General features: G+C 51.2%; 122 protein-coding genes and 6 tRNA genes (1 of these 128 running past the window's edge). 42 read left to right on the top strand and 86 right to left on the bottom strand.

The annotated features are described in order from the left end of the window. The 4 genes from WC734_05615 to WC734_05600 form a co-directional block, all read right to left on the bottom strand. Nucleotides 1-117: the 5' end (the start) of a hypothetical protein gene (locus WC734_05615; protein ID MFA6198592.1), read on the bottom strand. 207 nt of this gene lie to the left of the window's left edge; only the first 117 of its 324 coding nucleotides appear in the window; it begins with the start codon at nucleotides 115-117; its stop codon lies off the left edge, out of view. A gap of 84 nt (nucleotides 118-201) precedes the next feature. Next, complete coding sequence (locus WC734_05610) at nucleotides 202-663, bottom strand: YbaK/EbsC family protein (protein MFA6198591.1); 462 nt, start codon at nucleotides 661-663, stop codon at nucleotides 202-204. 92 nt (nucleotides 664-755) lie between these two features. Continuing rightward, entirely contained in the window at nucleotides 756-1,523 is a 768-nt protein-coding gene (locus WC734_05605; protein ID MFA6198590.1) for a class I SAM-dependent methyltransferase, read from the bottom strand. 116 nt (nucleotides 1,524-1,639) lie between these two features. Then, a complete protein-coding gene (locus WC734_05600; GenBank protein MFA6198589.1) occupies nucleotides 1,640-2,278 on the bottom strand; it encodes a class I SAM-dependent methyltransferase in 639 nt (212 codons plus the stop codon). A 360-nt stretch (nucleotides 2,279-2,638) separates the two neighbouring features. Between WC734_05600 and WC734_05595 the strand changes: the two genes are divergently transcribed. Then, entirely contained in the window at nucleotides 2,639-2,932 is a 294-nt protein-coding gene (locus tag WC734_05595) for a hypothetical protein (protein MFA6198588.1), read from the top strand. Nucleotides 2,933-3,396: 464 nt separating this feature from the next. Further along, nucleotides 3,397-3,750 (top strand): hypothetical protein, encoded by a 354-nt coding sequence (locus WC734_05590; GenBank protein ID MFA6198587.1) that lies wholly within the window; start codon nucleotides 3,397-3,399, stop codon nucleotides 3,748-3,750. A gap of 229 nt (nucleotides 3,751-3,979) precedes the next feature. Here the strand turns inward: WC734_05590 and WC734_05585 are convergent, their stop codons facing one another. From WC734_05585 to WC734_05535, 11 genes are all read right to left on the bottom strand, one after another. Further along, nucleotides 3,980-4,378, bottom strand: a complete 399-nt coding sequence (locus WC734_05585; protein ID MFA6198586.1) for a hypothetical protein — start codon at nucleotides 4,376-4,378, stop codon at nucleotides 3,980-3,982. Nucleotides 4,379-4,463: 85 nt separating this feature from the next. Next, on the bottom strand, nucleotides 4,464-4,721 hold the full coding sequence (locus tag WC734_05580; GenBank protein ID MFA6198585.1) for a hypothetical protein: 258 nt from the start codon (nucleotides 4,719-4,721) through the stop codon (nucleotides 4,464-4,466). A 543-nt stretch (nucleotides 4,722-5,264) separates the two neighbouring features. Then, nucleotides 5,265-5,852 carry a hypothetical protein gene (locus WC734_05575; protein MFA6198584.1) on the bottom strand — a complete coding sequence of 196 codons (588 nt, stop codon included), beginning with the start codon at nucleotides 5,850-5,852 and terminating at the stop codon, nucleotides 5,265-5,267. Nucleotides 5,853-5,917: 65 nt separating this feature from the next. Beyond that, a complete protein-coding gene (locus tag WC734_05570; GenBank protein ID MFA6198583.1) occupies nucleotides 5,918-6,211 on the bottom strand; it encodes a hypothetical protein in 294 nt (97 codons plus the stop codon). Between the two features lie 94 nt (nucleotides 6,212-6,305). Further along, entirely contained in the window at nucleotides 6,306-6,662 is a 357-nt protein-coding gene (locus WC734_05565; GenBank protein MFA6198582.1) for a hypothetical protein, read from the bottom strand. 167 nt (nucleotides 6,663-6,829) lie between these two features. Continuing rightward, on the bottom strand, nucleotides 6,830-7,021 hold the full coding sequence (locus tag WC734_05560; GenBank protein MFA6198581.1) for a hypothetical protein: 192 nt from the start codon (nucleotides 7,019-7,021) through the stop codon (nucleotides 6,830-6,832). Nucleotides 7,022-7,088: 67 nt separating this feature from the next. After that, nucleotides 7,089-7,745, bottom strand: a complete 657-nt coding sequence (locus WC734_05555; GenBank protein ID MFA6198580.1) for a hypothetical protein — start codon at nucleotides 7,743-7,745, stop codon at nucleotides 7,089-7,091. A gap of 108 nt (nucleotides 7,746-7,853) precedes the next feature. Continuing rightward, nucleotides 7,854-9,230 carry a histidine--tRNA ligase gene (hisS, locus tag WC734_05550; GenBank protein MFA6198579.1) on the bottom strand — a complete coding sequence of 459 codons (1,377 nt, stop codon included), beginning with the start codon at nucleotides 9,228-9,230 and terminating at the stop codon, nucleotides 7,854-7,856. Next, nucleotides 9,231-9,884, bottom strand: a complete 654-nt coding sequence (lepB, locus tag WC734_05545; protein MFA6198578.1) for a signal peptidase I — start codon at nucleotides 9,882-9,884, stop codon at nucleotides 9,231-9,233. Nucleotides 9,885-9,922: 38 nt separating this feature from the next. Then, nucleotides 9,923-10,357, bottom strand: a complete 435-nt coding sequence (locus tag WC734_05540; GenBank protein MFA6198577.1) for a hypothetical protein — start codon at nucleotides 10,355-10,357, stop codon at nucleotides 9,923-9,925. A gap of 261 nt (nucleotides 10,358-10,618) precedes the next feature. Continuing rightward, a tRNA-Val gene (locus WC734_05535) sits at nucleotides 10,619-10,695 on the bottom strand. A 414-nt stretch (nucleotides 10,696-11,109) separates the two neighbouring features. On the opposite strand from WC734_05535, the gene WC734_05530 reads away from it, so the two are divergent. From WC734_05530 to mfd, 7 genes are all read left to right on the top strand, one after another. Next, nucleotides 11,110-12,054, top strand: a complete 945-nt coding sequence (locus WC734_05530) for a lysylphosphatidylglycerol synthase transmembrane domain-containing protein (protein ID MFA6198576.1) — start codon at nucleotides 11,110-11,112, stop codon at nucleotides 12,052-12,054. Nucleotides 12,055-12,253: 199 nt separating this feature from the next. Then, entirely contained in the window at nucleotides 12,254-13,996 is a 1,743-nt protein-coding gene (locus WC734_05525) for an LCP family protein (protein MFA6198575.1), read from the top strand. An 8-nt stretch (nucleotides 13,997-14,004) separates the two neighbouring features. Beyond that, entirely contained in the window at nucleotides 14,005-15,357 is a 1,353-nt protein-coding gene (der, locus tag WC734_05520) for a ribosome biogenesis GTPase Der (protein ID MFA6198574.1), read from the top strand. Next, entirely contained in the window at nucleotides 15,354-15,929 is a 576-nt protein-coding gene (pth, locus tag WC734_05515) for an aminoacyl-tRNA hydrolase (protein ID MFA6198573.1), read from the top strand. Before der ends, pth begins: the two co-directional genes overlap by 4 nt. 88 nt (nucleotides 15,930-16,017) lie before the next feature. After that, a complete protein-coding gene (locus tag WC734_05510) occupies nucleotides 16,018-16,380 on the top strand; it encodes a hypothetical protein (protein ID MFA6198572.1) in 363 nt (120 codons plus the stop codon). Nucleotides 16,381-16,614: 234 nt separating this feature from the next. After that, nucleotides 16,615-16,809 (top strand): hypothetical protein, encoded by a 195-nt coding sequence (locus WC734_05505; protein ID MFA6198571.1) that lies wholly within the window; start codon nucleotides 16,615-16,617, stop codon nucleotides 16,807-16,809. Nucleotides 16,810-17,074: 265 nt separating this feature from the next. Further along, a complete protein-coding gene (mfd, locus tag WC734_05500; protein MFA6198570.1) occupies nucleotides 17,075-20,254 on the top strand; it encodes a transcription-repair coupling factor in 3,180 nt (1,059 codons plus the stop codon). Nucleotides 20,255-20,496: 242 nt separating this feature from the next. Here mfd and WC734_05495 read toward each other — a convergent pair whose 3' ends face one another. Then, nucleotides 20,497-21,066, bottom strand: coding sequence for a hypothetical protein (locus WC734_05495; GenBank protein MFA6198569.1), 570 nt, complete (start codon nucleotides 21,064-21,066; stop codon nucleotides 20,497-20,499). A 457-nt stretch (nucleotides 21,067-21,523) separates the two neighbouring features. On the opposite strand from WC734_05495, the gene dprA reads away from it, so the two are divergent. Together dprA and topA are read left to right on the top strand one after the other, a co-directional pair. Further along, nucleotides 21,524-22,633, top strand: coding sequence for a DNA-processing protein DprA (gene dprA / locus WC734_05490; protein MFA6198568.1), 1,110 nt, complete (start codon nucleotides 21,524-21,526; stop codon nucleotides 22,631-22,633). 10 nt (nucleotides 22,634-22,643) lie between these two features. Continuing rightward, nucleotides 22,644-24,881, top strand: coding sequence for a type I DNA topoisomerase (topA, locus tag WC734_05485; protein MFA6198567.1), 2,238 nt, complete (start codon nucleotides 22,644-22,646; stop codon nucleotides 24,879-24,881). A 73-nt stretch (nucleotides 24,882-24,954) separates the two neighbouring features. On the opposite strand, the gene WC734_05480 is transcribed toward topA, so the two are convergent. From WC734_05480 to WC734_05470, 3 genes are read right to left on the bottom strand one after another with little or no spacing between them, the layout of a single operon-like run. After that, nucleotides 24,955-27,300 (bottom strand): hypothetical protein, encoded by a 2,346-nt coding sequence (locus WC734_05480; protein ID MFA6198566.1) that lies wholly within the window; start codon nucleotides 27,298-27,300, stop codon nucleotides 24,955-24,957. Nucleotides 27,301-27,310: 10 nt separating this feature from the next. After that, entirely contained in the window at nucleotides 27,311-28,168 is an 858-nt protein-coding gene (locus tag WC734_05475; protein ID MFA6198565.1) for a ParB/RepB/Spo0J family partition protein, read from the bottom strand. Next, complete coding sequence (locus WC734_05470; protein ID MFA6198564.1) at nucleotides 28,165-28,944, bottom strand: AAA family ATPase; 780 nt, start codon at nucleotides 28,942-28,944, stop codon at nucleotides 28,165-28,167. The genes WC734_05475 and WC734_05470 overlap by 4 nt, the downstream gene beginning before the upstream one ends. 597 nt (nucleotides 28,945-29,541) lie before the next feature. On the opposite strand from WC734_05470, the gene WC734_05465 reads away from it, so the two are divergent. The 7 genes from WC734_05465 (at nucleotide 29,542) to WC734_05435 (ending at nucleotide 34,133) form a co-directional block, all read left to right on the top strand. Then, nucleotides 29,542-29,628, top strand: a tRNA-Leu gene (locus WC734_05465). 171 nt (nucleotides 29,629-29,799) lie between these two features. Continuing rightward, the gene (locus WC734_05460; GenBank protein ID MFA6198563.1) at nucleotides 29,800-30,315 is read left to right on the top strand and encodes a hypothetical protein; all 516 of its coding nucleotides are present in this window, start codon (nucleotides 29,800-29,802) and stop codon (nucleotides 30,313-30,315) included. Between the two features lie 1,016 nt (nucleotides 30,316-31,331). Continuing rightward, nucleotides 31,332-31,808 (top strand): helix-turn-helix domain-containing protein, encoded by a 477-nt coding sequence (locus WC734_05455; protein ID MFA6198562.1) that lies wholly within the window; start codon nucleotides 31,332-31,334, stop codon nucleotides 31,806-31,808. Then, entirely contained in the window at nucleotides 31,805-32,422 is a 618-nt protein-coding gene (locus WC734_05450; protein ID MFA6198561.1) for a hypothetical protein, read from the top strand. Before WC734_05455 ends, WC734_05450 begins: the two co-directional genes overlap by 4 nt. A gap of 11 nt (nucleotides 32,423-32,433) precedes the next feature. Further along, complete coding sequence (locus tag WC734_05445; protein ID MFA6198560.1) at nucleotides 32,434-32,973, top strand: hypothetical protein; 540 nt, start codon at nucleotides 32,434-32,436, stop codon at nucleotides 32,971-32,973. After that, a complete protein-coding gene (locus WC734_05440) occupies nucleotides 32,936-33,436 on the top strand; it encodes a crossover junction endodeoxyribonuclease RuvC (GenBank protein ID MFA6198559.1) in 501 nt (166 codons plus the stop codon). The genes WC734_05445 and WC734_05440 overlap by 38 nt, the downstream gene beginning before the upstream one ends. 172 nt (nucleotides 33,437-33,608) lie before the next feature. Continuing rightward, complete coding sequence (locus WC734_05435; protein MFA6198558.1) at nucleotides 33,609-34,133, top strand: crossover junction endodeoxyribonuclease RuvC; 525 nt, start codon at nucleotides 33,609-33,611, stop codon at nucleotides 34,131-34,133. 35 nt (nucleotides 34,134-34,168) lie between these two features. Here the strand turns inward: WC734_05435 and WC734_05430 are convergent, their stop codons facing one another. Further along, nucleotides 34,169-34,381 (bottom strand): hypothetical protein, encoded by a 213-nt coding sequence (locus WC734_05430; GenBank protein MFA6198557.1) that lies wholly within the window; start codon nucleotides 34,379-34,381, stop codon nucleotides 34,169-34,171. A 215-nt stretch (nucleotides 34,382-34,596) separates the two neighbouring features. Here WC734_05430 and WC734_05425 point away from each other — a divergent pair, with 215 nt between their 5' ends. The 13 genes from WC734_05425 (at nucleotide 34,597) to WC734_05365 (ending at nucleotide 51,786) form a co-directional block, all read left to right on the top strand. Further along, on the top strand, nucleotides 34,597-35,280 hold the full coding sequence (locus WC734_05425) for a hypothetical protein (GenBank protein MFA6198556.1): 684 nt from the start codon (nucleotides 34,597-34,599) through the stop codon (nucleotides 35,278-35,280). Further along, nucleotides 35,261-36,019: a PD-(D/E)XK nuclease family protein gene (locus tag WC734_05420; protein MFA6198555.1), complete on the top strand. Its 759-nt coding sequence runs from the start codon at nucleotides 35,261-35,263 to the stop codon at nucleotides 36,017-36,019. The genes WC734_05425 and WC734_05420 overlap by 20 nt, the downstream gene beginning before the upstream one ends. 116 nt (nucleotides 36,020-36,135) lie before the next feature. Further along, complete coding sequence (gene radC / locus WC734_05415) at nucleotides 36,136-36,789, top strand: DNA repair protein RadC (GenBank protein MFA6198554.1); 654 nt, start codon at nucleotides 36,136-36,138, stop codon at nucleotides 36,787-36,789. 25 nt (nucleotides 36,790-36,814) lie between these two features. Continuing rightward, nucleotides 36,815-37,543 carry a DUF932 domain-containing protein gene (locus WC734_05410; GenBank protein MFA6198553.1) on the top strand — a complete coding sequence of 243 codons (729 nt, stop codon included), beginning with the start codon at nucleotides 36,815-36,817 and terminating at the stop codon, nucleotides 37,541-37,543. Between the two features lie 355 nt (nucleotides 37,544-37,898). Then, nucleotides 37,899-39,452 (top strand): hypothetical protein, encoded by a 1,554-nt coding sequence (locus tag WC734_05405; GenBank protein ID MFA6198552.1) that lies wholly within the window; start codon nucleotides 37,899-37,901, stop codon nucleotides 39,450-39,452. Further along, nucleotides 39,445-40,458, top strand: a complete 1,014-nt coding sequence (locus WC734_05400) for a hypothetical protein (GenBank protein MFA6198551.1) — start codon at nucleotides 39,445-39,447, stop codon at nucleotides 40,456-40,458. The genes WC734_05405 and WC734_05400 overlap by 8 nt, the downstream gene beginning before the upstream one ends. After that, on the top strand, nucleotides 40,443-42,062 hold the full coding sequence (locus tag WC734_05395) for a hypothetical protein (GenBank protein ID MFA6198550.1): 1,620 nt from the start codon (nucleotides 40,443-40,445) through the stop codon (nucleotides 42,060-42,062). The genes WC734_05400 and WC734_05395 overlap by 16 nt, the downstream gene beginning before the upstream one ends. 2 nt (nucleotides 42,063-42,064) lie before the next feature. After that, nucleotides 42,065-43,216, top strand: a complete 1,152-nt coding sequence (locus WC734_05390; protein MFA6198549.1) for a DNA methyltransferase — start codon at nucleotides 42,065-42,067, stop codon at nucleotides 43,214-43,216. 262 nt (nucleotides 43,217-43,478) lie between these two features. After that, nucleotides 43,479-44,189 (top strand): hypothetical protein, encoded by a 711-nt coding sequence (locus WC734_05385; GenBank protein MFA6198548.1) that lies wholly within the window; start codon nucleotides 43,479-43,481, stop codon nucleotides 44,187-44,189. Between the two features lie 8 nt (nucleotides 44,190-44,197). Then, nucleotides 44,198-47,332 carry a type IV secretion system DNA-binding domain-containing protein gene (locus WC734_05380; GenBank protein ID MFA6198547.1) on the top strand — a complete coding sequence of 1,045 codons (3,135 nt, stop codon included), beginning with the start codon at nucleotides 44,198-44,200 and terminating at the stop codon, nucleotides 47,330-47,332. 10 nt (nucleotides 47,333-47,342) lie between these two features. Continuing rightward, on the top strand, nucleotides 47,343-49,334 hold the full coding sequence (locus tag WC734_05375; GenBank protein MFA6198546.1) for a recombinase family protein: 1,992 nt from the start codon (nucleotides 47,343-47,345) through the stop codon (nucleotides 49,332-49,334). Nucleotides 49,335-49,726: 392 nt separating this feature from the next. After that, nucleotides 49,727-50,533 carry a DUF6602 domain-containing protein gene (locus WC734_05370; GenBank protein MFA6198545.1) on the top strand — a complete coding sequence of 269 codons (807 nt, stop codon included), beginning with the start codon at nucleotides 49,727-49,729 and terminating at the stop codon, nucleotides 50,531-50,533. Next, nucleotides 50,530-51,786 (top strand): hypothetical protein, encoded by a 1,257-nt coding sequence (locus WC734_05365; GenBank protein MFA6198544.1) that lies wholly within the window; start codon nucleotides 50,530-50,532, stop codon nucleotides 51,784-51,786. The genes WC734_05370 and WC734_05365 overlap by 4 nt, the downstream gene beginning before the upstream one ends. Nucleotides 51,787-51,887: 101 nt before the next feature. Here the strand turns inward: WC734_05365 and WC734_05360 are convergent, their stop codons facing one another. After that, complete coding sequence (locus WC734_05360) at nucleotides 51,888-52,997, bottom strand: T9SS type A sorting domain-containing protein (GenBank protein ID MFA6198543.1); 1,110 nt, start codon at nucleotides 52,995-52,997, stop codon at nucleotides 51,888-51,890. A gap of 319 nt (nucleotides 52,998-53,316) precedes the next feature. On the opposite strand from WC734_05360, the gene WC734_05355 reads away from it, so the two are divergent. From WC734_05355 to WC734_05330, 6 genes are all read left to right on the top strand, one after another. After that, nucleotides 53,317-53,910 carry a hypothetical protein gene (locus WC734_05355; GenBank protein MFA6198542.1) on the top strand — a complete coding sequence of 198 codons (594 nt, stop codon included), beginning with the start codon at nucleotides 53,317-53,319 and terminating at the stop codon, nucleotides 53,908-53,910. 244 nt (nucleotides 53,911-54,154) lie between these two features. Continuing rightward, a tRNA-Met gene (locus WC734_05350) sits at nucleotides 54,155-54,230 on the top strand. A gap of 50 nt (nucleotides 54,231-54,280) precedes the next feature. Further along, a tRNA-Met gene (locus WC734_05345) sits at nucleotides 54,281-54,357 on the top strand. 40 nt (nucleotides 54,358-54,397) lie between these two features. Beyond that, the gene (locus WC734_05340) at nucleotides 54,398-54,643 is read left to right on the top strand and encodes a GIY-YIG nuclease family protein (GenBank protein ID MFA6198541.1); all 246 of its coding nucleotides are present in this window, start codon (nucleotides 54,398-54,400) and stop codon (nucleotides 54,641-54,643) included. Nucleotides 54,644-54,905: 262 nt separating this feature from the next. Then, complete coding sequence (locus WC734_05335; GenBank protein ID MFA6198540.1) at nucleotides 54,906-55,436, top strand: hypothetical protein; 531 nt, start codon at nucleotides 54,906-54,908, stop codon at nucleotides 55,434-55,436. Between the two features lies 1 nt (nucleotide 55,437). After that, complete coding sequence (locus WC734_05330) at nucleotides 55,438-55,950, top strand: hypothetical protein (GenBank protein MFA6198539.1); 513 nt, start codon at nucleotides 55,438-55,440, stop codon at nucleotides 55,948-55,950. A gap of 42 nt (nucleotides 55,951-55,992) precedes the next feature. On the opposite strand, the gene WC734_05325 is transcribed toward WC734_05330, so the two are convergent. From WC734_05325 to WC734_05265, 13 genes are all read right to left on the bottom strand, one after another. After that, nucleotides 55,993-56,916 carry a hypothetical protein gene (locus WC734_05325; GenBank protein MFA6198538.1) on the bottom strand — a complete coding sequence of 308 codons (924 nt, stop codon included), beginning with the start codon at nucleotides 56,914-56,916 and terminating at the stop codon, nucleotides 55,993-55,995. Continuing rightward, complete coding sequence (locus tag WC734_05320; protein MFA6198537.1) at nucleotides 56,913-58,514, bottom strand: hypothetical protein; 1,602 nt, start codon at nucleotides 58,512-58,514, stop codon at nucleotides 56,913-56,915. Before WC734_05320 ends, WC734_05325 begins: the two co-directional genes overlap by 4 nt. 236 nt (nucleotides 58,515-58,750) lie before the next feature. Next, nucleotides 58,751-59,512 (bottom strand): prolipoprotein diacylglyceryl transferase family protein, encoded by a 762-nt coding sequence (locus WC734_05315; GenBank protein MFA6198536.1) that lies wholly within the window; start codon nucleotides 59,510-59,512, stop codon nucleotides 58,751-58,753. 56 nt (nucleotides 59,513-59,568) lie between these two features. Then, on the bottom strand, nucleotides 59,569-59,745 hold the full coding sequence (locus tag WC734_05310; GenBank protein MFA6198535.1) for a hypothetical protein: 177 nt from the start codon (nucleotides 59,743-59,745) through the stop codon (nucleotides 59,569-59,571). Nucleotides 59,746-59,853: 108 nt separating this feature from the next. Continuing rightward, entirely contained in the window at nucleotides 59,854-60,624 is a 771-nt protein-coding gene (locus WC734_05305; protein ID MFA6198534.1) for a thioredoxin domain-containing protein, read from the bottom strand. 66 nt (nucleotides 60,625-60,690) lie between these two features. Further along, nucleotides 60,691-61,497: a DsbA family protein gene (locus WC734_05300; GenBank protein MFA6198533.1), complete on the bottom strand. Its 807-nt coding sequence runs from the start codon at nucleotides 61,495-61,497 to the stop codon at nucleotides 60,691-60,693. Between the two features lie 123 nt (nucleotides 61,498-61,620). Continuing rightward, nucleotides 61,621-62,178 (bottom strand): hypothetical protein, encoded by a 558-nt coding sequence (locus WC734_05295; protein ID MFA6198532.1) that lies wholly within the window; start codon nucleotides 62,176-62,178, stop codon nucleotides 61,621-61,623. Between the two features lie 7 nt (nucleotides 62,179-62,185). Continuing rightward, nucleotides 62,186-64,147 (bottom strand): type IV secretion system DNA-binding domain-containing protein, encoded by a 1,962-nt coding sequence (locus WC734_05290; GenBank protein MFA6198531.1) that lies wholly within the window; start codon nucleotides 64,145-64,147, stop codon nucleotides 62,186-62,188. A gap of 3 nt (nucleotides 64,148-64,150) precedes the next feature. Beyond that, nucleotides 64,151-65,659 carry a hypothetical protein gene (locus WC734_05285; protein MFA6198530.1) on the bottom strand — a complete coding sequence of 503 codons (1,509 nt, stop codon included), beginning with the start codon at nucleotides 65,657-65,659 and terminating at the stop codon, nucleotides 64,151-64,153. Between the two features lie 17 nt (nucleotides 65,660-65,676). Then, nucleotides 65,677-66,945: a sigma factor-like helix-turn-helix DNA-binding protein gene (locus WC734_05280; protein MFA6198529.1), complete on the bottom strand. Its 1,269-nt coding sequence runs from the start codon at nucleotides 66,943-66,945 to the stop codon at nucleotides 65,677-65,679. A 135-nt stretch (nucleotides 66,946-67,080) separates the two neighbouring features. Further along, entirely contained in the window at nucleotides 67,081-67,980 is a 900-nt protein-coding gene (gene secF, locus WC734_05275; protein ID MFA6198528.1) for a protein translocase subunit SecF, read from the bottom strand. Continuing rightward, nucleotides 67,973-69,637 (bottom strand): protein translocase subunit SecD, encoded by a 1,665-nt coding sequence (gene secD / locus WC734_05270; protein MFA6198527.1) that lies wholly within the window; start codon nucleotides 69,635-69,637, stop codon nucleotides 67,973-67,975. Before secD ends, secF begins: the two co-directional genes overlap by 8 nt. Nucleotides 69,638-69,724: 87 nt before the next feature. After that, nucleotides 69,725-69,889, bottom strand: a complete 165-nt coding sequence (locus WC734_05265; protein MFA6198526.1) for a hypothetical protein — start codon at nucleotides 69,887-69,889, stop codon at nucleotides 69,725-69,727. On the opposite strand from WC734_05265, the gene WC734_05260 reads away from it, so the two are divergent. Continuing rightward, nucleotides 69,890-69,964, top strand: a tRNA-Glu gene (locus WC734_05260). A 335-nt stretch (nucleotides 69,965-70,299) separates the two neighbouring features. Here the strand turns inward: WC734_05260 and gap are convergent. The 18 genes from gap to WC734_05170 all read right to left on the bottom strand — a co-directional run bounded on the left by gap (nucleotide 70,300) and on the right by WC734_05170 (nucleotide 86,496). Further along, a complete protein-coding gene (gene gap / locus WC734_05255; GenBank protein MFA6198525.1) occupies nucleotides 70,300-71,307 on the bottom strand; it encodes a type I glyceraldehyde-3-phosphate dehydrogenase in 1,008 nt (335 codons plus the stop codon). A gap of 25 nt (nucleotides 71,308-71,332) precedes the next feature. Beyond that, complete coding sequence (locus tag WC734_05250; GenBank protein ID MFA6198524.1) at nucleotides 71,333-72,199, bottom strand: class II fructose-bisphosphate aldolase; 867 nt, start codon at nucleotides 72,197-72,199, stop codon at nucleotides 71,333-71,335. Between the two features lie 6 nt (nucleotides 72,200-72,205). Further along, nucleotides 72,206-72,976 (bottom strand): triose-phosphate isomerase, encoded by a 771-nt coding sequence (locus tag WC734_05245; GenBank protein ID MFA6198523.1) that lies wholly within the window; start codon nucleotides 72,974-72,976, stop codon nucleotides 72,206-72,208. A gap of 82 nt (nucleotides 72,977-73,058) precedes the next feature. Continuing rightward, a complete protein-coding gene (locus WC734_05240) occupies nucleotides 73,059-73,532 on the bottom strand; it encodes a DUF5680 domain-containing protein (protein ID MFA6198522.1) in 474 nt (157 codons plus the stop codon). Between the two features lie 4 nt (nucleotides 73,533-73,536). Beyond that, nucleotides 73,537-74,466, bottom strand: coding sequence for a serine hydrolase (locus tag WC734_05235; protein MFA6198521.1), 930 nt, complete (start codon nucleotides 74,464-74,466; stop codon nucleotides 73,537-73,539). Between the two features lie 3 nt (nucleotides 74,467-74,469). Beyond that, on the bottom strand, nucleotides 74,470-75,021 hold the full coding sequence (gene scpB, locus WC734_05230; GenBank protein MFA6198520.1) for an SMC-Scp complex subunit ScpB: 552 nt from the start codon (nucleotides 75,019-75,021) through the stop codon (nucleotides 74,470-74,472). Between the two features lie 89 nt (nucleotides 75,022-75,110). After that, nucleotides 75,111-75,824, bottom strand: coding sequence for a segregation/condensation protein A (locus WC734_05225; GenBank protein ID MFA6198519.1), 714 nt, complete (start codon nucleotides 75,822-75,824; stop codon nucleotides 75,111-75,113). A gap of 96 nt (nucleotides 75,825-75,920) precedes the next feature. Then, complete coding sequence (locus WC734_05220; GenBank protein ID MFA6198518.1) at nucleotides 75,921-76,394, bottom strand: YbaK/EbsC family protein; 474 nt, start codon at nucleotides 76,392-76,394, stop codon at nucleotides 75,921-75,923. Nucleotides 76,395-76,474: 80 nt separating this feature from the next. Next, entirely contained in the window at nucleotides 76,475-76,804 is a 330-nt protein-coding gene (locus tag WC734_05215; GenBank protein ID MFA6198517.1) for a hypothetical protein, read from the bottom strand. A 4-nt stretch (nucleotides 76,805-76,808) separates the two neighbouring features. Then, nucleotides 76,809-78,233 carry an aspartate--tRNA ligase gene (aspS, locus tag WC734_05210; protein MFA6198516.1) on the bottom strand — a complete coding sequence of 475 codons (1,425 nt, stop codon included), beginning with the start codon at nucleotides 78,231-78,233 and terminating at the stop codon, nucleotides 76,809-76,811. Nucleotides 78,234-78,235: 2 nt separating this feature from the next. Then, a complete protein-coding gene (asnS, locus tag WC734_05205; protein MFA6198515.1) occupies nucleotides 78,236-79,528 on the bottom strand; it encodes an asparagine--tRNA ligase in 1,293 nt (430 codons plus the stop codon). 290 nt (nucleotides 79,529-79,818) lie between these two features. Then, entirely contained in the window at nucleotides 79,819-80,457 is a 639-nt protein-coding gene (locus WC734_05200; protein MFA6198514.1) for a hypothetical protein, read from the bottom strand. After that, nucleotides 80,444-83,128, bottom strand: coding sequence for a cation-transporting P-type ATPase (locus WC734_05195; protein ID MFA6198513.1), 2,685 nt, complete (start codon nucleotides 83,126-83,128; stop codon nucleotides 80,444-80,446). Before WC734_05195 ends, WC734_05200 begins: the two co-directional genes overlap by 14 nt. Before the next feature lie 118 nt (nucleotides 83,129-83,246). After that, a complete protein-coding gene (locus WC734_05190; GenBank protein MFA6198512.1) occupies nucleotides 83,247-83,699 on the bottom strand; it encodes a hypothetical protein in 453 nt (150 codons plus the stop codon). Between the two features lie 124 nt (nucleotides 83,700-83,823). Continuing rightward, nucleotides 83,824-84,834: an ATP-binding protein gene (locus WC734_05185; GenBank protein ID MFA6198511.1), complete on the bottom strand. Its 1,011-nt coding sequence runs from the start codon at nucleotides 84,832-84,834 to the stop codon at nucleotides 83,824-83,826. Further along, on the bottom strand, nucleotides 84,831-85,511 hold the full coding sequence (locus WC734_05180) for a response regulator transcription factor (GenBank protein ID MFA6198510.1): 681 nt from the start codon (nucleotides 85,509-85,511) through the stop codon (nucleotides 84,831-84,833). The genes WC734_05185 and WC734_05180 overlap by 4 nt, the downstream gene beginning before the upstream one ends. Nucleotides 85,512-85,656: 145 nt before the next feature. After that, complete coding sequence (locus WC734_05175) at nucleotides 85,657-86,340, bottom strand: response regulator (GenBank protein ID MFA6198509.1); 684 nt, start codon at nucleotides 86,338-86,340, stop codon at nucleotides 85,657-85,659. An 83-nt stretch (nucleotides 86,341-86,423) separates the two neighbouring features. After that, a tRNA-Lys gene (locus WC734_05170) sits at nucleotides 86,424-86,496 on the bottom strand. Nucleotides 86,497-86,938: 442 nt separating this feature from the next. Here WC734_05170 and WC734_05165 point away from each other — a divergent pair. Beyond that, nucleotides 86,939-88,561: a FlgD immunoglobulin-like domain containing protein gene (locus WC734_05165; protein MFA6198508.1), complete on the top strand. Its 1,623-nt coding sequence runs from the start codon at nucleotides 86,939-86,941 to the stop codon at nucleotides 88,559-88,561. 91 nt (nucleotides 88,562-88,652) lie between these two features. Here WC734_05165 and WC734_05160 read toward each other — a convergent pair whose 3' ends face one another. Then, on the bottom strand, nucleotides 88,653-89,276 hold the full coding sequence (locus WC734_05160; protein MFA6198507.1) for a 3'-5' exonuclease: 624 nt from the start codon (nucleotides 89,274-89,276) through the stop codon (nucleotides 88,653-88,655). A gap of 148 nt (nucleotides 89,277-89,424) precedes the next feature. Between WC734_05160 and dnaB the strand changes: the two genes are divergently transcribed. From dnaB to recR, 3 genes are all read left to right on the top strand, one after another. Further along, on the top strand, nucleotides 89,425-90,834 hold the full coding sequence (gene dnaB, locus WC734_05155; protein MFA6198506.1) for a replicative DNA helicase: 1,410 nt from the start codon (nucleotides 89,425-89,427) through the stop codon (nucleotides 90,832-90,834). A gap of 103 nt (nucleotides 90,835-90,937) precedes the next feature. Further along, nucleotides 90,938-91,231, top strand: coding sequence for a YbaB/EbfC family nucleoid-associated protein (locus WC734_05150; GenBank protein MFA6198505.1), 294 nt, complete (start codon nucleotides 90,938-90,940; stop codon nucleotides 91,229-91,231). A gap of 148 nt (nucleotides 91,232-91,379) precedes the next feature. Then, nucleotides 91,380-91,979 carry a recombination mediator RecR gene (gene recR, locus WC734_05145; GenBank protein MFA6198504.1) on the top strand — a complete coding sequence of 200 codons (600 nt, stop codon included), beginning with the start codon at nucleotides 91,380-91,382 and terminating at the stop codon, nucleotides 91,977-91,979. Between the two features lie 65 nt (nucleotides 91,980-92,044). Here recR and WC734_05140 read toward each other — a convergent pair whose 3' ends face one another. From WC734_05140 to rpsG, 33 genes are all read right to left on the bottom strand, one after another. Continuing rightward, nucleotides 92,045-92,464 carry a hypothetical protein gene (locus tag WC734_05140; protein MFA6198503.1) on the bottom strand — a complete coding sequence of 140 codons (420 nt, stop codon included), beginning with the start codon at nucleotides 92,462-92,464 and terminating at the stop codon, nucleotides 92,045-92,047. A 202-nt stretch (nucleotides 92,465-92,666) separates the two neighbouring features. Continuing rightward, the gene (locus WC734_05135) at nucleotides 92,667-93,464 is read right to left on the bottom strand and encodes a UbiA family prenyltransferase (protein ID MFA6198502.1); all 798 of its coding nucleotides are present in this window, start codon (nucleotides 93,462-93,464) and stop codon (nucleotides 92,667-92,669) included. Nucleotides 93,465-93,696: 232 nt separating this feature from the next. After that, nucleotides 93,697-94,020, bottom strand: coding sequence for a 50S ribosomal protein L21 (gene rplU / locus WC734_05130; protein ID MFA6198501.1), 324 nt, complete (start codon nucleotides 94,018-94,020; stop codon nucleotides 93,697-93,699). 161 nt (nucleotides 94,021-94,181) lie between these two features. Then, nucleotides 94,182-96,722, bottom strand: coding sequence for an FG-GAP-like repeat-containing protein (locus WC734_05125; GenBank protein ID MFA6198500.1), 2,541 nt, complete (start codon nucleotides 96,720-96,722; stop codon nucleotides 94,182-94,184). A 248-nt stretch (nucleotides 96,723-96,970) separates the two neighbouring features. Then, nucleotides 96,971-98,080 carry an MraY family glycosyltransferase gene (locus WC734_05120; protein MFA6198499.1) on the bottom strand — a complete coding sequence of 370 codons (1,110 nt, stop codon included), beginning with the start codon at nucleotides 98,078-98,080 and terminating at the stop codon, nucleotides 96,971-96,973. Between the two features lie 8 nt (nucleotides 98,081-98,088). Continuing rightward, nucleotides 98,089-98,496, bottom strand: a complete 408-nt coding sequence (gene ruvX, locus WC734_05115; GenBank protein ID MFA6198498.1) for a Holliday junction resolvase RuvX — start codon at nucleotides 98,494-98,496, stop codon at nucleotides 98,089-98,091. A 2-nt stretch (nucleotides 98,497-98,498) separates the two neighbouring features. Beyond that, complete coding sequence (gene map, locus WC734_05110) at nucleotides 98,499-99,248, bottom strand: type I methionyl aminopeptidase (protein MFA6198497.1); 750 nt, start codon at nucleotides 99,246-99,248, stop codon at nucleotides 98,499-98,501. Then, a complete protein-coding gene (locus tag WC734_05105) occupies nucleotides 99,245-99,928 on the bottom strand; it encodes a nucleoside monophosphate kinase (protein ID MFA6198496.1) in 684 nt (227 codons plus the stop codon). The genes map and WC734_05105 overlap by 4 nt, the downstream gene beginning before the upstream one ends. A gap of 18 nt (nucleotides 99,929-99,946) precedes the next feature. Continuing rightward, nucleotides 99,947-101,248 (bottom strand): preprotein translocase subunit SecY, encoded by a 1,302-nt coding sequence (gene secY / locus WC734_05100; GenBank protein MFA6198495.1) that lies wholly within the window; start codon nucleotides 101,246-101,248, stop codon nucleotides 99,947-99,949. A gap of 10 nt (nucleotides 101,249-101,258) precedes the next feature. Beyond that, entirely contained in the window at nucleotides 101,259-101,705 is a 447-nt protein-coding gene (gene rplO / locus WC734_05095; GenBank protein ID MFA6198494.1) for a 50S ribosomal protein L15, read from the bottom strand. After that, entirely contained in the window at nucleotides 101,671-102,213 is a 543-nt protein-coding gene (gene rpsE, locus WC734_05090) for a 30S ribosomal protein S5 (protein MFA6198493.1), read from the bottom strand. The genes rplO and rpsE overlap by 35 nt, the downstream gene beginning before the upstream one ends. Nucleotides 102,214-102,227: 14 nt before the next feature. Next, a complete protein-coding gene (gene rplR, locus WC734_05085; GenBank protein ID MFA6198492.1) occupies nucleotides 102,228-102,584 on the bottom strand; it encodes a 50S ribosomal protein L18 in 357 nt (118 codons plus the stop codon). Nucleotides 102,585-102,595: 11 nt separating this feature from the next. Further along, the gene (gene rplF / locus WC734_05080) at nucleotides 102,596-103,150 is read right to left on the bottom strand and encodes a 50S ribosomal protein L6 (protein MFA6198491.1); all 555 of its coding nucleotides are present in this window, start codon (nucleotides 103,148-103,150) and stop codon (nucleotides 102,596-102,598) included. Between the two features lie 8 nt (nucleotides 103,151-103,158). Next, nucleotides 103,159-103,551: a 30S ribosomal protein S8 gene (rpsH, locus tag WC734_05075; GenBank protein MFA6198490.1), complete on the bottom strand. Its 393-nt coding sequence runs from the start codon at nucleotides 103,549-103,551 to the stop codon at nucleotides 103,159-103,161. A 29-nt stretch (nucleotides 103,552-103,580) separates the two neighbouring features. Further along, nucleotides 103,581-103,766: a type Z 30S ribosomal protein S14 gene (locus WC734_05070; GenBank protein MFA6198489.1), complete on the bottom strand. Its 186-nt coding sequence runs from the start codon at nucleotides 103,764-103,766 to the stop codon at nucleotides 103,581-103,583. A gap of 5 nt (nucleotides 103,767-103,771) precedes the next feature. After that, a complete protein-coding gene (gene rplE, locus WC734_05065) occupies nucleotides 103,772-104,311 on the bottom strand; it encodes a 50S ribosomal protein L5 (protein ID MFA6198488.1) in 540 nt (179 codons plus the stop codon). A 4-nt stretch (nucleotides 104,312-104,315) separates the two neighbouring features. After that, on the bottom strand, nucleotides 104,316-104,633 hold the full coding sequence (gene rplX, locus WC734_05060; GenBank protein ID MFA6198487.1) for a 50S ribosomal protein L24: 318 nt from the start codon (nucleotides 104,631-104,633) through the stop codon (nucleotides 104,316-104,318). A gap of 4 nt (nucleotides 104,634-104,637) precedes the next feature. After that, nucleotides 104,638-105,009: a 50S ribosomal protein L14 gene (gene rplN, locus WC734_05055; protein MFA6198486.1), complete on the bottom strand. Its 372-nt coding sequence runs from the start codon at nucleotides 105,007-105,009 to the stop codon at nucleotides 104,638-104,640. Continuing rightward, nucleotides 105,006-105,266: a 30S ribosomal protein S17 gene (rpsQ, locus tag WC734_05050; GenBank protein ID MFA6198485.1), complete on the bottom strand. Its 261-nt coding sequence runs from the start codon at nucleotides 105,264-105,266 to the stop codon at nucleotides 105,006-105,008. The genes rplN and rpsQ overlap by 4 nt, the downstream gene beginning before the upstream one ends. Nucleotides 105,267-105,271: 5 nt before the next feature. Next, entirely contained in the window at nucleotides 105,272-105,496 is a 225-nt protein-coding gene (gene rpmC, locus WC734_05045; GenBank protein MFA6198484.1) for a 50S ribosomal protein L29, read from the bottom strand. Between the two features lie 5 nt (nucleotides 105,497-105,501). Further along, on the bottom strand, nucleotides 105,502-105,912 hold the full coding sequence (gene rplP / locus WC734_05040; protein ID MFA6198483.1) for a 50S ribosomal protein L16: 411 nt from the start codon (nucleotides 105,910-105,912) through the stop codon (nucleotides 105,502-105,504). Between the two features lie 9 nt (nucleotides 105,913-105,921). Beyond that, on the bottom strand, nucleotides 105,922-106,581 hold the full coding sequence (gene rpsC / locus WC734_05035) for a 30S ribosomal protein S3 (protein MFA6198482.1): 660 nt from the start codon (nucleotides 106,579-106,581) through the stop codon (nucleotides 105,922-105,924). Between the two features lie 13 nt (nucleotides 106,582-106,594). Continuing rightward, nucleotides 106,595-107,068 (bottom strand): 50S ribosomal protein L22, encoded by a 474-nt coding sequence (gene rplV, locus WC734_05030; protein ID MFA6198481.1) that lies wholly within the window; start codon nucleotides 107,066-107,068, stop codon nucleotides 106,595-106,597. 12 nt (nucleotides 107,069-107,080) lie between these two features. Beyond that, the gene (gene rpsS / locus WC734_05025; GenBank protein ID MFA6198480.1) at nucleotides 107,081-107,422 is read right to left on the bottom strand and encodes a 30S ribosomal protein S19; all 342 of its coding nucleotides are present in this window, start codon (nucleotides 107,420-107,422) and stop codon (nucleotides 107,081-107,083) included. Continuing rightward, nucleotides 107,423-108,253: a 50S ribosomal protein L2 gene (gene rplB / locus WC734_05020; GenBank protein ID MFA6198479.1), complete on the bottom strand. Its 831-nt coding sequence runs from the start codon at nucleotides 108,251-108,253 to the stop codon at nucleotides 107,423-107,425. Nucleotides 108,254-108,255: 2 nt separating this feature from the next. After that, nucleotides 108,256-108,711, bottom strand: coding sequence for a 50S ribosomal protein L23 (rplW, locus tag WC734_05015; protein ID MFA6198478.1), 456 nt, complete (start codon nucleotides 108,709-108,711; stop codon nucleotides 108,256-108,258). Between the two features lie 4 nt (nucleotides 108,712-108,715). Continuing rightward, a complete protein-coding gene (gene rplD / locus WC734_05010) occupies nucleotides 108,716-109,351 on the bottom strand; it encodes a 50S ribosomal protein L4 (protein MFA6198477.1) in 636 nt (211 codons plus the stop codon). 4 nt (nucleotides 109,352-109,355) lie between these two features. Then, entirely contained in the window at nucleotides 109,356-109,991 is a 636-nt protein-coding gene (gene rplC / locus WC734_05005) for a 50S ribosomal protein L3 (protein ID MFA6198476.1), read from the bottom strand. A gap of 210 nt (nucleotides 109,992-110,201) precedes the next feature. Next, nucleotides 110,202-110,540 carry a 30S ribosomal protein S10 gene (gene rpsJ, locus WC734_05000; GenBank protein MFA6198475.1) on the bottom strand — a complete coding sequence of 113 codons (339 nt, stop codon included), beginning with the start codon at nucleotides 110,538-110,540 and terminating at the stop codon, nucleotides 110,202-110,204. Between the two features lie 49 nt (nucleotides 110,541-110,589). After that, a complete protein-coding gene (tuf, locus tag WC734_04995) occupies nucleotides 110,590-111,774 on the bottom strand; it encodes an elongation factor Tu (GenBank protein MFA6198474.1) in 1,185 nt (394 codons plus the stop codon). A 262-nt stretch (nucleotides 111,775-112,036) separates the two neighbouring features. Continuing rightward, nucleotides 112,037-114,127: an elongation factor G gene (fusA, locus tag WC734_04990; protein ID MFA6198473.1), complete on the bottom strand. Its 2,091-nt coding sequence runs from the start codon at nucleotides 114,125-114,127 to the stop codon at nucleotides 112,037-112,039. A 32-nt stretch (nucleotides 114,128-114,159) separates the two neighbouring features. Then, nucleotides 114,160-114,852: a hypothetical protein gene (locus WC734_04985; GenBank protein ID MFA6198472.1), complete on the bottom strand. Its 693-nt coding sequence runs from the start codon at nucleotides 114,850-114,852 to the stop codon at nucleotides 114,160-114,162. Nucleotides 114,853-114,866: 14 nt separating this feature from the next. Further along, the gene (gene rpsG / locus WC734_04980; GenBank protein ID MFA6198471.1) at nucleotides 114,867-115,325 is read right to left on the bottom strand and encodes a 30S ribosomal protein S7; all 459 of its coding nucleotides are present in this window, start codon (nucleotides 115,323-115,325) and stop codon (nucleotides 114,867-114,869) included. Nucleotides 115,326-115,343 lie beyond the last annotated feature (18 nt).

Genomic DNA, 115,343 nt, shown 5'->3' with positions numbered 1-115,343 from the left:
GCCTAACCATTGTCGTTCATGCAGAAAAGCAATCTCAACGATGTAAACAAGCGCTCCAGTGCCGATGTACCACAGGATAAACGCTTTGATACGATCGTTTCTCGATGATGTTCCCATTGATATTGTCAATAATGACTAAATTTGAGCCTGGCATATTTCACATAACATTTCGGCGTATACGCCGTGTTTTACGTTGTTAAATTATCCCGAGATTTCAGCAAATCTGCCATCCCACGCCTTTCGTAATTCCACGGATTCCATTTCGATTCCTGCATAAGGATCACCACTACCGATGTTGATCTTTTTGTTCTTGAATACGTTGTTGTCCATGATCTTTAGGATGTCTTGCTTTAGTGAGAATGGCGACACGCTACCGACCGAATAACCGGTGATTTCCAATACCTCCTCTAGTCTAGCCATTCTCATTTTCTCCTCTTGAACAACCGGACCCAGTTTTTTGTAGTCTAATCGTTTGTCGCCCTCTAGAACCACGAGAAAGGGCTTGTCTTTACCAATGAATAGTAGGGCTTTCAAAACCTCTCTCAAGGGACAGTTGTATATGCGTTCAACATCGGCGGCGGTCTTAGGAATTTTGGCAAATTTGATGACCCGAAAAGAAACGTTTTTGCCTTTCAGGTATTCAATGCTTTTGATGCTATTCATACAATATGAATAAATTAGTGGCTGATTATGTTAGTATATCATGTGCTGTTGTCCGATGATTTGCCTCCCACCCAATAAAGATAAGAGCGGTTTCAAGACTTTATTGGTTTCTGACAGACAAAAATAAATGATGCGGGTATGAGTTTTGCCTTCTGGAGGGAGTAATATTTTTTGGGATCACGATGAGCACGATCGGTGTTTTTTGGCTTTGGCTCGTGGTATTCGATAATATTAAATCCTGCTTCGGTCAAAAGCCGAAACCATGTTTCAGTTTTGCGATAGGTAATGAATATATTGACTCCAGGTCTTTTCCAATCTTTACGGTGTAATACACGCTCATCGTGATACGAATGCTGAACGACGAATTTATCCTTTTCATAACCTACATCGAAAAAGAGAGCGTGGTCCCAGCTCCAAATGAATCGTCCCCCAGGCTTCAGGTAGCGATAAATGTGTCTCAAAGTAATTTCTGGTCTTTGTGTCCAACCCAGCCCGTAAATTGAAAAAACTATGTCTACTGGTGGAATCGGGTACTTTTTTTCCATCGGACCAGTAAACAATTTTACGGTTTCTCGCTGATGTGCGACGTGATTGAATTTTGCGGCTTCGCGTATTTGTGTGGGTGATGCGTCAATGGCGTAAATTTTCTTTGCTCCATGGCGCGCTAGGTATGCGATTGATCGCCCGCTGCCACACCCTATTTCTAGGAACGATTTCCCTTTAATTGTTGGGATAAGCCCTAAATCTTTTCCAACACCAAAGACAGCCCACGCTGGTAGGGCGGTAGCTTCCAGAAAAAGATCGGCTACTCTATCCCATGCTCGCTGGTTGTTTCTTATTCTGTGTGCAACGTTTGGCATAGTATTATACAACTTTTTCTAACTATTTTAGCACCCGTGCTTATCCTACTGCGCTGGAGGCTGATCTTCGGACAACGTTTGCGTGTATGCGATGTGATAATATCGTATACACGCTGTTATGTGATGTTTTTGTGGGCGCTGGTATATCGGGCAATGACGATTAAGTGAGTATAGTCTAGCTCCTCTTTTTTCAGTGATTGTATTTCATGTTTATGTACAATCTCAAAACCAGCGTTGCGTAAAAGCAGTTCGATTTCGTCAGGCGAAATGACGTTCACAAATAGCTTTTCGTCAGGCTTGAAGGGTTCATCGACAAAGACCTCCTCTGACGTACCGGACTGTAACTGAATGTAGATCGCCCCATCTTGTTTGAGAAACCCCGTAAACCGCTGTAGAGTTTTTGGAACGTCCTGTTTTGGGATATGTATTAGAGAGCAAGAAGCAATAATACCGTCGAATTCGTTTTCATGGAACTGAAGGTTCCTCATGTCTCCCTGACGATATTCAATACCTGGAGCCTTGCTTCGTGCGATTTCAAGCATCTTTGCTGACATGTCGACACCGACAACATTGAAGCCTTTTTGTTTCACATAAAGGCAATCAACGCCGTTGCCACAGCCAACATCGAGAATCTTTCCATTGGTTGGTACGAGTTCCAAAAACTCATCAAGATATTCCGAAGGTTTCGAAAACACACTAGCATAGTCCTCAGCTATTTTGTTGTATACCTGAACTGCTTTTTGGCTGTTGTCCATATATTGAGTGAAAAAGAGGAGCGGATCCCTCGGGCAAGTAGCTATCTACACCAGCCCACAAAAATGTCACATAACGTTTGCGTATAGCAGAAGTCGGCTGGAGTGGAAGCGGTATACTTGCGCGGTAGCGCCACCGCTGGAACGGAAGCCGATTTGGGTGAAGGAACATGCGCGACCTTAATACCCTTATTATAGGCGCATTTTCCTGAACCTGCTATACGCTGTTAAACGATGTTTTGGGCAACAAATAATCAACCTTTTCTTTATGGGCTCTTTTAATTGTTTATTGAACAAGTATTGACGCGAAAGTATACTTGTGATATACAGGAATATCGCGAAAACCAGAAAGGAGGGCGCGATATGACCGACCAGCAGGCAAAGCGACCAGCACACGAGGTGATCCTACAGAGGCTGAAGGAGCGAATCGAAGAGCTCGAATGTATGGGGGGCACAGAAAGCCGCACATACAATTACTTCAGTTCCCTTGGGGCAATCTCTGTCCTGCTCGATGTGCTGCGAGATATGGCCATCCCGGAGAATGAGCGGGAGAGCGTTCTCGCGGAACTACATCTGACCGCGGATCAGTGGGAGTTAAGCATTAACTCTCCCAATATGCCCCAAGAGCTGTACAACGCCCTTTCGTCCGAACAGTAGAGCGCCCTACGGCCCTGCTTGTAACGCGCCATTCGAGATTCCTCGGGTGGCGCGAACTTCTTTATAAGAAAAATTGAAAAGAGCCCAATCCGAATATCTGAAATTATTTGTTGACCAACATTTCGTTTAACGTTTGCGTATATCTGATGTCGCGCTAGCGATATGGGCGGAGGCTCGCCGGAGGCGAACCGAAGCCAGATATACGCTGTTATATGATGGAACAATACATTCTTTACCTGACCAAAGGGAAGGGTTTTGGGAATCAGGTCAATCTTTCTTCGTGTTTTTGACTTGACAAAATTATCGAAAAGCCTATATTTAAGTATCTTTTTCTTGGTTGTCAGCTGAACTGTCGATTGTGTCGGTAGACAGCTGCTAAGCAGGGTAATGGTGGTATCCAATACTGATAAGCAGTGATCGGCGAAGACGCCGGTCGGCTCATTGATTCAGCAAAGGGAGGGATCATGGCTGAGGTGAACGAAGCGCAGAAACCCCAGGCCACAGTCCGCGCTTATGCGGTCATTGAAGAGAGGAAACCTGCGATTCCGAACGTCAACATCCCCGCAGGCTTTGACTTCGAATGCGAGCGACCTCCGCGTTGGGCACTCAGATTCCCTGTCGGGACATTCGACGATGCCGCGGAAGGATCGCTTCCTGAAATTCGGGGGTTGTCCGTCTCGACCAAGGCGTATGCCCGGTTCGGCGAGCTGTTGCCGAAGCTTTTTCCCCACCAGTTTCTGGCTCGGTTCACGCTCTACATCGCCTTCCCTGATGGAACGAACTTCCAGCGTGAATGGGACAACGAAAGCACTGACTGAGCTCTCACATCATCGTCTGCACAGTCTAGCTGCCTGGGTCGGGTCGGACACACACGACTTGATCCAGGCAGATTTATGATTTCAAACAGCAGAAGAAAAATTGCCCTGATTCCCAACCGTCATAGCAGTGACGGAAAGAATGTGTTGTTCTGTCATATAACGTTTGCGTATCATCTGCTGTGTCGCGGTAGCGCATGGCGGATATACGCTGTTATACGCCATTACGACATTATCCCTTTTGTTCAACCGGCTGGAGTCGATAGAATGGCAAATCAGAAAGGTGGTCAGGGTCAAAATCAAAAATACCAAGATCTCGTAAATAAGTCATGAGCTGATCCCAGCCCGGCCCCGGACCCACGTCGACAGTGCTGTGCGAAAAATATTCTTTTTCAGTATAGGGCCGATTCAAAGTAATGACCCCATCCCCCCGCTGGTTATAAGCGCGCATGGCAACTATTTTTCTGTACTTTATCCCACTAACAACAATAATTTCATCTGGATCTCCCCCGGCATAACCGTGATCAGGCCGCAAGCCTTCTGATCTGGGATCGTTAGGGATGTCATCAAAGCTACTATATTCCTTTATTTTTTCAGTCTCGTTTGGGCTTGGAGATTCCGGGCTGTTCATAGTTTCAATTAATGTGGTAATGGCGTATAACGTTTGCGTGTCATACGATGTCTCAATATCGTATACACGCTGTTGTACGAAGTAATTAATCAGTCTGCTCATTCGTTAATAGTCGTTCTACGGTGTTGCGTAAACCATGACTTCGGGTGATAAAGCTGATATCTCTATCGCCTCGTCGAACATCTTCAATCTTTGTAATCAGTTCATCTGGTGTATAGGTTTTTGCCGTACCTACAACTTCCAGCATTGTGCGTAAAATACTGTAAAGACCTTCGAATGAAGCAGCGGCTTCTATGCCCATTGATTCAGCTTCTCTAGGATTTGGGTAATTAATTCTTTCCATATTTGTAGATTAATTATTTCGTACAACGTTTCGGCGTATGCGGCGCGGAACAACGTGGAGTGACGTATATGCCGTGTTATACGGTGTATTGCTATGTTTTTTGAATGGTACAAAATACTCTTGGGGAGTGGGGAAGTTTAGACCTTCCCCGAGGAAGCATCGGAGCTCTCCAGCGTCGTATGTTTTCACTTGTTGTTGATACGAACGGCGTTGAGAATCACACTTACGACAAGGAGTAAGAGGAGTACCCACAAAAGCGCATCGCCCGGCCTGATCTTGATATTTACTGTGACTATTGAGATTGTTGCACCCAGAATCAGTCCAATCAGATAATTAAACATCTGCCCTCCTTTGATTCGCCTCCCCGAGAGTATTTTGCTGTCAAATAACTAATACGCAATCTTAGTGCTAGATGTACTTTTCGTCAAGAGCAATATGCCGTATAACGTTTCGGCGTATCTGATGTCTCGAAGTGAGTGAAGGGGTAGAATTGCGCGGGGCGCACCCCGTAACGAACGAGAGATATGGGCGAAGCTGGGGACATCAATTTGGAACCTTCATTTCTTCAACTTGTATATCCAATATCTGTTTCATGAAAGTCATAGAAAAGATGATACCTTCTTTTTCTGTAAGTAATTCTCGTAAATACAGCTTAGTGTCGCTTTGATATTTTTGAGGGAAATTGATACTTAGATATGTCATCAACTTCTTTTTTGGTTGCCAAACTCGATATTTTACCTCGGGATGATTTTTGTACTTTTCAATAAATTTGTCTATAGATTGGCCATCTTTGTACCAATTCACCAGGTCTTTTGAAACCCACACATCATTCCAACGTTCGTAGAATGGGAAATGTGAAATGATGTTTCTAACAAACTTGAATAAATCGCTACCGATTTCTGCCTCCATTGGTGGCCTGTGTTTTCTGATCTGTTCAATTATCCATTGGATCGGTTCATAGTTAAGTAGTTCAGTATATATTAGAAAGGCGTCACGTATCTTGGTGAATCGGTGCCAATCCTCTTTCTGCCAAAAATCATCTTTTTCGATTTCCTCAAAAATATCATAGAATCGATTATATGCCAGATTGAGAAACGCTTTCTCTTTTTCGTTTGGTCGTAAGTTAGCCATTTTCTACGTTTCAAATTGGTGTTCCTTGCTGAGCCAGATACGCCGTGTTGTACGCCCGTAACAAATTATTGCTGTGATCCATTCCAGCCAGTTTTGTAGAGAATAAAACCCCCAATAATTAAGATAGCAAGATCTATGAGGGCTTTCCAAAACCAAGATATTTTTCTCGGTGACGGAAGATTCACCCAGTTTCTTTTAACTGAAGTATTTTGCAGTTCCTTTACATTCAGCAAGGTCCCTCCATCTACACGATTGTCTTCAATTTTTGAGTCTATGATCTTACCTCCTTGAATCATAGCTGGAACAGGTTTTTCTTTAGAGACTAGTTTAAATATTTTATATATCAAGGTATAGAACATAAACTTGCAATAATTTGTTATGGCGTACAACGTTTGCGTGTATGCGATGTAAAAATATCGAATACACGCTGTTATGTGATGTACTGCCCAATATCTAGGCCCGGTTACTCAGCCGTGCAATTGCTATCACTAAATCGTGGTAGAATTTTGCTTTACCACTGTCAGAGAATAGCAAGGTACCATTTTCATGCTGGTAATCAACGAGAGCTTCTTTAATTATTATCATCGTTTCATCTGGGTCAGGAGATTGTTGAAGTTCTACCGCACAAGTAGTTAAAAGCTCTTGAAGAAGCCCCGCTGATAGTTCCTGTTTATGAGCCACATCTTTAAGATCTGTGCTCAGGTTAAAAGTAGTATAGGATGCTTCAGCATATTCTTCAGCTTTCGTCGCTAGAGCACTTCTAAACCTCTCTAAATTAACGATATGTTCCGAACCTGTTTCATGCGCCATGTTTGATTAAAATAATTGTTATAAGGTAGATAAATTATTAATTGTTGAGATTGGGCAGTATGTCACATAACGTTTCGGGCTAGCCGAAGTTGCGACGGAATGGAGGCGGTACAATTGTGCGGAGCACACCGCCGGAATGAAGGAGCAATTTGGGTGAGCGGAGATTTTTAACCCTTTGCCTCTTTGTCCTTAATCACCTTATCAAGAGCATCAAGAACACTCGGACTCTTTTGTTTTCCGTAGTAAAGATGATTCCATACCCTTTCGTAAAAACCCTCAAGCGTTCCTTTGATGCTTAGTAACAAATAGGCAATAATTATTAGTAGAACGACTGTTGCAATACCGAGTGCAGTAATCATATTCTTTGGTTAATTATTTGGTAAGCGAACCGGCTAGCCCGTGTTAAGTGAAGTAAATCCTACACAATTATACCCTATCGAGCATTTCTTCAAATATGTCATTCTTTCGATACCCTGAAATAAAACTCCAACCTGAAAATAGCTCCCACAAAAATCCAGAAAGCCTCTTAACTTCATCGTAATTAAGGCTGGTATTTTTTAGGGTTTGAGTCGTAATTTTCAATCTCTTTAAGAAGGAAAACACTTCTTCGTCGTGCAATGAAATATTACTGAGGTAAAAATCAATTTCTTGAGTTAATATTTCAAATTGAACCAGAAGGTCTTTGAGTAAGGATTCATTTAAGCCATTGAGTACGCCGTTCCACCTGTCCCGCCCTTCTTTATGGTTCTCTTTGAAATAGTTTTTGAATTCTTCCAGCCCTGACAATTTCTTTAGTAATTGCACGTCGTGGCTATGGCCTAGAGCAGATAAAAAGATTGAAATGCTGTCTTCCTTAAAGTGTGTGTAATTCAATTTAAAATTACCCCTTATAATGTCCTTTCGTTTTTTTTCTGGTATATAAACTTGGAATAGATAAAAAATACCAGCAGCAATAATAGATATTGCTATAGCATAAACGAAACCTAATATTTCACTACTAGAGATAGCAGCTTCGGGTATTCCAGTAGCAAAAAGATAGTAGCCGATATAAATGATCGAAAGAATGACCGCTGAAAAAATCATACAAACACCGTTCATAAGAGAGGATTTATTTCACTTAACTAGAGTATATGCGAAATACCCCGATTAAGCCAGGTATTATCGCATTTTATAGAGATCGAGTGTAGAGCTTTAAGCCACTGGCGGCTTCTCGGTGGTGCCATTTCCGTTCGTGGCGCCATTGCCATTCTTGCGCAATCGGCGCTTGAGCTCATTGGTCACCTTTTCGAAGTTCAGCACTTCCTGGGTGCCGCTTTCCATGTCGCGGATCAGGATCGTGCCATCGATATTTTCCTTTTGGCCCAGGATCAACGCGATCTTGATATCCTGGCGGTTGGCCGATTCCAATTGCGCCTTGATCCCCTCCTTGGAAAAGTTTTCCGCCACCAGGAAACCTTCGCGGCGCAGACGCTCGTAGAGCAACAGGGCCTTGCGGCGGGACTGGTCGCCCAGTTGAGCCACGTATACTTCTGGTGCCGGCAGACTGGGTGTAGTGAGACCGGCTTCTTTCAGTTTCAATATCACCCGTTCGATCCCGACCGCGAATCCACAGGCCGGCGTGGGCCGTCCGCCCAGCATTTCAGCCAAACCGTCATAGCGGCCGCCGCCGCCCAGCGTACTTTGCCGGGCATCGGCTTCGTTTTCCGGCCAGATTTCAAACGTGGTGCGCGAATAATAATCCAGCCCGCGAATAATGCGCGGATTCAGGATATACGGCACTTCCAGCTCTTCGAGATATTCCAATACTTGCGTAAAGTGCTTATTGTCTACCTCATCGAGATAATCCACGATTTGCGGTGCGTCCACGGCCAACTCTTGGCAGGTCGGCACTTTGCAATCCAGCACCCGCAGTGGGTTGGTCAATAAACGCTTTTTGCAATCATCGCACAGCTGATTGCGACGAGGCTTGAAGTAATCGTTTAGTTCCTTGCGGTATTTGGTGCGGCTGGCGGCATTGCCCAAGCTATTGACCTGAAGACTGACCGGCAAGCCCAGTTCTTTGAAGAAATTATAGGCCATGACCATCAATTGGGCGTCTACGATCGGCTGTTCCTCGCCCAATACTTCGAAACCGTATTGGTTGAATTCCCGATATCGCCCGGCCTGGGGCCGTTCCCGCCGGAACATCGGGCCGTAATAAAATAATTTAACCGGCTGGGGCAGATTGACCATGCCGTGTTCATTGTAGGCGCGCACAATCGAAGCGGTGGCTTCGGGACGCATGACCAGCTTGTCCTCGCCCTGGTCGGAAAAAGCAAACATTTCTTTTTCCACGATGTCAGTGCCCTCGCCGATCGATCGGACAAACAGGGCCTCTTGTTCCAATACCGGCGTGGTAATATGGCCAAAGCTGTAATCCCGCGCCAATTCAAACACCCGCGTGCGAATCCAATCCCAATAAGCCTGTTCGCTGGGCAGGATATCTTTCATACCCCGCACCAGCCGCGGCTGGGTGAATTTGGCCTTGCTGGGTTCTTTCTTTTCCTTTTCCATAGATGGTTTCATCATTTACAGATTATAGGCTGGGTCGTGAAATACCTGCCATTTGTTTAGCGGCCAAGCTCTGATCCAGGTCCGACCAACAATATAGTTTTTCGTGATCGGGCCAATCCGGCGCGAATCCAGACTCTGCTCGCGGTTATCGCCCATCACGTAAAACTCGTTTGATTTTAATTCGACGGTTTCATTGCCCGAAGTGTAGACATCGGCTGCCAAATAAGGGCTTTCGTCCAATACCTCGCCGCGCGGTGCCTGCGTATTATAAATAATCACGTGGCCGTTGCGGATTTCGACCGTCTCACCCGGTACGCCGATCACCCGCTTGATGAAAAACTGACTGGGATTCTCGGGATATTTGAAAACTATGATATCACCCCGATGCGGTTCGGCAAACCGATAGCTTATTTCATCGATCATCAGATATTGATTATCGTAAAAACTCGGCTCCATCGACGCGCCCTTGACGTAAAACGGCTGAATCAGGAAATACCGCACGGGAATGATAATCGCCAGTGATATTACCACCACCTTGACTATTTCCAGGGCGAATCCGCCCATCGACGCGAAAAATGACAGACCACCCTTAGACTCCATTTGCTTATCGGACTTCGCTTCTTCGGGCGTACCCGTTCTCGGTTGATTGATTTTGTCTAAGAATGTCATGGGGTAGTGATGATTAAGTTAATTTGTTTATTGGAGAATTAATTGAACCAGTCGACTAGCTCTGTAAATCGGACATAGAAACCAAATGGATCGACTACTCTAAAATCTTTTTTACCCCAGCGCTTTAGTTCCAGAGGTTGAGCGATCTGAGATGAATCCAAAACGCTATTTGCTAATTTCCATAATTCTTCGACATTTGATACTGGAATTGTAATTTCCACAGCATACCCACGCGGCGTTCCTGTGGGATAATCTGCAAAATGTGTATGTCGAGCCACTCTCTCGTTATCACCATAGAAATTTATACACGTTTTTCCAATTGTGTCGATGCGTGCCAATACCATATATCCTAATTCGCTGCCAGCTGGAATATAACTTATTTGATGGAAATTAAACGTAGAATAAAACTTACGCGCTTTTACGAAATCCGGAACGTGTAACTCCAGTATCAGATTATTGAAAATATTTTCCAATGGTTTAGCGTATTAATTTTCGAGCTTTGGCCCGTGGTGGACGATGCCCCGCTTAGCGGGGCGACCTCACGAACCCGCCCGCCCTGTCTGCCCTGTCTGCCGACAGGCAGACGCTGTGCTTTGGCAGGCGGGTGTGAATCGTGCGCTCATTCCTAGGGGGCCCCGCCAGCCGAAGTATCATGATTGGATAAAGCAACAAACAATACTTTTGTCCACCTACGCTTGAAGCTTCGGTGGACATCTTTCGCTATAAGCGTAGACTGGTGGGTGATCCTGGATTTGAACCAGGGACCTCTGTCGTGTGAGGACAGCGCTCTAACCAACTGAGCTAATCACCCTCGAAAAAACATTGATATATATTTCAATGGTGCGCTCTATCCTGGGCAGCGTCTGCTCCTGCGCACGCTCGGAGCAGCCGACGTTCACTGCGCCCTATGGGCTGGTTCACTCCTGCCCGCCCCGCAAAGCGGGGCCCAACTGAGTTAATCACCCTTAAATAAAAGACGTTGTGAAAGCAACTAACTTAGTAATCGAAACCTAATCAACTAATTAACCAATTATACTAATTAACTCTCAATTCTTGGCTAACTTTCGCAAAAAGTAGGTATAGTATAGCACTTTTTTTAAGTAATTGCAAATGTCAATATTCGACCCTTTACCGAAGGCGGATGACACCCTTACGTGGCTATATATCCGGTTAGCTGATATACTGACAACGTTTTTGTATCATCTATCAATTGAATATTTCTCTCATGAAAAAAGCCAAGATAATTTTTATCGCTCTGAACGTAGTTATTATTGGCTTTTTGATCTATTTTCTATCGCGGCTCGACTATGCCACGATGGGTCGTCTTTTTCGCAGTGCTAATCTTTGGTGGCTATTGCTGGGTATTGTAGCCTATTTATTCAGTCTCTATTTCAAGATTGCCCGACTGGGCAGCGTGACCAACTATTTTGGTTTCCGATTGCCTTGGCGCGACCTGTCTTTTATCCAGATGACCGCGATCGCCATCGCCATGATGACGCCGGGACGGCTGGGTGAAGCCAGCAAGATATATTTATTGCATCAAAAATCTATCCCGGCGGTAACCGGTACGGCTGCGACAATTTTTGAACGGATATTCGATTTTCTTTTTTTAAGCGCGGCTTCGATTGTTTTTGTGTATATCGTGCTAAATGACTCGAGGTTGATTTGGTTGTTTAGCCTGCTATTACTCTTGATGCTGGGTTTGCTGCTGGTTTTTCGATATATTTCCATGTTTATTCGTTTCGTACCGATACGCTGGCGGCCGGCATTGCTGCAATTGCACGATTCCCGCGCCACCGGAAGATTACGCGCGATGGGTTGGACTACATTTCATAGCATTGCTACCTGGTCGACCCAAGCGATGTTGTCTTGGGCCACGTTGGCGGCACTGGGCGTCCACGTTTCTCCGCTGGCAGTCATCGGCGTGGAGGCAATCGGCACGCTGGCGGCGATATTTTCATTCCTGCCCCTGGGATTGGGCGCGATGGATCTGTCGATGCTTTTTCTGTACGGCCAGTTGGGCATTGCCAATGAACCGGCCACCATTGTGGTATTCCTGTCCCGTACCATCGGTTTTCTGGCGCCATTAAGTATTGCCCTGATCCTGACCAATCTGCGCGGTATGAAACTATCGGACATCAAGGCGGGCATGAAGCAAGTGCCGCAATAAATTCGAAATTAGAATATCGATATACTAAACAAATTCCAATCTCGATTTTTTTAATGTTTGAAATATTCGAGATTGGTAATTCGATATTATTTAGGATTTTGAAGTTAGATATTAGGATTTCACTATCCAATGTATTGGGTTCGGTGAATTAATGTTTCTTTTGACTTTGCCCCCTGGTTATAGTATAATTTGCTGACGTATGGCCAAAAAAACAAAGTTGGATATCAAGCTACCCGCGGAGACTCCGCCGACTCCCCCACCCGCTTCTAACATCGCAGCCGCCAACGCTAATAAAAAACCAAACCAGCGCTGGCCGTTTTTAGTGTTGAAGATTTTTTTATACACTATCGCGATCATTGTAATTTTGGGTTTTGCTTTTTCGTATAAGGTTATTTTTTCCAATGGCGGCATCTTCAGTCGGCAAAGCAGCAGCCCGTTGGATCAGCTCAAACACCTGGTGACAAGCAATGACAAGCAGATCGAGGGTGAATCTCGGGACCGGGTAAATATCATGTTGGTCGGTATGGGCGGTGCCGGACATGACGGCGCCTATCTGGCCGATACCATCATTGTGGCCAGCATCAAGCCGTCGACCAATGAAGTGGCCATGCTGTCCATCCCCCGGGATCTGGTGGTAAATATTCCTGATTATGGCTGGCGTAAGATAAACAATGCCAATGCCTTCGGCTACCAAACCGACCCGAAGCAAGGTGGCGAGAAGATACTAGCCGGCATACTGGAAGATGTCTTACAGCAGCCAATCGACTATTATGGGTCGGTGGATTTTTCTGGCTTCAAGAAACTGATCGACCAACTGAACGGCGTGGACGTGACAGTCGACCAGGCTTTTACCGATTATGAATATCCCACGACCAATTACGGCTACCAGACCATCAGCTTCAAAGCCGGCCTCCAGCATATGGATGGCGAAACGGCCCTGAAGTACGCCCGTTCGCGTCATGGCAATAACGGCGAGGGTTCCGACTTTGCCCGTTCCAAGCGGCAGCAAAAGATTATTTCCGCCGTAAAGAAAAAGGCTTTGTCGCTGGGTACGTTGGCCAACCCGAAAAAGATCATGGATATTACCGACACCATCGGCCAGCATCTCAAAACCGATATGGAAATTTGGGAATTATTGCGTCTGGTCGACCTGACGAAAGACATTGACCAGAGCCAGATCATCACCCATGTATTGGATAATTCAGCCACTGGCCTGCTCCATACTACCACCGGCACCGATGGAGCCTATTTACTCGAACCTAATGCCGGCCTGGGTAATTATTCCGAGATCCGAGATCTGGCCGGCACGATATTTGAACGCAGCTTGCTGATCAAGGAACAGGCCCGTATTGAGATCCAAAACGGGACCAAGAATACCGCCATCAGCCAGCGCATTGCCAGCGACCTGATCGATATTGGCTTAACAATATCAAGTCAATCAGCCACCCAGGATCGCAATACCAAAACGACGGTGATCTATGACCTGACCCTGGGACAGAAACCAGCGACGGTGGAATATCTTCGAAAGACGCTGCACGCCCAAGTGTACCAGCAACGGCCGGCGGTCGTGCCCACCAATAAAGACCTGTCGCAGAATGTTACAAATAATTCGTCATACCCCACCAGCTCCACCTTGGTTAACGAACAACAGCCGAATCCCCAATCGACCACTAGCGATATTGTGATTGTGCTGGGCGCGGATCAACTGGCGACCAAATCCAAAACAACCAATACTAATGCCAATACCATCATCAGTGCCAACTTAAATACGAATAGCAATCTGAACGTCAACTCAGCTGTGACCAATCGAAATGCCAATACCAATTCAAATACCAATACAAACGTTAACTCCAACACAAATCGGAATTCTAATGCCAACGCGACCGTAAATCAGAACGTAATTACCAACTCCAACCGAAACTCTAATACTAACAGCCATTAAGTTATTTTATGACCTCCCTACCCAACGCAATTATTATCGGACGGGCCAATGTTGGGAAATCAACCCTGTTTAACCGGTTGATCGAAAAATCTCAAGCGATAACATCTGCCATACCCGGCACGACCCGGGACAGCAACCACGCCATCGTGGAATGGCGCGGCATTGCCTTTAAGCTGATCGATACCGGCGGTTTTGATACCAATCCCAATAGCGAAGTCGAGCAGAATATTCACAAACACATTAAGCGGGCGATGCAGACGGCCGATGTTGTCTTGGTGATGGTAGATGGCAAAGTTGATCCCACGCCGCTCGACCGGCAGTCGGCTCGTACCGCTCTGGCAATGAAACGGCCGGCTATCTTGGTGATCAATAAAATCGACAGCACCCAAAAGGAGCGCCGTTGCAGTCCCGACTACCACAAACTGGGACTGCCGGAAATTGCCATGGTCTCCGGCCTGAACGGCCGGTCGTCGGGCGACCTGCTCGACGTTATCGTGGCGCATATGAAGCCGACATTGGTCCCCCGGCCGCCCGTCGACGCCGTGAAACTGGCCCTGATCGGCCGGCCGAATGTCGGCAAGTCTTCTCTATTTAATCGCCTGCTGGGCGAGGAACGCTCGATTGTCGCCTCGACGCCCTACACCACCCGCGAATCGCATGACGAGCTGCTGCAAAACAACGGACGCGACTACTGTTTGATCGACACGGCCGGCCTGCGCCGTTCGGCTCGGATTCGCAATGCCCGCGGACCGGAAAGTCCGTTGGAGCGGGAAAGCGAGGCCAAAACTACCCTGACCATAAAGCAGTGCGACGTAGCCATATTGATGCTGGATCTAACCGAAAATGTCAGCGCCCAGGATAAGCGCCTGGCTCAAACCATCGCCGACCTGCATAAAGGCCTGGTCGTAGTGGCTAACAAAGCCGATTTGGTCCCAAAAGATAAGCGAACCGCCGTCGCCATCAGTGAGGTAATTCGCGGTTCTCTGCCATTCCTGAACTGGGCGCCGATCCTGCCGCTATCCGCTAAGTCGGGCTGGAATGTCGCCAAGCTTCTGCCTATGGCCGGACTGGTGCAGGATGCCATGAAGCGCTGGGTGGATCCGGCCGCCCTGTTGGAAATCACCGATCTGCTCCAGCGCAAACAGCGCGCGCCGCTGATCACCGCCAAGCGTACCCAGCCAGCCAAACTTAAAATGAGCCAGACCGGTATCGAACCGCCCACCTTCACGATCAAATCAAATTTGCCCGGCAGTCTGCCCCAATTCTACTATCGCTATATTGAACACACGCTGCGGGCACACTTCGATTTTACCGGTGCGCCACTGCAGTTTAATTTTACCCAATATAAAGGACGACAATGAAACTCATCGCCGGCCTAGGTAACCCCGGGCCAAAGTACGCTCACACACGCCACAACATCGGCTTTAATGTGGTCGATGCCCTGGCCCGGCGCCTCGGCACGGATCTGCGTGATGACAAGGAATTCCACGCTGAACTCGGCAAAACCACCCACCAGCATCACCGGATCTATCTGGCCAAGCCGACCACGTTCATGAATGACTCCGGTGAATCCGTCAGTATGATTGCGCGCTACTATAAAATCGATCCCTCGAATATCTGGCTGGTCTATGACGATATCGATATTGAATTCGGCGCCATGAAAATAAAGGCAATTGGTTCTTCCGCGGGTCATAAAGGCGTCATGTCAGTGATTGAACAGCTGGGCACTGACCGCTTTCCGCGGTTTAAGTTCGGCATTCGACCGATGGACAACGAGCACCTGATCCAGAACAACGACACCGGCGACTACGTGCTCAATCCCTGGTCAGCCGAACAAGCCGCCAAATTGCCCGAGCTGGTCGGCCGTACCGTTGAAGCCATCATTCTCGCGCTCGAGCAGGGCCTGCCGACGGCGATGAATCATTTTAACTGATGTTTAAATAATCATATCAAGGTTACACCCGAATAGAACATTTCTTCTGGCATGTTTGGTTATTGTAGCGACTATAGCCACGTTATTTATGTGGTCAATAATTGCCGATCGTAATGGCTGTAAACAAGCAGAAAAGTTTACTATTGATTACAGGCTGCTCAATTCCGAAGAATACAAAAACACCAACTTGTACATGAAAGACGGCCTGTCTATGCAAGGCTTTACAATCAATCGTGGCCAGTGTTCCAATCCCAATACGGTCGTGTGGCGCAATTTAACCGACCACGCTGTCAGATTTCATGCCGACTTTGCCAATCAGGATAATGACGTTATGATCGAACCGAACGAAGTTTTTTCTTATGCTTTCGGAAGTAATGGCGTATATTGGTATCAGATTGGAGACGTGACCGATCAGATTACTATCAATGATGCCGCTGTAATCTATAAATAGGTTGGACAGATAAAAAGTTTTTAAGCGTCAATGGGTTTTAATGTGTTGGTTTCTGTCTCTCCTATTTATTTTAATAAATCATTTTAGCTCCCGCTACGGGAGCTTCCTTCCTTGTTACTTGTTACTTCTTAATTCTTACTTTCAATAAGAAAAGCGCCCGACATCAGATCCTCGCGGGAATCATAGAATGTAAGACGCTGGAATATCTGCGGATGTGGGGTCTCGCCCCTAATTATGTCCGCAAAGAACCATGAACACGTACGTCGTATTGACGCGGAAATAGGGCTGGTCGCCCAAGATGCCGGGGAAACATCAACCTCCCATCACTACCCCACCCAACCGAACGACCAGACTGCTTCTGGAACCAGCCGCGCTGACCGAAGTCAGTCAGCCTTGATTATCCAGTCACTACCCGCAAGCGCAGAATAAACCCGAAATCGGGCGGATCCTGACTTATTGGCTACTAGGCAGTTAAGGAGGGGTTACCGCCGGTTCGCCACTTGCAGGTAGAAACCGGCCAACCAATTCTGACCGGCCAGTCACATAGTGGGGCATCTTAGCATAATAGCTGTTTTTGTCAAGCGCCCGGCACCTGAAGATTGGCCTAATTTCAGCTTGATTATGAAGCCGGGCACGCTTTTTCCGGAATAAATATTGCGTCTTTACAGGAACTGTGCTATCATTACCTTAGAATATGAAAAAGGAATTCATCCTGGAACCGGATACCGGTGACGTTTTTCACGTGACCGGCACCTCGTCTGTTTCCGCCAAAAGTTTTTTATTGTCACGACTGCGCTCCCCGAGACTAAATGACGGGCGGGTTTTGTGGTATGTCGGTAATTTGGCCGAAGGACAGATTCTGGCCAGTCTTTTGACGGCTTGGCTTAAAGAGGCGGGATATGATCGCAAAGTGCGCCTATTCGGCCGGGATAATGTCTCGCTCTGCCTGTGGGAACTGATCGAGGGCACAGATTCATTCTTGATTATACCGGTTGAATATCTGGCCCACCCGTTCGTCAAACCGGAGTTATTTAAAAAACAAGCGCTACAGTTAACAAAAAACGATATCACCTCCCCCGCCCAGCTGTCCCACGAGCTGGTTTTGATTGGTTACGATTTCAACGTGACCGCGGACGCGCCGGGAACTTTTTCCCGCCGCGGCAATATCGTCGACATTTTTCCACCCGATACCAGCTGGCCGTATCGGATTGAGTTCGGCCACTCAACGATTGAAAACATCTATATTATTGAAAGCGCCTCCAATAAAACTCAGCGTTTGCTTCGTGAAGCATTTATTCTGCCGGCTCGTATCGACCAGACCGCTACCGAATCCTCCTTGCGCGATTATCTGGATCTAGCGTTCAAATGCCAGAACATTCATATTTACAGCGACCCGGACGATATCGCCCGCTCTAGCTCACAGTGGTCGGGAATAGAAAAAGAGATCAGCGCACAGCCCCGGATCATATTCCACACTTTACCAGGTCGGCGTCAGCATCAAAACATATTTGACTTTGCCGCCGCGCCCCTGTTTCATAAAAACATCAACGCCTTCCTCGACCAACTGGCCATCTGGCAAAATCAGCATTGGAATATCTACTCTCCCAAAAACCTGGCGCACGATATTGAACGGCTCTGGAAAAAAGAACGTAACGAGCAAGCGCCCCTGACCGTAAAATATATCGACCTTAGCCCCCTGCTGACACCGGAGCTGGGCTTCATTTCTGCCCAAGAAAAAACCGTCTTAATAACCGAATATGAGTTGTATGGCCGGAGTGAAAGAACCAACATTAAACCGCCCAGCCACCGCCGGGCCAAGCGCCTCGACGTCAGCTTCATCGCCGAATTGACCCCGGGTGATTACGTAGTCCATCTCGACCATGGCATTGGCCGATTCAAAGGCTTGGCCACGCACACTATCGATGGTATCACCAAGGAATATTTCCAACTCGAATACGCCGCCAACGACAAGCTGTCCGTGCCGATTGAGTTGGCCTACAAGATTGATAAATATATCGGCTCCGACTCACCCATCGTCCATCGGCTGTCAAATTCTACCTGGCACCAGCTCAAGCGCCGGATCAAGATTGAAACAAAAAAGATCGCCGATGAATTGCTCAAACTTTACGCCGAGCGCCAAAACGCCCGCACTGAACCGTGCAAGCGCATGACTCAGGCCGAGGTGGAGCTGGGTAAGAGCTTCAAATACCAAGAAACACCCGATCAAATGAGGGCGATCGTGGACGTGAACGAAGACCTGGAAAACGCCCGGCCAATGGACCGATTAGTCTGTGGTGATGTCGGCTTTGGCAAAACCGAAGTGGCAATCCGGGCGGCTTTCAAAGTGGTCATGAACAAGCGCCAGGTGGCCATTTTGGCTCCCACGACTATTTTGGCGCAACAGCACTATGATACTTTCGTGCAGCGCTTGAAGAACTTTCCGGTAGCTATCGAGTCATTGAGCCGGTTCAAAACCGCCGCCCAGCAAAAAGAATCAGTGGCCAAACTAAAAACCGGAGAAATCGACATTATTATCGGCACGCATCGCTTGCTCTCGAAAGATGTGGACTTTAAAAATCTCGGTCTGATCATCGTTGATGAAGAGCAGCGTTTCGGTGTTCGGCATAAGGAGAAATTAAAAAGCATCCGGGTCAGTACGCCAGTGCTCACGATGAGCGCCACCCCGATTCCACGCACGCTCAATCTCGCGCTGGCCGCTTTGCGCGATATGAGCGTGATTCGCACTCCGCCGGAAGGCCGGCAGCCGATCGAAACCGCGCTGGCGCCGTTTTCCGATGAGACAGTTAAAGAGGCGCTGATGTTTGAGTTGCGCCGCGGCGGACAGGCTTATTACCTGCACAATCGCGTCGAAACCATCAATCTGGCCGCCAGTAAGATTAAGAAGTTGATTCCAGAAGCAAATATCGGCATTGTCCACGGCCGCCTGCCGGAAAACGAGCTAGCCAAGACTATGTCGGAGTTTGACTTGAATGAAACCAACATCCTGGTGGCTACCAGCATCATTGAGAACGGATTGGATCTGCCCAACGTTAATACGCTGGTGGTGGAAGACGCCACCCGGTTTGGCTTAGCCCAATTATATCAGTTGCGCGGCCGGATCGGACGCGGCCAGCGCCAGGCATTTTCTTATTTTCTATATCCGCAGCGCAAAGTCACCGGCGAGGCCAAGAAGCGTTTGCAAGCATTGATGGAAGCCAAAGAACTGGGTTCGGGTTTCCAGGTGGCCATGCGCGACCTGGAAATTCGCGGCGTAGGCAATATCCTGGGCCGGGAACAACACGGCCGGGTTAACGCGGTGGGCTTGAGCCTCTATCTCCGTTTGGTTAACCAGGCCGTCACCGAACTGGAGACGGGCCAGCCGGTCAAAGTCCTGCGCGATATCATGATGGATATGCCGGTAGCCATCACCATACCGACTGATTACATCAATAACGAGAAACAGCGGTTACAGGCATACCGCGAGTTAACCGAGATTGCCGACATCGATCAACTGGAAGTGCATTTCCAGGATCTGGCCAAGCGGTACGGCGAATTGCCGCCCAATGTGTTGAACTTGAAACAGTTACTGCGCCTGAAAATTATCGCCCAGGACACCAAGATCGACGGCATTGAAACCGTCCAGCGCACTGAGTACGGCGTACCGACCAATCGTTTGTTGATCAAATTCTCCGAAACTTACACCCCGCCGCAAATCAAGTCATTGCTCGATATGAATCCCGACTGGGTGCTGGGTGAAAATCAGATCAAGATCGATTTGGCCAAATTGCCCCAGCCTTGGCTCGAGCGCCTGGAAAAGGTAATTAAGATTTTCCGAGTCAAACCCGAGCCGATTGATGAAGATGAGGAAGAGTAAACCGACACGCAAACCTCCCCCATACTCACAAACCCTAAAGCAATTTCAAGTATAGCATGATACTCCAACGCGTCCCCTCCTTAATTAAGGAGAGGACCGTTTGTAGTACCAGCCCACTTTGTGTTATTTGAATAAGCCGGTGAGTATGGGGGAGGTTTGCGTTAAGTATTTTGACTACACTATAAAAAGAAAACCCGCACCGGTGTAGCCAGTGCGGGTCGTTGAATCGAAACCCAAGTACTTTACTCGTCACTTGGGACAAGGAATAGGCAAGCAACCTCATCGTCACACTTGCCGCCAGGACGACCAAGGTAGGTGCCCAGCGTACGATCACCGCCATGACGGTTGACACCGAGCATAACCGGGCAGCCGCTCGAATGGGCGACGGGCTCGTGCATAAGGACGAGATCCCAGACGCCCATCAGCATAAGATCCGCGTTCGTGAATAACTCGCGCAAGTAAGACGCGAGCTCCATCGGTGGCGTGAGGTAACCACGAGCGGCTGCCTTGGCTCTTATGTTCTGGTTGGTGGCGCCTTCTTCGCTGTAAACCACGGCGAGCTTGTAGGTCTTGCCAACCGTGGCGGAGAACACACCACCACGAATAAGTTCCTTCACTTCCTCCTCCACTTGATAGCCACCCCGCTCCAGGTTTTCGACGGCCTGTTTACCATCCCGCCCGTCGGTGACTATCTCGACGGTCATTGTCGTTTGAATGTTGATACATGGGTTTTGAAGGAGTAATTCCTCAAGCGCGCGGAGCCACACTGGCCCCACCATGCCTTCAAGCCTCTTGTTCAGGTTGTTTATCACTTTACAAACTCTATGGAAAGAAAGAACCTCCAACCCAACCTCCACAGTCCCACTCTTAGCGCACGACTTGGTTCTCGACATGGCTGGCCTCCTTTGGGTTTTGAACACATTGCCAGAGGGCCACCACTTTTGTGGCAGTCATAGCCAGTAACCCTTGATGTTATCAAACGCTATTGGCTAAGACTGCCAGAATTATTAAAGAGCCAGAATATGTGATGTTAGTGTAAACACTCAACTATGTCAACGGTACCATCTATTATTAAGCCAATATTAGCACCTTTTCACCCCCGCCTGCCACTGCGAGACACGAGCGGGCAGGTTTTCGCGAAAAGGTTTGCCAATATTTCAATCCAACGTTTTGCGTAATGTTGTTTAGCTAATCTTGATTCTATTTTTCTTGTCAGTTTTGTAGAATCTGCTAAACTAGTAGTGGCGTCAGGGTGATTCACCCTGTTTTATGGCATTCAATGAACGTGAGTATTGGCTGGCATTAACGCTGGCCGGCTGTACCCAATTGGATATTATTATCGCTTTGCGACAGCGCTTTGGTTCGCTAGCCCAAGCTTGGTCGGCGAGTGAACCCGAATTGATTCAGGCTGGTTTGACGCCAAAACCAGCGCGTCGGTTGGTGGAGAAGAGAAGCAAAATTGATCTGGTATCTGAATTAACCCGGTTGACACGGTTTGATTGTCGTTTTGTCACTGCCGATGAAGGTGAATATCCGGCGTTATTGAAACAGATATACGCCCCGCCAACCCTTCTATACTATCGCGGTAATCTAACAAGCGCCTCCGGTAATTTTCTGGGTGTAGTTGGCACCAGAAAGACATCTTTGTACGGTCGGCGCTCCACCCAACAATTAGTAAGCCAGCTGGCCGGCTCTGGCCTGACTATTGTTTCTGGCTTGGCATTGGGCATCGATACCGTGGCGCACCAAGCCGCATTGGACAATAAACTGCGCACCTGGGCCGTGCTGGGCTGTGGTTTGGATCAGATTTACCCAACTGAAAACCGCCACGTGGCCGAGGCGATAATCAAGTCGAGTGGGCTGATTCTATCGGAATATCCTCTGGGAAGCGAACCGCTACGCCACCACTTCCCAGCCCGCAATCGGATTATCTCCGGCTTAAGCCAAGCGGTGCTGGTAGTCGAAGCGCCCGAACATTCGGGTGCGCTGATTACCGCCCAGTTTGCACTCGAACAAAACCGCGATGTACTGGCCGTACCGGGCGATATGTTTTCCCCAAATGCTTACGGTCCCAACCGGCTGATCAAGCAAGGCGCGCGGCCGGTCACCGGTGCGGAAGATATCTGGGAATCTTATCGAGCAACCGGTAATTACCGACCAGCCATTCAAACCGGTCATGCGCGAAAACCGCCACCGGTTCCAGCCAATCCAGACGAAGCTGTGATACTCGAATTACTCGCCCAACAGCCTCTATCAGTTGACCAAATCAGCGATCAGTGTAAACTGGGTATTAGCGTCATTAACTCAACGTTAACGTTTTTAGAGGTTTCGGGCAAAATCCGCCCGGTTGGACCCGACGTTTACACACTCAACATCTAGACTTAGAATCATGCCCAAACTCATTCCCAAACATCTCGTCATCGTCGAATCACCCACCAAAGCCAAGACTATCTCCCGGTTTCTCGGGAAAGATTTTGATATTCAATCGTCCAACGGCCACGTGCGCGACCTGCCCAAAAGCAAGATGGGCATTGATATCGAACACGATTTCGCGCCGCAATACGTCATTCCGACCAAAAGCCGCAAGAAAGTGACTGAACTGAAAAAAGCCGCCAAAAAAGCCGCTGTGATTTACTTCGCGACTGACGAAGATCGCGAAGGCGAGGCGATTACCTGGCATTTGGCCCAATTGCTCGATACCCCGTCAGAAAAAGTACAGCGGATCACCTTTCATGAAATTACCGAGTCGGCGATCAAAGATGCAATTACCCACCCTCGTAAAATCGATCAAAACCTGGTGGATGCCCAACAAGCTCGGCGCGTCCTCGACCGATTAATGGGCTATGAGCTGTCTCCTTTTCTCTGGAAAAAAGTGGCCAAGGGCTTATCAGCTGGACGGGTGCAATCAGTCGCCCTGCGTCTGATCGTTGATCGCGAGCAGGAAATCGAAAAATTCAAACCCCAAGAGTACTGGGCGATCGAAGCGGAGTTTTCCAAAATCAATGGCAACAAACCAAATATAACCGGACGGTTGGTGCAACAAGCGGGCAAGAAATTAGATAAGTTTTCATTATCGCAGGGCGATGAAGCTAAGAAAATCGTAGCCGGTCTTGAGACGGCCGAATATCACATCAGCCGAGTGGACAAGAAGCAGGCCAAGCGCTCGCCCCTGCCTCCGTTTACCACATCTACACTGCAACAGGAGGCCAACCGGCGCTTCGGCTATTCATCACGCCAAACCATGTATTTTGCCCAGCAGTTATACGAAGGTATGCAATTGGGCAGCGCCGGCTCGGTCGGTCTGATCACCTATATGCGAACCGATTCGGTCAATCTCTCGGTTAAATTTTTAAACGAAGCCAAGGATTACTTAACTAAGGAACTGGGTAATAAGTACGCGCTGCCGGAACCGCGCACCTTCGCTAAAAAACAGCAACTGGCGCAGGAAGCTCACGAGGCTATCCGTCCCTCGGATGTCGGCCGCACACCGGAATCAGTCAAAGAGTTTCTGGAACCAAAGTTGTGGAAAACGTACGACCTGATCTGGCGCCGAGCGGTAGCATCACAGATGCCCGAATCCGTCTTCGAGCAGACCGCCGTCGATATCAGTACTAAGAACGGCGATATATTCCGCGCCAACGGTTCGGTGATCGTATTCGACGGCTATCAGAAAATCTACCAGACCAACCAGAAAGACGCAATTTTACCGGTTTTGGCGGACCAGGAAAAAGTTAAACTCGAGAAACTGGATCCCCAACAAAAATTTACTGAGCCGCCCGCCCGCTACTCCGAAGCCGGGCTGGTCAAAGCGATGGAAGAATACGGCATCGGACGCCCCTCGACTTACGCCCCGACTATTTCCACAATCGTGGAGCGTAAATATGTTGAAAAGGAGGAGAAACGCCTCAAGCCTACCGAGATCGGCCAGCTGGTTAATGACGTTTTAGTGACACACTTTGGCAATATCGTTGATTATAAGTTCACCGCCCACATGGAAGAAGATCTGGATAAAATTGCCCAGGGCGAGATGGCTTGGACGCCGGTGATCAAGGAATTCTACGAGCCGTTCAAGGCGACCCTGGCCCAGAAAGAGCAGGAATTGTCCAAGAAAGACCTAACCGAAAGCCAGACTGACGAAGTTTGCGACAAGTGCGGTAAACCGATGATTATCAAGATCGGCCGGTTTGGTAAATTCCTGGCCTGTAGTGGTTACCCGGATTGCAAAAACACCAAACAGCTGGCCAAAGATGGCCAGGTGGAAGTTACTGAAGCCATTGATGAAAAATGTCCCGAATGCGGTAAACCGCTGCAAAAGAAGGTCGGTCGGTTTGGGCCATTCTACGGTTGCACTGGTTATCCCGATTGTAAATACATCAAGAATATCGAAAAGAAAACGGGCGTGAGCTGTCCTCAATGCCACGAAGGTGAAATTATTGAGAAACGTAGCCGCCAGGGTCGTAACTTTTACGCCTGTAACAAATATCCGGAATGTAAATTCGCCCTGTGGTCAAAACCGACCGGCGAAAAATGCCCCGAATGCGAATCACTTCTGGTCTTCGGCAAAAAAGGTTTGATCGCCTGTAGCAACAAAACGTGCAAATACACTAAATCAACGGACAGGGAGTAATATACTATCGCACTCAAAACTACCGAAAAGCTCCGTCTGACGACGGAGCTTTGGTTCTATATTCTTTCTTGGTTTACTTGAGCAAATCGTCGGGGTTCACACCCAGCGCCGTCAGCTTGTCGCGTACTTGTTGATTGGTTTGATTGTTGATGAATACCCGCGTAAACAGCGCCTTGGCGGTTTCTTTGTCGCCCTCTTCCATGACGATGCTGCCCAGCTGATAGCCGGCATTGGCGTGTTGTGGATTCAGATTCAATACCGCTACTAAATATTCTTTGGCTTTGGCTTTATCGCCTTTTTTGAGATAAAGCTGGGACATTTCGTACTGGGCGTCAATATTGTTTGGATATTTCTTCAAGAATTCGCCAACCTGGGTCAAGGTCAGATCGTCATCGCCGGTCAGCTCCGGTAAGGCGGCTTTTCTGAGCAAGGCGGTCTGGTAATCGGGCTTCAATTCACCGGCTCGTTGATAGCGATCAGCCGCCGTCGTATAGGCTTTTTGCGCTTCGGTCTGATATTGAGATTTCAGGGTCTCGTCGTCTTTAGGCATATTTTGTTCCAATACCTGACCATACGCCACTAAGGCGTCGCCCGAACCCAACCAAACCAGCGGGTTATTTGGATTCTTGGCCATCAATTTGTCATACAGCTCGACAACGGTCTTTTGACTCGGTTGGGAGAATCCATTGAGCTGCTGGTACACGCCCACCATAGCCTGATACGAACTGACATTATTCTGATCGACGTCAATGCCGCTATTACCGGCCGCGATGGCAGCGGTGACTTTATCCCGTAATTTAGCAATCTCCGCCTGATCGGTTGTGTTTGAGGCGGTAACTTCTTCGATATACGACTGAGCCAAGCCGAAGTAATATTCCGGCCGGCGGCTGATGTTGTCGATTGCTTTGCTATACTCCTTTTGGGCTGATTGGTATTGGCCGGCATTGAGATCGGCATTACCGCGGGCATAATGATAGTCGCCCATCCAGAGCCTAATGCCGTAGTACACGAAGGCCACCGATAGAACAGCTACTACCGAGAAGGCCAGCGAGCTGACCAAGCTGGTGGTGTTGCTGGCTGCCGTTTGTGCCACTGAATCTTTGGCCATTCCATTGTGCCGCATACCCAGTGCCAAATACGTCCAAAACAGAAACGCCAACACAAAACTGTACGGGTAGTAGAATCCAAAGGCGAGTAGCACCAGCCAGGCAATATACGGCGCCGCTTGATTCAACCAGTCTTCGTTCGCGGAACGTTCGCGCCATAGTTTCCGACCTATTGATATTAGAAATATCAGCGCTACTAGAATATACACGCCGGTAGCAATTACGCCGGTTGTCACCAGCATCTGCCAGAACTCGCTGCCGCCTTTGATAAACCCGAGACTCCAATAACTGGTATTATTGAAACTGACGGGACGATAGGCGTTGAAAGCGTATGAAAACAGTCCCGGCCCGGTACCATAGAGTGGCGCCTTTGATAATACCGAACCAGCTATCTTAGCCGAGGAGCCCTGATCGAGAATAATATCGGAAGGCAGGCTGTGCTTGGTCAGTGAGCTGGCATCGATGAACACGAGCAACAGCGAGATGATCAACATGATCGTGGGTAATATCACCCAGCGCGGGTCGAATTTTCCCGTGCGTACTATCATCGCGGCCATCACCACCACCAATACACCAATCAGAGCATACCAAACCTCATTCGCGTCAATCAGGACAAATGCGGCCGTTTCAGCCAATAATGAGGCCACTAGGAACCAGCGCCAGATATTCTGCCGACGCGTCACCAGCCAGATTAGCTGGAATGGCACTAGCGATATCAAAAACAGTCCCAGGATAATATTGGAATTGAAAACGGTATTGAAACTATTGCTTTGCATGAAGTCCCAATGCAGTATTCGCCCGCCCAGCATATATATCAGAGCCAACACCGACACGACGAAACCAGATGATAGCAGTATTTCAATAGCGCGCCGCAACCGCTCCTTCGAATTGATTAAATTCGTCAGCAGGAAATACCAAATGATTAACATCAGCACCACAATGGTCGAATTGTGCACATAGCCGGTCTGGCCGACTAAGCTGGCGTACCAGTTCTTGGAAAAAAACGTGGTAACGGCATATAACAGGCCGAAAATCATAATCGGCAGATCGAGCGGCGTGCGTACGAAACTGCCCGTACGGTAAAACACTATTCGACCGAGCCAAGCCAAGGCGGCAATGACTGTCAGAATGCCGAAAAGCAGCGCCTTGTTCTGATCGAATGGATTAGCCGTGGACGGTAAAAAGAACAGCGGTATCAGAAAAATAGCCGCCCATACCGACCACAATGAAATACATTTTAACCAACCCGATGATGACTTTGGTTTGTTTGTTTCGCTCGCGGTTCCCCCCAGATTCTGAGTGTGTTCGTCCATAGGTGCTTAATTATTTAGTCAGTTTATCTATTAAAGCTTTGTATTCTTCATCGGAATAAAACTCAATGGTCAGCTGTCCCCGTCCGGCTCGGCGCCGGATTTTAACCTTTGTGCCCAGCACATCCGCTATTGCCTGTTCGTGTTGAGCCACCTCCGGGTCAGTCGATGGCCGGCGGGCTTTGGTTCGAGACTGAATCTGGCGCACCTGCATCTCGACATCCCGGACTGATAACTCGTTGACGACAATCTTTTTCAAGTAGGCGATCTGTTCCGCCGGTGAATCCAGGGCTAATAAGGCTTTGGCGTGGCCTTCGGTGATTTTGTGCTCGGCAATCGCCTGCTGCACTTCGGCCGGCAAGGTCAGCAGCCGGAGTGTGTTCGTGATCTGACTGCGGCTGAAACCGATCTTTTTGGCCACTTCCTCCTGGGTCAACCCGAATTCGTCGACCAGCTGCTGGTACGCCCGTGCCCGATCCAGGGCGTTGAGGTCCTGGCGCTGAACGTTCTCAATCAGGGCTAATTCCAGCTTTTCCAGTTCGTCCACCGGCCGGACAATGGCCGGAATAGTCTTCATACCCAGTATTTTAGCCGATTGGAACCGCCGTTCGCCCGCGATCAGCTGGTAACCCGATTTGGTCGGGGTAACCAGTACCGGCTGAAGTATACCATGTTCCTTGATGGAATTCATCAAATCCTCCAGCTCGTGACGCTCGATTTTTGCCCGCGGTTGGCGGGAATTAGCCTCAATCTGTTCAAGGGGTATCTCGGCCACTTCTTTGCCTTTTATGCCGTTAACCGATACTGAGTTGTTTCCGGCTCCCGGAATCAACGAACCCAATCCCCGTCCCAATCCTTGAAAATTACTCATGATAGTTTAGTATTAGTTTCTGTATCAATTAATTCACGGCCCAAACGTTCATAGGCCTTGTCGGCTCGAGAATGCCGAGCGTATTCCCGGATCGAACGGCCGTGGCTGGGCGCCTCGGCCAGCTTAATATTGCGCGGTATCACCGAGCGAAATATCCGATTTGGGAAAAACTTATAGAGTTCGTCCATTACCGCCTGGGTCAGCTTGTACCGCGGATCATACATCGTCATGATGGCTCCCAGAATCTTCAAATCGGGCTGTAAATTGTCCCGCACCAGATTAATCGTGTTCATCAGCTGGCTCAAGCCCTCCAGCGCGTAATACTCGCATTGCACCGGGATTAACACCTCGTTGGAGGCTACCAAGCCATTGATGGTCAATAAACCAAGTGAGGGAGGATTATCTATCAGAATATAGTCGTAATCGTGAATTACTTCCTTCAAATTATCGGCCAAAAGATGCTCCCGGCGGGGTAAATCCACCAGCTCGACCGTGGCGCCGGCCAGCGACATGGTCGAGGGCGCGATGCTATACCCGTAAATATTGGTGTCTTTGATGACCTCTCGGATCGATAGCGGCGACACCAGAGTTTCGTAAATGCCGTGCGGCAATTCCCGATGGTTGATCCCCAGACCGCTGGTGGCATTGGCTTGCGGGTCAATATCGACCAACAAAACGTATTTACCTTGGGCCGCCAGGCTGGCACCCAGGTTGATCGCGGTGGTGGTTTTTCCGACTCCGCCTTTCTGATTGACTATGGAAATAATTCTCGCCATGGGTATAACACAAGCTGCGTCATTGTCTTAGCAACTGCTATTATTATACAAGGAAAACGATGATTATTCAATGTTTATCGAGCGATAGACCACACCCGCCAATTAACCTTTTAATTAAATGGTTAATTAACTGGAATAATTGACAAATCGGCTTATTTTACATATTATTAATGCGAATTACACGCCAATAGCAGAGCATCCTGCATTTGTGGAAACACGGTCGTTCGTTTAAACACAACCGTAGGCGAACAAGCGCTTGTTCGCCTACGAACCAGCAAACACGTTATCGCACATTTTAGAGCATAATACATCCTGCCCAATTGAGGCCGGAGTGGGTCGAGATGGCATCCCGCCGTGCGGGATAGCGAGTGAACTGCTTCACTCGCGGCCATCGACCTGCCCGCCGCTGTGCTTTGGCAGGCGGGGACGGGCGTGTCCCGCTGAGCGGGACGAGCCCCGGGGGGAACCCCGCAACAGAACTCGCCAGGCTCGTTCGTTACGGGGCAAGTTGGAAGACGCGCGTGACTCGCGCCCAGCATCCGAACAAAGTGAGTGGTGCTGGGCAAAATCGTTGACAATGTAAGTTTAAGAAATCATGCCGGAGTGGCGGAATTGGCATACGCGCGTGACTCAAAATCACGTTCCCGTAAGGGATTGAGGGTTCAAGTCCCTCCTCCGGTACCAGGAAATACTGTGCCGCCCTTCCCCGATCAGGTGGAAGGGTTTTTGCAGTTGGATTCGCAGAGTTCTGTCCTTGAGCAAGAGGTTGGAACCGAGGGCCATGAGAATCTCGCGCTTCTCCGCGGTTGTTCCCTCCGCGAAGCGTTTCGGGGCTAGGTGTGCGAACAATATCGCTTGCTCGAAAAGTTTCAACCCACGGGTGGCTCGGCCATCGGTGTCGACGAGGCGTTCCTTCAATCGAAGGCTCTCGGAAACAAGAGAGTGCTTCTTGGCGGCATATTCCTCGTCGGTGACCAATCCACGGAGGCGGACCTGGAGGAGCGCGTCGATCTGCTTCTGAACGTCCCGGTGAGTCTCGTCCAGGGAACGGTCCACCGTTTGCCGGCTCTTGCTTTCCCGTTCGTGGACAATCCGAAGGTTCTCCAAAGCCCAGTCGCGATAGTCGTCGTCAATGGCCACCTGGCTCAATACCTCGCGGATCTGTGTTTCCAGCTTTTCCTCGCGGATCGGCATCTGTCTGCAGGAAGTGCCGGCCTTCCGTTTCGTGCAGTGGTAGTAGGCGTAGTGGTAGCCGTACCGATTCACCGTCTCCGCGGCGGTGATCGAAGCGCCGCACTCCTCGCAGCGGATCAGTCCCGTGAAGGCGAATTCGTGCCGCCGTTGCGGTGCCCGATTCGGACGGCCGAGTAGCTCCTGGACGCGGTCGAACTCGTCCTGCGAGATCATGGGAGGGTGCGATCCAGGATAGGACTCACCGTTGCGAACAAGCAGCCCATAGTAGAATGGGTTGGAGAGCATGACATAGAAGTTGCTCCGGCCGAGCGGCTTACCCCCCGTGCGCCGGTGTTTTCGCGTGCGTAACCCCCACTCGTCGGTGGCGGTCGAAAGCACTTCGAGGGGAGACTCACCGGCCAGCACGGCGTCCCAGATCTTCCGCAGAATGTCGAACCGGTCCGGATCGCGAACGATCTTCCGCGTCACCGCGTCGTTCAGATACCCGATTGGGGGCAGCCCCGGGAGCCAGCCCTGCTCCAGTTTGGCTCGGTTGCCGCGTTTGACATTGTCGGAGAGATCGTCCACGTACTTCTTGGCCATGCCGAACTCGAGCTGCATCCAGAACTTGTCATTCCCGGTGTTCTGGAAGGCCCGGTCCCGGGTGACAATCTCCCGGAGCTTGCCTTCGTCGACCGCCCAGATGAGGGCGGCCCCGTCGACCGGGTTTCTGGCGAGGCGGTCGAGCTTCCAGCAGAGGATGCCGTCGGCCTTTCCCTGGCTGACGGATCGGAGCATCTTCGCGAAGATCGGCCGGCCGGGGGCCTTGGCCGAGCGGGACTCAGCCAGGACCGAGGCAACCGTGAAGTTCTGGGATTGCGCGAAGGCCTCCAATTCGCGGACTTGCGAATCGATGGAGAGAACTTGACGATCCTCCGATTCGGAGGACTTGCGCGCATAGAGGATATAGGAAGGCAATGACTTAGGTGTCAGATGTTTAGTGTTGAAGTGTAGAATTAACTCCCGGATCCCGTCAAGATAGGCGGGTGGACGCGGTTCAAACTCGGTCTCGCCGGTCCGTCGGTTCGCGCGTCAGCACGGCGAAAACACGAAGGAGGCGGTTGCTCATCTCCCTGGCGTCATGGTCGGAGAGATCCGACCCGCATTTCCGGCGGTAGATCGCCTTGAGGTCGTCGATTGCTTTCTGGGGGAGTATGGTCCCGGCATCATGGTCGGACGGCTCGTTTGGGGTATTCATGCCCGAATCGTCTCACACTTCCGGGAACGGTCGTAGAGTGCGAGAGGTCCAGAAAGCGGCTTGTTTTGTGGATATCTGCCCGCTGTCCACAGGAGGCGAACAGTTATGCACCTCACCCCCTCTGTTCGGTTTCTGTTCGTGTCTGTATTCTTGGTACATGTTTCAATTCACCCTTCGCCGATCAAGAGTCACAGCCCGGTTTCCGAACCGCATCCGCGAATACCGGCTTCGGGCTGGCCTCACCCAGACCATGTTGGGAAAGCTTATCGGTAGGAGCCGGCCAATCGTGTCGGCCTGGGAGCGGGGCTGCTCCCTGCCGAGCCTGCCGAACGTGTTCCGCCTGGCCCGATCCCTCGGGACGTTGGCGGAGTCGCTTTACGCTGCCCTTTACTTCCCTAAGCGTGAGGATAAATCTAAGCACGAAGAAGGATGACCGAGCGACGTATTCCCACCCGCGCTCTCGACGCCGTGCTCGACTTTTCTCGTCCCGTTGACCGGATCGGCAACAGCGCGTTTCTCTACCTCGCTCTCATCCGTCACGCGGGATCACACGGAGTGGTGATTCGTACCCGCGCCCGCCTTTCCCGGGAGCTAAGTGTGGAGGAAGACCGGATCGATCGGTGGCTATCTCGCCTCGTTGATGCCGGACTCGTGCGCGTGCAGTCGCCATTGCCGTACCTTGTCGCGCACCTCGTTTCGTGGTCTGGCGAAGTGGCGTCGGAGCGCGAGAATCAGAGCAATTCCGAAGCTTTTCCCGGATCACATATTGAAGATAGCTATAGCAATAGCTGTTCTAAGCAATTATCAGGCAAGCAGGCTATAGCTATCGGGGATGGGGGTGCGGGGGAAGGGGCGCTGGCGCGGCTGGCCCGGGAGGTTGTCGGACCCGAGGTCGAAACGGAGCTGCCAGCAATCCTCGCTCGTCACTCGCCCGATCATGTTACCCGCGCTCTCGACCGGGTACGCAACACGCCGCTCGAGAAGATCAGGAAATCCAAGCTCGCTCTCTTCCGCTACCTCATCACGAAGATCGACAGCCACCTATGACCCGAAACCCGATGCCCATTATAATCCGACTCGACCGAGGACTCTTGGAGCACCCGCAGGCGCTCCACATCCGCCGGATGCGGTCGGCCGTCTGGCTCTACCTCGGACTTCTGGTCCGACTGCCCGCCGGCCAGAACACGCTGGAGCTGGACACGGCGGAGATCGCCTCCGCCATGGGGCTCCCCGACGGAACCGTCCGAAGCTGGCTTGGCCATCTCCGAACGCGTCGCTATGTGAGGCTCCAGCGTTCCGGACAAACCGTTCGCGTGACTGTCCGGCACCTTCCCCAGCTGCCGGCGCAGGCTGAATCGCCGCCGGAAATCAAACGGTTCTTCACCATCGGGAAGCTGGAGCGAGCACTTGGGGAGAACGGGGACCGTGGAGCGCTCGAATCGGCGCTTGAGCTCCACGACGACGCGATCATCAAACGCGCGCTCGCCGGCACCCTCGCCGTTCCGGCGGCCGAGATCCGCCGCTCACGCACAGCTTTATTTCTTTATCTACTCAAACGCCATGCCCAAAGCCACAGCGAAGACGATCCTCGCCCTTGATCCCGGCCTCCGGGACCTCGGGTACGCCATTCTCCGAGGAGGATCCCTGATCGAGTCGGGAGTCCTCCCGCTCCGGTTGCTGCCATCGAAGCAGCGCCTCCCCGCCGCCGTGAAGGCCATCGGCGACTGGATCGGTCAGTTCAGACCCTCGATCGTCGTCCTTGAAGCCACCCACCCGAACCGCGTGAACTCCTTGGATCGGCTGGACCGTCTGGCCCGTCGGGTTCGCCGCATGGCTGCCCTGAAAGGGCTGACGGTCGCGACATACGCGCCCCAGACCGTCCGCAAGGGCCTCGTCGGCCACGGCTGGGCGAACAAACGCCAGACGGCCGAGGCTGTCGCCGGACGCCTGCCCGCCCTGCGGGTCTATCTCACGCAAGACCGCCGCTGGAAGGAAGCGTACTTCCAGAACATGTTCGACGCCGTCGCCCTCGCTCTTCACCATCAGGCCACGGCCGCCTGAACCACTCATACAGCCCTCCCGGAGCCGATTCTTCGGCTGGAAAGCCAGGCGGTTTCCGTCTTGCGGACCGCCGCCGCGGACATCGTGGTCACCCGCGCAAGCCGGGTCCACACCGTCGCGGTCTCTCGGGAGGGAACCCGTTCGTACTCACCATCTAAACGGCCAATTAACAATGGAAGAAAAAATCCTCGGCATCGATCCTGGAACGAAATACATGGGAGCGGTGGTCATCACGGGCTCGACCCTTCTTGGCTTCGGCGTCCACACCCTCCACAACGGAGAACGGCCGCACGACGTGATCGGCCAGGCTCGTCGGGTGATTCTGTCGTATGTCGCCGAGCACGCTCCCTCGGTCGTCGCAATCGAAAAGCCCCTGCTTGTCCCTACGAAACGCGCCGCTCTCGTTTCGGTGATCGTCCAGGAACTTCAGGCACGATCTCGCGAACTCGGCATCCGGGTGTTGGAGATAGCGCCGCCCGACGTGCGGCGAGTCGTGGTCGGTGATCGCCACGCGAAAAAGTTCGACGTCGCACACGCCATCGTCCGCATGGGCTTTGAGGACCTTCGGATCAAGCTCCCGAAGGAGCCACCGCATCCCGTCCTCGGCTACAAGCCCAAGGATAGGTACTGGCTTCATATGTTTGACGCACTCGCAGTTGCGGTAGCCGTCCAATTATCCAGACGACAAAACTCGTGAAGCGCATCACGTCTTCACGATTCCCTTGCGCTTTCCTATGTGAGAGCGCGCACGATCCGCTCCCGATCATCGGGTGTGAGCGGTTCGGCGAAGTCGGTTTCCGGGATGGCTGAAACGAAATCAGCCGAGCCGTCGCGGTTTGTCGGACACGCCCAAAGAACCTTGCTGTTCCCGTCCTCAAGCGAAGCAAGGTAGTACGTATTGCCGTCGGTCGGGTTGGCGTACGTGTTTTGGGGTACGTTTGTCATCGTCTGCATAGATCAATATCAAGGTAAGCAACCTTACCATAATCATTCGGTTCTGTGAAGGCCTTACGACGGTGGGTTTTCCACAGGATGTGCGCTCAACGACGCATCGCCCTCCCTACGTCCCAAGGCCCACCTCCCGTACCGTGAAGGGTGGAGACTCGCTCTCCGTCTTGCCCGCCCTTTCCAAATCCCCCCACGGAACAGGAGGTGTCCCCATGACCCAGAACGGCCTCATCCGCACGATCGAGATCAAGGACCGGACCGGCCGCGTCGTCGGCACGAAGGAGGTGGTCACCTACCAGGGCCTCCTCAGCAAGGCCCACGACGAAGGCTTGCAGCGCATCGCTACCCGGCTCGTTCAGATCCCCTCGGACGAGAACGGCCGGACGGCGATCGCCAAGGCGCTCGTCGAGACGAAGAAGGGGAAGTTCGACGGGATCGGCGACGCCAATCCCGAGAACGTCAACTCGTTCATCGTCCCACACCTGATCCGCATGGCCGAGACCCGGGCGAAGGCTCGCGCCCTCCGTGATGCCGTAAATATCGGCATCGTCTCCTTCGAGGAGCTGGACGGCGATGGCTTCCCGCCAGGTGAATCGGACCTCGGATCGGGTGCTGCACCCGCGCCGGTTCGCGCCGCCCGCGGCAACGGTCGGACCTCTCCCCGAACACCGCAGCCCGGCGGCAACGGCAATGGCAACGGAGCGCTCATGACCGAAGCTCAGCGTCGGTATCTCTTCCGGATTCTCGCCGGCCAAGGGCTTCAGAATGACGCCGCCCACGAGTACCTGAAGGAGTTCTTCGGGGTCGAGACGCTTACCCAGGTCAGCAAAGCCAGGGCAACGGAGGCGATCGACCAGCTCCTGCAGGAGGCCCCCGATGGAGCCCCTCAGCGTTAGCCGGGTTCAGACCTACCTCACCTGTCCACTCAAGCACCGTTTCCAGTACATCGACAAGATCCCGCCGCCCTGGCGGCCTGCCGCGCTGGTGTTCGGCTCTTCCGTCCATGCTGCCGTAGAGTGGTTCCACCGCGAACGGCTGGCCGGACGCACGCCGGAACCGGAGGCGGTCGCGAAGATCTTCGATGCCGACTGGTTCGCACAGAACCTCGAGCCCGTGGTGTTCGCCGAGAAGGAATCCAAGGAGATCCTCGCGGAGAAGGGTCACGAACTCGTTGCTCTGTATGTCGCGGATTCATCCGGCACAATGCCGCTCCTGACCGAGGACCGCTTCGAGATCGACCTCGTGGATCCCGAAACCGGTGAAGTGTTCGACATCCGACTGCGCGGGGTGATTGATCTGGTCGAGGCGGACGGCACGCTCGTGGAACTCAAGACTGCCGCCCGGACCTTCGACACGGGTTCGCTCGAACGACACCTCCAGCTTTCCACCTACGCGCTCGTTCGTTTCCTCGCAACCGGAACGGTTCCACCTCTCCGCATTGACGCGCTTCTGAAGACCAAGGTCCCGCGCTTGGTGCACCTGCCTGCCACCCGCACAATTGAGGACCTTGCCTGGACCGCCCGGCTGATCGAAAGCGTGGCTCTGGCTATCCAGTCCGGTTGCTGCTTCCCGAATCCTTCGTATCGCTGCTCCGAGTGTGAGTACTTCGCTCATTGCCAACAGTGGCGCGGGTAACCGCCCGCCTTCCACTTCGTCCCGGGGTCTTCGCTTGAAGACCCCCTCTTTCTCTACCCAGCGATCTCTCAACCCGCCGGAAACGCATGAGCGTTTGCCGGAAGAAGGAGGCTCACATGATCGATCCCGCAATCCCGATGCTGGAGGACCCGTTGATCCACTGTCGGGAAGACTGCCGGTCTTGGCCCGTGACGCGCCTGCTTTCCGCCGTGCTCTGCTCCGGAAACGCGGCCGCGGCGTTGCTCTCCCGATTCGGCTCGCTCGATGTCATCGCCGACGCCGGGACAGCCGACCTGGTCGCGATCCCGGGGATCGGACGGCGCCGGGCGACCCAGGTGCTCGCTGCGTTCGAGCTCTCGCGCCGCGCAGCCGTTCCTCGTACCGAACAGAACCTCATCATCCGCACGGCGCAGGACGCCGTGCAGGTCGTCGGTCCCGTCCTGGGAGACTTGAAGCGCGAGATGTTCGTCACGCTTCTGCTCACCACCCGGCACCGCCTCCTGAAGTTCGAGACGGTGAGTGTGGGAAGCCTCAATGCATCGATCGTCCATCCTCGGGAGGTGTTCCGACCCGCCATCCAGGCGGCGGCCGCCTCCATGCTCCTGGCTCATAACCACCCGTCAGGCGACCCCGAACCGTCGGAAGACGACGTCGAGATGACCCATCGGCTGGTCCGCACCGGCGAGATGCTCGGCATCGAGGTCATCGACCACGTGATCATCGGCGCCGGCGGCTCCTACCTGTCGTTTCGTGAACGCGGTCTGATCTGAAACTCTGGAAAGGAAGGTCCCCGTCATGTCCAGTCAGCTCATTCTCCATCGCGGAGGTTGGGAGGCGACCAAAGCCGACCTGGCTTCCGTCCCTGTTCCTTCCGAAACCGACTCCTACGTCCCGGTGCCCTACGGCCGGTTCGTCGAGGAAGTCGAACTCCATGTTCCGCGCTTCGGCCTCACGATCACCGATGCCTGCTACGCGCTTGCCCGCGACGGCGCCCAGATGTTCGGGGTACTGACCTGCCGGAACGGCGGGAAGCACGCCGACTACGCCCTCGCGATCGGTCTCCGAAACAGCTACGACCGGTCCCTCTCTGCAAATCTCACCGCCGGCCACCACGTCTTCGTCTGCGACAACCTCGCCTTCTCTGGAGAGGCCGCCGCGACCCGCAGGCACACCATCAACATCTTTCGGGATCTTCCGGACCTGATCTACCGCATGCTCTCGAAGGTCTCCTCAATGCAGAGCCGGATCCACGCCGAAATCGTGGCGATGAAGGCGCTTGAGCTTTCCGTCGAGGCGGCTGACCACCTCATGGTCGAGGCCGTCCGGCAGGACGTCCTGCCAGCCTCGAACCTCCCGAAGGTGATCGAGGCGTGGGAGACGCCCGCCCACGAGGAGTTTGCTCCCCGGACCGCCTGGTCGCTCTACAACGCCTTCACCGAAGTCAGCAAGTCCCGGAGTCCGCGGGTCCAAATGGACTCCGGGCTCCGACTCTCCAGCACCTTCCGGAGCGCACTCGCGCTCTGATCCACCATGAGGCTGCTCCCCGAAGGACCAGCCTCTTTCTATTGAGTTGCGCTAACTTACGGAGTTGTGGCAGATTGACTAGGCTCGAACAAATCGGTATGATAAAGAGGCGTAAGCTGATGATTTTTTGTAACTTGCGCCACTTCCGATGTCCTGCGGCGCGCCATTCCGACCCAGTCCTTGGGATGGGCTTGGAGGGGCTTCAGGAAGATTCGACATGAGGGGTGACAGGCGGTCGCCTTGGACCAGTAGCATATCCGGCGTCTTCGCCAAGGAATGGTCGGATCAGGCCGGCTATTAATACTAAACAGGAACAGATGCTGTGATTCTAGGACACCTACGAACAGAACAATACTTGATCGCAGTACAGGGGCTCGTCACCGGGAGCGTCATCACGGATGCGAAGGACCGGAAGTACCGCCAGCGGTATTCCTTCGCGATTGAGGGTGAGAACCTCGTCCTGCGCCGCGAGGATGGCTTCGGCGATACGGTCACGATTCCGCGCACAGTCGAGCTCGATGAAGAGCTGGTCGCCTTCTTGGGGCTCTATAGCGGTGACGGAGCGAAAGGGTCTGAGGACAGGCACGACACCACTCGGATCGTCCCTACGATTTCCTTTTCCCAAAAGGAACAGAATCTCATCCGTTTTGCGGTCGACCAGTTCCGCAAATTCTTTCCGAGCCAGGTCCGCTTCACATTCTACCTTGGCGAGGATAGTGCCTACTTCATGGACGGCGTCGGTGCCGATAGGCTCCGATTGTATTATCGGGAAACAGCCAATTCGGACGTCCCTGCTCCCGTCCCCCTCGCCACAGTGCGCGCCAGACTTACGGACCCAGACTCGCGGTACTTGGCCGAAGTGCGCCCGGACGTTCCTGGCACCCCTGAAGAGCACCTTTCTTTCTACTACCAGCACAAGACCGCGATGGAGATTATTCTCGCGCGTGAAAAGACGGCCCAAATAGCTGCCGTCGGCATTCCCATCGGCCCGGATATCAAAGTCGCCGCGTCAGTCCGTCGACCATTCAAGAAGGGCGCAAGACTTCCAGGAGGCTCCAGCAGATCGGATGAACTCGGTGTCGGCGGTCTTAACGGTATTGGGGAATTGTTCCTGAAGATGATGCATGAGGTCGAGGACTCGATTCTGAGCGACTCTCAGACCTCGAGCTCGGGCCTGGTCCAATGGGCCGCCACCCCTTCCACGGTCGGCGAACATATTGACGTCGCACAGTTCTTTGCCGATAATCCCTATGGTCAAATCAACTGCACTCGACCGTTGCGCCTCGCGCCTGTAGGCAATAATCTCGTCGGCCAATGGCGACAATCAAGCGAGGTCGTACTTCACCGCTCGCTTCGTATCGACCCACTATGGTCGTATGTAGCCGGCCTATACCTAGCCGAAGGATCGACGCCCAAAGAAAAGCTCATAACGATGTTCAACTCGAGCCCTGGTCCGCTCGCTCTGGGATTCACATCCTCGGAGGGCACCAGTCTTGAATTGATGCTCCGCTCGCTACAACGCCTCTTTCCGGTCCAGTACTGCCTGGACGCATGGAAAGTGAAGGTCGGTTCCCAGTACTTCCCCGAACTCGTGGTGACCGCGCTCAAGAACGGCGTGCCGATGCTCCGCGGAGGTAACAGCGGTGACGGCAAACTCCGTACTATCGAGGTATCGTTGCCCATAAAGGAGTGGGCTCTCAACGTCGCTGATATGCCCCTCGAACAACCGAGTCTTCTTCGGGCAAACTACGGGGACAGATACTCCCACGTCGAGCCCACCGGAGCCGGCGTCGCCCGTATCGACTTCTGGGCATCATCCTCTCTCTGTAGATGGTATTTCCCTTTGCTGATGTATGCAGTATTTCACCGGATAGCTCCTGATCCTTGTGCGGCTTTTTACAATGCCTGAACACATTATTACACCCCAGATCACGCTAGCTCCGGGCTTCATTCTGCCAATCCATGCCGCTTACCTGAAAGAATGGCGCGAGAATGCAATCCAGCAGGCTGACCACGGTTTGGCAGCCGCTTCCGTCTGCCTGCAGGCGTCGCTCATCGACCTGGTATTGGATGGACACATTCGGCACGACTGGCTCGGCATCATGGAGGAACTTCTCACGGTCAACGATGTCCCAGTTGCCTACTCAGAACAATACGGCAATCAGTTATACCACTTCGGAGGACAGTACCTCCAACCAACCATCCATGCCATTCATACCCGATGGTGGATCGAGCGCCAGCTACGCCCCAACGGCATCGATCACGTTAGGTACTCCGCGCTTCTGCTGAACAAGCGGCAAACTGACGGGCTGATTTACGACAAGGACGTCAGCGCGACGATGCTACGGCATCGAATGAAATCGGAACTCACCCTGTCCATGGCGCTGGCCGTCGAGGTCATTCGCTCGGCAGGCCAACTGACACCAACTCTCGCTGAAGACCTTGCCACTGACATCGTCGCCCCGGCAAAGTGCCCTCGTTTGGGATATATCAGTATGGAGTATTTCCGACTGCGAGCGTTACTGGTACTGGAGCATGCCGAGCTCTTCCCTCCGGGGATTGGCACTATCATCGCTGCTTGCGCGGACGCACTTCCCATCGGATGGTGCGACTTCGCCATTTCTGGCAAGATCGACGCCTATATGGGCACGGCTAAGAGAACGGCTCGCGATAAACCGATCCATTCGCCACTGGTTTCGGCCCAGGTAGAGACGCTCCTGTTGAGAGAGACGGACGACGCCATACGCGCCGCTGGTTCGGACAGGCTGGCCGCATATCGATCACACTTGAGGACGCTGCCGATGGATATTCCCGCTTTTCAAATGCGGGACATCCCTCTGCCATTTGGATCCGACAAGACACCGATCGAAGCGATCAACGCTTCATATCACGTGTCACAATGCCAAAACGCATGATGCCAATAGATATCGCGAACATGATTCAGCGGAGATTTTCGATTTTCCCTCCGTTGCTGCTCGCCAACGACAAGGACTCACTGAAGTTTGAGATGAAACCCTATCTCCAACCATTCGAGCGCGAGCTGGCCACTCGCGAACTGCAAGCCCTTCTCCAGGGAGACGGCCCGGTTGCCGAGAAGTATGGCCTTCACCTTGTTCGTTCAGGACGACCTGTTCAGTACTTCCGGGAACGCCTGACCTACTGGCAACGGGTCGGCACAACCGTTCTTGAACCTACGGTGCAGAACGCACTTGAGTTCACTCAGAACGGATCTGAGAGCACCACGGAGAAGACCGAACTTCACCGGGCACGAAGGCTTCGCTACGGGCCTCACGACCTGCATGAATATCGGGGGAAGTTCTTCCCCCAACTCGTTCGCAGTCTGATGAACATATCCGGGGTGCCGGATGACGGCCTAGTCCTCGATCCGATGTGCGGCAGCGGCACAACACCATGCGAGACAGTAGCAGCCGGCCGCGCCGCTTTGGCAGCGGACCTGAACCCGCTCTCGGTCCTTATTGCCAAGGTGAAAGCTGGCATTGTCCGCGAACGCCCCGAGGTGTTCGCCGAGACCATCGACGCATACCTTCGCAAACTGAAGTTCCGGGACTCCGAACCCGACCACTTCTGGCAAGGGCACGATCTTGCGTACCTGCGCCGGTGGTTTGCAGAACCCGCCCTCAAGGACATCGCGGCTATTTTACGAAGCATAGAAAGAGTCGATTCCGCTCTCTACCGAGATTTCCTACGAGTCTGCCTGAGCGAGATCGTGCGCTCAGTATCCTGGCAAAAGGAGGTGGACCTCCGCGTTCGTAAGGACGTCAGACCGTATCTTCAGGGAGCAGCACTGGAGAAGTTTCGGACCCAGGTGGAGGAGCAGACCGACCGGATCTATCCGTACCTCTGTGTACTTCCACGGTCCCGAAAGCGAACCCTCAAAGTCGTGCAGGGCAACGCGGTGCAACTTGATGAGCTTTTCCCCGAGTATGTGGGGAAGGTCGATTTGCTGGTGACGTCGCCTCCATACGCGACAGCCTTGCCTTACATTGACACGGATAGGCTTAGCCTTGTCGTCCTTGGCCTCCTCTCGCGACAACGCCATGGGGATGTTGAGAGCTTGATGGTAGGCACGCGAGAGATCACTGACAAGGAACGACTCCAGGGATGGAGCCAGTTCGAGACCCGAAAGAAGGAACTGCCTCGCGAAACCATCTCACTGATCGAGCGAATTGCGTCGCACAACCACGGTCCGGATGTCGGCTTTCGTAGACGTAACCTGCCCTCGTTGCTGGCTCGATACTTCCTCGCCATGAGCGATGCCATGCGCTCAGCGCGATCACTCATGGCCCCGGGGAGCTACGCGTATTATGTAGTCGGGAACAACAGCAGCACCGTAAACGGTGAGAAGGTGGAGATTCCTACCGACCGATTCCTGTTTGCGATTGGACAACAGGTTGGCTGGAAGGGCCTTGAAATGATCCCGATGGAGCTGCTAGTGTCGCGTGATATCTTTCGGGAGAATCGGGGGTCGGCCGAGACAATCTTGTGTTTCAAAGCATAACCATGGAACGCCGAGCAATATACACAACAGCAGATGAAGGCGCTCTCGTCACAAACGGGAAGGGCTGGAATTTCCATGGTGTCGACACGCAGGAGCACCTTCATTCTCTGCATCCCTATCCTGCCCGGTTTATTCCGCAGATACCGCGAAAGGCGATCGAGCAGTGGAGCAAGCCCGGAGAACTGGTATACGACCCGTTTTGCGGGTGCGGTACTACCTTGCTCGAGGCCAGCATTCTTGGACGGCCGTCAATCGGGACAGACAATAACGACATTGCTATACTGGTGAGCCGAGCCAAGACTCTTCACTATACAAAGCGCAGTATCAGCCGTTTACGGATCTTTGCAGAGTCCGTAGAGAACTGGCTGACTGCAGCGGTTGCCCGGCCGGAGTTGATACCGAGCAACGACCATGTTCCCTATTGGTTCACCAAGGACATCATGGACCGGCTCGCGGCTCTCAAAGGACTGATACTTAGCGAGAAACAACCCGAGAAGGTTTTGCTTCAGTCCATCTTTTCGTCCATTATTGTGCGCGTCTCCTTTCAGGATAGCGACACAAGATATGCGCGAGTGCCACGAGACGTGACCGTTGCGGACGTCGGTTCGCTGTTCCGTCTTCGACTGCTGGACACGGTAAGAAGGTTGGATGACGCTCCACGAGGGCCGCGCGCCAAAGTGACACTCAAGCTGGCTGATGCCCGCAAAGTGCCATTCATTCGGGATCGGAGCGTGACTCTGATCGTCACATCGCCTCCTTACCTGAACGCCTATGACTATCACAAGTATCACCGCCAACGCATTCACTGGTTAGACGGGGACGTCGCATTTGCTCGTGACCTCGAGATTGGAAGCCACGACGAGTTCACCCGGCCGAAGGCCACCGCAGACAAGTACTTTACCGATATGGAGAATTGCCTGCGCGAGTGGTCCAGGGTGTTGCGTCCGGGTGGCAGGTGTTTGTTTGTTGTCGGAGATGCGATCGTCAATAAGCGCGCTGTGCCTGTGGGTGACACATTCATCAAACTGTTTCGAAATCATGGTATGCCTCTGGAAGAGAGATGGATTCGTACGCTTCAGGCGACGAAGCGCTCGTTCAATGTTCGGAATAGTAGAATAACCCATGAGCATGTCCTGCTCTTCAAGAGAAGCTAGCGGACTTCAATATAGTCGTGCGCCGTCCCCCGGTAGTTCCGACTTCCTCGGCTCTTTGGGAGTACCGTTCCCCATCCCCAACGAGGGGCTCTTTCCCTCGTTTTCGACGACACCGCCTTCTGCCTTCCTCTGTTCCGCGGTCCCGGAGTACGGGGAGTGGGAGTCTAGGTACGGGCAACACTTGGCGGTTGCGTTGCGGCGCGTCGGGGACTAGCCTGGGAAATGCCTAATCGAGATTGTCGGTTCACAATGGGGAGGGGAGATGGCGAAGACCTTGCTGGCCAACATGTTCTCGCACTGGCACAAGCCGTTCGATGGATTCCAAACTTCGGCCATGGATTTCTACGCCTCGGTCGAGGCCGCCGTGCAACAGCGTCAGATTCCGGACGTCTCAGTATCCCGGGTCGACCTCCACGAGGGCGGGACGCTCTCCGCCAAGCGTGAGTACCTTCGCTTCACCCGCCAGAAGCTGGCGTTCGACCTCTGCGCGGCACCCTACGGCACCGGGTACTTCTTTTCTTGGTGGCTCGGCGAGAAACGGCCGAACCGGGTCCTTTGCTGGGCCATCCTGCTTGGTGCGATCATCGGATACTTCGTTCTTCGCAGCGGCGTCGGCAAGGTCGTCTCCCGCCTGTGGGTTCAGATGTTCCACCGCTATGGACCAGGCCTGCTCATCCGGCTGCTCATCACGCTGGCAACGATCATCGTGGTCTACCTTATCTATCGAGGGATCACACGGCTTTTCGACATGGATCCGGATGACCCTATCCTGGCTGTCCCGCTTCTAGGTCCTCTATATGAGCACTTCTTCCGCCCCGAGACCTACTACCGTATCGACACGAAACTCATGTTCCAGTCCGCCGTCAGCGCGGCGGTGAACGAGTCGATCGACGCTGTCACCACGGCGAAGGGCCTGAGGGCGATGACCGAGGACGAAAAGAAGCCGATCATGCGGGATCTTCTGCGCAGGTAGGATGAACGATGGTGGACGAACGGGACATCGTCCCCTGGGAGGATGACCAGACCTCGGCCGACGAATATGCACCGAGCCAGGTCGAACGTCTCACCACCCAGTTCTACGACTGGGAGAAGCGCGGCCGAGGATGGCTTCTCCACCCGTTTCCGGTCGAACTCGAGCCGCCATTCGTCCCGTTCAGGTACCACTGGGTGCCGCCGCGTGATCCGGGGACCGACGATGGACGCAGACCCACGCTCGTCTCCCGAATCACGGAGGGTATCGAACGGATCGTCACCGGCAAGCGTCGGCCAACGGTGTCGTGGGATTTCGACGAACTGGAGCCCGAGACGCCGGAAGTCGAGGTTGATGATGACGATTCCCCGATCGTCGAACTGAAGCTTTCGGTCCCTCCTCCGCTCAAAGTCTCTCGGGAGGCGGTCGAGCAGTTTCTCGCGAGTCTTCCGATCGCGGCCGGCCCGCTGTCGTTCGAGGTCGTCGGCCTACCTGATTCGATCATGGTCCATTTGGCCGTTCGGGAGACCGACGCGGCGAAGGTGTCACAGCAGCTCAAGGGCTACTTTCCCGAAGTCGTTCTGACCCAGGAGAACGACTTCCTCCGGTCGACTTGGGAAGCGTCGCCGGATGGAGCCGCGATCTTGGTCGACTTCGGGCTCTCCCACGAATTCATGCTGCCGCTTCGCACCTTCAAGGGTTTCGAGATCGATCCCCTGATCGGTGTCGTTTCGGCGCATTCGGACCTCGAAATGGGTGAAGTAGCCGTCGTGCAAGTGCTCTTCCAGGCGGTCCGTCATCCGTGGGCCAAGAGTATGATGCGGGCGGTTCTGGATCACGAGGGGAAAGCTTTCTTCGAGGATGCACCGGAGATCGCCGCTGCTGCCAAGGTCAAGATCGCGCATCCACTCCTCGCGGCGGTCGTTCGGATCGGCGTGAAGAGCCCGGACCTGGGTCGCGCCTGGGAGATCGCCCGCGCGGTCGGTGGTAGCCTCAGAAGCTTCGCCAACCCGGCCGGGAACGAGTTCATGCCGCTAGCAAACGACGGGTACGATGACGCCGAGCACCAGTCGGATTTGTTGCTCCGCAAGAGCCATCGGAGCGGAATGATCCTCTCGACTGAGGAGCTCGTCTCCCTGGTTCACCCGCCCTCGGCCTCCGTGCGTGTCGAGAAACTGAAACGCGAGGAACGGAAGACACGGGCCGCACCGGCAATTGCCACCGGACAGGGATTACTCCTCGGCGCGAATGTCCACGCCGGAAAAACCGCGCAAGTGGCGCTCACTGCGGACCAGCGATCACGGCACATGTACGTCATCGGCGCATCGGGCACGGGGAAGTCCACGCTCCTTCTGAACCTCATCCTTCAGGATCTGAAGACAGGCCAGGGTATCGCCGTTCTGGATCCGCATGGTGATCTCATCGACCAGATCCTGGAGCGAGTGCCGGAAGAACGGATCGACGACGTCATCCTCTTGGATCCGGCCGATGCCGAATTCCCGGTGGGGTTCAACATCCTCTCGGCGCACTCAGAACTCGAAAAGACGCTCCTCTCTTCCGATCTCGCCTCCGTCTTCCGGAGACTCTCCACCTCGTGGGGCGATCAGATGACATCGGTCCTCGGGAACGCGATCCTCGCCTTCCTTGAAAGCGACCGGGGCGGGACTCTGATCGATCTGCGTCGGTTCCTGGTCGAGAAGGGTTTCCGAGAAGAATTCCTCGCAACCGTTCGCGATCCTGACGTCGTGTACTACTGGCAGAAGGAGTTCTCCCTCCTCAGAGGGAGCCCGCAGGCATCTATCCTCACCCGTCTCGATACCTTCCTTCGGCCGAAGCTCATCCGGTACATGGTCGCGCAGAAGGACGATCGTCTCGACTTCCGCCGGATGATGGACGGGGGGAAGATCCTGCTCGCTCGGCTTTCCCAGGGTGCGATCGGCGAGGAGAACGCGCACCTTCTCGGCAGTCTCCTCGTCTCCAAGCTTCAGCAGATCGCAATGAGCCGTCAAGAGGTGGCCGAAGCCGAGCGCCGCCCGTTCTACGTCTACATCGACGAATTCCAGAACTTCATCACGCCGACGATGGAGCAGATCCTCTCGGGTGCACGGAAGTACCGGCTGGGTTTGATCCTCGCGCACCAAGATCTCCGGCAGATCGGCGGCAAGAGCCCGGAGGTGCTGAGTTCGGTACTATCGAATCCGTACACCCGTGTCTGCTTCCGGGTGGGCGATCAGGACGCTCGAACCCTGGAGAGCGGATTCGCCTCGTACGAATCGAAGGACCTCCAGAACCTCGGCACCGGTCAGGCCATCGCCCGGGTCGAACGGGCGGAGTTCGACTTCAATCTCGATACCCCGAGACTCGCCGAGATTGATCCCGACGAAGCCCGCACCCGCAGGGAGCTCGTGATCGCCCGGTCGCGGGAGAAGTACGGGATGCCACGGGAGGAGATCGAGGCGATCCTGCAGCGATCCGCTCCCGGCCGGGCCACGATCCAACCCGTCGAACCAGCCCCGCAGAGAGCAACGATTCCCGAACCTCTCCCGCCGGCGCCGACACCCATCAGCACGGAACGACCCAAGCGAGCAGAACCTCCCCCGGCACCCCCGTCAACCGTACCGACTCCAGGTCGGGGCGGTCAGCAGCATAAGTACCTGCAGGAGCTCATCAAACGGTGGGCCGAGTCGCGGGAATGGCGGGCGACCATCGAGGAGAAGATCCTCGACGGTCTCGGCAGTGTGGATGTTGCCCTGCGGAAGGGCGACCAATCCGTCGCCTGCGAGATCGCCGTCACGACCACGCCGGACCACGAAGTCGGAAACGTCCAGAAGTGTATCGCGGCCGGGTTCGGGCACGTGCTAGTCGTTTCTTCCGAAAAGAAGACGCTGAATCAGGTGCGCCAGCAGGCGGGAAACACCTTCGACGAAGAGCAACTCAGGCGTATTCACTTCTGCACGCCCGAGGAGGCATTCGCGGTTCTTGAAGGAATCGAGGCGGAAGCCGCGAGCACGACCGGAACGGTTCGCGGGTACAAGGTGAAGACCAAGTATAAGTCAGTCTCGGAACAGGAAAAGACGGCGAAGCGAGAGGCCGTTTCCCAGGTGATCGCCAAGGCCATGAAACGCCTCAAGCCTGACAAGAAATAGGTGCAGTCCGATGAAGAAACAACAGAAGGATGAGCCGCAGACGCAAAGGCAGGTCGGCATCTGGATCCGGGTTTCGACCGAGGACCAGGCTCGCGGTGAGAGCCCCGAGCATCACGAAAAGCGCGCCCGGATGTATGCAGAGGCCAAGGGTTGGCGCGTTCGCGAGGTCTATCACCTTGAGGCCATGTCGGGAAAGTCTGTCATGGGCTATGCCGAGACCGACCGGATGCTTGAGCACCTTCGAGGTGGTCACATCACGGCGCTCATCTTCTCCAAGCTCGCCCGACTTGCCCGGAACACCAGGGAGCTTCTGGAGTTCGCGGACATCTTCCGGGACCACGGCGCGGACCTGATCTCCCTTTCTGAGGCGATCGACACGTCGACTCCGGCTGGCCGGCTGTTCTTTACGGTCGTCGCGGCCATGGCCCAGTGGGAACGGGAGGAGATCGCGGAACGAGTGGCCGCATCCGTACCCATCCGGGCACAACTCGGAAAGCCCCTCGGCGGTGCCGCCCCCTTCGGTTACCGCTGGGAGAATCGGGAACTGATCCCGGACCCGAAAGAGGCTCCGGTCCGCAAGCTCATGTACGAGCTCTTCCTGGAGCATAAGCGCAAGAAGGCCGTCGCCCGCCTGCTGAACGAGAAGGGTTACCGGACTCGGAACGGCTCGATGTTCTCGGACACGACGGTGGATCGCCTCCTCCGGGACCCGATGGCGAAGGGCATCCGCCGAGCGAACTACACGAAGTCCCTGGGCGCGAAGAAACACTGGAAGGTGAAACCGGAGGACGAGTGGGTCCTAACTCCAGTCGAGCCAATCGTCTCCGAGGAAACCTGGCTCAAAGCGAACGCGATCCTCAACGAACGGCGGCGGAAGGATGAATGCGAGACGAAGAAGACTGTTCATCTTTTCGCCGGGGTCGTCTTCTGCCACTGCGGCCAGAAGATGTACGCCCTCTCGAACAGTCCAAAGTACGTTTGCCAGAAGTGCCGCAACAAGATCCCGATCGACGACCTCGAAGCTGTCTTCGCCGAACAGCTCAAAGGCTTCTTCCTCGATCCTCAGGAGATCACCCAGTATCTCGGCCAAGCGGACGAGACGATCAAGACTAAGGACGAAGCCCTCCGAGCCCTCACCGCCAAACGAGAAAGCCTCGTCCGGGAAATGGACAAGATCCACCGTGCCTACATCACCGACGCGATCACGGTCCAGGGTTACGGTCGGCAGTACCAACCACTCGAGGAGCGACTCAATCAGATCGAGGAGGAACTCCCCAGACTCCAAGGGGAAGTAGACTTCCTCAAGATCCAACTCCTTTCCAGCGACGAGATCCTGACGGAAGCCAAGGACCTCACCGCCCGTTGGCCGACACTCGCCCCCGAAGAGAAGCGGCAAATCGTCGAGCATGTCGTCGAGCGAATCACCATCGAAAAAGACGCCGTTGAAATCCATCTCTGCTACCTTCCTACCGCTTCAGAAATCGCTGCAAATGGGCAACGCAACCTCACCCCTGCGTTGCCCTTTTGCAATCTGAAGCTGAAAAGCCCGAAACCCCTTGATAGAGCTTATCCTACGGAACTCAGCTCAATCGGCGACCACATCCGAAAACGCCGCTTGGACCTCGGGCTCTTCCAGCGAGAGGTTGCGTTGCGGATCGGGGTCGACAAGACGACGGTCTTCAACTGGGAGGCCGGAACCGCCTCGCCGAACCTCCGGGCGATCCCTGGAGTGGTCCGGTTCCTCGGGTACGACCCACGGCAAGCCCCCGGGATCGCCGATCTGGGCCGACAAATCCTCCACCTCCGCCAGGGACAGGGTCTCAGCATGGATGCCCTCGCCGATCTGCTCGGTGTCGACCCGAGCACCGTCCGAGGATGGGAGCGCCGCGGCCACAGGCCCGGGCCCCGGTTCCACGCTCGGCTAGTGGACGTCCTGGGTCTGGCCATGGACTCCAGCGACGTAGGATTTTCTTCGGGGAACGCCTCCGGGCCGCACGGCTGACACGCGCCGGGCAGCAGGTGGTGTCGGATTGGGAAACTGACCAGGAGGACTCCAGGCAGCCGAGAACGGCAGACCGTGACAAGTGCTCTCTCATGAATCAATGAGGTCGTTTCATCCTGGAACAGAATGGCGACCATGCCGCCCTTCGGGCCGCCTCATGCGTGCCTATCGACTCGCGCACAAACAGCTTACAAAGAATCTGGCATGGTGGCACGAGAGTGGAGGGGACATTTGCCTTTGCGAAGAAGCGGCGGTAAAATTAGGTGGCCTGCAACGCCAGGCTAGCTTATCCAATCAGCCTCGATCTGGCTGCGCCAAGCACCCACGGACGGGTGCCGCCGATCATCGCTGCCCGCATGGGCCGCGGCGGGGATCTAGGAAGGAGTCCACACATGACATCAACCCCAAGTCCACCCGAAGAGCGTGACAATTCGGCCCCCCGAAACGACATAAATCTGCCGGACCTGTTTGGGGGCCTCCAGGACCAGATGGCAGCCACGCTGAAGCTTCAGCGGGCCGTCACGCCCCACGCGCCTACTAAGGGCACAGGGACCGAGGTACACTGGCTAGACTGGCTCAACACTTATTTGCCGAAGCGCTACTGCGTCCAACATAACGCGTCACTGCTAGACTCAACTGGCGCCCACAGCGACTGTATCGACCTCGTGATCTGTGACCGTCAATACACGCCGTTTCTCTTCAAACAGAACGAGATCACATACATACCGGCTGAAGCTGTCTACGCTGTTTTTGAATCCAAGCAGGAGATCTCCCGCGGAGATGTTGAATACGCGGCTTTGAAAGCGGCGTCCGTGCGGAAACTCCATAGGACGAGTATCGCCATCACTCATGCCGGCGGGACGTTTCCCCCGCGTACGCCCTATCCTATCCTGGCTGGTCTCCTTGCGGTGGCCGATTCCTACAAACATGACCACACGGAGAGACACCTCACTGACATTCTCGCTAGCGTGGATCCAACCGCCAGGCTCGATCTGGTTCTGTCCATCGACGGGTATGCGGCGGACATCACGTATACCGACCAGCCGGCCGTCTCCTCCGCAGTGGGATCAACAGCCCTGATCTACTTCTATCTCACGCTGCTTCGTCGTTTGCAGGCGTTGGGTACGGCACCGGCGATTGACTTCGTCGCCTATCTTTCGCAGATCAGCTCTACGAAGAAAGGAGGCGATCCCCAATGAGCCGGGCGCAGGCTTTCAAGACGTTCCTATCAAATATCGAGCCCAGCGATAGCCAAGTAGGCGAAGCAAAGACAGGGCATGAGACACTTCGGGGTCGTCTCGGTTCCGATGACGACTTGAAGGCACTCTTGGCCGGTGACACCTTTCTTGCAGGATCGTATCGACGCTCGACGGCGGTCAAGCCAATCAAGGATGTCGATATCATCGTACCCCTCTCGACAGACCGCACGAAGACAACGCCACACCAATGCCTCAAGGACCTCCGGAAGGTGCTGCTTCGATATTACAAGACCGCGCACCTAGAGGACCAGCGCCGCTCGATACGGATTGATCTAAGCTACGTGACGATGGACATTGTTCCTGCTTGTGCACCGGATGGACCAGACAAACCGCTCTGGGTACCCGACCGCGAGCAGGCACAATGGATTGAGACGAATCCAAAGGGCCATATAGCGTTTGTGACCTCACTGAACAAGCAGAGTGACGGCCAATTCGTGCCACTCGTGAAGATCTTCAAGTGGTGGCGGTTGTTTCGACTACCGGAGATGAAGCATCCCAAGTCATTCTTTCTTGAATTGCTCGTGGCAGACAGCGTTGATCTGAAGGCAGAGGACTTCGGAACCGGCTTTCATGCGGTCCTCAAAGCGTGGCGACGCAAGTACGAACAGCATGCTACTGGCGGCACCGTGCCAAACGTTGCCGATCCTGGGCTGCCCGGCCAGCTGATCCACACTGGGATGTCCTCCTCTGATTTCAAGACATTCTATGATGAACTGGTTGCATCGGAGGAAGTCGCTCAAGCTGCCCTTGATGCCGAAGACGACTCGGCGGCGGCGGAAGAATGGCGGAAGATCTTCGGACAAGAATTCCCTGCCAACGAAGACAACGGTGCGGTCAAGTCGGCATTTGTAGCAGTCGGATATCGTCTTAGACTCACAGCGCGGCTTTCCCAACGAGAGAACGGTGAGCTGAAGGACCATTATCCAAGCAATGGGCGTCAGTTGCCTAAGGATTGGTGGATACGTTTCCAGGTGGCGGAGACAGACGTTCCGGCGCCCTATCAGATAAAGTGGATCGTTGAGAACCATGGACGAGAAGCAAGAGACGCGATGGACCGTGGCCATGTGAGGTTTCCCGGAACATCAACCCAATGGGAACGAACGAAGTATACGGGACAGCACCATATGTACTGCCAAATCATTAAAAACGATCGTGTCGTCGCGACTGGACGACATGTTGTGAACATTTCCTGATACCTGTGGCCGAGCCCCTTCGCACGGGCCCACATTCGAAAAAGAAAAGACCCTCATCGGATGACGAAGGTCGCGGTTTGCGGTGTACGATTGGCGTGGCTCTAGCGAACCACGATGAGTTTCTGAGTGCTGGTCTGGTTGCCAGCGGTGAAGCGGAGGAAGTAGATGCCCGACGTTCTGGGCGAGTAGGCGACATCGTGCGCGCCCGCGTCGAATTGCCGATTCTCATACGGCATGGCGATGAGTCGCCCAGCAAGGTCGTAGACGCCGAGCGTGACTGACCGTGCACTGGGGAGGGAGAAGCGCAGTATGCTCGTGCTGTTGATTGGGTTCGGGGCGATCGATAGAGCCAGGGTTGGCGGAGCATTCCAGCCCGGGACAGCAGAGGTGGCATAGCCAAACTTCTGAATTCTTCCGTTGAAGGCGTCAGTGACGTAAATGCAACCACTGTCGTCGACTGTCACATCTTCTACCTGTCGGAATTCGCCTGGTCCGGTGCCGAAGGTGCCCCAATATGTAAGACATACTCCTGAGCCGTTGAAAACCACAACACGATTGTTGTAGGTGTCCGCGACATACACGTTGCCGAATCGATCGAGACCGAGTCCTTCAGCAGCAGAAAGTCGTCCAGCGGGTGTCTCCGATCCGTCCCAACGTTGGAGCTCCGTACCGTCCGGAGCCAACTTGATTATATCGTGGTCGTATAGGACGAAGATGTTGTCTGTCTGGTCGACGGCAACATCTTGACCAGCGTAGTTGAACATTGCTTCCTGCGTGCCATCCTGGTCGAATTTGAAGATAATACCAGGTGTCGTGGCAACGTAGATCTTGTTGTCGCGATCGAGAGCCACTCCATGGCTATTTGTGAGTTCACCTTTGAACACACAGAACTGTTCAGGTGGGTCACAGGCATCGTTGGTGCTTACGCCGTAGAAATCGCTTCCGGCGTAGACTACGCTCGAAGCTGCGATTCCATACGGGTGGCTCCAGGGTGTTTCGTACGTGGCCACGATACTACCTATGTTGGTAAAACAGCTGACGGTGTTATCTCCGTAGTTGCTTACCCAAATTCGACCTTCGTTGTCCACGTCGATTCCTAGAGGCCACGGGCCAGCAGGCCACTCTCCAATGTAAACCGGCCCCTCGGCGTAAGCGAACGAGCCCGTCAGCGCCAGTATCACCACCGACATGTAAATGAACAAATTCTTCACGGCGACCCTCCTTGTTCTGCGCCTTGGCGCTGTGATTACAACCCACTCTTGCTTATCATGTTTGGGCGGTATCGTCAATGTACCCAGCGGGATAGATCGGTCCCTATCCACAACAGGTGTGACCTGCTGCACCTCGCCCACCTTGTCGTGATCAGGTCGGGCTTGTTATACTACCCAATGTGATCTTGGGTGGCGTGATGATCGATTGTTTATCCTCAATCACACAGAAGCGTGGCCACTGGATCAAGTCCGGATGTTCATCGAAGAAGGTTCGGATTCCGTCCACTAGGGTGTACCAATTAGGTAGAATAATATCTTCATGATTTTTGGAATAAACATAAAAATCTTGTTCGCGATCCTCTCTGTTGTGATTGCTGTCGCGGGAGCATTTGTTCCATATTTTCGAGACATCTTTCGTGGAAAAACCAAACCACACGCTTATACATGGCTTATCTGGACGATTACCCAGGGCACTGCGGTGGCTGGTTTGTGGTACGGAAGAGGTGGCTGGGGTGCTCTCGCGCTAACTATTGGAACGGTGTTGGTGTTTGTGGTGTTTCTGGTCTCTCTAAAACGGGGAACAAGAAACATCACCAAAAGTGATACGGTGATACTAATTGCCGCGCTTCTGGCGATCGTTGTTTGGTGGCAGCTGCATAACCCGCTGGCAGCCGTTATTATGGTTTCAATAATAGATGTGATTGGTTACTTTCCCAGCTTTAGAAAAACATATCAGGAGCCGTGGACAGAAACACCGCTTTCCTGGGTTACGTTTGCTATGGCAAATATATTATCAATGCTTGCTCTTAGTGAATATAGCTTTTTAACATTGACCTATCTAATTGCGATAACCATTGCTAATATCATTCTTTTTGCAATCAGTCTAGCGAGAAGAAGGTTTATCCCACAATAAATTATTATCTGTAATCCGTTATGCCTACCATCATCCTCCTCGGCTACATCTGTCGCAATCGAAATATCCTGCCCGATGGCCAGCCCGTTGAATATGTCGGCGGGAAGGTTTTGTATATCTAAATATATTCGTAGACGAGGATGGCCATCCTCGTCTACTGGTTTCGAGAGGAGCCCTTGATTAATTATCTAATCTGAGGTACAATCAGCTGGCTAGAAATGCCAGTTTGTGGTAAGTATAATGACGCGGGGTGGAGTAATTGGCAACTCGCGAGGCTCATAACCTTGAGACTGCCGGTTCGAGTCCGGCCCCCGCAACCAAATATTATGACGTTTTGATATATTATGTATCCGAGCTCGCAATCACGCTTGCCAGGGTAGCTCAGTTGGTTAGAGCGCGGGACTCATAAGCCCGAGGTCGAGGGTTCGATCCCCTCCCCTGGTACCAGAGAAATTAGACGGCGGGGCAACCAAGTGAGACGACCGCTATGTATCACGTATATATTTTACACAGCCAAAGTACCAATCGGTACTATATTGGTTGTACCAATAATCTAACGCGACGTTTTTCCCAACATCAAAAAGGCTACCCGAAGTCAACCCGCCCTGGCCGACCCTGGATAATCATTCACAAAGAAATATATCCAACATTATCTAAAGCCAGACAACGCGAACGATTCCTCAAGAATCTTAAAAGCCGAGTAATTTTAGAGAAATATATTATTCGATCATAACTCATAAGTCCCGATGCGGCTTCGCCGATCGGGATCCCGATTACCGCCACAGGCGGTACATCGGGGCCCGAGGTCGAGGGTTCGATCCCCTCCCCTGGTACCAGGAGAGATTTAACGGCGGGAAGGCCGGGTGTGGAGTCCGCCACTTTTCACGAATATATCCAGAGAATCAGCCGGCTTGATCGGCTGGTTTTCGTATAATGGTTCTAAAATGTGATACAATTACAAGTTAGCCTCAATCGGTAATAAAACAGCCTTTAGAATGTTTCTAACCACCCACGCTGCCGCTGGCGCTCTGATCAGCCAACAAGTCAATTCTCCGACGCTAGCTTTTTTTCTCTCGATATTGGCCCATTTTGTGATGGATTTTATCCCCCACGGTGATCAAACTCTCTATCAGGAGTGGTTGCCCAATAAGCGCCGCCGAGCCATCCTGTTCAGCGGAATTGATCTAATCGTGACCGCCGGGATGGTTATCCTATTATTTGAAAAAACCGACCCGGTGCGAGTTAAAGTTTTCAGCGCCGCCATTGCCGGATCCTTATTTCCCGATTTGTTGTCGAACGCCTTTCCATTCATCCATCAAACTTTCCGTGAAGTCGTCATCTTCCGGCCATTGAAAATTCTGCGAAGTAAAGTATTCCTGCTGCACCCCCTGCTCAAACAACATAATTGGCTGCATGAAAAGTTTCACTCCTTCGTGGATAATTTTTTCGATTACCAGGTATCACCCGCCGCCGGCTTTACCATTCAGGCGGTTATCCTAGTTGTTCTTTTGATCACTGTATTGTAATATGCTTTCGACTGGCCATGCCATGCTCGGTATTTATTTGGTTCAAATGGCTCCCCATCCCTGGATGGGAGGCGTTTTGGCTTTCGGATCGCACTATTTACTAGACTTGATTCCGCATGGCGACGAGGGGCTGGGCCGGTGGATCAAGGCTAAACCGAAGCGAGTGGTGCCAGTTGTTCTGATTGATTTCATCGTTCTCGGCGCGTGTATATTTCTAATCGTCACCCAGCCAGGCAATATTGGCTGGGCAACTGTCATTGTCGGCGCGGTCGCGTCGACATTGCCGGATTGGCTGTCCGAGTGTTATATGGAGTCGCACGATCAACGCGCACCATTCTATTCCTTTTTGAAATATCTATCGCGGGATAAAATGATTGACCGACTGCTCGGTTGGCACCATCGAGCGCATCATAACTTACACTATTATTTTAATCGCGAAATTAGCTGGCCGGTTGGTTTCGGGTGGCAAGCGCTCCTGGCTGGTTTTTTTCTTTGTCTGATGCTATGGAAATAAAAACAGTGGGGCGTGCCGTAGCAAACCCCACCGATGACGAGACTAGCTCGTCCGTCTTGTGTATATCTTCATTCCGAACTTCAGCAATCCGGTTTGAACGTCCGGTGGAATACGCACCTCCAGGTCGCATTCCTCCACCGGCCCCTTCAGTCCATTCTGGCCGCCCACGAACGGCCGCACCCATCGCCCAGGCGCCAGCTTGATCTCGAGCCGATCGAGGTCTTTCTGTGGAGAACCGGTCACCCAGAGCTCTACGGCTTGCCAGTCCTGCAGTCGGATCGTACGATTGTAGCCATCGGACTGCAAGCCGAAGACCGAGTAGATACCATCCGGCCCACGCGGCGTGGACGCGTCAACCGTCACGACTCCTTGGCGGAACTGGGCAATCCCGTAGTTCGCCTTTTCACCGCCGCGTTCGACCGTGATGGTGTGGCGCTCGGGATGTTTGTACGGCTCGTACACTTTCGGAACGATCATGAACACTGCCGCCACGACGATCGCGAACCATGCCGCGCCCGACGATTTGAACAGTGCCATGATGACCGCCCCAGCCAGAAAGACCAGCGACGCCAGCGCCAGTATCTTGCCATTACCAAAGGCGGTCAAGAAGGACCCTGGCTGCACGATAATCCCCGGTATGGAACTAACCCAGGCAAGCAGAATCGCCGCTCCCAGCCAGACGTATGGCAGCCAATCCGCAAACTTCAGATAGCGGCTGGACATGAAGATCGCCACCGCGCTCGCCAGAGCGGCAATGCACAGTCCGATCTGCGGATGGTTGTTGCCCGCCGTCAGCAGCCAGCGGCCCGCCAGCAGCGCGATGATGCCAACCACCACAAGGATGATCGGCACGCGCCACCGGTTCGGCTTGTTGGCACTATCGGCTGGCTTCCGCCGCATCAGCTTCAGACCGATCAGTACTGCCGCGATCAGAACGAACCCGATGATAATGATGGGAGATTTCATTTCTTGACCTCCTCATCTTCGTCGCTGGTGTCGGGCACATCGCTGTCCGCACCGCCAGCGCCTTTCTTCTTGCCCTTCTGTCCCCTTATCGCCTCGGCGAGACGATCAAACCGCTCGATCAGTACCTGTTGACCAGGATCGATCGCCGCCTTATCGTCACCGCCCAGGGTGAGGATGACCGTACCCTTGGTTTCCGTGGCCGCTCTGGCCTTGATCGCCAGACGCGCCGTTTCCGGATCGCCGCTAGCCGCTTCGACCATGAGCTTGACGCCATCGGCTTCGGCGGTTCGTACATTTCTGATGACATTGGCATCGTACACGGATTCGATCTCCCGGGCACGACCTTTCAGATGGCTGGTTGTCGGAAGTTGCAGAAGTTCGTCGTCCTCCAGCTGGGACATCTGCGTATCCTGAACCAGGAACCGGATCAAATCCAGTCCGTAGCGGCTACTGAGTGATTCAGCGCCGATAGTGGGATCGCTTGTTTCTGTTCGAAGCGACTCGATCACGCTCTGGCTTATTTCAGACAGTCGCTTCGACACCTTGCCGGCTTCAATCCCTCTCACTACTCCGAGCGCCACAGGATGAAGCAAGCTCGTCAAAATACGCGCCCAGCCCTCCGGTGTCCTGTACACAGCCAGATACATGTGCGACACCCTGACGTATGGCTCAACCAGCAAGTCAACCGGAAAACCGTAGCCACTTGAGTCGCCATCCGATTGGCTGGTTATCGCCGCTGTCTCCATTCCCTCCAGGAGAAGACGCTTGGGAATGTCAGTCAGCAGCAACCTGGTACTCGTTCGAGTTACTTTACGTCTAACGTATCGCTTCTCGCCATCCACTACCTCCTCAACGATTTCTTCCGAGGGGAAAACGATCGTATGAATCCGATCTACCCACGGCCAGCCCACCACCCTCAGACCACCAAACGGCTTGTTCCAGCGTTCTTGAGCACGGGCATAGCTCATGAATTTTCCCAGTACAGCTGGGTTCGGATTTGTCCCGCCCTCCCTCAGTCGCGCTGATATTGTGGCAACTTGCACGAAGCTACCAACCAGGTAACGCGTTTGTAGGGTTGTGTTTAGCAGCTCCATCATCTTGCGATCTAGAACCACGTGACCACGATATTGGAAGAGCGAATGATGAAATCCACCCCACCGGTCAATATCTACACCCTCGCCTTCGTTCAGACTCACCATCACGCCATACATCATAGCCAGGACAATCATCAAGACCACCGAGACTGGCCAGAAGGCTAGCGACAGCCAGAATTGGTGGGTTAGCGCCAGATTGGCCGCCGCCAGTACTAGGCCAACGATTACCAACCCAGCGAAGAACTTGAGTGTCCGGTATGGACTGACCGGTTCCCCGATGTCCTCGGGGTTGATCGGCGGGAACAGCCAGTACCAAAACCGATACCACAACCGGACAAGTCGGTTGCTCTGGACGGGAACATTTGCCGCGACCGGTGTGCCCGGCGTGCTTGGCACACGAACCCTGCGCCGCCGGCGCGAATTCCACGCCAACCCGGCCAGACCGGCAAAGAACGCCAGAGCCGCGAATGCGACTACCCAAACGATCCAACTGATTCCGGACATGACTGTGCTCCTTATTCTGCGGGACAAATACCCGCGGCTTGAGACCCGTTTGATTGAAATCCGTGCTTCCGTATATTATGGCAACGAAGCCAAAATGCCCCGCATTTACTAACCATGTTTGGCAATGTACGAATAGAACATACTACAACAATATTTTGTTTTTGTCAATAGTGCGGCCAATCACAAAAGACGTTGGCGTTGGATACACCACGTCTGACAACTTGCTAAATTTTTGCTCAGTTATGTTTTGGATGATTTATCAATAGCCACACAGCGGCAATCAAAACACTCAGCCCGGCGGCGTATTGGCTTGGATGGATTCCCGGCCAAATCGTTGGATCAGCCATCGGGAGATCGGTAGCGCGCAGGAAGTCAAACCCAAACCTAAAGAAGCCATACACGATAATAAATACTACTGTCATCAACCCGGCTGGGATATTTTTTCGGCGCCACCAGTGAAAGAATATAAATAGTACCATCCCAAAAAGTATTTCGTAGAGCGCCAGATCGTGCCGGACGGTACCATCGGGTATTTTTACGCCCAAGATGAAGGTGGTGGCGCGGCCTAAATGATCATGAATCAAAAAACATCCCACTCGGCCCACCGCGATCGCCAGTGGCATAACATAAGCCAACACGTCAAAATAGGCCGCCTTCGGCAGGTGTCGGTACCAAAAATATAAACCGGCGGCTATGACACCTCCGATCAATCCACCGTACATCGCTAATCCACCATCCCAGATTTTGAACCAAGACACTATGTCATTACGATACCAAGGCCACTCATTCATTATATAAAACACCCGTCCGCCGGCCATGGCCGCGATCATAATCCAGATGGTCACATCAATTACCGGTTCGGTCGCTAGTTGGCGCCGTTTGGCTTCTCTCAGCGCCTGCCACAATCCAATTACAAAAGCCAGCGAAACAAAAATTCCCCAGGTACGGATCACCCAGGTTCCGATGTGAATATCCGTTAATTGGAAATACGGCAGCATATACCCAGTATACCCCAACTTCCCGTATCCACAAAATATGACGGCAACCGATTTATCTACGCCTGAGTTTCATACTGCAGCTTGATGCGATACCTTTCTTTGGCTAAATCAGATCCGCAGGCGCATCGCCCGGGTACACGGCTGACTGTCCAGCAGCGCGGACAGCTAAACCGTGCCTGTGGAATCAGGCGGATTTTCGAGACCGTGGGCGGCTGGCTGACTTTGATTTTCATAGTAATACAATGCTACACCCCCATTTTATTCAGACAAGTTGACAATATGTGAACAAAGCCACCGATTGGGTGGATAAGCAGTGGATAATCTAACTGGATTACACTAATTTAAGTGGAACTTACGGGATTCTCCTCTTCGGTCTGATTGATATTTTGGTGGAGCGTTGTCAGACTGGGATATATCGAATCAATAATGTTATAGAAGATCTCCTCGGTGACTGGGTGCGATAAGATGCGCCCATTGATTATCATGGTCGGAGCCGTAGTGACGCCAAAAGTTTGGGCGTCGGCTAAATCCTGCCTTATCTGATCCTGATACTTACGTCCGCTGAAACAACTATCAAACTGTGCCATCTCCAAACCGGCTCCTACGGCAATGCCGTTTAATTTTGTTTGATCGGGAATACTGGGCGTACCCATCATCCGATCGTGCATGATCCAGAACTTGCCCTGGTCGCCAGCGCAGGCGGCAGCCTCCGATAAACGTCCCGACCATTCATCGTCCTGAGCCGGATAGTCTCTGACGATATAGCGAATACGACCATCATACAAAGATACTGCCTGTCGAATCATCTCCGACTTGGTCTGGCATGTTTCGCATTGATACCTGGCAAATTCCACAATCACCATATCCGCCGATGTGTCACCGAGCGATGGACGATCGGCCGCCTCAACCGAATAGCTCGCCCCGTTTCTGGAGTAGTCATAGATGGTCGTATTGTCGTTTCGCGAGCTGGCGTTATTCAGATGTCGAAATAAAAATAATACCGCCCAGCCATAAGCCAGCGTCAGCACTATAATCACGATAATGATAGCATTGCGCCAGAAATGACGTCCTTGGCGGTGTGTCTTTGGCGGTTCGTTAGCGGTTGTGTTCATTTATTTTCCGCACTTCTTAAGCCAAAAGGTGCCCCGACATTTGCCGGGACACCCTGGTGGGGTTCATTATTGTGCGAGCGCAGTCTGAATCTGTGAATCGAGCTGGGTAAACGGTACCGCGCCACCCAAAGCATCGCCGTTGATATAACTACCAGGCGTGCCCTGGACGCCGATATTGATACCGCCCTGATACATGCTATCGACGGTACTGGACGTTGTTTTATTGCTGACGCAATCTTTAAACTTGGTCATATCGACTCCAATCGTCTTGGCAGTCGATTCATAAAAGTCGTTGCCCAGGCCGCTCTGATTGCCGTACATGGCATCGACGAATTTCCAGAAGCCATCATTGCCTTTTTGCACAGCGACACATTCCGACGCAATCGCAGCTGGACGGGCATTTGGGTGGATGGAATCAAGCGGAAAGTGGCGGAATACCCAACGGACATCATTGGGATATTTGTCCACGACTTGCTTCATGGTGGTGTGGAAAGTGCTGCAGTATGGGCATTGGATATCAGAATATTCCACAATTGTAACTTTGGCATCTTCCTTACCGCGAACATGATCGGTATCGGTTACCGCAATATCGACATGTGTTGGCGCCGTATCGCCGGCTGCAGCATTATTATTCGCCACTGCCACGTTGGCATTGTTATTAGTGGTAGCACCGGCTACTTTTGATCCGCTGCTGACCAGGCTGCCGTTGAGGTATGAAGTCAGCATAATCGCGAACCCGATGGTTGACAGCATCATGATGCCGCCCACTAACCCAACCAAAAAACTGGTCTTGGGCGATAGGCTGGCTAATACATTCTTTGAGTCCGGTTGATATGGGGTCGACGGACCATTACCCTCTTCGTAATTGTGCATTTCTGAATTTCTATTAATTAACATATATCGGCCTGATACTTTTTAATAATAAAGGAACTGGCTCTCACTGTCAAACCAGGTACGAATTATGGCGGCGGCATTACGGTCGAACGGACAACATCTCTACAATGGTAATATGGTGGGAGGCAATGTCTTAATATTTTTGTGGTACTTTTTTAGTACAATAACAATGGCTACCCCGCCCAGTATCGGCCACAATACTATAAATATGGCCCAAAATAGCAGAATTGGGAATCTAGCTTGGCTGGCTTGTTCTTGTGCTATTTGATCATAGTAGGCTCGCAAAGCCGCGCTCGGCGACAGGCATTCCGCCTGGCGGCACGAATCCACCGTTTGAGCGACGCCCTCCGCCACGCTGGCATCAAAACCGGTAAACACGCGTGTGCCCACGAACACGGCTGGCAATTCTTTTTCGGGTGATTGGTACAAACTGAAAAGATCCTGAAGTATCAAGGCAGTATCGTTACCACTGGCTACATTGAGCGTCACGATGCGCATTTCGGGATAACTTTGTTTCATGAGCGCCAAAGCGCTTTCCATATCACCACAAGACTGGCATTGAGGGTCAGAAAAATAATACACCTCGACCGGTTCAGCCGCCCGACTAGCCAATGGCCAGATCAGACAAATTGTGATAACAAATGCAAATACTATTTTCATAGCATATCTAAAGTTTTACTACCTGCCCTGGTTGAAGTTTGTGCCGATCGGACGGCTCTACCTGCGATGGCTGAGCGGACGAGGCTGGTCGATTCGGAATCGTATGGTGATGAGACAATGGCCGACGATCCTCAGCTGGACGCTGTGGTGAGGTTGGAGCAGCTTGATTGGATGAATTTTGTCTATCGGATCGATTAGATTTTGGCGGACGCGGTCGCTGATTATTACCCGGCTGGCCGCGTTGGCGATCCGCACGATGTGCTCCGGGATTGTCCCGCCGTGGATTCTTGAACGCCACCGGCGGCTGTTTCATGGCCTCACGCAGGCTGATGGCTGACTCCGGCTCCGGTATTGTTTCCGTCTTGGACTGTTCGGGTTCAGGCGGTTTAATCAGCGCATCGGCTAAATTGATACGCAGACTTGACGGCGATGGTGTTGATTGATTAGTTGAAACAACTGGCGCGGCGGACGGCTGTTGGGATGAACTCGAATCCGGCCTGGATTGATGTGGCGATCGGTTCGCCCCAACCATTGGCTGTCGCACCGATCGACTTGACTCGTTCATCGAACGGCGCGGTGATCGATCGGTATCATTCACGGGGCGGCGCGGTGGACGATCAGCTATGTTGTTTCTATCATTTTCGCTTCGATCACCTTCTCCCTCAGATCCAGCTAAACCAGCCCATTTGATAATCTTGGCTTCGACGACGGACCGGGGGGTGGCATAGCGTTCCCGCGACACCTGGATAATCTTATCTCGGTGGCCGTCGGTGGCTTGAGTTTGGATTGGCGGCAGACCGCGCGCCGAAAAAGGTTCTGACGCCATACCATTGATCATCAGCTTGAGATACATTTCGTACTTGGCCAGATTCACCAGATCCGTCGGGGTAAACGTAGGGTCAAATTCTTTTTCCAAAAACTCGGCATCGGCCGCGCCGACCCGGTAGCAAGCCAGCGTACCCACGTTGCCAAACACGGCCGCGCGGACAATTTCATCAAGCTGTTCAATATACTGATGAGCAATGATTAGATCAAGATGGTATTTTCTAGCTTCGGATAGAATGTTGGCAAAACTTTCCGTGGCAAAATTCTGAAACTCGTCAACATACAGGAAAAAATCCTGCCGGTCCTCTTCGGGAATGTCTACCCGGCTCATGGCGGCCAGCTGCAGTTTTGTGATCATCATGGCCCCCAATAGCTTGGAATTGTCTTCGCCGATCCGCCCTTTGGCCAGATTCATTAATAATATTTTACCGCTGTCCATCACATCGCGCATGTCGATCGAACTCTTGGTCTGTCCAACGATGTTGCGGATGATGGAACTCGACAAGAACTGCCCCACTTTGTTCTGAATCGGAGAGATGGCGTCAACTTTGAACTGCTGGCTGTAGGCGCCGTATTCTTCCTGCCAAAAAGAAATTAAAATCGGATCATTAATCTTCGATACAACCTTTTTACGATATTTGTTGTCCACCAGCAGCCGGGTAATGCCCAGGATTGTCGAACCTGGATATTCTAACAACGACAGAATCGTATTACGCAATACATATTCCAAACGAGGGCCCCAAGAATCTGCCCATATTTTTTTGAATACGCCGACCAGACCCGAAGCGACCAGGTGACGATGTGTCGTATCGACTGCTTCCAAAGCGTTAAAAGCGATGGGATAATCAATATCTGCCGGGTTGAAATAAACCACATCATTAATCCGCCACGAGGGAATAAAATCGATTATCTTTTCGACCAGGTCACCGTGCGGATCAACCACCGCCAGACCGTGGCCTTCACGGATATCGGATATAATCATGTTCTCCAGCAGAGTGCTTTTGCCCATTCCGGTTTTGCCAATAACATACATGTGCCGGCGGCGATCATCCAATTTAATACCAAAACGCCGCTGTTGGCTGCGAAAGTTTGTTTCGGCAAAAGGTGTAATTTTTTGCGGGTCGAGCGTGTTTAGTTTCGCCATAGTTTAGGCAAAGGGTAAATTTGATGGCGCTGTTGGTTCGTTATTGGCCGGCGGTTGAGTGGGCGGTTGGGCCGCGGGCTGGCTTGATGCGGCGGCTGGAGCGACTGGTAAATCCGATGGTGCGGCGGTTTGTTCGGTTGGTACCACTGGAATGCTGGCCGGAGCTGGCGCGTAAGAGCCAGGTGTCTGGCCAACGGGCGTCAACGGTGCGGCCATTTCCGGTATCGGTAATCCAGCCGGGGGCTCACCGCGCTTTGATTCGGCCTTCTTCAACATAGGCGCCTTGACCGTTTCAGTTGGGAAATGAAATACGGTAGCCAGTTCTTCCGTGTTTAGTATTATACCACTGCCCGCCATGCGCATCTTGTAATTTGACATCAGATTGGTCTGCCGTCCCGACATTCTGGGCTTATTGAATAACACAAAGTTTGACTTCACGAATGTGCGCTTATCTGGTTTGAATCCGTTCAAATCTTCGGACGCGAATTGGCGCAGGGCACCGAACACCGCGCTGATACCAAGGCTCTTGTTGGTAACTTCTTTTTCGGATAAGTATACGTAACGAAATTTCACTTCAAAAGCCAGCTTGCTCATCTTGGTTTGGATAGAAGAATAGGCGTTCTTTTCGCCCTCGGTCAGCTGCATCATGTTATTCTTATCCTTCTTTTCCTCTTTCTTTTTTTCCGGTTCGCCAACGGGTAACAACGAGGCGGTCACGGCTTCAGACGCATGCTTGGCTAAAACGCTCAATGGACCAAACGGATCTTTGTAAGCCGGCTTTGGTTCGCCGATAATTTTCTTCACAATGCTCTGTCCTTCGTCGATCCAGCTGGTACTCTGGGGCGGCCGGATGACCATCTGGATCCAGACCTGTTCACCCAAACGAAGCTTGCTTAATACTTCCAGCAACGAAGCCATTGGATCAGCCAATTCTTGCGATAAACTATGTTCGAATTCCAGATAAGTTCGGATGGGGTAGGCGTTAGGCTTGGTAAAGGCAATACCGGAGCCAAACACATTATATTTATCATTCGGATATTTTGTCGGGTAACCCAGCGTATAATCTTCCACTTCGGTGATTTCGGCTGTGGGATACTGGGCATAAATTGCCGCTTCGACCAGATCGCGGTACTGATTGGGCGTCCGAATGATAAATTGGATATACCCACCGATGCTAACTAGTTCCAGACTGATCGCCAACTGAAAACGTCCTTCAAAATATTTCTCGACCCAGTTCGGTGCTGAGGCAATACCCATTAATTGGGAATATATATGCTCAACCGCCTTGAGATTCGGCTTGAGATCGCGCGGCACATCGATGGCTAATAGCACGTATTTTACCGACGCGGCATATTTGTTGGTAATTATATACATGTGGATTTCCCACAGTAAAAACAAAACACCGGCCGCGAAGACAATCCAGCCCCCATTAATAAAATAATTCCAGAACAGAGCGAGCGGTGCGAACGCGTCTGCAAAGGAAAAATTGCTAAAATCTATTACAATCGACATGGGACGAACGATTTCGTTTAAATCTTTGTTTGGATTGCGGGCTGGTTGGGCGCTGTTGATGCGGGCACAGTTGAAAGCTGATATCGGCCGTCCGGTAGTTTTTCGAAAACGGACCGTTCGGTTAGAGCGAGATGAATAGTATTCTTTTTGACAATCCGCTGAGACATTACGGCGTCAACGATTTCGTCCCGAGTCATGGGCTGGCCGTTTTTCTTCATAATCTCAATAATGACGTCGGATACCACTCCGGGTCGGTAACCCCATTCCCGAAGAGCGTATATCCCCCGCCCGACTAAAACATAGCGATGGTTTAGAATCAGTTCATTGTGGACGGTAGGCGGATACGCCCGCCGGCTGTCAAAGCCAATTTTATTAATCTGCTCGGCAATTTCCGTAAAATGCATCGGCTTGTCGGCTTTCTTAAGCACCAGATAGATTTTATCATTCATCCGCTTGGGTACAATCGTGCCCCATTCTGTCAGACCGTAGTCACCGAAGGGGTTGCGACTGATCTTCTGGCTTAAAGTCAGATAGCCCAACAGCGCCTGATCGGTCACCCCGGAAGCACCCGCATCGGACGGGTTTTTCTGGTGGTATAGCTCGATTAAATCAGCCTCATTGGTTGGCTGGTTGCGTTCCCGGATGATTTCAACTAGTCGGTCGATCAACATATTAACCTGCGTAAGCGAAACTGACGCTGACCGCCAACCCGAACGAAGCACCGCCGTAGATGGCATATCTAAAAATACATCATCCAGTAGTTTGGTAATAATAAACGTGACCGATTGCCGGTTAATATCAGTATTGGGTGAAAATTCGAATATCAGCTCAAACAGCCGATCCTTTGATACCGCTCCGCCATGCTGGTCAATCACCGATCGCAACGTGGTTTCGATGGGATTAATGATATCGTGGAAACCGCGAACTTTTTTTAACTTTTTTACCGCCGTGCATTCTATCTGGCGGATCCGTTCACGGGTCAGCTTATAAAATTGTCCGATTTCTTCGAGCGTCTGCTTCGTTTGGCCATTCAAACCATAGCGACGACGCAGTATGTCCTCTTCTTTGTTGCTCAATTGCCGAAACAACGCCGCAATCGCTTCCGGCGGGTTAAATTCGCGCATTTGTTCATTCTGCTTGCTCGAGATGACTTTGTCGAGTATGGACTCGCCCATACTATTTGGCACAATGGATAAATATTTCGAAGATTTGCGACCGAGAAACGATTCCTGGCTAATTATCGCTATGTCTGTCAATAATTCCTCACGATGACTATAGTATAGCATAAGTATATAAATGTGTCAAGTTAGCTTATTTAAGGCTAATTCCCGCCTTTGTGTTCGTTGTATTACAAAAAGCCCCGCTATGAAACGTAAGCGTTCCGGGAGCTACATACCCGGCTCCTTCTTGCTTTTTAATGGTTACTTCCTTCTTCGGTATTGCTCCCATACCACCAACAATGGGCTGGCATTGAATATGGAAGAATAGGTACCGGTCGTAATACCAATTATCATGGCCAGCACAAATATCTTAATTGATTCCCCGCCGAACAGGTAGAGCGCTATCAAAACGAACAGAGTGGTCAACGACGTGTTTAACGACCGGGCTAATGTTTGATTAACGCTATCATTGACGATATTTTCAAAATCCTGGCGGCTGTCGTGAATAACGTTTTCGCGTACCCGATCAAATACCACAATCGTATCATGAACAGAAAAACCTAATACGGTTAAAAGCGCGGTGACGAATAGCCCGCCAATCTCGATATTGAAAAAATATCCCAAGATCGCGAACACACCCAGCAGTACCAGCACATCGTGCGCCAGAGCAATCGTGGCCGATAAACCCATTACCCAACCTGAAATTGTTGAGGTACGCGATATTTTTCGGAACGCCCACGAAATGTACAGAATAATACCCAGCAGTACCATGATGATGGCGGTGATCGATTTGTTTAACAATTCCTTGCCAACCGTGGGACCAATTGTTTCAAAACTGTCTTCCACTACCGTGGGATAGGCGGTTTTTAACTGCTCAAACACTGCCGCGCGTTTGGCATTATCGATCGGTTGCAATCTAATCGCCATACCGTTATCTCCCAGTGGTTGAACGGTGATATCGCGCAGATCGGCGGTCGTAAGCTTGGATTGCAGGTCAGCCGTTGCGGGACGATTGCTGTCGAATTTAAGTTGCCAGAGGGTTCCGCCTGTAAAATCAATATTTAGTTTCAATCCGCCCAAGCACATGAAAATAATGCCGGGAATAATTACCAAACCGGAAATTGTAAACCAGATTTTTCTTTTTTGGATTATCTTAAACATGGAAGATGCCGATCAGTTTCTTATGGCGCGCCAGCCAATCGCCCGCCGTCAGTCGCAGAAAGGTCCGGGTGATGGTAATGGCCGTGAACATGCTGACCAGTATGCCAATCGACAATGTCAACGCGAAACCTTTGATCAAACTGCTGCCAAACCAGATCAGGATAAAGCAGGTAATCAAGCTGGATATATTTGAATCACGAATCGACAGCCAGGCGCGCCGGAAACCTTCCTCGATCGCGCTGCTCATCGGCTTGCCGAGGCGCAACTCTTCCTTAAGGCGTTCAAATATCAGCACGTTGGCATCCACTGCCATGCCGATCGACAATACAAAACCGGCCACCCCCGGCAGGGTTAACGTGATCGGCCAGAGTTTGAAAATGGCCAGCGAAATCATGGCATAAATACCCAGCGCCAGGACAGCCATCAAACCCGGGAAGCGATAGTAAACAATCATGAATATCGCCACAATAAGCAGACCAACCAATCCCGCCACGATACTCTGTTGGACGGCAATCTTGCCCAGGGATGCGCCGATATTCTGCTGATTAACCAATGAGATGGGCACCGGCAGCGCGCCCGAGTTCAATCGTTGCGCCAGTTGTTTAGCCTCAATCAAAGTAAACGAACCGGTGATAACTGCTTCCCCGCTGGTAATCTCCTGCTCCACCTTGGGCATGGTTAACGGTTCGCCATCCAAATATATACCGACGATCTTGCCGACGTTCTCTTTGGTAATCTTGGCGAATAAATCTTTGCCGGCAGCATCAAAAGATAGTGCTACTTGGGGCGCACCCGTGGTGGGATCGGTTTTGACATCGGCGCGCTTCAGGTTTTTGCCCGATAGTTCGGTCGGGACAAAATTCTGCGAGGCCGACGGGGTTTCCGACTGGGTAGCAAATAATATATGGCTGGCGCGCACTTCTAACACGCCATCGGTGGTACGCTCGTCAGTTTTTTTGATAATATGGTAGCCGTAACTGCTTTGAACCAGCTCGGGATAAACGTCGCCAACTTTCATCTTGTCAAAAACTACCGCGTCAAATTCAGGTACCATATCGCCGCGCTTGAAGAAATCCAAGTCACCGCCACTTTTGGCTGTTTGATTACCGGGGTCTTCGGAATACTGATTGGCCAGGGCGGCAAAGTCGGCATTAGGCGTCAGAGCCTGCTTGAGCACATCTTCCGCCTGGGTTTTCTTCTGGGCATTGAGAGCCCTGATTGCCTGGAGTTGTTCTTCAGTGTATGGCGCCGGCGTCTGTTGAGTGCGGAATTCCAGTAACGGCGTTTCCCCGATTTGCTTGATGGCTTCATTGACGTCGAACACGCCGGGTAATTCAACGATCACCCGCCAGTTCTCACCGGTCTTGTTGGTCTGCACCACCGGTTCAGATACGCCAAATGCGTTCACCCGCCGTTCAATCACGTCGCGCACCCCCTCCAGCGCCGACACCCGATCAGCCACTGGCACCTGGGACACATTCGCTTGGTAAACCAAGTGTGAACCGCCCTGCAAATCCAAGCCCAGCCGGACGTTCAGAACACGCTGCCAGCTGCCAATCTTAAGATCGGGCCCTTTGGGATAATCCACCAATCCAGCCAAACCACTCAATACAATAATCGCAATAAAGGTAATCCAGACCTTTTTCCGGGGTGTCATAGGTCTCAGTATAGCATATTTGTATGGAGAAACCAATTAGGTGTCAATATTGCTAAGAAAGCCGATATCCGCACTGGTAATGTAATATTATAATCCGCAGGCGGGCAAACGTTTGCCCGCCTGCGTTGACTTGAGAGTAATCGTTTCAAATTGTGCTTGCGATTTCCCACAGAAATTCTGGCCTGCCAAAGTGACCATAATTTGATTGACATACGACCAGTTAAAACGTATAGTAATCGTGTCATTTTTCATGCCGCTATCGTCTAACGGTTAGGACGCCAGGTTCTCATCCTGGTAATCGGGGTTCGATTCCCCGTAGCGGTACCAAGCACCTAAAACAATTTAATACAATAATACATTCTAGTCTCAACCGGAATCGAAGGGCAGAAGTGACCCAGAACCAGAGCGCAGCGATCGATTCTGGGGAACGCCGATGATTCCGAGCGAGCGTAGGAATCAGCGCTGCCCAGACCTCGATTCCCCGTAGCGGTACCAAATAACTTTCTCATTTCAAACATAACCAAACGTGGCAAGGCATTGCGGACGAGTCATGCTGGCGACCTAGGCTCAATTCCCTGTGAGGTTACCACACCATACTTAAAAACATCACCCCCTAAAACACAGGTGGCAATGTTTTTAACTAATAAATTCACAACTCGTAACTACTTGCGTCCGACGTACAGTGCCATTTCGGCCAGCCGGTTCGAATAACCCCATTCGTTGTCGTACCAAACCACCACTTTCAGAAGATCGCCATCAACCACTTTTGTCAGCGGCAGATCCACAATGCCCGAAGCGGGATTCCCAACAAAGTCCGCCGAGACCAGCTCTTCGCTGGTAACGGTCATTATGCCCTTATACTGCTTCATTTTTGAAGCGTCAATCAATGCGCGGTTAATCTGCTCGGCGGTAACTTTCTTTTTAGTAAGAATCGTAAAGTCTGATAGCGACACCACCGGTGTTGGAACACGGACCGACAAACCGTCAAATTTATTTTTCAAAGTGGGAATCGCTTCAGTCACGGCTACGGCGGCACCAGTAGTAGTCGGCACAATACTGACTGCCGCTCCCCGAGCCCGACGCAGGTCTTTGTGTGGTCCATCCTGGAGATTCTGATCCGCCGTGTACGAGTGAATCGTGGTCATGGATGATTTTAGTACGCCGAACTTCTTTTCGATTACCTGAATCACGGGCGCGATACAGTTGGTAGTGCAGGAACCCATGTTGATTACCTTCTCGCGACGATATTTGTGCTCGTTCACACCCAGTAAAATGGTCGGGGTACCCTTTCCCGGTGCGGAGATAATCACCCGCTTGGCGCCGCCTTTGAGATGCCGAGCGGCTTCTTCTTTTTTGGTAAACCGGCCGGTACATTCTAGTACCACGTCAACCGCCAGCTGCTTCCAGGGAAGTTTTTCCGGTTCTTTTTCGGCAAATACCGGTATCGTATTGCCGTCGACAATCAAAGCCGACTTGGTAGCTCGCACCGATCTATTGTATGTCCGATAACTGGAATCGTGTTTGAGAAGATGCGCCAAGGTAGCCGGATCGGTTAAATCATTGATCGCTACGACATTGACGCCCGGTTTTGACAATAGTGCTTTTAGGGTTGATCGGCCGATACGACCGAATCCATTGATAGTTACATTGATCTTTTTTTTACTAGGCATAGATTATTCACGTTTAAAAAAGTATTTATTTCTGTATACTGGCTTTCCTAGCCGAACCCAAGAGATCAATTTTAGCACTGACTAGATCGGTAATGGCCTCAATCGTCGGCCCCATCAGCTCGCGCACGCCGGTAATATTTTTTTCTGTTACCAAAGTGCCGCGTACGGAATCAATGAAAAGTTTTTTTATTTCAGTGCCAAAATTAACCTTACAGATGCCGGATTTAACAGCGTTAATAATGTCTTCATCGGGCAGCCCCGAAGCGCCATGCAACACCACCGGTGTCTTGGTTATCTTTAGTATTTCCTCGAGCAGATCAAAATGTACCCGTTCATTAGAATAATCGCCATGCACCGTACCAATGGCCGCGGCCAATAGGTCAACCTCGGTCTGTTCCACGAATTGTTTGACCTCATCGGGATTAACCAAGGGTATTTCGCCTTTAAACTCGCCCGACTCGCCATGGCCGCCGCGCATTTCACCCAGTTCCCCCTCCACCCAGACACCCTGTTTGTGTCCATAAGCAACCACCTCCTTGGTTAGTCGAATATTTTCGTCGAGCGCCATATTTGACGCGTCAATTTGAACCGATGAAAATCCCGATTCAATACAGGCCACGACCGATTTGAATGTTTTACCGTGGTCGAGATGCAGGGCAATCGGCACATTGACCGCCTCATTCTTCGCGATCGTCTCAACGATGTGGGTAATCGGTTTCAGACCGGCATAGGAAATCGTGGATTCTGAAACCGCCATGATAATAGGTGCTTGCTTAGCCTTGGCGGCGCGAGCGATACCTAACGCTGTTTCCAAGTTATAAACTAAGAAACAACCGATAGCGTAATGATTCTTTCGTGCGGCCGTGATAATTTCCTGAGTAGATACGAGCATAGAATGTTATTTCTTTAATGAGGCAATAATATTTGATAGTCTGGACGCATCAAGACTCGCAGCACCGATCAGCGCGCCGTTGATATAACGGACCTTGAGAAAACCGACTGCATTGGTTTCGTCGACACTGCCGCCGTAGATGATCGTAAAGTATTTCATGATCAATTCTATGGGATATAGATCGATCAGAGCCTGATATATCACCGCGGCCATTTCGGCGACACTGTCGGGATCGGCTATCAAGCCGCTGCCGCTGGTACTGATCGCCCAAACTGGCTCATAGGCAATCACGATCGGTTGACGCGCGCCAATTCCTTCTAAGGCCGACTTTACCTGTTCGGTTACTTTTATTTCTTTGCCGGAGCTGTTCCGTTCAGCTAGATTTTCCCCGACGCAAATCACGGGCACCAGACCGCACCGAATGACATGCTTGACTTTCGCGTTTATTAATAAATTTGTTTCTCCTAGCAGATGACGGCGTTCCGAATGGCCGATAATCGCGTACTCGACTCCGATCTCGGCCAGTGAGTCGGCCGCCACTTCTCCGGTCAATGGACCTAGCTTAATTGGTGCCACGTCCTGGCAGGCTAATCGGATCGGTGACCCAGTCAATATTTTCCGTACCGGAATCAAGGAGGTAAAACTGGGCGCGGCTACCATGGTAACTCGGTCAGCGTACTTGGCTAGACGCTCTTTATATTGATGCGCCAAATCAACCGATTCAGCCGGTAGCAGGTTCATTTTCCAATTGCCGATGAGAAGTGGTTTGATGTTCATATATAGGCGTCTTCGAGCCGTTTAGCCCTTTTAACATACCATATTTTCGAACTTATTCCTATTTTATATCAGACGATAACTATTACTTTCTTTGATTAACAAAACCCCCACAATAGCGTGTTTTATATATTTCTTTTCCATCGGCCGAACTGATTGTTTCCTCGCCATAAAAATTGTCGATTTCTCCAATATAGGTATTTCGGTAAATAAATCCGTCTTCGGAATATTCTTTTGGGCCGCGATAAGGGTGATCTTCAGGAATCAACGATAATGCTTTTTGTAAAATTTTATAAACGGCTTCGAAGTGTGAAACGGACGCATCAACCATACCATAATAGGTCATAATATAGATTGGTTCATTATGCAGAAAAACTACTTCGCGACCACCAAATGGTTCACCGCCAAAATAGTTGTCATGATACTTCAGATCACCAACTTCATAAACTAGCGTCGTGGACTTGTCATTCTCAATTATTTTCCCGGCCGTTTCTCCGGCGGCGTAGGTTGACTTCTTCGCCTCAACTAGAAATTTGCACAGTTGTTGTTTATCTAGCATATATTTATTTATTCCATAGCCAATTGCTAAAGGTCCAGGCGATCAGGCCCTTCACCTCCTGGAATCGCGCGCTGTCATTCGCCGCACCCAGCACGACCGCGATAATCCGATGCCCATTACCGTCCGACGCTCGGGCGGCAAAACAATATCCCGCCTCATTAGTATAGCCAGTTTTACCGCCGTCGACTTGGATAAACGAATCGATCAGCAGATCGGTGTTGGTCACGCGCCGTGTTTTGTTGGTATCAATCGGCATGAACGTATATTCTGGCAATAGCACCGCTTGACGGATCAAAGAATTATTCAAGGCGTAATCCAGCAACCGAGCCACCTCGGCCGCCGTCGATACGTTAGCCTGGTTTAGTCCGGTTACCTCTTCAAAATGAGTTTGGGTGAAACCCATGCGACTGGCCCGATCATTCATCTGGGCGACAAAATCGATAGTGGCCAAACCTGTCGAGCGTGCCAGCGCAGACGCGGCGACATTGTCCGAACCAATCAAGCAAGTATAAAATAGATTTTCGACGGTCACGCGATCGTCAGCCTTGAGGTGATCCGATCCGCCCGGCACGATATCGTCCGCCGTGATCTCGACTTCCTTCTCTAACCCTGGATTATGCTCCAAAAATACCAGTGCCGTCATAAGCTTTGATAGGCTGGCAATCGGGCGCAGCGCGTCAACATTTTTGGCGAACAATACCGTTTGGCTGGCCGGTTCATACACAATGGCTGAACTAGCCGTGGTTTTTATGCCCAGGCTGTTGCCGGTTTTTACCGGCGGCACGGCTTGATAAACTATCGCTGTAGGCTGGACCACCGCTGTAATCTGACCCTGGCCGCGGGCATCAAAACCAACCTGCGGCGGCCGATCCAAAAATGATGACGGCAAGATTTGTGTGAAAATAAACAGGCTAATCGCCAGCGCTGGCCACATAGTTTAGGTTTGTTCTTGGGTATTCATTTGAATCACCTTCTCGATCGATTCATGCTGTGAAAGTTTCTCATAATCGGGTAATTCGCTGACTTGGCTCAAACCGAGGAAACGGATGAAATCAAAAGTGACATTGTATGTAGTGCGCATCTTGGTTTTATCCTCGGTCGCTTCCACTAGTCCCTTAATCAGCAGATTACGCAAGATCATGCTGCAATTCACGCCCCGGATCGCTTCCAGTTCCAGCTTGGTGATCGGTCCGCGGTACGCCACGATCGTCAGCGTCTCCAGTCCCGGTTTGGTTAACTCGCCGAATTGTTCTTCTTTTAAATACGTTTCAACTACCTTGCGGTTATCCGGCTGGGTGGTGAATTGCACTTTTGAAGCGTGCCGAATCAGCTGGATGCCGCGCTGTCCATTTTGGTACTCTTCTTTGATCTGGACTAGCGCCGCTTCCACATCGGCTTCGGACTGTTTCAAAAGTTCCGCCAGTTTGGCCACACTTACCGGCTTGGTAGCGACAAATATAATGCTTTCAAGTTGGGAGATCAAGGTCATATAATGTAAAATTTACAATTCAAAATTTAAAATTACAATTTTTTGGTATTATTTCGCAGTAAACAACATTCATTTTGTATTTTGAATTCTTAATTTTGAATTTCTTCCTTCTGGCAAACCGTAATGGTGATATCTTCAAATATATTGTCTTGTTGAAATGTAATATGCTCTTCTTTAATTAACTCGAGTAAGGCTAAAAAAGTGACAATAATCTCAGTACGGTTATTTGCCAAACCAAGTAGTGTCCGGAAATTGGTACCCTCGGCGCGAGCCACCAGATCTTTGATATGTTGGATCTTTTCACTGATCGAAATAGTTCGCTCGATAACCGCCTCGGGAATGTTGATAATCGGTTCGATCTTCGCTAGCACTTCCAGCATGAGCGACTTGAGCTCATCGACATTGAGCTGGGGCGGCGGGCTGAATATTGGCTCCATTAATGCCGGACTGGCTTCGCGCAGATACATAAACTTTTTCTTGCCTAACCGCGCCGCGACCAGTTTTGATGCTTCCAGATACTCACGATAAATCTTCAGCTGCTTCTCCAAATCAATCTCATCAGTCTCGATCTCGACCACGGGCAGCAATGAGCGCGACTTGATCAATAATAACTTTGCGGCCACCACCAGGAAATCGGCCAGCTCTTCGGGATTGACCGTTTCTAATGATTCAATGTAACGCAAATACTCATCGGCTACTTTGGCCAATGATACGGTGGTAATGTCCAGCTTTTCTTCCTCGATCAGTTTGAGCAGCAGGTCGAGCGGACCCTCGAATTGTTCCAGTTTGAAGTTATACGCCACGTCGGAAGTCAATTTAGAATTGAGAATTCAGAAGGAATAATTTCGGCATATCGCTTTTCGGAAACTCCTTCCTTGTTCCTTGTTACTTGTTAATTGTTATTTGCTCTTCTTTTTACCATAGTCCCCCGTCTGCACTTCCTGCACCTTCACGAAATCCTTAACTTTCATACGCAGACTGTCGGTGAAAGTTCCGGCGCCAAACAGGACTTTTTCCGCGCGCAATAATGATCGGTCCAGCAGCACTTCCAGCTTATGCATAAAGCCAAACGGCACCATCGCGCCCGGTTTTACTTTGAACTTGGTCTTCATCTCGCCTTCTTTGGCCATGCTGACGTTCTTGGCTTTTAATGCCTTCTTAACCTTGCCGAAATCGAGGTTGTAGTGGGCGGGCAGAACCACTAAATAATATTCCTTATCAACTTTTACTAGCAGGGTTTTGGCAATGGTTTGGACTTTCTGTTTTAATGTCTGCCCCAAATCATGCACGGTATAGACTGTCTTATGTGGCACCACGTCGTACTTAACTTTGTTTTTGTCTAACGTGGTTAGCAGTCGCTTTGAGATGGCCATGTTTTATTAATTTAAAATGTAAAATTCAAAATGTAAACTTATGGATATTTTATTTCAGCTATCTTGCCGAATATAAACCTTTATTTTGAATTTTTTATTCTTAATTTTGAATTTCTTAATGGAAGCGCTTGTTGTTCGCCCATAAACTTTTTTCCTGCTTTCCTTCCTGGCGCGGTCAACGCGATACTGTCAATAAACCATTTTTGGGGCGTCCGGCGGCCATAGCCGATTAAATATCCTTTATCAATCAGACGCTCGATGCTTTTAGTGATAATATTCTGCTGATCTTTAGCGGATGGCATCGGTTTGTGGTATTGATAGAACTTCGCCATACCGCGCCGGCTGAATTGCTTTTGCCGGCTCATATAGGCCTCCCGAAGAATGTAGCGTTGCAGGGAGGAAAATGTCATATGTTTATTCCTTAATTTCCTTTTCGACTTTTAATCCCAGTTCCCGTAATTGCTGTGGAGCCACTTTTGACGGTGAGCCCATCATCGGATCGCGGCCTTCACTGGTCTGCGGAAACGCCATTACTTCTTTGACGCTTGGCTCGCCCAGAATGGCATAGAGCAGGCGCTCAATACCCGGCGCCACCCCGCCGTGGGGCGGAACACCGTACTGGAACGCGGTCAGCAAATGTTTGAATTGTTTTTTCTGGTCCTTGGTAAAACCAATGATATCGAAAATCTTTTCCTGTATGGCCGATTGATGGATTCTAATACTGCCGCCGCCAACCTCGACACCGTTCAGCACCATATCGTGTTGATAAGCCCGGACTTTTGACGGATTAGAGTCCAACAAAGGAACATCTTCCTCGCGCGGTGCTGTAAACATGTGGTGTGATGGCGCCAGTTGGGCGGCACCCGAACCGTGATAAAAGTCTTCCTTAGTCTGCTTCACAAACAATGGAAAATCCACCACCCAGGCGAAAGCCAGCTCGTCCTTAACTTTCTTGTCCCGGCGCAAATCAGGCTTGTCGGTACCGTAATTTTTTATGGCTTCAGCGTGAGTCAAGCGCGGCCAAGGGGTCTGCATAATTTGTTTATCAGGAAACACCCTCCGCACCATCTCGGTAAACATCTGTTCGGTCAGCTGCAGGATTTCTTCCTGTGACATAAACGACATCTCCATATCTAGCTGGTAGAATTCTCCCGGACTGCGATCGGCCCGCGCGTCCTCGTCGCGAAAACACGGGGCTACTTGGAAATACCGTTCAACGCCGGCCACCATTAACAATTGCTTGTATTGTTGGGGCGATTGCGGCAAGGCAAAAAACTTGCCTCTGTGGTTGCGCGACGGCACTAAGAAGTCGCGGGCGCCTTCCGGTGTTGATTTGGTCAGAATCGGCGTTTGTATTTCGGTAAAGTGCTGATTCGACAGCCAGGATCGTAAAAACTGCAACATCTCGTGACGTTTCTGGAGGTTGTGCCGCATCCTCTCATGGCGCAGATCGAGATAGCGGTACTGGCAGCGTATTTCTTCGGAAGCTTGCCTGTCTTCATTGACTATTTCAAACGGCGGCGTTTGCGCAGTGCTCAAAATTTCCAGCTCACTCGCCTGCAGTTCGATTGCTCCAGTGGGGGTATCTTTGTTGACATTTTGGCCAGCCCGCTTGGCAATCACGCCTGTGGCACGAAGCACAAATTCCGGCCGAACGGTCTTGGCAATCGCGGCCACCGATTCGTTGGATGGGTCGCAGATAATCTGCAGCCGACCTTGTTTGTCGCGTAGATTGATAAACACTATTTTACCCATCTTACGCACGGTCTCGGCCCAGCCCGCCACGGTAACAACCGCATCGACCTTGTTTAACGCTTCAATTGTGTAGATACGATTCATGGTTAGGGTCGTAATCGATTCATTAATCTTGGGAATGGAATTGCCTCCCGAATGTGATCAAGCTTACAAATCCAAGCCACCAAGCGCTCCAAGCCCAAACCAAACCCGGAATGCGGGAACGATCCGTATTTGCGCAGATCGAGATACCATTGGAAATCCTTGATCGGCAGTTTGTGCTCCTTCATGCGCTGGAGCAATAGATCATGATCATCGATGCGCTGCGAACCCCCGATGATCTCACCATATCCTTCCGGCGCAATTAGATCACTGCATAGCACGCGATCGTGATTCTTCGGGTCAGGTTGCATGTAAAAAGCTTTGATATCTTTGGGATAATTGGTAATGAATACCGGGCGGTCATAGTGACTGGAAATAATCGTTTCTTCATCGGCGCCAAAATCGTCACCCGCTTTGATGCTGGAACCTTCTTTTTGCAACAACGCTACCGCTTCATCGTAAGTAATGCGCGGGAATGGAGTTTTTGTCTTGGCTAAAATTTTCGTGTCGCGTTCCAACACTGCCAGATCAGCTGCTCTTTCTGACATTACATTTTGAATGACATAACTGACCATTTCCTCTTGAACGCGCATACTGGCCTTGTTGTCGACAAATGCCATCTCGGCATCAAGCATCCAGAACTCCATCAGGTGCCGGCGGGTTTTGGACTTTTCCGCCCGGAAAGTCGGTCCGAAATCATAGACTTTTCCCAACGCGGCCACGATGGCTTCGCTATACAACTGGCCGGATTGGGCTAGATAGGCTTTGGTATCGAAATATTCGGTTTCAAATAAGGTGGTGGTGCCCTCACACGATGTGGGCGTCAAAATCGGCGTATCCGCCATAACAAAACCCTGTTCCTTGAAAAACTTGCGTAATTGCCAGATTATTTCATCCCGAACGCGCAAAATCGCCTCTTGGCGCGGTGACCGGAGCCAGAGATGCCGCTCGTCCATTAGAAACTCGATGCCGTGATCCTTTTTCGCAATCGGAAAGTCCTCGGCCACTTGGTAGGCTGAAACGTCTTTGACGTCCAATTCATAGCCAGACGGAGAGCGTTTGTCTTCCCGAACCTTACCAATCAAGCAAACAGAGCTTTCCATAGTCAGCCGCTGGCAAACCTCCCAGGTTTCACCCGAAACCTCTTTTTTACTCACTATTGCCTGAATCCGTCCGCTGCCATCGCGAATTTGAAGGAAAAAGATACTGCCAGACGATCGTACATTAAAAACCCAGCCTCTAATTGTCGTTTCTTGGCCTACTTGGCTGCCAATTTCTGCAATTCGTGCCTGATTCATAGTAAAATGTTGGTTAAATACCATCAAATTATAACGATTTTTACTGCTGGTGTCAAAATTTACACAAGAAACGGGATTTCGCGTTCATGGCTTACCTTTTAACCCCTGCCTGCCAACGCCTGGTTTGTCTGGCGGGCAGGTTTTCGCGAAAATGTTTTTATCACAAAGGATTCGCCTTTTGGTAAAAAGGCGGCCTTGTTATTTCGCAACAATGCGACCGACTCAATTCAACTTTTCGCAAAATGTTGAATGAACCGATCAGCGATCTTTCATACCGAATGGCACCTGCTCTATGGTTGATTGGAAAACTCAGCTAGCCCTCTTTCCTTCTTCCTTGTCAATTGCTTCTTGCTATTTGTCTTTTTAACTGCCCGCCAAGCCCAAAACACCAGCACCACGAATAAGGCACCCGATACGTTATACATTAGGTCGTCGGCCGCGTCGAATAGATCGGTAACTCGATTGGTATGAAACCAGACGTCACCGGCATATTCGGATATCTCGTAAAGCACCGACAATAAAGAAACCAAGCTGATGCTGTAGAGACTGAACGACCATCCCGGCAATTTAATTTTTCCCTGTTGGTTTAACTGATACAAATAGGTGAACAAGACCGCTATCGGCGCAAACGATCCGGTGAAGTGAGCCATTTTGTCCCACCATAAAAAACGGCCGAATAGATGCCAAAAATTGGCGGCACCATCAAACCAAACACTAGCCGCGACTAACAGGCTGACGATACCCGGAAAATAAATGTCCTGCTTACGCGCCACCGCCCACAACCAAAGATAAATCAAGCCGCCAATGATGCCGGTGATCGACAGCGCCGCCCGGCGTTGAAATGTATCAAAGTTCCAGGCGTATTCAATGATTACCAAAACAACTAACGACACTATTGCTAGAATGTGCAGATATTTATTCCAGTTCATGAGTTTGATTCTTAATAAAAATACCTTTAATAACTTCAATCAATACCAGCACGCTTATTACGCTAGCCAAGACCACGCCCCAATGCGACCAGCCCAACGGTACGGAACCCAATAGCCCCGACAAACCCGGTAAATATATGGCCGATAATTGAAATATCAAACTGGCGCTTACGGCCAGAGTTAAGGCTTTGTTGGCGAATGGATTAGCACGCCAGATGGGAGTGCGCAAAGTGCGACAACTATAGACTGTAAATATAGTACTCATGCCTAATGTAGCAAATGCCATCGTGCGCGCTAAATCAATTGTATCTGACACCTGATAATAATAGGTGAATACGCCCAGTGTCAGCAAACCAGCTACCGAGCTAATCACTGCGATCACGGTTTTCATGTGCAGATTTATAATCGACACACGGCGGGAAATAGGCGGGCGCTGCATGACGTCACTTTCGTCTGTTTCCTGTGTCAATGCCACTACCGGAAACCCATCCGTTACTAAATTTATCCAAAGTATCTGGACGGGCAGGAGGGGTAAAGGCAGGCCGATTATTAACGAGCCGGCAATCACCACCACCGCGGCCATACTGTCGGACAGCAAATACAATACCATCTTGCGAATATTATCAAATATTACCCGCCCCTGGCGGATAGCCGCCACGATGGTGGCAAAATTATCATCCAGCATGACAATATCGGCTGTTTCCTTGGCGATATCTGTACCCGATCCCAATGCGACGCCCACATTGGCCGAGTGCAGGGCCGGAGCGTCATTGACCCCATCCCCAGTCATCGCTACCACTTCACCCAAACTTTGCCAGGCCCGCACAATACGTAATTTATCCTCGGGAGTAGCTCGAGCGTAAACCGATATATCTCTGACCCGCTTTTTCAATTCACCGTGATTCAGTTTCTGCAGCTCCGATCCTTCCATAATGTTTTCTGATTTTGATGGTAGCCCAAGCTCGCGCGCAATAGCTTGAGCGGTAAACTTATGATCACCCGTGATCATGACGACATGCAAGCCCGCGCTACGACATTCGGCGATGGTTTGTTTCGCCGTCGACCGAACCGGATCCATAATGCCCATTAAGCCAACAAACACAAAGTCTTTACTTTGAGCTAGATCAATTGGCAATTTATCATCTGGCGACGCGTTGGGCAGATAAGCCAACGCCAGCGTACGCAACCCCTCCGCGCTAAGCTTTTCATACCGTTTCTTGATTTGAGTTCTCGCTTCGGATGTAAAGGGAACAACCTGACCATCGATATCAATCCGTCCGATAAAGCCCATTACCACTTCGGGCGCGCCCTTAAGATACGCTACCCGACTACTGGAAGCCTCGCGATGCATGGTGATCATGAATTTCTGTTCGGATGAAAATGGTATCGTGGCCACGCGTGGATACTCTTTTTCCAAGCGATGCTGCCGCTGTCCCACTTCGCTACCCGCCTGTAGCAGCGCTCGCTCAGTTGGGGTGCCGATATAAGTCCACTTTTCTGTCGGCTTTCCCTCGCGATCCACATGACCGTCATTGCACAATATGCCAATTTTCAAAGCGGTCATGAAGCTGGCTCGGTCTCCAATCTCCTTAGCGCGTGAATTGAAGTCGGTGCTAGCGGCCTCCAATTCGTGATTGTTGGTAATAATCCGAACCACGCGCATTGCCCCTTCGGTTAGGGTGCCCGTCTTGTCCGTACAAATCACGGTCGTTGAGCCTAATGTTTCCGCGGCCACTAGTTTTCGCACTAATGCTTTCTGTTTCAATATTCTCTGCATTCCCACCGCTAGAACGACGGTCACACCAACCGCCAACTCCTCCGGCACCGACGCCACCGCAATGGCCACAGAAGTGGAAAACATTTCCCGGAAACCATGCTCCATCACCAGACCAGCGACTAAAACAACAAAACAGACAATCAGAACGATTAGTCCGATTGTTTTGCCGAGATAATCCAGCTGGCGTTGCAGTGGGGTTTGTTCTTCTTTGATATCTTTTAGCAGGCTAGCAATCCGGCCAATCTCGGTATTGACTCCTGTCTCGCAGACCACGCCACGTCCTAGGCCACCCACCACGTCCGAACCCATATAGGCCATATTTACCCGATCAGCCAGGACTAGTTCCTTGGATTGCACGTGAAAATCTTTTTTCACGGGCTCGGATTCACCAGTTAAACGCGCTTCGCTAATTTCGAGATCGGCACATTCTATTATTCTAATGTCAGCCGGCACTTTATAGCCTACTCGGAGAATTATGATGTCTCCCGGCACTAACTCGACGGCGTCAATCAAACATTCTTCGCCGTCGCGTATGGCCAGCGCCTGAAAACGCATGGCACTGCGCAGTTTGGCCATGGCGTTCATGGCCCGATATTCCTGGATGAAGCCGACGATGACGTTGAGCGCCACCGCCGCTAGAATTACACCCATGTCTACGTAGTCCTGAAGCAGAGCACTGATCACGGCAGCCGTAATCAGGATATAAACCAACGCACCGCGAAACTGATTTCCCAGCACGACCAACCAACCAACCCGCCGTCCGCGGGCCAGTTCGTTTAATCCGTGCTGTTTGCGACGCAATGCGACTTCACGATTAGACAGGCCGCTGGCTCGTGTCTTGAGGAGTTCCAGTACGCGTGTACGTTTCAATTTGTACCAAACGTGCGTTGGCATATGTGTGTTTGTTGTATTATAACATGAATTAGCCAGATATGATATTTATGATACCAAAAGAAAACAGACCCCCGTCTCTCAAGGGAGGTCTGTGCATTGCTACCCAGTCGACACCCGACTAAGCCGGTGGTAATTTCGGACGTCCCCATAACCGTTGCCACATACGCACGACTTCAGGGTCGTACTGCTCGATATCAGTTAGGACATCACGAAAGTCTCGAAAGCTGGAAAATGGTCCCTGCCTGAGCTGTGCCACACAACGATCTATCCTGGGCTGGTACCAGAGTTCCTTAGCGATGTATTTGCAGGCCCACGAACAGCCAGCAAACAGAACCACGAAACCAACCGCCGTCTTGATCATATCTACGGGGCCGAGCAGAAAGATCACTATAGACCCCGCCAGCACAAGAAACACCACCCCAGCCAACGTTCCCACCAACCACGGCCCATCACGTAGGTGGTCAATGCAGACCAGATGGTTGTAGACCCAGACAGCATTGGTTCGTTTAGGCTCCGGTAACTCACTTAACCGGCGTAAGGTTCCAATGACTCGAGTGCTTGATCCGAACACGATTCCCCTCCTTTGTCCGTATTCCACGTCCTTCAAATCCGGGCTTAGTATACCGGAAAGACTGGATTTGTCAATATAAAAACCCGCAACACGCCTGATATGGCGAGCGTAGATAAATTATACTTTAGAATCTAGGCAATTTAACAATCACCTCAGTGCCTTTATCAATCTGGCTGTGTACCTCAATTATGCCGTGGTGCCGCTCGACAATCTGCCGCGCGATTGGCAAGCCTAAACCGTAACCGTCAACTTTATTCTTTGTCCGCGAACTGTCCGCGCGATAAAAACGATCAAATATACGCGGTAAATGTTCGGGTGCGATTCCGATGCCTTGATCAATCACGCTAATCATGGCCCACTTACTGTCCGACTGCGTTTTAATCTCAATGGTAGTTTTTGGGTGACTGTACTTGATCGCGTTATCAAGCAGTATGACAAACAGTTCGACCAAATTATCTCGATCGCCTTGTATGGCCAGATTAGCTGGCTTAATATTTATCGAGATGGCTTTCTGTTTAGTAGCCGCGTTTAGCTGTTTTATGGCTTCGGAAATTGCCGAATCGAGATTAACCGCGTCAAGCTGGATGGTCTGATTGTTTTCGTGCCGAGCTAATTTCAACAAGCCGCGTGAAATATTCTCGAGACGTTGAATTTCTTCAAGATTACTATTTAACACCTGTTCGTATTCTTTGGGATCCGAACCAACGCTGCGCAAGGCCACTTCGATTTCGGTCCGCATCGCCGTCAGCGGAGTTCGTAATTCGTGCGACGCGTCAGCTGAAAACTGCTTTTGAATCCTTAAATTATTTTCGATCGGTCCCAACGTGCGACGCGCAATCACATAGCTGGCCGCACCGCCAATTAATAGCACAGCGCCATTCACGCCGAACAGCGTCCAACGAATCCGCCCAACGATTTCATTGATCTCATTGCGCATCAGGTCCTCATAAGCTTTAAAGAAGCCCGGCACCGGTTCACGTGGTCGTTCACGATACATTTGCACCTGGCGATTGAAACCGGCTTCCACTTGCCCAGCTGTGAAGTGATACAATGCCACGGTAAACGCCACACTGACAATCATGATGATCAGCGTGTACCAACCGGCCATGCGTATGGTGGAGTTAATCTTTATCACTGAGGTTGATTCAATTGATAACCGAAACCGCGCACGGTCTTTATCATCTCGGGTTGGTTAAACGGTTTATCGATCTTTTTTCGTAATGACGCGATAAACGCTTCGACTGTGTTGGGTAATATATCGGCGTCAAAATCCCAGACGTGCTGGATCAATTGTTCCTTGGTTATGATCCGACCGGGATTACGCATCAGATATTCCAACAGAGCAAACTCCTTGTTGGACAATTCGATTGATTGTTCGCCCCGTCTTACCGTAAAAGTTTCCGGATGCAGTTCCAGATTACCGACTTTTAACAAGGTACCAATCGACTGGTTTGGTCGGCGCAATAAGGCACGAATCCGAGCCAATAGTTCCTCGAACGAAAACGGCTTAACCAGATAATCATCGGCTCCGCAATCAAGCCCCTCGACCCGATCGCTGGTTTTGTCCCGCGCGGTTAGTATTAACACCGGCTGATGCAATCCTTTGGTTCGGATAGCTCGGCATATTTCCAAACCGTCATGACCGCCCGGCAGCATGCGGTCAAGAATCAGTAGATCATAATTTCCCCGCAACGCTCGCGCCATACCAGCTTCGCCGTCATATAACACGTCCACGGCATATGATTCTTGTTCCAGACCGCGTTTGAGCGCATGGGCGATTTTATGTTCATCTTCGACTAATAGTATTCTCATATTGTTGGTGATAATATTATTCAGCCTTTCTTTTCATTATCAGCTTATTTTACATTCCTGAATAGTTGCTGAATTTATTAACTATAACCTCTTAAAGTTGGTTTGTAAAACAAAAAAGTACCGCCGACCCTAGAATCAACGTAATTTAACTTGAGCCCAACATGAAGCGCTCCCAAACCGCCGACCAGCTTCCATACCGCAGATACCACAAATACGCCACAGCCCCGATCACCCAAAAGACTGAGACGACAACAGCCAAGTATATCAAAGCGGTCACAAACTTTCCTACTACATAATTTGGAAGTCCTCGCCACCCCGTCCTCCCATGGTTGGTATCGTCCTCAATGGCGCGCGACTGTCGTTTGTCGGTCTGATCCTGTAAATGTTGCACAGTGTCAACCGTTTGGGATACATGAGCCCCTTTTGGAATGGGTATTCCCAGTATCTCACAGACTCGAGCAACGACTTCTGATGGCCGATGTGTCGCTTTAACCATGTAATCAGCCATACCGGCTCTCTTGGCTTTGTTTGCATATTCACCCCCGATGTTATCTAATCCGAGTATTGGGATGTTCCGTGTCCTTGCATCGGACTTTAATAGAACGGTTGCCTTAACTCCGTCTATGTCAGGCATAATACCATCCATCAAAATTAGATCTGGTTGCTCTCTTATCACAACATCTACCGGACTTTGGGTCGGCGATTCATATCCTGCAACGTCAAACCCGGCATTCTGGAATTTCGTCTGATACATACCGCGAAGAAACGCATCATCCTCAAAATACAGTATCTTGCGCCTCCTAGATTTAGCAGAACGTACTGGATTCATGCGATGTGATGAGTTTAGTAAATTTACAAAAGCGCAGAGGATACTACCAGACATATGCTGACGATTGACTTCTTGGCACAAATTGGGCGCAGAGGGATTCGAACCCCCGACCGTTGGCTTAAAAGGCCACTGCTCTACCAACTGAGCTATGCGCCCACGATAATACTATTTATACAGATTAACACATTACATTAAATTACTGAGCCCCGATGCGGTCACAGAGTGACCGATCGGGATCCCGATTGGCCTACGGCCACATCGAGACTATGCGCCCATATTATGGAACGTTGCAATACTAACAAAAATGCCTGCTTTTGGCAAGTGTTTTGCTATAACAATTGGCCAATACTACCAATATTTTAGCTTTTCCTAAAGATTATTGGCACGCCTACTTGACAAAATTTTCACCCAGGTGTACAAAAAACATGAGGACGAACGAATTGCGTCCTTTTTATTGGCAAGTAAGTTCCTTGAAAATAACCGTCCAACATGCAGGACGTGCAAATAGATAGTCCCTATTCAATTGCCCGGTGATCCGATAGATGTTCTCAATCGGTTGCCCAAACTGTTCTACCACCCCAGAAAGGGGGAACTGGTCATGAAACGTTTGCTTGTCGGGCTGGTGATTCTGGCAGTCATTTTGCCGGTCACGGCCTCCGCGGTCGAGTACTGCGTCGGGTACAACTCGTACAACAACCCCTTCTCGTGCTGCTCGCACGGAAACTGCACCTGGTGGTCCTTGTACATGAGGCCGGATCTCCAAGGTATCTGTACGGGTGCTCCCAGCTCCTGGGTTTCCCAGGCTAGCAACGCGGACTACACCATTAGCAATCTTCCCGTCGTGGGAAGCATTGGCGTGACCAGCATCCACGTCATGTACACAACAGCCGTCGCCGACAATCTATCCTTCGACGTCACGGAAATGGGCTGTGAATCATGGAATGGAGCGCGGCTGACACACAAGCCGGCTGGTAGCGTTACCCAATTCATTCTCTTCAAGGACCCGGCACCGAACATCACCTTGGCCACCCAGAAGATCGGTGAATGCCGGAGCCGAAACACCTGGCTGGGAAGCGCTACGTCGAATGTACACGAGTGGCATCCGTCCGCTAGCAGCAACAGCTGGATCTACATCCGGGATTACCAGAATGGATCTATCGTGATCGATATCATCGGTGGGTCCACCCAAGCTTACGCTGTGAGCAGCTTCTTCCGGAATATCTGGGCGTCCGATCATGGTTGCGCCGGATCGAACATGGGCAATCCCATTGGCGACCGCTACTCATACAACGGTGGCTGGCGGCAAGATTTCCAGTTCGGTTGGGTTTTCCAGAAGACCGGTTTCGGTTCTGGGCCGTTCCACTGGGACGGCACCAATGGACATCACGGCCCGGGCGTTTTCCAAAGAAACACCCGTAGTTCCCTCTACTCCTACAAGCTGAGCAAATGCTACAGTGACAATGGTGGACGCATTGTGTTCGGCCAACCCGCTTCAGGCAACGGACTCCTACCATACGCTCACCCGATTGCGTTTACTACGGCGATCGCTATTGACCTACTCGGTGGTACCTATTCCAACCCGGTGATCCTGTACGATACCCAAGCACCCCTCTACTCATCGGCTGTAGCGCCCTACCTGCCAAGTAGCGACACGGTCAACCAGGCGTGTGAGCTGCACGGAGCAATCCGCGGGTATTGGGAGAGCCATGGACGCTTTGACAGCATCGGCTACCCGTTCACTGACGAAATACCGGTCACCGGCCAGCCGTATCTCGTGAAACAGCGCTTCATCCGCCGGGCGAACGGCCGCTGGATCGGCACCGAACTGCGGTACTATCCGAACGGCTCGGTCATCGCGGTAAACCTCTTCAATCAGCAGAAAATGGGCGACGAGATTGTCGTCTCCCCCGATGAGCCCGCTGAATCTTTGGCGATCACCAGCCTACCTGCCATAACCTTCGCTCCGAACCCGATGACGGTAGCCGGCGGACAGATCACGCTGTCTCTGCCCAGGATCGGATCGATCAACCTCGCGATCTATGATACGACCGGACGGCATATCCGTCAGATCGCCACCACGAACGACCACCCGGCTGGTAACTACACGTTCGGCTGGGACGGATATTCCGATTCGGGCCAGCGGGTAGCCAGCGGCATCTACTTCGTCCGGTTGTCCACGCCGGACAACATCAACACCCAGCGGATTGTGATTCTGCGGTAACTGCATCGCGTCAGCGCGAACTACCGCTTCACTCTCCCGCTTCTGCCAGGCCAGGTGATACTTTTCTCACCTGGTCTTATTGTTTGTATTATTAAAATAATCTAGCCACCGGCGGAGTTGGCAAGGGTGGTAACGGAGCGTTGTTGGTGCTATTTACCGGCAGGCCGGTGCTCCGAGTAGGTATAATTTGGCCACCTTTTCCGGTGATACTCTGTTGTAATTTCATAAATACCTGACGAGTCACCGACACATCCACCTGGGCGCGGTGGGCTGACGGCTGCGGCACTCCCAGATAAGCCGCTACCTTTTCCAGTCCATACGAAGAAATAATCAAATGGCGTCGAGCCAAATCACACGTATCGATCACTAAATTAGTCATTAGCGGCTGTTTCAAACGGGCGAGGTGCGCATTAACAAAAGATAGATCAAAGCTGACGTTATGCCCTACCAAAGGCAGCGCCCCCGCGAATGCCACAAATTCCGGCAGTACGATCTCGGGTGGACGGCCTTCCAGACGCAGCATTTCATTAGTTATGCCGTGGACGCTTTGAGATTCAGCATCGATGATCCGTTCCGATAAAACTAGAGAGTGGTAGGTTTCGGTTACGGTCGCGCCTCGGATTTTCTCGCCGGCAATTTCGATGATGCAGTGTCCATCGCTAGGTCGGAATCCAGTAGTCTCAACGTCAAGAACAATGTATTCAGGTATATTCATACCGATGCAGTATAGCGGTTTTTTTGGTTTAGGGCAAAAATTATATAAATTAACCAGGTGCATTTCCTGTGCATAATCTGGTGATGAAATAAGGCTTGCTCAAATCCCCGCCAGCCAGTAAGATATAGGGACTAAATAGGACGGAATTATGGCCAACGAGGACCCAAAATTAACTACGCCACTGGAGAAAATACCACCCCAGAATGACGAAGCCGAGCAGGCCGTATTGGGCTCGTTATTGATTGATAAGGACGCGATTATCCGGGTCGGCGATGTATTGCAGCCGGCTGATTTTTACCGTGATATCCATCGCTTTATCTACGAGGCGATGGTGGAGATTTACGCTAAGCGCGAACCGATCGACCTTTTGAGCCTGGCCAATCGGCTGTCGGAAAATAACAAGCTCGAAATCGTGGGCGGGCGTAGTTATTTGGCCACCTTGGCCAACACGGTGCCTACCTCCAGCCACGTGGTTCATTATGCCCACATTGTCCAGAAAAAGTCGACTCTGCGCCGGCTGATTGAGTCTGCCACGGAAATCGCCCAACTGGGTTACAAAGAGGGCGAGGACGTCGAGGCGGTGCTCGATCGAGCTGAGCAGTCACTTTTTCGCGTATCACAGAAATTTTTAAAGCAGAACTTTGTTCCGATTCGCAGCCTGTTGACCGAAGCTTTTGATCGGATGGATGAGTTGCATCGCGAAGGCGGCAAACTGCGGGGTATTTCCACCGGTTTTATTGATTTGGATAATCTCCTGGCTGGTTTTCAAAAATCCGACCTGGTGATAGTTGCTGCCCGCCCTTCCGTTGGCAAAACTTCACTGGCGCTGGATTTTGCCCGCCAGATCGCGGTCAAGGCCAAAGCTTCAGTTGGCATATTCAGCCTAGAAATGTCCAAGGAACAGCTGATCGATCGCCTTTTGTGTTCCGAAGCGCGGGTCAGCCTTTGGAAGCTACGCACCGGCAAGCTATCCGACCAGGGCGAACAGGATGACTTTACCAACATCGGCCACGCTATGGGTAAGCTATCAGAGGCTAAGATTTTCATTGATGATTCAGCCACGGCTAACGTCATGGAAATCCGCACCAAAGCCCGTCGCCTGCAGTCCGAACACGGCTTAGATGTTTTGATACTCGATTACCTGCAATTGATGGAGGGACGCGGCCTGGGCGATAACCGGGTCCAGGAAGTCGCCGAAATCACCCGCGGCCTCAAAGCCGTGGCGCGTGAACTCAATATTCCTGTTATTGCCCTGTCCCAGCTGTCCCGCGCCGTGGAATTGAATAAACCGGCTATCCCTAAGCTGGCCCACCTGCGTGAATCCGGCTCTATCGAACAGGACGCCGATGTGGTAATGTTTATCTATCGCAAGGCAGCCGATCGTAATTATCGCCGCGAGGAAATCAAGCCAGAAGAGCTAAATGTCGCCGAACTGCACATCGCCAAGCATCGCAACGGCCCGACCGGCGTCGTCCGATTGCACTTCAATGAGAACAGCGTCTGCTTTGAAAACGCGATGGGCCAGCCGATGGTTGATCAATCCGCTCCCCCGTTCTAAAGCAATTTAGAATTCATAATTTATAATGTAGAATTATTGAAATCCCTTTTTGAGCATCTGCCTTTCTAAATTCTTAATTCTAACTTCTTAATTGTCCTCATTTATGTTCGAAAAGTTAAAACAATTCAAAGACTTGCGCGATAAAGCCAATAATGTCCGTAAGCAGCTGGCTAATGAGTCGGTGGTGGCCGAACAGGGCGGTGTTTCAGTGGTCATGGATGGCAATCAGGAAGTACTGCGGGTTGAAATTAAACCCGAACTGTTACAGCTGGACCATAAAGAGAAGGCTGAACAGGCAGCCAAAGACGCCTTTAATGAAGCGGTGAAGAAAGTCCAGAAAATCATGGTTGAGAAGATGCGCGCCAGCGGTGATTTCAATATCCCGGGAATGAGTTAAAAAGAGTCACGTCATTGCGAGGAATGAGCGAAGCGAATGACGAAGCAATCCCGATGCAGGTTCTCTATACAGGGGGATTGCCACCCCCGGACCAAGTCCGGGGTCGCAATGACGAGCACTATTATTCCATCGCTTATAACCAATCTCTATGTATCAGCTACCTAAGGCGATCCAAGCCCTCGTCGAAGAATTCAACAAACTGCCCGGCATCGGACCAAAAACATCCGAGCGGTTTGCTCTCTACTTAATGCAACAACCGGCTAATGAGATCGATGCTCTAATTCGGACCTTAACCCATCTAAAAACCCAGATTGGCCAGTGTTCGGTCTGCCATGCTTTGACCGAAACCAGCCCGTGCTCCGTCTGCCGTGACCGCTCACGAAACTCCCAGCAGATTTGCGTGGTGGCCGAGTCTTCCCAAATAATCTCGCTGGAAAAAACCGGGGCATACCGAGGGCTCTACTTTGTGCTGGGTGGCGTCTTGAATCCGATTGAAGGTATTACGCCCGACCGGCTCAATGTCAAAAGCCTGATCGAGCGGGTCAAAAAAGCGCGCCTGAAGATCGATGAGATAATTCTGGCTTTAAACCCGGATGTGGAAGGTGAGTCTACTTCGATTTATTTAAAAAAACTGGCGGGTCCCTTTGTTGGTAAGGTCACCCGTCTGGCGCGCGGACTTCCTATGGGTGGCGACCTTGAATACACCGACGAAATCACCCTGGCCAGCGCGCTGAAGGGAAGAAGTTAGCACACCAAATAGAAAAGGTTGGCATGGAGACCAACCATTAATGTCGATGTTGCCAATTGCCCCGCCTAGCGCTGGAGAATTGCTAGGATCGCCCGGCCGACTTCCGACGCGCTGGGATCTTGACCGGTGCCATCAGTGCGCACAAAGCCGATTTCGTTACGAAGATCGTACCTGAACCGCACACCCACATGGATGTCACCACCCTCGTCCCTTATAAGCGTAATGGCGTGATCAAGCCCCGCCCATTCACGTTCCACTTGTTTTGGGTCAGAGTCTTCTAACGAGGGCACCGGGCAGTTTTCGACCACGATCCGTCTTCGGGATAGGATAGCACACACATCCAGTCGGAATTGTGGATCAGCAATACCTTCGATCGCCAGAGTAACCGAGTACAATGGATTCCGCGCTAGTACGCGACGAGTCCGCATGAACAATACCAACAAGATAGCGATGACAAACAGGACTACCAGATAGAGCGTCGCCATACCCACTCCTTTCGCAAAGCGCCCCTTTATCCATACCGTTGGAACGCATGGCAGTGTAACTGACCTTAGCCATTTTGTCAAGCGGTTGGAATACACCGACGAAATCACCCTGGCCAACGCGATGAAAGGAAGGAATTAAATAATAAAAGAGGTTGCCCTACTTAATTCGAGCAACCGAATTGTTTTACCGTACTGCTGGCGTCTAGACCAGGTAGAACGCTACGATAAAGATGAACATGACGGCCTTCAGTAGGTGCTTTAGTGCGGTGCTGGTGATACGCCCGATCATCCAGCCTATCGTAGCCCCAATCAGAGCTCCGAGCGGCAACATGACCAATCCAAGTTCACTGCCGGTTTTTTGGTGCGATAGACAGTACATTATAGTTATCATCGCAGCACCACCGACACAAACCATAGCGATAACGCGAATCAAACGCCACGCCCCCACGGTGGCTAGAGTCGACCTGCCGCCCAGAAGATCTCCCGACGCATCTTCAACATCTTTCAACATTTCGCGAAACAAGGTCAGAGCAAACAGCAGCGTGAAAATCGGCCAAACATGCTGCAAGCTACATCGAATGTAGCCCACAAACAGCGCCGGAGCTGGAACCATTATTGCGATGTAGAGATTTCCAGCTAGGCCTGACTTATTCTTCAGCCACTTAGAGTATACAACCAAAGAAGTGGCGGCCATCACCCCAAAGAAGAAAAGCACCGGATGAACGAGCAGCATAAACCCCAGCCCAACTACAGTCGTGCACACGAACAGAGACAAGGCTTGATGGGGTTGGACCACGCCACATACTAACGGCCGTCTAGGGCGATTTCGGCGGTCGATCCGTATATCGCAGTAGTCGTTGTGTGCATAACCGCCTGCACCGATCAGTACTACACCTAGACTTAACCACCACAGATCCGTTGCCGCTAAACTTGATCCTCCTGGACGAACAGACGTTATGATGACTAGAAGAAGAGCGGCCAGGAGATTGAGTGGACGCATCAGAACAGCCACACCAATCAGATGCTGTTTGAGACTAACGCTATGGGCTCCGTGCCCAACAGCGGCTGCGGCCTTTAAGCGCTGCATTTCCACCTCCGTGTTGGGTTGATAGCAAAGTCAATTAGGAAAGAACTGCTGTCGTCTATCTTAAACGCAACATGTGGGTACATGAATGCGTAATAAGCACACAAAAGCGTCTTCTTGGTATACATCCAGAAAGAGGACTTGCAAACTATTTACCAGGAATGATCTGGTTTACTTTGAGCAAGGTATACGCCTGCCGGTGCCCTTTTTGGCGTCGGTAACGAGTCTTAGATTTGTACTTGATAGTAGTGACTTTCGGGTAGCGATCTTGCTTGAGCACCGCACACTCGACTTTGGCTCCGGCCACAATCGGCTGGCCAGCCTTGACCATTTTGCCGTCGACATCAGCCGTCAGCAATACTTCATCCATCACCACGTTATCCCCCGCTTTAAGGGGTAGTTTTTCGACCTTGATTTCGTCTCCGGCTTTCACCAGATACTGTTTTCCGCCAGTTTTTATCACGGCTAGCATGTCGGTTCGCTTAATGGTACGTAACGTAGTTTACCCTCCCCAATGAATATTGTCAAGCATATTAGCCCAATATGCTGGCACCGGTTGAAACGATAAAACGCTTTGGAGAGCACCCGAAGCGTTTTTATCTGCTTATATGAAGCCTAGTTAATTTAAGCGTACTACTGGCCGAAGTTTACTCCGCCGCGGAATCCGATTGGGAAAGCCCAGAACCAGCCCTTCAGAACCGCCGAACCCGTGTTCAGGTCATAGACCCGGACATTGGGACCGCCCCGGGAAGCCGGTGAGGTCATGACTTCTGCATATCCGTCACCATCCACGTCGTTCACGAATAGATTCACGCCGCCGGCGAATTTGCTATCATAGGCCATGAACGAATCTACCAGGTTCAACGCCCCACTCTGATAGCGGAATATTTTGACAGTTGAATCGCCGAGCGTTTTGGCGACTAGAACTATCTCGCTGGATCCGTCGCCATCGACATCGCCCACCTGCATAGACAGCGTACCGCGATAAGTGGTTGGATAAGCCATCACCCAGGCAAGTTGTACCAATTTCGACGTACCATTCAGTGCGTATACTCTGACATTCGGCCCGCCATTAACGTACGGCGACACGATTATCTCGTCGGCATTGTCGCCATTGACGTCACCGGTAGCTATTTGTACCCCGCCCCGGAATGTCGACTGATAGGCCGTTACTTCATCAACGACATCAAAATTACTTGTTGCGGAATTGTAGTTGTATACCTTGACCAATGGGCTTCGGCCCGAAATCGGTGCCACAACCAGTTCCGACACACCGTCGCCATCGACATCGCCGGTCACCAGGTTTACCCCGCCTTTGTATGCTTGTTCATAAGCGAAGAACCAGTCCATTAGTTCGAAACTGTGGGTAGTAGTGTTGAGAGAATATATTCTGATGTTTGGACCGCCGCCAATGATTGGAGCGACCGCGACTTCATCTTTGTTGTCACCATTGAAGTCGCCCGTCGCCACCGCCACACCGCCTCGGAAACCTTTGTTATAGGTTAGGGTTGATGCTATCAGTGTACCGTTCAATTCAAAGGCTTTCATAGTCGACTCCACGCCCTGGCCCGGAGTAACGACAATTTCGTTGGTTCCATCACCATCAATATCGGCTTGGTTCACCTGCATGCCCATGCGGGAATTCCGATCGAAGGCGAAGAAGGATGAAATTTGTCGTCCAGCGGCCGTGACCACCCGAACATTGGGTCCGCCCGCCGAAGCCGGCGTCATCACTATGCCCAATGAAGCGGGCGCGCCGATCGTGAATGACCAGCTGTCCGTTTTGATATTGTCATTATGATCAGCGATACGTAGTGTCACACCGATGGTACGGCCGTAAAGAAAGTCAGTGCCGGGGTTTATGATAACTGCGTAGCCTCGATCTCCGTCAGACGTAATAGATCCGCTAAATCCGGGCTGCCAAACCCCATCGACAATGGCATTTTTATTATCCACCGACACGTCGAGTGTGTCGCTGTCTATTCCCCAGATATCGTCATCCAGAGAAAAAGACACGTTGGCATCTTTTGCCACACTGGTAGCATCCCGGGCTGGGCTGATACTGGCAACTGTCGGGCTGACAGTATCAGCGATGACTCCCTGCCATATTTCGGCTCCCGTGGTCACATTCCAAGTACCGACAAAGAGATGGTGATCCACATCCGTAGGGTTGTATACCAATAAGTTGTTAATATCCCCGAAACCATCGGTGTTGGCCTGAGTAAAGGTGGTGCCATTGTATTGCCAGACTTCACCGCCATCTATCAGATTTCGGGTTACTAAATATATTTCATAGTTGAATTTCACCATTTGCAAGATGTTGGAATTGTCCACATCTCCCAGTCCATCGGTGCCTAATTGGGTCCAGGTGGTGCCATCGTACTTCCACATTTCCGTGCCGGTGGTGTCATTCCAGGTGCCGGCATAGAGGGTGCTTCCATCGACCAAAAGAGAGAACGGTTCTTTATTGGTGACGTCACCAAACCCATTGACATTCAGACTGGTCCAAGTCGTACCATCATATTGCCATAATTGGCCACCAGTGGTCAGATTGGCCGCGCCGACTACCAACTTGTTGTTATATACCGCCATAGCATCAGAATAGACATTACTCGCGCTGCCAAACCCATCAGTGTTGACCTGCGTCCAAGTAGTACCGTCGTACTGCCAGACTTCTACCCCGGTAGTAAAATTATAGGTCGAAGCATAAAGCCGACTATTGAAGACCTGCAGTGCAAGGATGTAGGTGTTATTTACGTCACCAAAACCAGCCGTATTTACTTGGGTAAACGTCGTACCGTCGTACTTCCAGACACCGGCGCCCGTTCCATTGGTCACCCCATAATATAAATTTCCATTAAATATCGCAGCACCATTGGCATCGACATTGGCGGCGCTGCCAAAACCATCTGTGTTGACCTGCGTCCAAGCCGAGTTAACATATTTCCATATTTCTGTCCCAGTGGTAGTGTTGGCGGTTGATGCATAGAGTGCACTGTTATAATTAATCAGACTGTATGAACGAAAATTTTGCACCGAACCAAATCCATCCGTGTTAATCTGGGTCCAGCTGACGGCAGCGGCGTGTGCTGTCCCGCCTGGTAAAATGCCCAATCCTATGACAAATAAAATAACGCCGGCAAACAATACCAGGCTACGTTTTGCTTTGGTCATGGTTTTTTGATTTGTTATTATGTGTCTATTCTAAATAGTTGGCAATATTTTGTCAAATTGTGCCTAGTTTCCCCCATCTCCCGCTGCGTCACAATAACTAATGCTTGTTGTAGCGTTTTCGCTTTGGTGACAATGTTAGTTATTGATGGTTAGAAACTTTTAAAAAGTTTCGAAGCTATTCAAACAAGTTCTCGTCTCGAAAAACGCTTGGCGTTTCGAGAGTCTCCTTCCTCCTACCTTCTTCCTTATTACTTCTTCCTTGTTACTTGCCTGCGGTTGTACAGCTTCACCACTATCACCCCCAAAACAATCATTATTCCACCCAAAATCGCTAGGCTCCAGACTTTTTCCCGTCCCGATAAAAGCAAACCGATGAGACCAAATGCACCCGTTAACACATAGAGTAAAACCACAACTTGGCGTTGTGATAACCCCAAGTCTAGTAAGCGAAAATGCAGATGTTTGCGATCGGAGGTTAAAATCGAGCGCCGCTCTACGATGCCCCGTCGAATAATTATCCAGATGACATCGAGAATAGGAATACCCATGACCAGCAGCGCCATGGCGATCTTGGCACCAGATATGATCGAAAGCGTGCCCAGCAAAAAACCGATCAGCACGCTGCCACCTTCACCCAGGAATATTTTGGCCGGGTGCCAATTGAATATCAAGAATCCCACGCCAGCTCCGGCAAATATCGCCGCCAGCAGAGCTGTTTCCGGTTGGGCCACGGTTCGGCCGACGCTAAGTATAAATATGGCTACCGCTCCAATGGTGGTAATGCCGGTGGCTAAGCCATCTAAACCATCGAGAAACTTGGTCGTATACATCATCCCCATCAGCCAGACAAAAGTAAACAGGTCAGCTAGTAAAGTTATGCTATAAGGCAGACCGTGCCAGGTAAACAATGTCCAGCGCCATTGATCGAGCTGGATCGCGTTGCCAAAGGGGTTGGAAATATATTGTATTCCGATGCCGCTAGCTACTACGATCAAACTCGCGATGATGGGAAATAATATTTGCCTTCCAGGCGACAATCTCTTGGCGTCATCCCAAGCTCCTCCGACTACCACCACCAATCCACCGAGCCATAGACCAAATAGGTGCTTGGGCAATAAATAGCCACCCAACAGCCGTGGAGCAATATAAGTAAAAATTAGTGTTACAATTACATAGCCTAAATAGATCGCCAAACCGCCCAGCAGCGGCATGGGTTGGCGGTGAATTTTCCGAGTGGGATCAGCTTCCGGCCGATCCACCACGCATCGTTGAACGGCAACTCTTCGCACTAACACAGTGAATGCCGCAGTTAAAACGACTGACAGTCCGGCGGCAATAAGATAATCAGTCCAGTGCATAGAGATATCTATTTTTTCAAACTATCAATATAATTCTGCAATATAATGGTTGCGGCCAGCTGATCACGGCGGCCTTTTGACTTAGCGCCTGGTATTTCGTGCAACCATTGGTCAGCCTGACCGCTGGTCAGCCGCTCATCAAACTTCACCACCGGCAGACCGGTTTGTTCTTCGAGAGCATCGGTAAACGCCTCTAATTCAACTGGCACGGCTTTGCCGCCATTCATTGGTACCGGCCATCCAACCACGATTTTTTCTACCTGTTCCTGGCGGCATAATTCGGTTATTATCTTCATAGTCTCCAACCGCGATCGGGCCTCGATCGTGGGTCGGCCAAACACCTGTGTCTTGGCCTCGTCGGTAATGGCAATACCAATCCGCCGCTGCCCATAATCCATACCTAAAATCTTTGTCATTGTTATATTCGGGTTAATATTTCATGACCACTGGCGGTCACTGCGACGGTATCTTCATAATGAGCCGACAAATGTCCATCCGAGGTAATCACGGTCCAACCGTCGGACAGAGTTTCAACTTTATGCTGGCCAATATTGACCATTGGCTCAATCGCCAAAGTCATGCCTGGTTTTATTTCTGGGCCGGTGTTTGGCAAACCAAAATTTGGTATCGTGGGTTCCTCGTGCAGTTCACGTCCGACTCCATGGCCATACAGTGTTCTTACTAAACTATATCCGCGGGATTCGGCATACCGCTGAATCGCCGAGGAAATGTCTCCCACCTGGGCGCCGGGCTTGACCATGGCAATGCCAGCGTCTAACGCTTCACGGGTGGCTTTGATCAGCTTTCGGGCTGGAGATGAAATCGTTCCCACCGCGACGGTTCGAGCCATGTCAGTACACAGCCCGCGATGGCGAATACCAATATCAAGGCCAATAATGTCACCATTCTTAACGAATGCCTTTGGATCAGGTATGCCGTGGACTACTTCATCGTTGATTGAGGCACATAGCACCCCGGTGTAACCCTGATAACCAAGAAATACCGGCTCCACACCCAAGTCTTGCATTAAGTTATGCGCTACATCGTTTAGCTCCTGAGTGCTTACCCCCGGTTTAACGCGTTTAATTACCTCGGTCAAAATCCGAGCCAGTATTTGACCGCCCTCGCGCATGATCTTGATATCCTGTTCGGACTTGATTGGAATCATTTCGCCATCAAACGATATTTTTCCAATTGCTCTATTATTTCTTTTGATACTTCCGGTACGGCTGGCTCGCCATTTATGCGGATCAGCCGTCCGCGTGAGCCGTACCATTCGATTAGTTGATCGAGGCTTGCCCGATACAACGCGTACCGTTTCCTAATGATGGCCGGATCATCATCGCTCCGTCTTTCCAGGGTCGTGCCGCATAATTCGCATTTGTCCGTTTTGAAACTGACCGAATCTGGATGATACGAGACATGGTCTTTGGGGCAATATTTACGTAAACTTAGCCGGCGCACAATTTCTGCCTCAGAAACATCGATTGATATCATCACTGGCTCCGGTAAGCGAAATTCGGCGCGCAACTTTTCCAACCCGGTGATTTGAGCCGTTGTCCGCGGGAATCCGTCATACAGCAAACCCTTTGACAAGTCAATTTGTAACAAAGTGTCTCGAACCAGTTTTAATATCATTTCGTCCGGTAACAATATACCCTGATCATAACGTTTCTTAACCTCCGCCGCTAGCGGTGGATCAATTTCTGGATGCTGCACAATATCTCTGGTTAAGTCGCCGGTGGAAATATAATTCAAACCAAACTGCTGTTGGAGCAGCTTGGCCTGTGTTCCCTTGCCCGACCCGGGCGGGCCCATCAAGATGATGAACTTCGGGTGGTTATTCATATGGCGTATGCGTGATTCCTAAAACCCTTCATAGTCCCGCATTTGCATTTGCGAGCTAATCTGTTTCACGGTCTCGATAACTACACTAACCACGATTAGCAGGCTGGTGCCACCGAGAATGAGTGACGAAATTCCAGTAACAGCTTGCATAGCGAACGGCAACACCGCGATCACGCCAAGGAATAACGCCCCAGCCAATAGTATTCGATTACTTACTTTATTCAAATATTCAGCTGTCTGACGGCCCGGCCTGATACCTGGAATAAATCCACCCTGCTTTTGGACGTTTTCGGCTATTTTTTCTGGATGAAAAATAACTGCGGTATAGAAATACGTAAATACAACCACCAGCAGGAAATATAACCCACCATAGAAGAATTGATTATTAAACAGTGTCACCACGCCGCCGGAAATGCTGGCTAAAACAGATGACTGGGATTGAGCAAAATACTGAGCCAATACAGGCGGAATTAGCAGCAATGAAATCGCGAAGATGATCGGGATTACACCAGCCTGGTTGACCCGCATTGGCAGATGGGAAGTTGTGCCGCCATACATCCGGTTGCCCCTTATTTGACGGGCATATGCAACTGGAATATTCCTTTGTCCCTCAGTAATGAATACGACTCCAGCAATAGTAATTACTCCCACTACCACAAACATCAGCAGATTAAGCAGCTGGGTAGCATCAAATAGCGCTACGGTTTGCTGAATTCCAGCCGGCAATCCGGCAATAATACCGGCAAAGATCAACAACGAAATACCGTTGCCAACTTTTTTTTCAGATATCAACTCTCCGATCCACATCAAAAACATACTACCAGCCGTAATCGTAGCAATGGCGGTTATGGTTTGGAATAAGGATAAATTGCCAATAATTCCGGCTGAACTGGCCACACCGGCTAGCTGTTTCCCACCGCGCGATAACAGGTTAATGGTTCCGTAAGCCTGCAAAATGGCCAGCGGGATGGTCAATAAACGCGAGTACTGATTAATCTGCTGCTGGCCGCGTTCCCCATCTTTGGCGATCTCTTCCAACCGCGGAATTACCATCTGGAGCAATTGCATGATAATCGTAGCCGTGATGTAGGGGCTTAATCCGATCATGACAATGGAAAAGTTTTCCAGTGCGCCGCCAGAAAATATGTTCAACAACCCCAGTACTTGATTGGAATTAAAAAACTGTTTGAGATTTTCGGTATTGATTCCCGGTACTGGAATATGCGCCGCAAACCGAAAAACGATCAACAAAGCCAAAACGTACAGTATACGCTGACGCAAATCGCGGGTTTGCCAGAGCTGGCGTAATTTGTCGAACATGGGTTGGTGGTTAAGTCCGAACCTTAAATGAACCGCCTGCCTTCTTTATAGCATCCTCGGCCGATTTTGAAAATGCGTCAGCCACAATCGTGAGCTTTTTTGTCAATTGGCCGTTACCCAATACTTTAATGCCGCCCTTGGGGCTGGTAATCAGTTTTTTGTGCAACATTTTTGCGGGCGTAACCAGCTCATTCGGCTTGAAATTAGCCTCCAGCGCACCAATATTTACCACCTCAAACTTCAGGTGGAAACTACGAAAACCCCGGCTTTTTGGTATCTGCCGAATCAAGGGCATGCGGCCGCCTTCGAATCCCGGGCGGGTTCCACCGCCGGAACGGGCATTCTGGCCTTTAATGCCTTTACCCGAATACGTACCGCGACCGGACGAGTTGCCTCGACCGACTCGCCGCCGGCGTTTACGGCTATTTGGCTTCAGGTTGTGGAGTGCGAGTTCCATGGTTTTGTGGCTTTGCGTCTTTCAGGCTTTTGAGAGCTTCCATCGTGGCCTGGACATTATTAATCTTATTGCGTGAGCCTAGCATTTTTATAACGATATTCTTGATGCCGACCAATTCGACAACAGCCCGGGTTGGACCGCCGGCGACAACACCCGATCCTTGAGGCGCCGGTTTGAGCAGTACGTGGGCGGCTTTAAATTTGAAACTGACGGCGTGCGGAATTGTCTCGTTGATCATTGGCACCAAAATCATGTGTTTCTGTGCCCGAGCTACCGCTTTATTAACAGCCAGCGATACGTCGGCACCCTTTGCTAAGGCCATACCGACGCGTTGTTTCTTATCGCCGATCACCACGCAAGCCCGAAATCGCATGCGCTTGCCGCCCGCCATTACCCGAGTGACGCGGCTGATTTCAATCACGCGTTGGTCAAATTCTGATTCCTTACGCTCGTTCCGTCCGCCGGATCGGCGCCGATCTTTTTTCTGATCTTGATTCTTTTCGGCCATCATTATCGTAGGTACTAAAATTGTAAACCTTTGGCTCGGGCGCCTTCGGCCATGGCTTTGACTTGTCCATGATATCGGTAGCCATTGCGATCGAACACGGCGCTAGCTATTTTCTTCTCCGCCGCTTTGATGGCTATCGCCTCACCGACCGCGGTAGCAGCCGCAACACCAGTTAGCTTATTCTTCAATGACTGATCCGAAACTGATACGAGAGTCCGGCTGGCCGTATCGTCGATTAACTGCGCAGTAATATGTTTCAAGCTGCGAAACACGCTCAACCGGGGACGCTCGGCAGTCCCGACCACTCGTGACCGAACCCGTTTCTTACGACGTGTCCGACCGGCTAGTTTCGCTTTTTGGTGATTATTCATGATCGTTTTGATTATTTACCTTCGGAAGATTTCACAACCTTACCGGCCTTGCGTCGAATGGTTTCTTCAATATATTTGATACCCTTGCCTTTATATGGTTCGGGCGGGCGAATACGCCGTATCTTTGCGCAAGTTTCACCCAATAACTGCTTATCAATTCCGGTGAGAGTCACCAGGTTTTTTTCTACTTTGGCTTCGATGCCATCGGGCAGTTTAAAATCCACCGGATGGGAAAACCCTACATTAAGATTTAGGCTCTTACCCTGGACAGCGGCTCGATAACCGACCCCATTGATTTCCAGCTTCCGTTCGTAACCCTGGCTAACGCCGATAATCATATTTTGCAATAAGGCGCGACTTAAGCCCCAAAGCGCCCTCTGAAAACGATCGTTCTCATCCTTGATGGTAACTAGCAAGCTGCCGTCGGTTTGCGTAATAACAACATTGGGGTGAAATATCTGTTTCAGTTCACCCTTTGACCCCTTAGCCGTGGCTTCATTCCGATCGCTGATCTTGAAATCCACGCCGGCCGGAATAACTACAGGTTTTTTACCAATTTTCGACATAGTAAAATTTAATACACTTCACAAATTACTTCCCCACCGACGCGCTTGCGACGCGCTTCCCGGTTGGTCATGATACCCCGCGAAGTTGATACAATCGCAACGCCATAATTATTCAATACCCAGGGCAGTTTTTCCTTGGCAGCGTATACGCGCCGGCCTGGTTTACTGATCCGTTTGATACTGGCAATGGACGGTTGACGATTGGGTTCGTATTTCAGTACAATGCGTAACCAACCATAACCCTCGTCGACCTTTTGCACCGATCCAACATATCCCTCGCGTGACAAAATTGATGCGATATCGTGCTTTACTTTTGAGTACGGCAGCACAACCTCAGATTTTTTCACCTGTAGGGCGTTACGAATTTGGGTTAACATGTCAGCGATGGGATCGGTCGTCATATAATCTTAGGTCGTTCGATTAAATAATATTACCAGCTCGACTTGGTTACGCCAGGGATTTCACAGCGATTGGCCAGTTCACGAAAACAGATGCGACACAGGCGGAATTTGCGCATGTATGCATGCTTCCGACCGCAGCGCCAACAGCGATTGACCTGCCGGGTGGAGAACTTTGGCTTGCGTTGTGCTTTGACGATCCAGGATGTTTTGGCCATAGCGATTACTCTTCTTTCTTAAAAGGAAATCCTAGCAATTCGAGCAGTTTCATAGCTTCTTGATCCTTGGTGGCAGTTGTCACCACGGCCATTTCTAAACCATGAACTAATTCCACTTCATCGGTTCGAATTTCGGGGAACACCATGTGATCTTTGAATCCCAAATTCAGATTTCCGTGCCCATCCATGCCCTTACGTTCTAAGCCGCGAAAATCGCGGACGCGGGGAAAGGTAACGTTGATCAGCTTGAACAGGAAGTCATACATGCGCTGCTTGCGCAATGTTACGCTCAATCCCACTTCCATGCCTTTTCGAACTTTGAAGCTAGAAATCGACTTCTTGGCCAGGGTGACTACTGGTTTTTGGCCGGTTATGCGCTTGAGATTTGCTTCCGCCGCCTCTCGTATTTTGGGGTCACGCACGCCAGTACCAACATTCACCACCACTTTGGTGATTTTTGGCACGGCCATGCGGTTGCGATAACCAAACTCTTTTAGCATCGCCGGCACAACTTCTTCGCGATATTTTTTTTCGAGTGCGTTCATGAGTTTAATCAATTACCTCGTGACATTTATGACAAACGCGGACTTTCTGTTTATTGTCTAATATCTTATAACCGACGCGCGTTGGTTTGCTGCATTTGGGACAAATCAGGATAACTTTTGAGATCGCCACCGGCGCGCTGACGGTAATCTTCTGCCCTTTTTCGTTTTGCCGGCGTGGCTTGAGATGCTTCGTAAAAGCATTTAAACCGTCGACAACTACGCGATTGGTGGCTGGAAATACCTGAGTGATCTTAGCTCGCTTGCCCGCGTCTTTGCCGGCGCGCATGGCCACTGTGTCGCCTTTTTTAATCTTGTGTGCCATATATTTAAACGACTTCGGGTGCTAATGAGATTATCTTGGCATAACCGCGCGCACGCAGTTCGCGCGCCACCGGTCCAAAAATACGGGTGCCCTTGGGGTCTTTCGATTTTAAATCGATGATTACGGCGGCATTATCGTCAAAGCGGATATAGCTGCCATCCGATCGGCGCATTTCTTTGCGCTGTCTGACGATCACCGCCTGAACCACATCGCTCTTTTTCACCTGTGAGTGCGGAGCGGCCTGCTTTATACTGCAGGTAATGACATCGCCAATCCGAGCGTAGCGCCGTTGATAGCCATAACGTACCTTGATACAAGCCAGTTGTTTGGCGCCGGTATTATCAGCTACCGATAGCCTGGAACCAAGTTGAATCATGACTTTTCTTCATTAACTTTCTTAAGCACGCGCCAGCGTTTATCCTTGGAAATTGGCCGAGTTTCCTCCATTACTACATAGTCGCCCACTTGAAACTTTTTTTCTGGATCGTGAGCCTTATAGCGCCGGCTGGTTTGGTACCGCTTGTGATAGATCGGGTGGATTTTGGTACGATCAATCTGGACTACCACGGTTTTGGCCATAGCCACCGATACCACCTTACCTTTTAACGTTCGTTTGTGAGCACGTTTTTCCATAAGTATTATGATTGCTTAGGTGGTTGAGCTTGTTTGACTACCTCACGCGGTTCGCGTCGCAACAGGGTCAGTATCTTGGCGATGGTCTTCTTCACGACTCTGATTTCCCGGACATTCTTATGTTGGTCAGCCGATATTTTAAAACGTAACTCGCGCTGCTTCTCCCGCAATTCAGCCAGTAACAGACGCAGCTCTTTGACCGATTTGGATTGTAATTCAGAAAATTTCATATGGGTTATTTCACTACCAAACGGGTTTTGACGGGTAATTTGAACGCGGCCAGACGAAAGGCTTCCTTGGCAACTGATACCGCCACGCCATCCATTTCGATCATGACCGTACCGGGCTTGACTACGGCCACATAATGATCGACCGCCCCCTTACCGCCGCCCATTCTGACTTCGGATCCTTTTATGGTAACTGGTTTATCGGGAAATATGCGAATCCAGATCTTACCACCTTTTTGGACAAAACGAGTAATGGCCCGCCGGGCTGCTTCAATCTGACGTGCGGTAACTAGCGCCGGCGTGACCGCTTTGAGACCGTAGCTGCCGAAATTAACCAACGTCTTTCGGCTGGCCCAACCGCGCTGTTTACCGCGCTGCATTTTCCGGTGTTTAACTTTTCTGGGATTCATTAAAGGCATAGGCGTGCGTTAGGCTTTCGGCTTCTGAGTTTCTTTTTGAAATACATCGCCGCGATAGACCCAGGCTTTGATGCCAATGGCACCATAGGTGGTGCGAGCGGTGCCCTGAGCGTAATCGATATCGGCTCGAATAGTATGCAACGGTATTTTACCGGAGGTTAACTTTTCGGTTCGGGCGATCTCGGCGCCATTCAAGCGACCAGCTACCATCACTTTAATTCCTTGCGCGCCGGCTCGTTCGACCTGCTGGATGGTAGTCTTCAATACGCGGCGGAATGGCATCCGTTTCTCAATCTGATCAATCATTGATTGCACGACTAGTTCGGCGCTCAAGAAAGGCTGAGCCACTTCGTGAATATTGACATTCAATGACTGGTTGGTCTTGAGAAACTTTTGACGGATAATTTTCTTCAGATCTTCAACGCCCGCGCCACCCCGGCCGATTACAACGCCCGGGCGTGATGTGTGCAAGTGAATCGTGAGCGCGTTCGATGAACGTTCGATCTCTACCCGAGCCAAACCGGCTTCACGCAGCTTCTTTGACAGGTAAGTCCTAATCTTCTGATCCATTTCCAGCAGTTCACCAAAATTATTCTGGCTGAACCATTTCGATTTCCAGGTGGTGGTACCGTTGAGTCTGAAACTGCGTGGATCAACTTTTTGTCCCATAGTAATAGATGAGTTAGGTTACGGCTGGTTTTTTATCGGCTGCTTTAGCCGTAGATTTTTTCGCGGCGTCTGGTTTGGCGGTCGTTTTCGGATGGCTGGCCTCGGCTGTTTTGGCCACCTTAGCTGTGGCAACCTTTTCTTTTGTCTTGCCCGCATTACGGTCAGCTAGCACCAAAGTAACGTGGACAGTTCGCTTACGAATAGTGCCGGCGCGGCCGAACGCCCGGGGGCGAAATCGTTTCAGTGTGGCGCCCTCAGTTACAAGCAACTCTTTGATATACAAGCCTTCGGTTGACATCTTGTGATTATGTTCCGCGTTGGCAATAGCCGAATTTAGTAGCTTTAATATCGGCTTGGCGGCCGCTCGGGGTGAGAACTGAAGCTGAGCTTGAGCCTTGGCGACAGGCAGACCACGGACAAACTGGGTAGCCAGTCTGACCTTGAGCGAGGAACTGCGATAGTGATATAAATTGGCGGTAACTTCCATAATCTTCGTAAATTATTTCTTGGCTGGGGCCTTGTCTGGTTCCGGGGCGGCCTGTTTGCGTTGTGCGTCAGCGGCAGCCGCTTCTTGATCGCGCTGCATTCGACCACCATGGCGCACGAATTTTTTAGTTGGTGAAAATTCACCCAATCGGTGCCCGACCATGTTTTCGACTACGAAAACAGATGTGTGCTCGCGACCATTGTGCACCCCGAAATAAAACCCTACCATCGCCGGTGAAATCACGGAATCTCGCGACCAGGTTTTGATCACCGTTTTATCGCCCACCCGTAACTTACCCAATTTCTTGAGTAATTTCGGATCGGTAAATGGTCCTTTTTTCAGGCTCCGTGACATTTATTTCCTTCGTTTAATTATCAAACGATTGGATTCTTTCTTCTGTGGCCGCGTCTTTACCCCCAGGGCCGGTTTGCCCCAAGGAGTCTTCGGATGCTTCATGCCAATCGGGTGCTTGCCTTCGCCACCGCCATGTGGGTGGTCGACTGGATTCATGGCTTTGCCGCGCACGGTTGGACGAATGCCCTTCCACCGCATCCGACCGGCTTTGCCTATTCGGATATTTTTGTGATCAGCATTGCCCACAACGCCTATAGTCGCCATGCAGTCTTTCGAAAAATGTCGAATTTCACCGGAGGGCAGCTTGAGTTGGGCGAAATCACCCTCCAAACTCATCAGGGCGATACTGTTGCCAGCCGATCGGGCCAGAGTGGCGCCTCGACCAGGCGTGAATTCGATTTCATAGAGCTGCATACCGATCGGGATGTGCTTTAACGGCATCCGATTACCTGGTTTAATCTCGACTTTGTCACGAGATGAAACCACGCTATCGCCAACCTTTAAAGTATTAGGTGCTAGTATATACGATTTATCGCCTGATGGATATTGAATCAGCGCTAAGTTAGCCGTACGATTTGGATCGTATTCCAGCCTCAACACAGTCGCAACTTGGTCATATTGATCGCGGCGAAAGTCAACCAATCGGTAAAACCGGCGATGCCCGCCGCCCCGATGCCGTACGGTAATACGACCATGGTTATTCCGACCACCCGTACGCTTGATTATTTCAATCAATGACTTGTGGGGACGCTCCTTCGTCAAGGTACGATCAACTAATACGCTAGCATGGCGCATTCCCGAGGTGGTAGGTTTGTATCGTTTGATAGCCATGATTATACTCCGTCCTGAACATTAATAGTCTGCCCCGCCGCCACGGTCACAATGGCTTTTTTCCAGTCTTTGGTTATTCCGCTGGACTGTCCGTAGCGTACCGACTTGCCCGATACGCGAAGCATATTTACCTGGATCGGCGCAACATTATATATGCTACGAATCGCCTTAGCCACTTCCTGTCGGTTGGCAGAAATCGGAACCTCAAAAACATATTTGTTCAATGCACCTAGCTGGGCCGTTTTCTCGGTTATCAACGGGCGGCTGACCAGACGAAATGCCCCAGGCATTGTTTTGTGATTACGACTGCTGTCAGCTTTCTTAGCGGCAGAAGTTTTGACGACTGACTTTGATTCGGTCGGTGTTTTGGGTTTCGTTTCCGATTTCGCCAAGAGAGCCGCGGTGCTGCGTTCCGGTTGGCGATCGTGTTGCTTCTTGAATCGGTCGAGAAAACTCATATGATTACTTCTTGATATAGAGATTGGTAAATGCCGCTAGTGATTCGCTCGTAAAAATGATCTGGCGGTGGTTAAGCGCATCAACTACATTGAGACTATTGGCTGGACGAATATCGATTTTGGGAAGATTACGACCGGATTGCTGGATGGCCAGATTGCTCTTGGGAATTATGAAAAGTACGCCGCTCTGAGGCAAACCAACATTTTTAAATAAAGTAACTAGCGACTTAGTTTTAGGGACATCCAAATCAAATTTATCAACGATCGAAACGTGTTCATGCTTAGCTCGATCACTTAAAACACCAAATAGCGCGGCGCGCTTCATCTTCTTATTGATCTTCTGGGCAAAATTACGATCACTCTTCGGGCCAAACACTGATCCGCCGCCGCGCCATTGTGGCGCACGGATAGAACCTTGGCGGGCCCGGCCAGTACCCTTTTGTTTCCACGGTTTGCGACCGCCGCCGCGTACGTCCGACCGGTTCTTGACGTTAGCCAACACTGGACGGGCGTTTGCGGCCATAGCTACCGCGACCTGATGAACCAAGTCAACCTTTGCAGGTGCTTCAAATATTGCCGGCTCTAATACCGTTTCGCCGACTACTTTTCCATTCTGATCTTTGACATTAAGTTTGATCATGCAATTATGCCTTCGTATTTTCAATCGGCGCCTCTTTCAGCGTCTGAATCTTTAATAACGCGTTGCGTGCCCCCGGCACGGCACCTTTTATCAAGATGAGGTTTTCTTCGGGACAGACTTCCACAACTTCTAGATTTCGTACCGTGATTTGATCATTACCCATGCGGCCTGCCATACGAGTTCCTTTTAGCACCCGCTGAATGCCGCCGGCGCCGATCGAACCGGGCGCGCGCAGATTGTCTTTGTGTCCGTGTGAAGCGGGACCGCCGTGGAAACCATGCCGTTTCACCACGCCCTGGAATCCCTTACCCATTGATATACCGGTTACCTTCACCACATCTCCCGGATTAAACTGCTCCGCCTTGATGGTATCGCCACGCTTATATTCACCCGGTGTGGCCAATCGAAATTCACGTCGGTAACGCACGGCCGGCAAATCCTTCAGCTGTCCTTGGGTCGGCCGAGTCTGTTTTTTCTTCATACCAAAGCCGATCTGAATAGCTTCATACCCGTTTTTTTCATGGGAACGAACCAGCGTCACTGGGCACGGGCCAGCCTCAACCACAGTTACCGGCACGGCTTCACCGTTGTCCCGGAATATCTGTGACATGCCTATTTTTTTACCAAGAATGAATTTCATATTGATCGATACATCTAAAAAACCGGTAGCCAGCAAAAAGCGGATAGCCCGGTCTTTGATGGCAAATTGTTATCCGGGGATTAACGCGACTTTCCCCTATCAGGATGACCAATTCATGTATTGTCATCCCCGGAACCTATTTACCTGTCCACCGTAGCTCCGAGTTCTATCGAGGAGCGCAGGCGGACCCTATATTCAGTTGTGAATTACTTACATCTTGATTTCGATATCCACGCCCGCCGGCAGATTGAGGCTCATCAGCGCATCAACCGTCTTGGCTGTTGGATTGATGATATCGATCAGCCGCTTGTGTACCCGCATCTCGAATTGCTCCCGGGAGTTCTTGTGTACGAATGGCGAGCGGATCACGGTATACTTGCTCTTCTCTGTCGGCAACGGTATCGGACCACACACCTGAGCGCCACTGCGTTCCGCCGTATCAATGATCGTGCGGGTAGATTGGTCGATAATCTTGTGATCATACGCCCGAATCTTTATCCGGATGCGCTGCTTTTCATCGGTGGTCTCGTTGGCGACTGGGTTTGGCATGGTATCGGTTGATTGTTAACGATCCGGTCGAGCGGTGTCAGTAATCTGGTTAGCTGATAATTTTCGTAACGATACCGGCGCCGACCGTATGGCCGCCCTCGCGAATCGCGAAACGAACTTTCTCTTCCAGCGCCACCGGGCCAATCAGTTTGATCTTCAGGTTTACTGTATCACCCGGCATAACCATTTCGGTACCTTCGGGCAGTGTGACATCTCCGGTAACATCGGTCGTTCGGACATAGAATTGGGGTTTGTAGCCGTTGAAGAACGGGGTGTGCCGGCCGCCCTCTTCCTTGGTCAGAATATAGACTTCGCCTTCGAATTCAGAGTGGGGTGTAATCGAGCCGGGCGCCGCCAAGACTTGGCCGCGCTCGACGTCTTCTTTCTTGGTGCCGCGAATCAGAATACCGGCGTTGTCGCCCGCTTCGCCTTGATCCAGCGACTTGTTGAACATTTCAATGCCGGTGACCACAGTTTTCTGGGTTGGTTTGATACCAACGATTTCTACTTCATCGTTCAATTTCACCACGCCGCGATCAATTCGGCCGGTTACGACCGTGCCGCGACCTTCAATCGAGAAGATGTCTTCAATCGGCATTAAGAACGGCTGATCGGTGGCCCGTTTTGGTTCCGGGATGCTGGTATCGAGTGCTTCGATAAGTTGCATAATGCTCTTGGCCTGTTCCTCATCGCCTTCCAGGGCTTTGAGTGCGGAACCACGAATTACCGGAATAGTATCGCCGGGGTACTTGTATTTCTTTAGCAAGTCGCGTACTTCAACTTCAACCAAATCGATCAATTCCTGATCGTCAACCTGATCGACTTTGTTTAGGTAGACGACGATATTCGGTACGCCTACTTGATAAGCCAGCAGAATGTGTTCGCGGGTCTGAGGCATCGGGCCCTCGGCGGCGGACACGACCAGAATGGCTCCATCCATCTGGGCGGCGCCGGTGATCATATTTTTGATATAGTCGGCATGGCCCGGACAGTCAACGTGGGCGTAATGCCGCTTCTCGGACTCATATTCAACGTGGGCCGTCGCGATAGTAATACCGCGCTCTTTTTCCTCAGGCGCGTTGTCAATCTGATCGACTGACTTGTCCTGGGCGACAAAACCCTTGTCTTTTAAAACTTTCAAAATCGCCGCGGTCAAGGTAGTTTTACCGTGATCGACGTGCCCGATAGTACCAACGTTTACATGCGGCTTTTTTCGTTCAAATTTGTCTGCCATTGTGATGATTCCTCGGCTTAGTCTGGGAGATTAACCCAGTAAATATTAATTGTTTATCGTTTCGCAATAGAGATTATAGCAAAGTGCTCTCAATTGCGCAAGTCCAGCCAAACTTGGGCTGATATATGATTATTTTGAGCTAATATTAGGTATTTTTGTATGCGACAGTGTTACTATTTTATTCTTATAGCGGGATTTGTCAAGGGTTTATCCCCGCATTGAGTAACTTAGAGTGCTCTGGTGGCAGCTTGGAAAAACTGCGCTAACGGCCCTTTCGTCCGCCGGTGCGGCCTTCTTTGAGCTGCTCCGCGATGTGTCTGGGCACCTCGGCGTATTCCAGAAATTCCATATTATAGCTGCCCCGACCCTGAGTGATTGAACGAAGTTGGGTGGCATAACCGAACATTTCAGCCAACGGTACTTTAGCGTCAACCACCTTGGCATTGCCCCGATCCTTCATTTCCTGTATTTGGCCGCGTTTTGAGTTCAAATCGCCAATCACGTCGCCCATGTACTGTTCCGGCACAATTACCTCGACTTTCATGATTGGTTCCAGAATAATCGGATTGGCCTTATTACAGGCTGTTTGGAGCGCCATGGAACCGGCAATTTTAAACGCGGCTTCGGACGAGTCGACTTCGTGGAAACTGCCGTCATAGACCGTAGCTTTGATATCGATCATCGGATAACCGGCCACCACGCCACTGCTCAATGACTCATTGACACCCTTGCGAATAGGGAGGATGAACTCTTTGGGAATGGCACCGCCTTTCACCTCGTCGACAAATTCATGGCCAGTGCCGCGTTCCCGAGGTTCTACCTTAATCCAACAGTGGCCATACTGACCGCGGCCGCCGGATTGGCGCACGTATTTACCTTCGCCCTCGGCACTACCGAGAATGGTTTCTTTGTAGGCGACTTGGGGAGCGCCCGTATTGGCTTCAACGTTAAATTCCCGCTTCATCCGATCGACGATAATCTCCAAATGCAGTTCACCCATGCCCGATATCACGGTTTGGTTCGTCTCTTCGTTTGATTTCACACGGAAAGTCGGGTCTTCTTCGGTTAACCGAGCCAACGCAATACCCATCTTTTCCTGGTCGGCCTTAGTCTTCGGCTCGATGGCCACGGAAATAACCGGTTCAGGAAAGACGATTGATTCCAATATAATCGGATGGTCGGGATCACAAATAGTATGCCCTGTGAAAGTGTTCTTCAGGCCGACCGCCGCCGCGATATCGCCGGCATACACTTCGGTCACTTCTTCCCGATGATTGGCATGCAAACGCACAATCCGGCCAATTCGCTCTTTATCGCCCGTAGTCGTGTTATAGATATAAGACCCGGCGGTTAATTTGCCCGAATATACCCGGAAAAAGCATAATTTACCCACGTAAGGATCGGCCGCAATCTTGAAGGCCAGCGCGGCAAAGGGTTCGTTTTCATCGGCTTTGCGCTCTTCTTCCTGCTCGGTCTTTGGGTTCAGGCCCTTAACCGGCGGTACGTCCAATGGCGAGGGCAGGAAATCATTGACGGAATCGAGCAGGAATTGCACGCCCTTATTCTTCAAAGCCGAACCGCATAATACCGGCACGATCTTGTTAGTGATCGTTGCGTGGCGTAAAACGGTTTTTAATTCTTCAATGGTTGGCTCCTGGCCTTCCAGCACCTTGTTTAGAAGCACGTCGTCTTGTTCGGCGATGGCTTCGATCAATTCGGAACGGTATTTTTCCACCAATTCTTTCATATCGGCCGGCACTTCGGTGACCTCCCACTCTTTGCCTAGCTCATCCTTGTACACAAAGGCCTGGCGGGTAAACAGATCAATCAGGCCCAGAAAATTCTCTTCGGCGCCAATCGGCAGCTGAATAGGGTGGGCGTGCGTGGTCAGTCGCTCGTGTATCGAAGCCAGGTCGGCGTAAAAATCAGCGCCAGTTCGATCCATTTTGTTCACAAAAGCGATCAACGGCACGTTGAACTTCTCCGCCTGGTGCCAGACGGTTTCGGACTGCGGCTCGACTCCAGCCACGCCATCAAATACCACCACCCCGCCATCAAGCACCCGCAAGCTGCGCTGTACTTCCACGGTAAAATCAATGTGGCCGGGCGTATCGATTATGTTGATCCGGTGTTCTTTCCAGGCGCACGTGGTCGCCGCCGAGGTAATGGTAATACCGCGTTCCTGCTCTTGTTCCATCCAGTCCATTTCGGCTTCACCCTCATGGACCTCGCCAATTTTATGCTTTTTGCCGGTATAAAAAAGAATGCGTTCGCTGACGGTGGTCTTGCCAGCATCGATGTGGGCAATAATGCCGATATTACGGGTGTGGTCTAGGCTGTACTCTCGGGGCACGGTTAGTCTCCTTGTCTAATAGAATCAATTAGTTATGATTTCTTTTCGTTGACTTGTCCGGTAATTGAATTGATAAATACCGTTAATTTGGAAATATTCAGCTCTTCGTCCCGGTCGGCATAATACACCGCCCATTCTGAACCTATGCCCTGAGTATTTGATAATTCCATAATGATTTGGGCTTTGGGGTGGGCTTTTCGAAACTGGCAGCCGCCGTTTTCTTCCGCCGTTCTAAGAATCTCATTATAGCCGATCGGCCAGTTATCCGGCGTCAGAGCCTGTCGTCCGACTAATGGCTGCATCTGTTCTTTGGGTTCGGAGGCGCTGGTACCAATACTCTTCAGATCAGGTGAAAATTCGACGAAAAAGTCATTATTCAGATCGGTGGGCGAGGAAAAATAAACAATCGGCCGGGTCTGTTCCGATGCCTTGTTCCCTTCGAACATCAGCGACACCACGATCGGATAGGCATCGTCGTGCCAAGCTGATTTAACCCGCTTGGTGGCCGCCAGCAACTGGTCGCGCAACTGTGAGCCGCTATCATCGTCGATTCCGAAGTCGGTAAACTGCGGCATCGTACGCGCCACCGTTACCCGCCAGTAAGCCAAACCTCCGGCGAGTATGATTACAGCCACACCAACGGCAATAACCCAGCGCCTTCGATACCAACGCAATGGGCGGGAACGGACGCTCTGGTCGGCTGAACTGGCAGTGGGTAAATCCATATCCATCCGGCAGCTTAGGCGAAATGAGCGAAGGCTCTGTTCGCCTCGGCCATCCGTTGAACATCTTCCTTTTTCTTGATCGCCTCACCCTGACTATTAGCCGCGGCGATGATCTCGTCGGCCAGTTTCTGCGACATTTTCCGGCCTTTTTGACCGCGCGCGGCATTGATAATCCAGCGCATCGCCAGCATCAACCGCCGGTCGCCCCGTACTTCGATCGGAATCTGGTAGTTGGCGCCGCCAATCCGGCGCGATTTTACTTCAACGGCTGGAGACACGTTGCGAATGGCTGAATCGAATATCTCGAGCGGATCCTGCTTGGTCTTTTCGGAAACTATCTCCAACATATCATAAACCACACCCTGGGCGACGGTTTTCTTTCCGCGTTCCATGACGTGATTGATAAACTTTCCAATAATCACATTGCGGTGTTTCGGATCAGGGGCAACTTGGCGTTTTGGGGCTGGTTGGATCGCATATGGTTCTAGGAA

This window comes from Patescibacteria group bacterium (assembly GCA_041661625.1).
In the GTDB taxonomy this organism is placed as follows: Bacteria; Patescibacteriota; Patescibacteriia; order JAHIZJ01; family JAHIZJ01; genus JBAZUB01.
The sequence above is the reverse complement of the archived record's forward strand: the minus strand, read 5'-3'. Positions and strand labels throughout refer to the sequence as shown.

Bases quoted from the DNA above. Each gene is read 5' to 3' on its own strand.
- WC734_05610 (MFA6198591.1), bottom strand. From the start codon at position 663: ATGAATAGCATCAAAAGCATTGAATACCTGAAAGGCAAAAACGTTTCT.
- WC734_05605 (MFA6198590.1), bottom strand. From the start codon at position 1,523: ATGCCAAACGTTGCACACAGAATAAGAAACAACCAGCGAGCATGGGAT.
- WC734_05600 (MFA6198589.1), bottom strand. From the start codon at position 2,278: ATGGACAACAGCCAAAAAGCAGTTCAGGTATACAACAAAATAGCTGAG.
- WC734_05595 (MFA6198588.1), top strand. From the start codon at position 2,639: ATGACCGACCAGCAGGCAAAGCGACCAGCACACGAGGTGATCCTACAG.
- WC734_05590 (MFA6198587.1), top strand. From the start codon at position 3,397: ATGGCTGAGGTGAACGAAGCGCAGAAACCCCAGGCCACAGTCCGCGCT.
- WC734_05585 (MFA6198586.1), bottom strand. From the start codon at position 4,378: ATGAACAGCCCGGAATCTCCAAGCCCAAACGAGACTGAAAAAATAAAG.
- WC734_05580 (MFA6198585.1), bottom strand. From the start codon at position 4,721: ATGGAAAGAATTAATTACCCAAATCCTAGAGAAGCTGAATCAATGGGC.
- WC734_05575 (MFA6198584.1), bottom strand. From the start codon at position 5,852: ATGGCTAACTTACGACCAAACGAAAAAGAGAAAGCGTTTCTCAATCTG.
- WC734_05570 (MFA6198583.1), bottom strand. From the start codon at position 6,211: ATGTTCTATACCTTGATATATAAAATATTTAAACTAGTCTCTAAAGAA.
- WC734_05565 (MFA6198582.1), bottom strand. From the start codon at position 6,662: ATGGCGCATGAAACAGGTTCGGAACATATCGTTAATTTAGAGAGGTTT.
- WC734_05560 (MFA6198581.1), bottom strand. From the start codon at position 7,021: ATGATTACTGCACTCGGTATTGCAACAGTCGTTCTACTAATAATTATT.
- WC734_05555 (MFA6198580.1), bottom strand. From the start codon at position 7,745: ATGATTTTTTCAGCGGTCATTCTTTCGATCATTTATATCGGCTACTAT.
- hisS (MFA6198579.1), bottom strand. From the start codon at position 9,230: ATGATGAAACCATCTATGGAAAAGGAAAAGAAAGAACCCAGCAAGGCC.
- lepB (MFA6198578.1), bottom strand. From the start codon at position 9,884: ATGACATTCTTAGACAAAATCAATCAACCGAGAACGGGTACGCCCGAA.
- WC734_05530 (MFA6198576.1), top strand. From the start codon at position 11,110: ATGAAAAAAGCCAAGATAATTTTTATCGCTCTGAACGTAGTTATTATT.
- WC734_05525 (MFA6198575.1), top strand. From the start codon at position 12,254: ATGGCCAAAAAAACAAAGTTGGATATCAAGCTACCCGCGGAGACTCCG.
- der (MFA6198574.1), top strand. From the start codon at position 14,005: ATGACCTCCCTACCCAACGCAATTATTATCGGACGGGCCAATGTTGGG.
- pth (MFA6198573.1), top strand. From the start codon at position 15,354: ATGAAACTCATCGCCGGCCTAGGTAACCCCGGGCCAAAGTACGCTCAC.
- WC734_05510 (MFA6198572.1), top strand. From the start codon at position 16,018: ATGTGGTCAATAATTGCCGATCGTAATGGCTGTAAACAAGCAGAAAAG.
- WC734_05505 (MFA6198571.1), top strand. From the start codon at position 16,615: ATGTCCGCAAAGAACCATGAACACGTACGTCGTATTGACGCGGAAATA.
- mfd (MFA6198570.1), top strand. From the start codon at position 17,075: ATGAAAAAGGAATTCATCCTGGAACCGGATACCGGTGACGTTTTTCAC.
- dprA (MFA6198568.1), top strand. From the start codon at position 21,524: ATGGCATTCAATGAACGTGAGTATTGGCTGGCATTAACGCTGGCCGGC.
- topA (MFA6198567.1), top strand. From the start codon at position 22,644: ATGCCCAAACTCATTCCCAAACATCTCGTCATCGTCGAATCACCCACC.
- WC734_05480 (MFA6198566.1), bottom strand. From the start codon at position 27,300: ATGGACGAACACACTCAGAATCTGGGGGGAACCGCGAGCGAAACAAAC.
- WC734_05475 (MFA6198565.1), bottom strand. From the start codon at position 28,168: ATGAGTAATTTTCAAGGATTGGGACGGGGATTGGGTTCGTTGATTCCG.
- WC734_05470 (MFA6198564.1), bottom strand. From the start codon at position 28,944: ATGGCGAGAATTATTTCCATAGTCAATCAGAAAGGCGGAGTCGGAAAA.
- WC734_05455 (MFA6198562.1), top strand. From the start codon at position 31,332: ATGGTCCCGGCATCATGGTCGGACGGCTCGTTTGGGGTATTCATGCCC.
- WC734_05450 (MFA6198561.1), top strand. From the start codon at position 31,805: ATGACCGAGCGACGTATTCCCACCCGCGCTCTCGACGCCGTGCTCGAC.
- WC734_05445 (MFA6198560.1), top strand. From the start codon at position 32,434: ATGCCCATTATAATCCGACTCGACCGAGGACTCTTGGAGCACCCGCAG.
- WC734_05440 (MFA6198559.1), top strand. From the start codon at position 32,936: ATGCCCAAAGCCACAGCGAAGACGATCCTCGCCCTTGATCCCGGCCTC.
- WC734_05435 (MFA6198558.1), top strand. From the start codon at position 33,609: ATGGAAGAAAAAATCCTCGGCATCGATCCTGGAACGAAATACATGGGA.
- WC734_05430 (MFA6198557.1), bottom strand. From the start codon at position 34,381: ATGACAAACGTACCCCAAAACACGTACGCCAACCCGACCGACGGCAAT.
- WC734_05425 (MFA6198556.1), top strand. From the start codon at position 34,597: ATGACCCAGAACGGCCTCATCCGCACGATCGAGATCAAGGACCGGACC.
- WC734_05420 (MFA6198555.1), top strand. From the start codon at position 35,261: ATGGAGCCCCTCAGCGTTAGCCGGGTTCAGACCTACCTCACCTGTCCA.
- radC (MFA6198554.1), top strand. From the start codon at position 36,136: ATGATCGATCCCGCAATCCCGATGCTGGAGGACCCGTTGATCCACTGT.
- WC734_05410 (MFA6198553.1), top strand. From the start codon at position 36,815: ATGTCCAGTCAGCTCATTCTCCATCGCGGAGGTTGGGAGGCGACCAAA.
- WC734_05400 (MFA6198551.1), top strand. From the start codon at position 39,445: ATGCCTGAACACATTATTACACCCCAGATCACGCTAGCTCCGGGCTTC.
- WC734_05395 (MFA6198550.1), top strand. From the start codon at position 40,443: ATGCCAAAACGCATGATGCCAATAGATATCGCGAACATGATTCAGCGG.
- WC734_05390 (MFA6198549.1), top strand. From the start codon at position 42,065: ATGGAACGCCGAGCAATATACACAACAGCAGATGAAGGCGCTCTCGTC.
- WC734_05385 (MFA6198548.1), top strand. From the start codon at position 43,479: ATGGCGAAGACCTTGCTGGCCAACATGTTCTCGCACTGGCACAAGCCG.
- WC734_05380 (MFA6198547.1), top strand. From the start codon at position 44,198: ATGGTGGACGAACGGGACATCGTCCCCTGGGAGGATGACCAGACCTCG.
- WC734_05375 (MFA6198546.1), top strand. From the start codon at position 47,343: ATGAAGAAACAACAGAAGGATGAGCCGCAGACGCAAAGGCAGGTCGGC.
- WC734_05370 (MFA6198545.1), top strand. From the start codon at position 49,727: ATGACATCAACCCCAAGTCCACCCGAAGAGCGTGACAATTCGGCCCCC.
- WC734_05365 (MFA6198544.1), top strand. From the start codon at position 50,530: ATGAGCCGGGCGCAGGCTTTCAAGACGTTCCTATCAAATATCGAGCCC.
- WC734_05355 (MFA6198542.1), top strand. From the start codon at position 53,317: ATGATTTTTGGAATAAACATAAAAATCTTGTTCGCGATCCTCTCTGTT.
- WC734_05340 (MFA6198541.1), top strand. From the start codon at position 54,398: ATGTATCACGTATATATTTTACACAGCCAAAGTACCAATCGGTACTAT.
- WC734_05335 (MFA6198540.1), top strand. From the start codon at position 54,906: ATGTTTCTAACCACCCACGCTGCCGCTGGCGCTCTGATCAGCCAACAA.
- WC734_05330 (MFA6198539.1), top strand. From the start codon at position 55,438: ATGCTTTCGACTGGCCATGCCATGCTCGGTATTTATTTGGTTCAAATG.
- WC734_05325 (MFA6198538.1), bottom strand. From the start codon at position 56,916: ATGAAATCTCCCATCATTATCATCGGGTTCGTTCTGATCGCGGCAGTA.
- WC734_05320 (MFA6198537.1), bottom strand. From the start codon at position 58,514: ATGTCCGGAATCAGTTGGATCGTTTGGGTAGTCGCATTCGCGGCTCTG.
- WC734_05315 (MFA6198536.1), bottom strand. From the start codon at position 59,512: ATGCTGCCGTATTTCCAATTAACGGATATTCACATCGGAACCTGGGTG.
- WC734_05310 (MFA6198535.1), bottom strand. From the start codon at position 59,745: ATGAAAATCAAAGTCAGCCAGCCGCCCACGGTCTCGAAAATCCGCCTG.
- WC734_05305 (MFA6198534.1), bottom strand. From the start codon at position 60,624: ATGAACACAACCGCTAACGAACCGCCAAAGACACACCGCCAAGGACGT.
- WC734_05300 (MFA6198533.1), bottom strand. From the start codon at position 61,497: ATGCACAATTACGAAGAGGGTAATGGTCCGTCGACCCCATATCAACCG.
- WC734_05295 (MFA6198532.1), bottom strand. From the start codon at position 62,178: ATGAAAATAGTATTTGCATTTGTTATCACAATTTGTCTGATCTGGCCA.
- WC734_05290 (MFA6198531.1), bottom strand. From the start codon at position 64,147: ATGGCGAAACTAAACACGCTCGACCCGCAAAAAATTACACCTTTTGCC.
- WC734_05285 (MFA6198530.1), bottom strand. From the start codon at position 65,659: ATGTCGATTGTAATAGATTTTAGCAATTTTTCCTTTGCAGACGCGTTC.
- WC734_05280 (MFA6198529.1), bottom strand. From the start codon at position 66,945: ATGCTATACTATAGTCATCGTGAGGAATTATTGACAGACATAGCGATA.
- secF (MFA6198528.1), bottom strand. From the start codon at position 67,980: ATGTTTAAGATAATCCAAAAAAGAAAAATCTGGTTTACAATTTCCGGT.
- secD (MFA6198527.1), bottom strand. From the start codon at position 69,637: ATGACACCCCGGAAAAAGGTCTGGATTACCTTTATTGCGATTATTGTA.
- WC734_05265 (MFA6198526.1), bottom strand. From the start codon at position 69,889: ATGAAAAATGACACGATTACTATACGTTTTAACTGGTCGTATGTCAAT.
- gap (MFA6198525.1), bottom strand. From the start codon at position 71,307: ATGCCTAGTAAAAAAAAGATCAATGTAACTATCAATGGATTCGGTCGT.
- WC734_05250 (MFA6198524.1), bottom strand. From the start codon at position 72,199: ATGCTCGTATCTACTCAGGAAATTATCACGGCCGCACGAAAGAATCAT.
- WC734_05245 (MFA6198523.1), bottom strand. From the start codon at position 72,976: ATGAACATCAAACCACTTCTCATCGGCAATTGGAAAATGAACCTGCTA.
- WC734_05240 (MFA6198522.1), bottom strand. From the start codon at position 73,532: ATGCTAGATAAACAACAACTGTGCAAATTTCTAGTTGAGGCGAAGAAG.
- WC734_05235 (MFA6198521.1), bottom strand. From the start codon at position 74,466: ATGTGGCCAGCGCTGGCGATTAGCCTGTTTATTTTCACACAAATCTTG.
- scpB (MFA6198520.1), bottom strand. From the start codon at position 75,021: ATGACCTTGATCTCCCAACTTGAAAGCATTATATTTGTCGCTACCAAG.
- WC734_05220 (MFA6198518.1), bottom strand. From the start codon at position 76,394: ATGGCCATCTCAAAGCGACTGCTAACCACGTTAGACAAAAACAAAGTT.
- WC734_05215 (MFA6198517.1), bottom strand. From the start codon at position 76,804: ATGACATTTTCCTCCCTGCAACGCTACATTCTTCGGGAGGCCTATATG.
- aspS (MFA6198516.1), bottom strand. From the start codon at position 78,233: ATGAATCGTATCTACACAATTGAAGCGTTAAACAAGGTCGATGCGGTT.
- asnS (MFA6198515.1), bottom strand. From the start codon at position 79,528: ATGAATCAGGCACGAATTGCAGAAATTGGCAGCCAAGTAGGCCAAGAA.
- WC734_05200 (MFA6198514.1), bottom strand. From the start codon at position 80,457: ATGAACTGGAATAAATATCTGCACATTCTAGCAATAGTGTCGTTAGTT.
- WC734_05195 (MFA6198513.1), bottom strand. From the start codon at position 83,128: ATGCCAACGCACGTTTGGTACAAATTGAAACGTACACGCGTACTGGAA.
- WC734_05180 (MFA6198510.1), bottom strand. From the start codon at position 85,511: ATGAGAATACTATTAGTCGAAGATGAACATAAAATCGCCCATGCGCTC.
- WC734_05175 (MFA6198509.1), bottom strand. From the start codon at position 86,340: ATGAATCCAGTACGTTCTGCTAAATCTAGGAGGCGCAAGATACTGTAT.
- WC734_05165 (MFA6198508.1), top strand. From the start codon at position 86,939: ATGAAACGTTTGCTTGTCGGGCTGGTGATTCTGGCAGTCATTTTGCCG.
- WC734_05160 (MFA6198507.1), bottom strand. From the start codon at position 89,276: ATGAATATACCTGAATACATTGTTCTTGACGTTGAGACTACTGGATTC.
- dnaB (MFA6198506.1), top strand. From the start codon at position 89,425: ATGGCCAACGAGGACCCAAAATTAACTACGCCACTGGAGAAAATACCA.
- WC734_05150 (MFA6198505.1), top strand. From the start codon at position 90,938: ATGTTCGAAAAGTTAAAACAATTCAAAGACTTGCGCGATAAAGCCAAT.
- recR (MFA6198504.1), top strand. From the start codon at position 91,380: ATGTATCAGCTACCTAAGGCGATCCAAGCCCTCGTCGAAGAATTCAAC.
- WC734_05140 (MFA6198503.1), bottom strand. From the start codon at position 92,464: ATGGCGACGCTCTATCTGGTAGTCCTGTTTGTCATCGCTATCTTGTTG.
- WC734_05135 (MFA6198502.1), bottom strand. From the start codon at position 93,464: ATGCGTCCACTCAATCTCCTGGCCGCTCTTCTTCTAGTCATCATAACG.
- rplU (MFA6198501.1), bottom strand. From the start codon at position 94,020: ATGCTAGCCGTGATAAAAACTGGCGGAAAACAGTATCTGGTGAAAGCC.
- WC734_05125 (MFA6198500.1), bottom strand. From the start codon at position 96,722: ATGACCAAAGCAAAACGTAGCCTGGTATTGTTTGCCGGCGTTATTTTA.
- WC734_05120 (MFA6198499.1), bottom strand. From the start codon at position 98,080: ATGCACTGGACTGATTATCTTATTGCCGCCGGACTGTCAGTCGTTTTA.
- ruvX (MFA6198498.1), bottom strand. From the start codon at position 98,496: ATGACAAAGATTTTAGGTATGGATTATGGGCAGCGGCGGATTGGTATT.
- map (MFA6198497.1), bottom strand. From the start codon at position 99,248: ATGATTCCAATCAAGTCCGAACAGGATATCAAGATCATGCGCGAGGGC.
- WC734_05105 (MFA6198496.1), bottom strand. From the start codon at position 99,928: ATGAATAACCACCCGAAGTTCATCATCTTGATGGGCCCGCCCGGGTCG.
- secY (MFA6198495.1), bottom strand. From the start codon at position 101,248: ATGTTCGACAAATTACGCCAGCTCTGGCAAACCCGCGATTTGCGTCAG.
- rplO (MFA6198494.1), bottom strand. From the start codon at position 101,705: ATGGAACTCGCACTCCACAACCTGAAGCCAAATAGCCGTAAACGCCGG.
- rpsE (MFA6198493.1), bottom strand. From the start codon at position 102,213: ATGGCCGAAAAGAATCAAGATCAGAAAAAAGATCGGCGCCGATCCGGC.
- rplR (MFA6198492.1), bottom strand. From the start codon at position 102,584: ATGAATAATCACCAAAAAGCGAAACTAGCCGGTCGGACACGTCGTAAG.
- rplF (MFA6198491.1), bottom strand. From the start codon at position 103,150: ATGTCGAAAATTGGTAAAAAACCTGTAGTTATTCCGGCCGGCGTGGAT.
- rpsH (MFA6198490.1), bottom strand. From the start codon at position 103,551: ATGACGACCGATCCCATCGCTGACATGTTAACCCAAATTCGTAACGCC.
- WC734_05070 (MFA6198489.1), bottom strand. From the start codon at position 103,766: ATGGCCAAAACATCCTGGATCGTCAAAGCACAACGCAAGCCAAAGTTC.
- rplE (MFA6198488.1), bottom strand. From the start codon at position 104,311: ATGAACGCACTCGAAAAAAAATATCGCGAAGAAGTTGTGCCGGCGATG.
- rplX (MFA6198487.1), bottom strand. From the start codon at position 104,633: ATGGCACACAAGATTAAAAAAGGCGACACAGTGGCCATGCGCGCCGGC.
- rplN (MFA6198486.1), bottom strand. From the start codon at position 105,009: ATGATTCAACTTGGTTCCAGGCTATCGGTAGCTGATAATACCGGCGCC.
- rpsQ (MFA6198485.1), bottom strand. From the start codon at position 105,266: ATGGAAAAACGTGCTCACAAACGAACGTTAAAAGGTAAGGTGGTATCG.
- rpmC (MFA6198484.1), bottom strand. From the start codon at position 105,496: ATGAAATTTTCTGAATTACAATCCAAATCGGTCAAAGAGCTGCGTCTG.
- rplP (MFA6198483.1), bottom strand. From the start codon at position 105,912: ATGCCTTTAATGAATCCCAGAAAAGTTAAACACCGGAAAATGCAGCGC.
- rpsC (MFA6198482.1), bottom strand. From the start codon at position 106,581: ATGGGACAAAAAGTTGATCCACGCAGTTTCAGACTCAACGGTACCACC.
- rplV (MFA6198481.1), bottom strand. From the start codon at position 107,068: ATGGAAGTTACCGCCAATTTATATCACTATCGCAGTTCCTCGCTCAAG.
- rpsS (MFA6198480.1), bottom strand. From the start codon at position 107,422: ATGTCACGGAGCCTGAAAAAAGGACCATTTACCGATCCGAAATTACTC.
- rplB (MFA6198479.1), bottom strand. From the start codon at position 108,253: ATGGCTATCAAACGATACAAACCTACCACCTCGGGAATGCGCCATGCT.
- rplW (MFA6198478.1), bottom strand. From the start codon at position 108,711: ATGAGTTTTCTCGACCGATTCAAGAAGCAACACGATCGCCAACCGGAA.
- rplD (MFA6198477.1), bottom strand. From the start codon at position 109,351: ATGATCAAACTTAATGTCAAAGATCAGAATGGAAAAGTAGTCGGCGAA.
- rplC (MFA6198476.1), bottom strand. From the start codon at position 109,991: ATGAAATTCATTCTTGGTAAAAAAATAGGCATGTCACAGATATTCCGG.
- rpsJ (MFA6198475.1), bottom strand. From the start codon at position 110,540: ATGCCAAACCCAGTCGCCAACGAGACCACCGATGAAAAGCAGCGCATC.
- tuf (MFA6198474.1), bottom strand. From the start codon at position 111,774: ATGGCAGACAAATTTGAACGAAAAAAGCCGCATGTAAACGTTGGTACT.
- WC734_04985 (MFA6198472.1), bottom strand. From the start codon at position 114,852: ATGGATTTACCCACTGCCAGTTCAGCCGACCAGAGCGTCCGTTCCCGC.